The organism is Actinotalea solisilvae, assembly GCF_016464425.1.
In the GTDB taxonomy this organism is placed as follows: Bacteria; Actinomycetota; Actinomycetes; order Actinomycetales; family Cellulomonadaceae; genus Actinotalea; species Actinotalea solisilvae.
The window spans coordinates 56,962-172,304 of record NZ_JADDKQ010000001.1; the positions used below are offsets into that span (position 1 = coordinate 56,962).

93 protein-coding genes and 1 pseudogene (2 of these 94 only partly in view) are annotated in these 115,343 nt (G+C 75.1%); 65 read left to right on the plus strand and 29 right to left on the minus strand.

The annotated features are described in order from the left end of the window. The 5 genes from JIG38_RS00275 to JIG38_RS00295 form a co-directional block, all read left to right on the plus strand. Positions 1 to 938, plus strand: the 3' portion of a protein-coding gene (locus JIG38_RS00275) for a CbiQ family ECF transporter T component (RefSeq protein ID WP_199421508.1). 124 nt of this gene lie to the left of the window's left edge; only the last 938 of its 1,062 coding nucleotides appear in the window; its start codon lies beyond the left edge, outside the window; it ends in the stop codon at positions 936 to 938. Next, a complete protein-coding gene (locus JIG38_RS00280; protein WP_199421509.1) occupies positions 935 to 2,659 on the plus strand; it encodes an ABC transporter ATP-binding protein in 1,725 nt (574 codons plus the stop codon). The genes JIG38_RS00275 and JIG38_RS00280 overlap by 4 nt, the downstream gene beginning before the upstream one ends. Beyond that, a complete protein-coding gene (locus tag JIG38_RS00285) occupies positions 2,656 to 3,549 on the plus strand; it encodes an ECF transporter S component (RefSeq protein ID WP_307844384.1) in 894 nt (297 codons plus the stop codon). The genes JIG38_RS00280 and JIG38_RS00285 overlap by 4 nt, the downstream gene beginning before the upstream one ends. A gap of 493 nt (positions 3,550 to 4,042) precedes the next feature. Next, positions 4,043 to 6,958: a vitamin B12-dependent ribonucleotide reductase gene (locus JIG38_RS00290; RefSeq protein WP_199421510.1), complete on the plus strand. Its 2,916-nt coding sequence runs from the start codon at positions 4,043 to 4,045 to the stop codon at positions 6,956 to 6,958. 197 nt (positions 6,959 to 7,155) lie between these two features. Then, on the plus strand, positions 7,156 to 7,458 hold the full coding sequence (locus JIG38_RS00295) for a hypothetical protein (protein WP_199421511.1): 303 nt from the start codon (positions 7,156 to 7,158) through the stop codon (positions 7,456 to 7,458). A gap of 437 nt (positions 7,459 to 7,895) precedes the next feature. Here JIG38_RS00295 and JIG38_RS00300 read toward each other — a convergent pair whose 3' ends face one another. Both JIG38_RS00300 and JIG38_RS00305 read right to left on the minus strand, forming a co-directional pair. After that, the gene (locus JIG38_RS00300; RefSeq protein WP_199421512.1) at positions 7,896 to 9,056 is read right to left on the minus strand and encodes a hypothetical protein; all 1,161 of its coding nucleotides are present in this window, start codon (positions 9,054 to 9,056) and stop codon (positions 7,896 to 7,898) included. 23 nt (positions 9,057 to 9,079) lie between these two features. After that, positions 9,080 to 9,628, minus strand: coding sequence for an RNA polymerase sigma factor (locus tag JIG38_RS00305; RefSeq protein ID WP_199421513.1), 549 nt, complete (start codon positions 9,626 to 9,628; stop codon positions 9,080 to 9,082). Positions 9,629 to 9,993: 365 nt separating this feature from the next. Here JIG38_RS00305 and JIG38_RS00310 point away from each other — a divergent pair, with 365 nt between their 5' ends. The 10 genes from JIG38_RS00310 (at position 9,994) to JIG38_RS20830 (ending at position 22,645) form a co-directional block, all read left to right on the plus strand. Next, a complete protein-coding gene (locus JIG38_RS00310; RefSeq protein ID WP_199421514.1) occupies positions 9,994 to 11,601 on the plus strand; it encodes a M15 family metallopeptidase in 1,608 nt (535 codons plus the stop codon). 48 nt (positions 11,602 to 11,649) lie between these two features. Next, positions 11,650 to 13,374 (plus strand): DUF885 domain-containing protein, encoded by a 1,725-nt coding sequence (locus tag JIG38_RS00315; protein ID WP_199421515.1) that lies wholly within the window; start codon positions 11,650 to 11,652, stop codon positions 13,372 to 13,374. A 53-nt stretch (positions 13,375 to 13,427) separates the two neighbouring features. Continuing rightward, positions 13,428 to 14,894, plus strand: coding sequence for an NAD(P)/FAD-dependent oxidoreductase (locus JIG38_RS00320; RefSeq protein WP_199421516.1), 1,467 nt, complete (start codon positions 13,428 to 13,430; stop codon positions 14,892 to 14,894). A gap of 2 nt (positions 14,895 to 14,896) precedes the next feature. Then, entirely contained in the window at positions 14,897 to 15,313 is a 417-nt protein-coding gene (locus JIG38_RS00325) for a ChaB family protein (protein ID WP_199421517.1), read from the plus strand. A 133-nt stretch (positions 15,314 to 15,446) separates the two neighbouring features. Next, on the plus strand, positions 15,447 to 16,463 hold the full coding sequence (locus JIG38_RS00330; protein ID WP_199421518.1) for a magnesium and cobalt transport protein CorA: 1,017 nt from the start codon (positions 15,447 to 15,449) through the stop codon (positions 16,461 to 16,463). A 391-nt stretch (positions 16,464 to 16,854) separates the two neighbouring features. Beyond that, positions 16,855 to 18,549, plus strand: coding sequence for a M15 family metallopeptidase (locus JIG38_RS00335; protein WP_199421519.1), 1,695 nt, complete (start codon positions 16,855 to 16,857; stop codon positions 18,547 to 18,549). 144 nt (positions 18,550 to 18,693) lie between these two features. Beyond that, entirely contained in the window at positions 18,694 to 18,981 is a 288-nt protein-coding gene (locus tag JIG38_RS00340; RefSeq protein ID WP_307844387.1) for a hypothetical protein, read from the plus strand. A gap of 93 nt (positions 18,982 to 19,074) precedes the next feature. Next, positions 19,075 to 20,196: a hypothetical protein gene (locus tag JIG38_RS00345; RefSeq protein WP_199421520.1), complete on the plus strand. Its 1,122-nt coding sequence runs from the start codon at positions 19,075 to 19,077 to the stop codon at positions 20,194 to 20,196. A gap of 94 nt (positions 20,197 to 20,290) precedes the next feature. Beyond that, the gene (locus tag JIG38_RS00350) at positions 20,291 to 21,568 is read left to right on the plus strand and encodes a sensor domain-containing phosphodiesterase (protein ID WP_199421521.1); all 1,278 of its coding nucleotides are present in this window, start codon (positions 20,291 to 20,293) and stop codon (positions 21,566 to 21,568) included. A 99-nt stretch (positions 21,569 to 21,667) separates the two neighbouring features. Continuing rightward, positions 21,668 to 22,645, plus strand: coding sequence for a LacI family DNA-binding transcriptional regulator (locus JIG38_RS20830; RefSeq protein ID WP_199421522.1), 978 nt, complete (start codon positions 21,668 to 21,670; stop codon positions 22,643 to 22,645). A gap of 148 nt (positions 22,646 to 22,793) precedes the next feature. Here JIG38_RS20830 and JIG38_RS00360 read toward each other — a convergent pair whose 3' ends face one another. Then, entirely contained in the window at positions 22,794 to 24,740 is a 1,947-nt protein-coding gene (locus JIG38_RS00360) for a pectate lyase-like domain-containing protein (RefSeq protein ID WP_199421523.1), read from the minus strand. Between the two features lie 212 nt (positions 24,741 to 24,952). Here JIG38_RS00360 and JIG38_RS00365 point away from each other — a divergent pair, with 212 nt between their 5' ends. Genes JIG38_RS00365 through JIG38_RS00380 form a run of 4 tightly spaced genes read left to right on the plus strand, consistent with a single transcriptional unit; the run spans position 24,953 to position 29,431 of the window. Then, positions 24,953 to 26,200, plus strand: a complete 1,248-nt coding sequence (locus JIG38_RS00365) for a glycoside hydrolase family 3 N-terminal domain-containing protein (RefSeq protein WP_199421524.1) — start codon at positions 24,953 to 24,955, stop codon at positions 26,198 to 26,200. A 26-nt stretch (positions 26,201 to 26,226) separates the two neighbouring features. Continuing rightward, entirely contained in the window at positions 26,227 to 27,693 is a 1,467-nt protein-coding gene (locus JIG38_RS00370; protein WP_199421525.1) for an amino acid permease, read from the plus strand. A 48-nt stretch (positions 27,694 to 27,741) separates the two neighbouring features. After that, positions 27,742 to 28,578, plus strand: a complete 837-nt coding sequence (locus JIG38_RS00375) for a histidine phosphatase family protein (protein WP_199421526.1) — start codon at positions 27,742 to 27,744, stop codon at positions 28,576 to 28,578. Then, on the plus strand, positions 28,571 to 29,431 hold the full coding sequence (locus tag JIG38_RS00380) for an NAD(P)H-hydrate dehydratase (RefSeq protein ID WP_307844389.1): 861 nt from the start codon (positions 28,571 to 28,573) through the stop codon (positions 29,429 to 29,431). Before JIG38_RS00375 ends, JIG38_RS00380 begins: the two co-directional genes overlap by 8 nt. Positions 29,432 to 29,509: 78 nt before the next feature. On the opposite strand, the gene JIG38_RS00385 is transcribed toward JIG38_RS00380, so the two are convergent. From JIG38_RS00385 to JIG38_RS00395, 3 genes are all read right to left on the minus strand, one after another. After that, a complete protein-coding gene (locus tag JIG38_RS00385) occupies positions 29,510 to 30,544 on the minus strand; it encodes a glycine betaine ABC transporter substrate-binding protein (protein WP_199421527.1) in 1,035 nt (344 codons plus the stop codon). A 209-nt stretch (positions 30,545 to 30,753) separates the two neighbouring features. After that, complete coding sequence (locus tag JIG38_RS00390) at positions 30,754 to 31,449, minus strand: ABC transporter permease (protein ID WP_199421528.1); 696 nt, start codon at positions 31,447 to 31,449, stop codon at positions 30,754 to 30,756. 7 nt (positions 31,450 to 31,456) lie between these two features. Next, positions 31,457 to 32,143: an ABC transporter permease gene (locus tag JIG38_RS00395; protein ID WP_199421529.1), complete on the minus strand. Its 687-nt coding sequence runs from the start codon at positions 32,141 to 32,143 to the stop codon at positions 31,457 to 31,459. A gap of 2 nt (positions 32,144 to 32,145) precedes the next feature. On the opposite strand from JIG38_RS00395, the gene JIG38_RS00400 reads away from it, so the two are divergent. Beyond that, on the plus strand, positions 32,146 to 33,180 hold the full coding sequence (locus JIG38_RS00400; RefSeq protein ID WP_199421530.1) for an ABC transporter ATP-binding protein: 1,035 nt from the start codon (positions 32,146 to 32,148) through the stop codon (positions 33,178 to 33,180). Between the two features lie 16 nt (positions 33,181 to 33,196). On the opposite strand, the gene JIG38_RS00405 is transcribed toward JIG38_RS00400, so the two are convergent. Beyond that, positions 33,197 to 34,588 carry a dihydrolipoyl dehydrogenase family protein gene (locus JIG38_RS00405; protein ID WP_199421531.1) on the minus strand — a complete coding sequence of 464 codons (1,392 nt, stop codon included), beginning with the start codon at positions 34,586 to 34,588 and terminating at the stop codon, positions 33,197 to 33,199. A gap of 170 nt (positions 34,589 to 34,758) precedes the next feature. Between JIG38_RS00405 and JIG38_RS00410 the strand changes: the two genes are divergently transcribed. Further along, the gene (locus tag JIG38_RS00410; protein ID WP_199421532.1) at positions 34,759 to 35,142 is read left to right on the plus strand and encodes a VOC family protein; all 384 of its coding nucleotides are present in this window, start codon (positions 34,759 to 34,761) and stop codon (positions 35,140 to 35,142) included. Between the two features lie 17 nt (positions 35,143 to 35,159). Continuing rightward, complete coding sequence (locus JIG38_RS00415; RefSeq protein WP_199421533.1) at positions 35,160 to 36,446, plus strand: MFS transporter; 1,287 nt, start codon at positions 35,160 to 35,162, stop codon at positions 36,444 to 36,446. A 122-nt stretch (positions 36,447 to 36,568) separates the two neighbouring features. On the opposite strand, the gene JIG38_RS00420 is transcribed toward JIG38_RS00415, so the two are convergent. From JIG38_RS00420 to JIG38_RS00430, 3 genes are read right to left on the minus strand one after another with little or no spacing between them, the layout of a single operon-like run. Then, the gene (locus tag JIG38_RS00420) at positions 36,569 to 37,753 is read right to left on the minus strand and encodes an acetyl-CoA C-acetyltransferase (RefSeq protein WP_199421534.1); all 1,185 of its coding nucleotides are present in this window, start codon (positions 37,751 to 37,753) and stop codon (positions 36,569 to 36,571) included. Then, positions 37,750 to 38,397, minus strand: coding sequence for a CoA transferase subunit B (locus JIG38_RS00425; protein WP_199421870.1), 648 nt, complete (start codon positions 38,395 to 38,397; stop codon positions 37,750 to 37,752). Before JIG38_RS00425 ends, JIG38_RS00420 begins: the two co-directional genes overlap by 4 nt. 20 nt (positions 38,398 to 38,417) lie before the next feature. Further along, complete coding sequence (locus JIG38_RS00430; protein WP_199421535.1) at positions 38,418 to 39,191, minus strand: CoA transferase subunit A; 774 nt, start codon at positions 39,189 to 39,191, stop codon at positions 38,418 to 38,420. Between the two features lie 512 nt (positions 39,192 to 39,703). Here JIG38_RS00430 and pdhA point away from each other — a divergent pair. The 5 genes from pdhA (at position 39,704) to JIG38_RS19810 (ending at position 44,689) form a co-directional block, all read left to right on the plus strand. Next, positions 39,704 to 40,843 carry a pyruvate dehydrogenase (acetyl-transferring) E1 component subunit alpha gene (gene pdhA / locus JIG38_RS00435; RefSeq protein ID WP_199421871.1) on the plus strand — a complete coding sequence of 380 codons (1,140 nt, stop codon included), beginning with the start codon at positions 39,704 to 39,706 and terminating at the stop codon, positions 40,841 to 40,843. Beyond that, positions 40,840 to 41,856 carry an alpha-ketoacid dehydrogenase subunit beta gene (locus JIG38_RS00440; protein ID WP_199421536.1) on the plus strand — a complete coding sequence of 339 codons (1,017 nt, stop codon included), beginning with the start codon at positions 40,840 to 40,842 and terminating at the stop codon, positions 41,854 to 41,856. The genes pdhA and JIG38_RS00440 overlap by 4 nt, the downstream gene beginning before the upstream one ends. Continuing rightward, positions 41,853 to 43,355, plus strand: coding sequence for a dihydrolipoamide acetyltransferase family protein (locus tag JIG38_RS00445; RefSeq protein ID WP_199421537.1), 1,503 nt, complete (start codon positions 41,853 to 41,855; stop codon positions 43,353 to 43,355). The genes JIG38_RS00440 and JIG38_RS00445 overlap by 4 nt, the downstream gene beginning before the upstream one ends. Before the next feature lie 63 nt (positions 43,356 to 43,418). Then, the gene (locus JIG38_RS00450; protein ID WP_307844391.1) at positions 43,419 to 44,429 is read left to right on the plus strand and encodes an MFS transporter; all 1,011 of its coding nucleotides are present in this window, start codon (positions 43,419 to 43,421) and stop codon (positions 44,427 to 44,429) included. Beyond that, the gene (locus tag JIG38_RS19810; protein WP_233404103.1) at positions 44,396 to 44,689 is read left to right on the plus strand and encodes a hypothetical protein; all 294 of its coding nucleotides are present in this window, start codon (positions 44,396 to 44,398) and stop codon (positions 44,687 to 44,689) included. The genes JIG38_RS00450 and JIG38_RS19810 overlap by 34 nt, the downstream gene beginning before the upstream one ends. Positions 44,690 to 44,698: 9 nt before the next feature. On the opposite strand, the gene JIG38_RS00455 is transcribed toward JIG38_RS19810, so the two are convergent. Further along, positions 44,699 to 45,436 (minus strand): SDR family oxidoreductase, encoded by a 738-nt coding sequence (locus tag JIG38_RS00455; RefSeq protein ID WP_199421538.1) that lies wholly within the window; start codon positions 45,434 to 45,436, stop codon positions 44,699 to 44,701. Between the two features lie 101 nt (positions 45,437 to 45,537). Between JIG38_RS00455 and JIG38_RS00460 the strand changes: the two genes are divergently transcribed. From JIG38_RS00460 to JIG38_RS00495, 8 genes are all read left to right on the plus strand, one after another. Beyond that, complete coding sequence (locus JIG38_RS00460) at positions 45,538 to 46,683, plus strand: helix-turn-helix transcriptional regulator (protein ID WP_199421539.1); 1,146 nt, start codon at positions 45,538 to 45,540, stop codon at positions 46,681 to 46,683. A gap of 163 nt (positions 46,684 to 46,846) precedes the next feature. Further along, on the plus strand, positions 46,847 to 47,707 hold the full coding sequence (locus JIG38_RS00465; protein ID WP_199421540.1) for a class II fructose-bisphosphate aldolase: 861 nt from the start codon (positions 46,847 to 46,849) through the stop codon (positions 47,705 to 47,707). Beyond that, a complete protein-coding gene (locus JIG38_RS00470; protein WP_199421541.1) occupies positions 47,704 to 48,522 on the plus strand; it encodes an HAD-IA family hydrolase in 819 nt (272 codons plus the stop codon). Before JIG38_RS00465 ends, JIG38_RS00470 begins: the two co-directional genes overlap by 4 nt. Then, positions 48,519 to 49,163, plus strand: coding sequence for a dihydroxyacetone kinase subunit DhaL (dhaL, locus tag JIG38_RS00475; RefSeq protein ID WP_199421542.1), 645 nt, complete (start codon positions 48,519 to 48,521; stop codon positions 49,161 to 49,163). Before JIG38_RS00470 ends, dhaL begins: the two co-directional genes overlap by 4 nt. Then, entirely contained in the window at positions 49,160 to 50,155 is a 996-nt protein-coding gene (gene dhaK / locus JIG38_RS00480; RefSeq protein ID WP_199421543.1) for a dihydroxyacetone kinase subunit DhaK, read from the plus strand. The genes dhaL and dhaK overlap by 4 nt, the downstream gene beginning before the upstream one ends. A gap of 275 nt (positions 50,156 to 50,430) precedes the next feature. After that, the gene (locus JIG38_RS00485) at positions 50,431 to 50,721 is read left to right on the plus strand and encodes a hypothetical protein (RefSeq protein WP_199421544.1); all 291 of its coding nucleotides are present in this window, start codon (positions 50,431 to 50,433) and stop codon (positions 50,719 to 50,721) included. A 4-nt stretch (positions 50,722 to 50,725) separates the two neighbouring features. Continuing rightward, positions 50,726 to 51,979, plus strand: a complete 1,254-nt coding sequence (locus JIG38_RS00490; RefSeq protein ID WP_199421545.1) for an HNH endonuclease signature motif containing protein — start codon at positions 50,726 to 50,728, stop codon at positions 51,977 to 51,979. Between the two features lie 80 nt (positions 51,980 to 52,059). After that, a complete protein-coding gene (locus JIG38_RS00495; RefSeq protein ID WP_199421546.1) occupies positions 52,060 to 52,365 on the plus strand; it encodes a TIR domain-containing protein in 306 nt (101 codons plus the stop codon). A 129-nt stretch (positions 52,366 to 52,494) separates the two neighbouring features. Here JIG38_RS00495 and JIG38_RS00500 read toward each other — a convergent pair whose 3' ends face one another. Beyond that, on the minus strand, positions 52,495 to 53,160 hold the full coding sequence (locus JIG38_RS00500) for an SACE_7040 family transcriptional regulator (protein ID WP_199421547.1): 666 nt from the start codon (positions 53,158 to 53,160) through the stop codon (positions 52,495 to 52,497). A gap of 107 nt (positions 53,161 to 53,267) precedes the next feature. Here JIG38_RS00500 and JIG38_RS00505 point away from each other — a divergent pair, with 107 nt between their 5' ends. From JIG38_RS00505 to JIG38_RS00530, 6 genes are all read left to right on the plus strand, one after another. Beyond that, positions 53,268 to 54,875 (plus strand): carboxyl transferase domain-containing protein, encoded by a 1,608-nt coding sequence (locus JIG38_RS00505; RefSeq protein ID WP_199421548.1) that lies wholly within the window; start codon positions 53,268 to 53,270, stop codon positions 54,873 to 54,875. Positions 54,876 to 54,880: 5 nt separating this feature from the next. Continuing rightward, a complete protein-coding gene (locus JIG38_RS00510; protein WP_199421549.1) occupies positions 54,881 to 56,968 on the plus strand; it encodes an acetyl/propionyl/methylcrotonyl-CoA carboxylase subunit alpha in 2,088 nt (695 codons plus the stop codon). Next, positions 56,965 to 58,137, plus strand: coding sequence for an acyl-CoA dehydrogenase family protein (locus tag JIG38_RS00515; RefSeq protein ID WP_199421550.1), 1,173 nt, complete (start codon positions 56,965 to 56,967; stop codon positions 58,135 to 58,137). Before JIG38_RS00510 ends, JIG38_RS00515 begins: the two co-directional genes overlap by 4 nt. Then, on the plus strand, positions 58,134 to 58,637 hold the full coding sequence (locus tag JIG38_RS00520) for a MaoC family dehydratase (protein WP_199421551.1): 504 nt from the start codon (positions 58,134 to 58,136) through the stop codon (positions 58,635 to 58,637). The genes JIG38_RS00515 and JIG38_RS00520 overlap by 4 nt, the downstream gene beginning before the upstream one ends. Beyond that, positions 58,634 to 59,449, plus strand: a complete 816-nt coding sequence (locus JIG38_RS00525) for an HpcH/HpaI aldolase/citrate lyase family protein (RefSeq protein ID WP_199421552.1) — start codon at positions 58,634 to 58,636, stop codon at positions 59,447 to 59,449. The genes JIG38_RS00520 and JIG38_RS00525 overlap by 4 nt, the downstream gene beginning before the upstream one ends. Before the next feature lie 99 nt (positions 59,450 to 59,548). Next, positions 59,549 to 60,655 (plus strand): right-handed parallel beta-helix repeat-containing protein, encoded by a 1,107-nt coding sequence (locus JIG38_RS00530; RefSeq protein ID WP_199421553.1) that lies wholly within the window; start codon positions 59,549 to 59,551, stop codon positions 60,653 to 60,655. Between the two features lie 16 nt (positions 60,656 to 60,671). Here JIG38_RS00530 and JIG38_RS00535 read toward each other — a convergent pair whose 3' ends face one another. After that, the gene (locus JIG38_RS00535) at positions 60,672 to 61,664 is read right to left on the minus strand and encodes a phosphotransferase family protein (protein WP_307844392.1); all 993 of its coding nucleotides are present in this window, start codon (positions 61,662 to 61,664) and stop codon (positions 60,672 to 60,674) included. A gap of 109 nt (positions 61,665 to 61,773) precedes the next feature. Here JIG38_RS00535 and JIG38_RS00540 point away from each other — a divergent pair, with 109 nt between their 5' ends. The 7 genes from JIG38_RS00540 to JIG38_RS00570 all read left to right on the plus strand — a co-directional run bounded on the left by JIG38_RS00540 (position 61,774) and on the right by JIG38_RS00570 (position 74,293). Further along, positions 61,774 to 62,841 carry a glycoside hydrolase family 26 protein gene (locus JIG38_RS00540; protein WP_199421554.1) on the plus strand — a complete coding sequence of 356 codons (1,068 nt, stop codon included), beginning with the start codon at positions 61,774 to 61,776 and terminating at the stop codon, positions 62,839 to 62,841. A 90-nt stretch (positions 62,842 to 62,931) separates the two neighbouring features. Then, positions 62,932 to 65,040, plus strand: a complete 2,109-nt coding sequence (locus JIG38_RS00545; protein ID WP_199421555.1) for a glycosyl hydrolase — start codon at positions 62,932 to 62,934, stop codon at positions 65,038 to 65,040. A 377-nt stretch (positions 65,041 to 65,417) separates the two neighbouring features. Next, complete coding sequence (locus JIG38_RS00550) at positions 65,418 to 69,140, plus strand: SGNH hydrolase domain-containing protein (RefSeq protein WP_199421556.1); 3,723 nt, start codon at positions 65,418 to 65,420, stop codon at positions 69,138 to 69,140. Next, positions 69,140 to 70,453, plus strand: a complete 1,314-nt coding sequence (locus JIG38_RS00555) for a UDP-glucose dehydrogenase family protein (protein ID WP_199421557.1) — start codon at positions 69,140 to 69,142, stop codon at positions 70,451 to 70,453. The genes JIG38_RS00550 and JIG38_RS00555 overlap by 1 nt, the downstream gene beginning before the upstream one ends. 165 nt (positions 70,454 to 70,618) lie before the next feature. After that, positions 70,619 to 71,707: an LLM class flavin-dependent oxidoreductase gene (locus JIG38_RS00560; RefSeq protein WP_199421558.1), complete on the plus strand. Its 1,089-nt coding sequence runs from the start codon at positions 70,619 to 70,621 to the stop codon at positions 71,705 to 71,707. A 94-nt stretch (positions 71,708 to 71,801) separates the two neighbouring features. Further along, positions 71,802 to 72,242 (plus strand): hypothetical protein, encoded by a 441-nt coding sequence (locus JIG38_RS00565; protein WP_199421559.1) that lies wholly within the window; start codon positions 71,802 to 71,804, stop codon positions 72,240 to 72,242. A gap of 164 nt (positions 72,243 to 72,406) precedes the next feature. Next, positions 72,407 to 74,293 carry an AAA family ATPase gene (locus tag JIG38_RS00570; RefSeq protein WP_307844393.1) on the plus strand — a complete coding sequence of 629 codons (1,887 nt, stop codon included), beginning with the start codon at positions 72,407 to 72,409 and terminating at the stop codon, positions 74,291 to 74,293. Positions 74,294 to 74,321: 28 nt separating this feature from the next. Here the strand turns inward: JIG38_RS00570 and JIG38_RS00575 are convergent, their stop codons facing one another. Both JIG38_RS00575 and JIG38_RS00580 read right to left on the minus strand, forming a co-directional pair. Further along, positions 74,322 to 79,265: a hypothetical protein gene (locus JIG38_RS00575; protein ID WP_199421561.1), complete on the minus strand. Its 4,944-nt coding sequence runs from the start codon at positions 79,263 to 79,265 to the stop codon at positions 74,322 to 74,324. A 12-nt stretch (positions 79,266 to 79,277) separates the two neighbouring features. After that, positions 79,278 to 83,027 (minus strand): hypothetical protein, encoded by a 3,750-nt coding sequence (locus JIG38_RS00580; RefSeq protein WP_199421562.1) that lies wholly within the window; start codon positions 83,025 to 83,027, stop codon positions 79,278 to 79,280. A 165-nt stretch (positions 83,028 to 83,192) separates the two neighbouring features. Here JIG38_RS00580 and JIG38_RS20835 point away from each other — a divergent pair, with 165 nt between their 5' ends. From JIG38_RS20835 to JIG38_RS00610, 6 genes are all read left to right on the plus strand, one after another. Next, entirely contained in the window at positions 83,193 to 83,810 is a 618-nt protein-coding gene (locus JIG38_RS20835) for a helix-turn-helix transcriptional regulator (RefSeq protein WP_199421563.1), read from the plus strand. A gap of 50 nt (positions 83,811 to 83,860) precedes the next feature. Next, positions 83,861 to 84,358: a DUF427 domain-containing protein gene (locus JIG38_RS00590; RefSeq protein ID WP_199421564.1), complete on the plus strand. Its 498-nt coding sequence runs from the start codon at positions 83,861 to 83,863 to the stop codon at positions 84,356 to 84,358. Between the two features lie 199 nt (positions 84,359 to 84,557). Beyond that, positions 84,558 to 85,868, plus strand: coding sequence for an alkaline phosphatase (locus JIG38_RS00595; RefSeq protein WP_233404105.1), 1,311 nt, complete (start codon positions 84,558 to 84,560; stop codon positions 85,866 to 85,868). Between the two features lie 214 nt (positions 85,869 to 86,082). Continuing rightward, complete coding sequence (locus JIG38_RS00600; RefSeq protein WP_199421565.1) at positions 86,083 to 87,366, plus strand: ABC transporter substrate-binding protein; 1,284 nt, start codon at positions 86,083 to 86,085, stop codon at positions 87,364 to 87,366. Between the two features lie 60 nt (positions 87,367 to 87,426). Then, positions 87,427 to 88,350 carry a carbohydrate ABC transporter permease gene (locus tag JIG38_RS00605; protein WP_199421566.1) on the plus strand — a complete coding sequence of 308 codons (924 nt, stop codon included), beginning with the start codon at positions 87,427 to 87,429 and terminating at the stop codon, positions 88,348 to 88,350. Beyond that, entirely contained in the window at positions 88,350 to 89,249 is a 900-nt protein-coding gene (locus JIG38_RS00610) for a carbohydrate ABC transporter permease (RefSeq protein ID WP_199421567.1), read from the plus strand. The genes JIG38_RS00605 and JIG38_RS00610 overlap by 1 nt, the downstream gene beginning before the upstream one ends. A 187-nt stretch (positions 89,250 to 89,436) precedes the next feature. Here JIG38_RS00610 and JIG38_RS00615 read toward each other — a convergent pair whose 3' ends face one another. Then, positions 89,437 to 90,300, minus strand: coding sequence for an SDR family oxidoreductase (locus tag JIG38_RS00615; protein ID WP_199421568.1), 864 nt, complete (start codon positions 90,298 to 90,300; stop codon positions 89,437 to 89,439). Positions 90,301 to 90,436: 136 nt separating this feature from the next. On the opposite strand from JIG38_RS00615, the gene JIG38_RS00620 reads away from it, so the two are divergent. Next, positions 90,437 to 90,823 (plus strand): winged helix-turn-helix transcriptional regulator, encoded by a 387-nt coding sequence (locus JIG38_RS00620; protein ID WP_199421569.1) that lies wholly within the window; start codon positions 90,437 to 90,439, stop codon positions 90,821 to 90,823. 385 nt (positions 90,824 to 91,208) lie between these two features. Further along, a complete protein-coding gene (locus JIG38_RS00625; protein ID WP_199421570.1) occupies positions 91,209 to 91,460 on the plus strand; it encodes a nuclease in 252 nt (83 codons plus the stop codon). On the opposite strand, the gene JIG38_RS00630 is transcribed toward JIG38_RS00625, so the two are convergent. Then, entirely contained in the window at positions 91,457 to 91,864 is a 408-nt protein-coding gene (locus JIG38_RS00630; protein WP_199421571.1) for a four-helix bundle copper-binding protein, read from the minus strand. The two genes, JIG38_RS00625 and JIG38_RS00630, sit on opposite strands and share 4 nt — an antisense overlap. Before the next feature lie 91 nt (positions 91,865 to 91,955). Beyond that, complete coding sequence (locus JIG38_RS00635) at positions 91,956 to 92,585, minus strand: cation efflux transmembrane domain-containing protein (RefSeq protein ID WP_307844395.1); 630 nt, start codon at positions 92,583 to 92,585, stop codon at positions 91,956 to 91,958. Positions 92,586 to 92,670: 85 nt separating this feature from the next. Between JIG38_RS00635 and JIG38_RS00640 the strand changes: the two genes are divergently transcribed. Next, positions 92,671 to 93,024, plus strand: coding sequence for a hypothetical protein (locus JIG38_RS00640; protein WP_199421572.1), 354 nt, complete (start codon positions 92,671 to 92,673; stop codon positions 93,022 to 93,024). Positions 93,025 to 93,039: 15 nt separating this feature from the next. On the opposite strand, the gene JIG38_RS20565 is transcribed toward JIG38_RS00640, so the two are convergent. Then, positions 93,040 to 93,168 (minus strand): hypothetical protein, encoded by a 129-nt coding sequence (locus tag JIG38_RS20565; protein ID WP_267907586.1) that lies wholly within the window; start codon positions 93,166 to 93,168, stop codon positions 93,040 to 93,042. A gap of 356 nt (positions 93,169 to 93,524) precedes the next feature. Then, positions 93,525 to 93,812, minus strand: a pseudogene (locus JIG38_RS19820) (SDR family NAD(P)-dependent oxidoreductase); the annotation flags it as partial. Between the two features lie 229 nt (positions 93,813 to 94,041). Here JIG38_RS19820 and JIG38_RS20840 point away from each other — a divergent pair. The 3 genes from JIG38_RS20840 to JIG38_RS00660 are packed head-to-tail and all read left to right on the plus strand — an operon-like array spanning position 94,042 to position 96,102. Continuing rightward, the gene (locus JIG38_RS20840) at positions 94,042 to 94,320 is read left to right on the plus strand and encodes a dsRBD fold-containing protein (RefSeq protein WP_307844396.1); all 279 of its coding nucleotides are present in this window, start codon (positions 94,042 to 94,044) and stop codon (positions 94,318 to 94,320) included. Positions 94,321 to 94,325: 5 nt separating this feature from the next. Next, a complete protein-coding gene (locus tag JIG38_RS00655; RefSeq protein ID WP_199421573.1) occupies positions 94,326 to 95,210 on the plus strand; it encodes a hypothetical protein in 885 nt (294 codons plus the stop codon). A 4-nt stretch (positions 95,211 to 95,214) separates the two neighbouring features. Then, positions 95,215 to 96,102, plus strand: coding sequence for a glycosyltransferase family 2 protein (locus tag JIG38_RS00660; protein ID WP_199421574.1), 888 nt, complete (start codon positions 95,215 to 95,217; stop codon positions 96,100 to 96,102). A 21-nt stretch (positions 96,103 to 96,123) separates the two neighbouring features. Here the strand turns inward: JIG38_RS00660 and JIG38_RS20845 are convergent, their stop codons facing one another. The 5 genes from JIG38_RS20845 to JIG38_RS00685 form a co-directional block, all read right to left on the minus strand. Continuing rightward, positions 96,124 to 98,286: a beta-galactosidase gene (locus JIG38_RS20845; protein WP_307844399.1), complete on the minus strand. Its 2,163-nt coding sequence runs from the start codon at positions 98,284 to 98,286 to the stop codon at positions 96,124 to 96,126. Further along, entirely contained in the window at positions 98,287 to 101,310 is a 3,024-nt protein-coding gene (gene lacZ, locus JIG38_RS00670) for a beta-galactosidase, LacZ type (protein ID WP_199421575.1), read from the minus strand. Further along, entirely contained in the window at positions 101,307 to 102,116 is an 810-nt protein-coding gene (locus JIG38_RS00675) for a carbohydrate ABC transporter permease (RefSeq protein ID WP_307844401.1), read from the minus strand. Before JIG38_RS00675 ends, lacZ begins: the two co-directional genes overlap by 4 nt. Next, the gene (locus JIG38_RS00680) at positions 102,109 to 103,095 is read right to left on the minus strand and encodes a carbohydrate ABC transporter permease (RefSeq protein ID WP_307844402.1); all 987 of its coding nucleotides are present in this window, start codon (positions 103,093 to 103,095) and stop codon (positions 102,109 to 102,111) included. Before JIG38_RS00680 ends, JIG38_RS00675 begins: the two co-directional genes overlap by 8 nt. Before the next feature lie 92 nt (positions 103,096 to 103,187). Beyond that, positions 103,188 to 104,507, minus strand: a complete 1,320-nt coding sequence (locus JIG38_RS00685; RefSeq protein WP_199421576.1) for an ABC transporter substrate-binding protein — start codon at positions 104,505 to 104,507, stop codon at positions 103,188 to 103,190. Positions 104,508 to 104,792: 285 nt separating this feature from the next. On the opposite strand from JIG38_RS00685, the gene JIG38_RS00690 reads away from it, so the two are divergent. Beyond that, positions 104,793 to 105,932 (plus strand): LacI family DNA-binding transcriptional regulator, encoded by a 1,140-nt coding sequence (locus tag JIG38_RS00690; RefSeq protein ID WP_307844404.1) that lies wholly within the window; start codon positions 104,793 to 104,795, stop codon positions 105,930 to 105,932. A 111-nt stretch (positions 105,933 to 106,043) separates the two neighbouring features. Here the strand turns inward: JIG38_RS00690 and JIG38_RS00695 are convergent, their stop codons facing one another. Further along, positions 106,044 to 107,228, minus strand: a complete 1,185-nt coding sequence (locus JIG38_RS00695) for a hypothetical protein (protein ID WP_199421577.1) — start codon at positions 107,226 to 107,228, stop codon at positions 106,044 to 106,046. Between the two features lie 326 nt (positions 107,229 to 107,554). Between JIG38_RS00695 and JIG38_RS00700 the strand changes: the two genes are divergently transcribed. Together JIG38_RS00700 and JIG38_RS00705 are read left to right on the plus strand one after the other, a co-directional pair. Beyond that, the gene (locus JIG38_RS00700; protein WP_199421578.1) at positions 107,555 to 108,397 is read left to right on the plus strand and encodes a site-specific integrase; all 843 of its coding nucleotides are present in this window, start codon (positions 107,555 to 107,557) and stop codon (positions 108,395 to 108,397) included. A 10-nt stretch (positions 108,398 to 108,407) separates the two neighbouring features. Then, a complete protein-coding gene (locus JIG38_RS00705; protein WP_372419614.1) occupies positions 108,408 to 108,737 on the plus strand; it encodes a tyrosine-type recombinase/integrase in 330 nt (109 codons plus the stop codon). A gap of 400 nt (positions 108,738 to 109,137) precedes the next feature. Here the strand turns inward: JIG38_RS00705 and JIG38_RS00710 are convergent, their stop codons facing one another. The 3 genes from JIG38_RS00710 to JIG38_RS00720 all read right to left on the minus strand — a co-directional run bounded on the left by JIG38_RS00710 (position 109,138) and on the right by JIG38_RS00720 (position 113,188). Next, positions 109,138 to 111,570 (minus strand): VWA domain-containing protein, encoded by a 2,433-nt coding sequence (locus tag JIG38_RS00710; RefSeq protein WP_199421580.1) that lies wholly within the window; start codon positions 111,568 to 111,570, stop codon positions 109,138 to 109,140. Between the two features lie 23 nt (positions 111,571 to 111,593). Beyond that, positions 111,594 to 112,544, minus strand: coding sequence for a PASTA domain-containing protein (locus tag JIG38_RS00715; protein WP_199421581.1), 951 nt, complete (start codon positions 112,542 to 112,544; stop codon positions 111,594 to 111,596). A gap of 206 nt (positions 112,545 to 112,750) precedes the next feature. Beyond that, positions 112,751 to 113,188: a hypothetical protein gene (locus tag JIG38_RS00720; RefSeq protein WP_199421582.1), complete on the minus strand. Its 438-nt coding sequence runs from the start codon at positions 113,186 to 113,188 to the stop codon at positions 112,751 to 112,753. A gap of 135 nt (positions 113,189 to 113,323) precedes the next feature. On the opposite strand from JIG38_RS00720, the gene JIG38_RS00725 reads away from it, so the two are divergent. Together JIG38_RS00725 and JIG38_RS00730 are read left to right on the plus strand one after the other, a co-directional pair. Next, positions 113,324 to 114,496, plus strand: a complete 1,173-nt coding sequence (locus tag JIG38_RS00725) for a TIR domain-containing protein (RefSeq protein WP_199421583.1) — start codon at positions 113,324 to 113,326, stop codon at positions 114,494 to 114,496. Between the two features lie 167 nt (positions 114,497 to 114,663). Continuing rightward, positions 114,664 to 115,343 carry the 5' portion of an NAD(P)-dependent oxidoreductase gene (locus JIG38_RS00730; protein ID WP_199421584.1) on the plus strand. 61 nt of this gene lie beyond the right edge of the window, so only the first 680 of its 741 coding nucleotides appear in the window; the start codon lies at positions 114,664 to 114,666; its stop codon lies off the right edge, out of view.

Consider the following 115,343-nt stretch of genomic DNA (forward strand, 5'->3'; position numbering starts at 1 on the left):
AGGACGCCCCGTGGGCACGGGCCTTCCGGGGCTACCTCGCCCTCGCCGGGTGCATCGTCGTGCTGCGGGTGCTCTTCTACGTCGTGGTGGGGATCAAGGCGCCCGGCCCGGTGCTGCTCGACCTGCCCGCGGTGGACCTGCCGGCGTGGGCGGTGGGGGTCCAGCTGCTCGGACCCGTCACGCTCACGGGGCTGCTCACCGCGCTCTACGCCGGGCTGCGGCTCGCGACCCTCGTCGTGTGCTTCGGCGCGGCCAACGCGCTGGCGAACCCGCGGCGCGCCCTGCGGTCGCTCCCGGCGGCGCTGCACCAGGTCGGCACGGCCGTCGTCATCGCGGTGAGCGTGACGCCTGCCCTCGTCGCGTCGGCCGCGTCGGTGCGCCGGGCACGCCGTCTGCGCGGGCACGAGGCCCGCGGCCTCCGGTCGCTGGCGAGCACCGCCGTGCCCGTGCTCGCGGAGGCGCTCGACCGCGCCCTCGCCCTCGCGGCGTCGATGGACTCCCGCGGCTACGCGCGGGCGCTCCCGGGCCGCTCGGACCGGCGCGTGACGACCCTGCTCCTCGCCTCGCTCGTCGCCGCGGCGCTCGGCACCTACGGCCTGCTCGACGGGACCAGCCCGGCGTGGCTCGGCGCTCCCGTGCTCGCGCTGGGCGCCGCGGCCGCCGTCGGCGGCGGGGTGCTCGCCGGGCGCCAGGTGCGGCGCTCGCGCTACCGGCCGGACGCCTGGCGCACGCCCGAGACGGTGGTCGCCGCGTGCGGGCTGCTCGCCGCCGCGCTGCTGGTCGCCGCGACCGCGACGGACCCGTCGGCGCTCGACCCGTCGCTCCAGCCGCTCGGGTGGCCCTCGCTGCCGCCGGTGGCGCTCGTGAGCGCCCTGCTCGCAGCCGCCCCCGCGGTGCTCGCAACGGGGACGCCCCGGCCGAGGGCGGCCGGCGCGTGATCCGGCTCGAGGGCGTCACCGTCACCTACCCGGGCGCCGCGGCGCCCGCGCTGCGCGACGTCGACCTCGCCGTCGGCGAGGGCGAGCTGTGCCTGGTCGTCGGGCCGACGGGCGCGGGCAAGTCGACGCTGCTCCGGGCGGTGGCCTCGCTCGTGCCGCACTTCACGGGCGGCCTGCTCGAGGGCCGGGTCGTCGTCGACGGGCGGGACACGCGCACGCACCTCCCGCGCGACCTCGCGGACGTCGTCGGCGTGGTGGTCCAGGACCCCGCGTCGGGCTTCGTGACGGACACGGTCGAGGAGGAGCTCGCCTACGGCATGGAGCAGCTGGGCGTCCCGCCCGAGGTCATGCGCCGGCGCGTCGAGGAGGTGCTCGACCTGCTCGGGCTCGCGGCGCTCCGCGACCGGCCGCTCGCGGACCTGTCCGGCGGCGAGCAGCAGCGCGTCGCGATCGGCGCCGTCCTCACGAGCCACCCGCGCGTGCTGGTTCTCGACGAGCCGACGTCGGCGCTCGACCCGACCGCCGCCGAGGAGGTGCTCGCGGCGCTCACGCGGCTCGTGCACGACCTCGGGATGACCGTGCTGCTCGCCGAGCACCGGCTCGAGCGCGTCGTGCAGTACGCCGACCGGGTCGTCCTCGTCGCCGCCGACGGCACGGTCGTGCACGGGCGGCCGCAGGACGTGCTGCCCGGATCGGTCGTCGCTCCCCCGGTGGTCGAGCTCGCGCGCCTGGCCGGCTGGTCGCCCGTGCCGCTCTCGGTGCGCGACGCGCGTCGGCTGGCGGCGCCGCTGCGCGAGCGCGTCGTCGCGGCGGGTGCCGGGGCCGCCTCCGCCGCGCCACGCGCGTCCGCGACCGCCCCGCTGCTCGTCGCGTCGCGCCTCTCCGTGCGGCACGGCACGACGCGCGCCGTGCGCGAGGTGGACCTCGCCGTCCGGCCGGGCGAGGTCGTGGCGGTCATGGGCCGCAACGGCGCGGGCAAGTCGTCGCTCCTGTGGGCGCTGCAGGGCGCGGGGCCGCGCTCGGGCGGCACCGTCGCCATGCGCGACGACGAGGGACGCGCGGGCGGGGAGGTCGCCCCCACCGGGCTGCCCGGCGCGCTGGGCCGCGTGCTCCGCCGCGGCGCGCGGACGGCGCCCGGGACCGGGGGCCTGCCCGACCCGGCCGCGCTGAGCCCGGCGGACGCGCGGCGGCTGGTCGGGCTCGTGCCGCAGGACCCGGCCCAGCTGCTCTACCTCGAGACCGTCGCGGCGGAGTGCGCGGCCGCCGACCGTGAGTCCGGCGCCGAGCCGGGGACGACCGCCGCGCTCCTCGCGGGGCTCGCGGGCACGGTGCCCCCGCTCGCGCACCCGCGTGACCTGTCCGAGGGCCAGCGGCTCGCCCTCGTCCTCGCGGTCCAGCTCGCGGCGCGGCCCCGCGTGCTGCTGCTCGACGAGCCCACGCGGGGGCTCGACTACGCCGCCAAGGCACGGCTCGCGACCGCGCTGCGCGAGCACGCGGCGCGGGCGGGCGCCGTGCTGCTCTCGAGCCACGACGTCGAGTTCGTCGCGGAGGCGGCCACACGGGTGGTGGTCCTCGCCGCGGGCGAGGTCGTCACCGACGGCCCGGCGCGCGACGTCCTCGTGGCCTCCCCGACGTTCGCGCCTCAGGTCGCCAAGGTGCTCCACCCGGTCGAGCTGCTGACCGTCGCCGCCGTGGCGGCGGCGCTCGCGGTGCCCGCGTGACGACGCCGACGACCACGACGGTCACGGACCCGCGCGGCCCGCGGCCGACGCGCCGGGCGGACGTCACCGACGTCTCCGCGGTGCCCGTGGGCGCCCGGACCGTCGCAGCGCTCGTGCTCGCCGGGATCGCCGGGCTGCTCGCGTTCGGCTGGCCCCTCGTCGTGGCGCCGGGCAGCGGCCTCGAGCACGGGACCGACGCGCCGCTCGTGCTCGCGGGCGTGCTGGTCGCCGTCGTGGCCGTCGTGCTCGTCTCGCTCGGCGACGGCGGGCTCGACGTCAAGGCGGTCGCCGTGCTGGGCCTGCTCTCCGCGGTCGGGGCGGTGCTGCGGCCGTTGTCGGCGGGGACCGCCGGGGTCGAGCTCGTGTTCGTCGTCATCGTGCTCGGGGGGCGCGTGTTCGGCCCCGGGTTCGGCTTCGCCCTCGGCTCGACGACGATCCTGGCCTCGGCCGTGCTCACGGGCGGCGTCGGGCCGTGGATGCCGTTCCAGATGCTCGCGGCGTCGTGGGTGGGCCTCGGCGCGGGGCTGCTGCCCCGGCGCGTACGCGGGGCCGGGGAGGTCCTCGTCCTCGTGCTCTACGGCGCCGTCGCCGCCTTCGCGTTCGGCCTCGCGATGAACCTCTCCTTCTGGCCCTTCTCGGTCGGCAGCGGGACCGGGCTGTCGTTCGTCGCGGGCGACCCCGTCGGGGACAACCTCCGGCGGTTCGCGCTCTTCAGCGCCGCGACCTCGCTCGGCTGGGACGTCGGGCGTGCCGTGACGACGGGCGTCGTCCTCGCCGTCGTCGGCCGGCCCGCGCTCGTCGCGCTGCGCCGGACCGCGTCGCGCGCCGCCTTCGCGCCCGCGCGGACGCGACGGGTCCCGGCGCCTGAGCCCACCGTCCCCGGCGCCTGACCCCGCCGTCCCCGGCGCCCGACCCCACGTCCGCTTCGCGCGGTTCGTCCGGGGGCCGTGCGACACGCCGACGGACGTGACACGCCGGGCCGCGCGGCCGTGTCGGAGGTCACGACCATCATCGACAGCGCGCTGGCCTGCGACTTCGCCCAGGGCGTCCGGCCCGGGAACAAAGATCATGGTCTCGGCACTACATCTAGTGGTTCCACGGTTGTAAGTTAGGCACCTGTAGTGGTGAGAGGCCGGATCTGTGCACGAACCTGTGCACGGATCTGTGTAGATCCCGAGATCCCTGTGCACGGCCCGTGGCACGGCATGTGGATCGTCGGGCGCCGGCCGGCCCCGCCACCCACGACGCCGCTCCACCCGCAGGACCGAGCACGACGAGCACCACCCGCACGACGAGCACGACCCCCCGATCCACCCGCTGCACAGCACCGTCCCGCCCCACGCGTCACGCCCACCGGCCGCGCGACCGGCTGAAGGAGAAGTCATGACAGAGACGTCGGAGTCCACCGGCAAGGCGGGCGCCCGCGGCGCCCGCGCTCGCAAGCGCGGGCTCACCGTCGAGCGCGTGTTCACCACGCCCGGCGTGCACCCCTACGACGAGGTCGAGTGGGAGCGCCGCGACGTCGTCCAGACCAACTGGAAGTCGGGCGAGACGATCTTCGAGCAGAAGGGCGTCGAGTTCCCGAGCGCCTGGTCGCTCAACGCGACGACCATCGTCACGACGAAGTACTTCCGCGGCGCGGTCGGCAGCTCGGCGCGCGAGTGGAGCCTCAAGCAGCTCGTCGACCGGGTCGTGCTCACGTACACCAAGGCCGGGCGCGACTTCGGGTACTTCGCAACCGACGAGGACGCGACGGTCTTCGAGCACGAGCTGACGTGGATGCTCCTGCACCAGGTGTTCTCGTTCAACTCGCCGGTCTGGTTCAACGTCGGCACGCCGTCGCCGCAGCAGGTCAGCGCCTGCTTCATCCTCGCGGTCGACGACACGATGGACTCGATCCTCAACTGGTACCGCGAGGAGGGGATGATCTTCAAGGGAGGCTCGGGCGCGGGCCTCAACCTCTCGCGCATCCGCTCGTCGAAGGAGCTGCTCTCCTCGGGCGGCACCGCGAGCGGGCCGATCTCGTTCATGCGCGGCGCCGACGCGAGCGCGGGCACCATCAAGTCGGGCGGCGCCACGCGCCGCGCGGCCAAGATGGTCGTGCTCGACGTCGACCACCCCGACATCGAGGAGTTCGTCGAGACCAAGGCGCGCGAGGAGGACAAGATCCGCGCGCTGCGCGACGCGGGCTTCGACATGGACCTCGGCGGCCGCGACATCGTCTCGGTGCAGTACCAGAACGCCAACAACTCCGTGCGCGTCTCCGACGAGTTCATGCAGGCCGTCGAGGACGGCGGCTCGTTCGGGTTGCGCGCACGTCAGGACGGCCGCGTCATCGAGCAGGTCGACGCCAAGGGCCTGTTCCGCAAGATCGCCCAGGCCGCGTGGGAGTGCGCCGACCCGGGTCTCCAGTACGACTCGACGATCAACGACTGGCACACGAGCCCCGAGTCGGGCCGGATCACGGCGTCCAACCCCTGCTCGGAGTACATGCACCTCGACAACTCGTCGTGCAACCTCGCGTCGCTCAACCTCCTGAAGTTTCTCCGGGACGACGACACCTTCGACGTCGCGCGCTTCGAGAAGGCCGTCGAGCTCATCATCACGGCGATGGACATCTCGATCTGCTTCGCGGACTTCCCGACCGAGGCGATCGGCGAGACGACGCGCCGGTTCCGTCAGCTCGGCATCGGCTACGCCAACCTGGGCGCGCTGCTCATGGCGACGGGCCACGGCTACGACTCCGACGGCGGCCGTGCCCTGGCCGCGTCGATCACCTCGCTCATGACGGGCACGGCCTACAAGCGCTCGGCCGAGCTCGCCGGCGTCGTCGGCCCCTACGAGGGCTACCGCCTCAACGAGGCCGGTCACAAGCGCGTCATGCGCAAGCACGCCGCGGCGAACGACGACATCCGCACGCTCGGCTCGATGGACGCCGGCATCCTCGCCGCGGCCACGAAGGTCTGGGCCGAGGGCAACCGCATCGGCGAGGCGAACGGGTGGCGCAACGCGCAGGCCTCCGTCCTCGCACCCACGGGGACCATCGGCTTCATGATGGACTGCGACACCACGGGCGTGGAGCCGGACTTCTCGCTCGTGAAGTTCAAGAAGCTCGTCGGCGGCGGCTCGATGCAGATCGTCAACCAGACGATCCCGCGCGCGCTGCGCCGCATGGGCTACACGGAGGAGACGGTCGAGGCGATCGTCGAGTACATCGCCGAGCACGGCCACGTCGTCGACGCCCCCGGCCTGAGGACCGAGCACTACGAGGTCTTCGACTGCGCCATGGGCGAGCGGGCCATCTCCCCGATGGGGCACGTGCGGATGATGGCGGCGGTCCAGCCCTTCATCTCCGGCGCGATCTCCAAGACCGTCAACATGCCGGAGTCCGCGACCGTGGAGGAGATCGAGGAGATCTACTTCAAGTCCTGGAAGATGGGCATCAAGGCGCTCGCGATCTACCGCGACAACTGCAAGGTCGGCCAGCCCCTGTCGGACGCCAAGGCCAAGACGGCCGAGGCCCCGGTGGAGGTCGCGCCGGTGGTCGAGGCGGCGCCCGCGCGGGCGACCCGCAAGCGTCTCCCCCGCCAGCGCACGTCGCTCACGACGTCGTTCACGGTCGGCGGCGCGGACGGCTACATCACCGCGGGCTCGTACCCGGGTGACGGCCTCGGCGAGCTGTTCGTCAAGCTCGGCAAGCAGGGCTCGACCCTCGCCGGCGTGATGGACGCGTTCTCGATCGCGATCTCGGTCGCGCTGCAGTACGGCGTGCCGCTCGAGACGTACGTCCAGAAGTTCACCAACATGCGCTTCGAGCCGGCCGGCATGACGGACGACCCGGAGATCCGCATGGCGCAGTCGATGATGGACTACATCTTCCGCCGCCTGGCGCTGGACTACCTGCCGTTCGAGACGCGCGCCTCGCTCGGCATCTACACGACCGAGGAGCGCACGCGCCAGCTCGAGACGGGCTCGTACGAGCCCGCCCCGGCCGACGCGTACGAGACGGTCAGCGAGGTGCCGTCGGCCGCTGCGGAGGAGAAGCCGGCGCCGTCCACGCCCGCGGCCTCGACCCCCTCCGCCTCGGCCCCCGCGTCGGCCGCGCCGGCGCAGCACTCGGTCGCCACGGCGTCCGTGGCTCCCGCCCCGGTCACGGTGCACTCGTCGGCCGAGCTCATGGACCTCATCCAGGGCCGTGAGGCGGACGCGCCGCTGTGCATGAACTGCGGCATCAAGATGCGGCCCGCGGGCTCGTGCCACGTCTGCGAGGGCTGCGGCTCGACCAGCGGCTGCAGCTGACGCGGCGACGTCGCGCAGGCACGCCGGAGGGCGTCGACCCCAGGGTCGGCGCCCTCCGGCGCGTCCAGGACCGGGACCGCCGCTCGGTCCGGCCGCGCACCGGGCAGGTCCCGGCGCCGCCGGAGGCTGCGCGAGCCGGAGCGGGCCAGGCCCGAGGGCCCTGGACACGACGGCTCGGCCGGGGGCATGGTGCCCCCATGGGAGACGTCGTCGCGCTGCCCCTGCCGGGAGCCACCGCGCTCCCCGACGTGCGCGGCGAGCACCGCGCGCTCCAGGTCACGTGGCACGAGCGCGACGGCGTCTTCGTGGTGAGCACGTGGCGCCACGGGCAGTGCGTCGCGAGCGTGCGGCTGGCGCCCGCCGAGGCGGCCTCGCTCGTCGCCGTCCTCGCCGACGGGCTCGCGCAGTGCCGCATCGAGGCCCCGACGGAGCCGGTGCTCCTCGCGGACCCCCGGCCGACGGAGCCGGTCGTGGGCGTGCGGGAACCGCGCGAGGCGTAGCGGCCCGCGCCCGCCGACGGCCCCGTCCCGCACCGGCCGCCGTCGCCCAGGCGTGACGACGCCCCCGTGAGAGGGGGTTCACGGGGGCGTCGTCGTCTGTGGCGCGGCCGGTGCCGCGGTGGTGGCCGCCGGGCGGTGTCGAGCGCCGCCGCTGACGGGTCGTGCCGTCGAGATGAGGGGCGGCCCAGGGTCAGCACCGCGTGCCGCCCCCTCGCACGGGTCATCGCCCCGATCGCGACGGGGGGTACGCGGAGCCGAGGGCGTCTCATCTGTTGAGATCGCTCGTGGTCCGCCCCGTCCTCTGGAGGCGGAGACGTCCGGGCGACGCCTCACCGCCGCGCCGCGCCACCGGCGCGCCACCGGGTCGGCGAGCGACCGGCGCCGCGTCAGGCGCACACGCACGGTCCCCCGCGCCCCGCGCGCGGCCCCCGGCGGCCTCAGCCCCGGCCGGACCCCGGGGTCGGCGGCTGGGGCGCCTGCTCGGCGGGAGGACCGCCGCCCGTCGGCGGGGTCGTCCCCGAGCCACCGCTGTTCGGCGCACCGCCGTTCCCCGCCCCGCTGCTCGCCGCACCGCCGTTCGCCGCACCGCCGTGCGCCGCCGCGCCGGCCGACGACCCCGAGGCCGACGACCCTGAGGCACCGGCGGAGCGCTGCTGGTCCTCCGACGCGCCGCGGCCCGGCGCGACCTCGGACGCGGGCGCGTCCTGCCGGCCGGGTGCGGCGCCGTCCGCGGACGTGACCTGGGCACCGGGTGCCTGCGACGCGGCAGGGCCCTCGACACGTCCGGGCGCCACCGTGTCGGCCGGGGCGTCCTGCCTCCCCGGAGCGACGCCGGCGGCGGACTCGACCGCCTCGCCCGGCGCTGCGGCGCGCACGACGGCGCCGGGCGTCTCGACGCGCGCCGTCGTGCCGGCAGCGGGCCCGCCGGGCGCGTCCGTCGCCGCGACGGTGCGCGCGGGCGCAGGCCGCGCGAGGTCCGCCGTCGTCCCGGGCGCGTCGGTGAGCGCTGCGCGGACCGTCACGTCGGTCGGCGATCCTGTGGCGTCGCCGTCGCTGTCGCCGGAGCCGGCGTCCTCGGCACGTCCGGCGGCGCCCGTGTCGCCCGGCGTGCCGGGCACGACGGCGTCGACGACCCAGTCCACGACCTCGCGCGCGGGGCCCTGGACGGCGTCCGGCACGGCGTCGATGCCGGCCGCGCCGCCGACGGACGCGGCGGCGACGCTCGCGCCGAGGAGGATCTTCGACGCCACCCCGAGGCCCCCGACCCACCGCGAGGCGGCCACGAGCCCCGCCCGGGACCGACCCCGGCCACCCGCCGACAGCACCGGCCGCGGCTCGCGGCTCGGGCGGGACGGTCGCGCACCGGCCACCGCGCGCACGCGGGGCAGCGTCGCGCCCGGGGTCGCGTGAGTAGCGGCGCCAGGCCCCGGGAGCGCGGCGCCAGGGAGCCCGTCGCGCAGCACCGCGAGCAGCGCGGCGGTGGGCGCGGGCGCGGGCTCGGCCGCGGTGGCGCGGAGCGCCGCGACGAGGGCCGTGAGCTCGGGCTCGCCGTCGACGGGTGCGCCGGTGAGCAGACGCTCGTCACGCGAAGGGCTCATGTCCTGGTGATCGCCGGAGAGGCTCACAGGGTTACCCTCTCTCGCGCGAGCGTGTCCCGCAGGGCAGCGAGCCCTCGTCGCTGGAGCGCCTTGACCGCGCCCGGCCGCCGCCCGGTGACGTGCGCGACCTCGTCGACCGTGAGGTCCGCGACCACCCGGAGGACGAGCACCTCGCGCTGCTCGTCGGTGAGCGTCGCCAGCACCTCGTGCACGCGCTCGCCCCCGAGCGCCTCGAGCGCGCCGGCCTCCGCGCTCGGCGCGGTCCGGACGTCGTCCTCCGGCTCGTAGGGCGCCTCGGCGACCCGGCGCGACGCGCGGCGCCACGTGTCGACGGCGCGTCGGTGGGCGATGGTGAAGACCCACGACCGCAGCTGGGACTCGGTGCCCTCGAACCGGGCGATGCCGGTGAAGACCGAGAGGAAGACCTCGCTCGTCGCGTCCTCGACGTCGCGCACGCCCTGGGCACGCAGGTACGCGGCGACGGGACGCGCGAGGTCCCGGTAGATCGCCGTGAACGCCTCCGGGGACCCGGCGCGCGCCTGCGGCAGCAGCCGGTCGAAGTCGTCGAGCACGCCCCCAGCATGCCCGAGACGGCCGCCGAGCACCCGCCACGCGCGCGCGGCACGGCGCGCCCCCGCGTGGAGCGACGCCCGCCCACGGGCGGGGTCGCCCGTCCGGACGTACCCGACCGCAGGCGACCCGCTCACGACCGTGCCCCGGATCGGCCGTGCCTCCGAACAGCCCGTGCCCCGATCCCTGACCGGACACGACGGACACGTGACCCGCCCGCGGCGCGGTGAACGGGTGAATCGACGGGACGAGTCGGACACCACCCTTCAGGCCGGCGGGCGGCGCGCCGACAGACCTCGTGCAAGCGACCGGACCGCGACCCCCGACGCGCCGGTCGTCGATCGGCCCCGACAGGACGAGAGACCGCATGCAGCCGGAGCACGTGACCGTCACCCGCCGTGAGCTGCGCGCTGCCGCCGCCCGGCAGGCGAGCCACCGTGCGCCCGCCCGGTCCGGGACCCTCACGTCGATGACGCGTGCGGTCACGCCCCTCACCCTCGACGGGCTGCGGCTCGCCTCACGCCTCGCGGACGTGGTCCGCAGCGGCGCCGCCGCCCTGACGCAGCGCTGGGCCGCGCAGGTCGACGGCGCGGTCGCGCCGGCGCGCGCCGCCCTGACCGCGCCCCTGCCCGCCGAGCTCGGCGGTCAGCTGCGTGGGGGTCTGCGCGCCGTCGTCGCGCGTCCGGGCTGCGTCGTGCTGCTCTCCGCCGCCTTCCTCGCCGGTGGCATCACGCAGGTGAGCGCCGAGCAGGCCGCGCGCGACGCGGACCTGGCCCGTGCCACGGCGGCTCAGCTCGAGGCCGAGCGCGAGGCCGAGGTGCACGCCCGACGCGTCGCGGGAGCGACCGCGAACCGGATGACGGAGCAGGCCGTCGCGTACGCCGCGCTCCGCCGCAACGAGGCGCTCGCCGTCGCGCAGGCGGCGATCGACACGGCCGGTGCCGTCGTCGTCGTGGCCGCCCCGGTCGTCGCAGCCGAGCAGATCAGCCCGCTCGACGCCGCGACCGCCCAGCTCGCGCAGCTGGTCGCCGCGGCGCCGTCGTCGTCGGAGGTCATCGCCCCGCCGCCGAGCCTCGGCACCCAGGCGGTCGCCGCGATGCACGACGGCGACGTGGCGACGCCCGTCGTCTCCGTCGCGCCGTCGGGCGCCACGGACCCGGCGTCCACGCTCGTCGCCGAGCAGCGCGCGGACGACGCCGCCGACCGCAGCACCGCGCCGACGCGCGACGCCGCCCCCGTCCCGGCGAGCTACGTCGTCCCGGGTGAGCCCCTCAGCGCGGTCGCCGACCTGCCCGTCGTCGTGGACGCGCCGCCCTCGGCGCCGGCGCGCCCCGCGCCCGTCACGGCCTCCGCGACCGTCGCGGCGCTCGACCTCGACCTCACCGCGCAGGTCGTCGCGGCGGCCCAGCAGGTCGTGACGCTCTCCGCGCAGGTGGAGGCGACGGCGCAGGCGAACATCGCCGCAGCACAGGCGGCTGCCGCGGCGGCCGCCGCGGCCGAGGCGGCGGCCCGTGCGGCAGAGCTCGCGCGGGCCGAGCGGTCGCGGAAGGTCGCCGTCGTCCGGGCCTCGGACAACGGCGCCCTGCCGGCCGAGGCGCTGTGCGGGGTCGACTTCGCCCCCGGCGTCCAGCTGCGGTGCGACGCCGCCGTGACCCTCGAGCAGCTCAACGAGGCGTTCCGGGCGCACTTCGGTCGCGACCTCGACGTCGTCAGCTCCTACCGCGACTACGCGTCGCAGGTCTCGGTGAAGTCGCAGAAGGGCGGCCTCGCGGCCGCCCCCGGCACGTCGAACCACGGCTGGGGTGTCGCCGTCGACTTCGACGGCTTCGGCTCGCTCGGCCAGTTCGACCGGCCGACGTACCTGTGGATGCGCGCGAACGCGGGCGCCTACGGCTGGCACCACCCGTCCTACATGCAGCCCGGCGGCGCCGGGCCCGCGGAGCCGTGGCACTGGGAGTACGGCACGACCGACTGACCTGCCGCGGGGCCCACGCCGCGAGGTCGGCTGGGCTAGCGTGCTGCGGTGACCGAGCCCTTCGACGTCCCGGCGCCCACGGCGACCAGCCCGCAGAGCGCCCGCGCGATCGCGGACCGCTGGGTCGAGACCCTCGCGGACCTGGACCCGTCCGTCGGCACCGCGCTCGGGACCCGGCCCGACGACCACCGGATGCCCGACCTGTCCCCGGACGCCCTCGCGGAGCGGGCCCGTGCGGCACGCGCCGTGCTCGCCGAGCTCGCCGCGCTCTCGCAGCGGCCCGCCGGGGCGAGCACCCGGGCCGACGACGACGACCGGCGGTGCGCGACGCTGCTGACCGAGCGGCTCGGCGCCCAGCTCGCCCTGCACGACCACGGCGAGGAGCTCGTCAGCCTGCGGCCGATCGCCTCCCCGGTCCACCACCTCCAGCAGCTGTTCCTGCTCATGCCCACCTCGACGACCGACGACTGGCACGTGGTCGCCCGCAGGCTGCGCGAGGTGCCGGCGTGCGCCCGCAGCTACCGCGCGGCCCTGGCCGCGGGGCTGGCGACGGGCCACGTGAGCGCGCCGCGCCAGGCGGAGGCCGTCGTCGGGCAGCTCGACGCATGGCTCGACGGTCCGGGCTGGTGGGCCGGCCACGTCGCCGCGGGGCCCGAGGCCCTCGCCGGCGAGCTCGCCGCCGGGGCGGCGCTCGCGGCCGAGGGCGTGGCGGAGCTGCGCACTTGGCTCGCGGACACCTACCTGCCCGCCGTCGCGGGCACCCCCGACGGCGTCGGCCGGGACCGCTACCTGCTCGGGGCGCGCGCCGCGACGGGCGCGGACCTCGACGCCGAGGAGGCGTACACGTGGGGCTGGACCGAGCTCGCGCGGATCGAGGACGAGATGCGGCGCGAGGCCGATCGCGTCCTGCCCGGTGCCACCCCGCGGGAGGCGTTCGCGCACCTCGACGTGCACGGCGAGGCCGTCGAGGGCGTCGACGAGGTGCGCGAGTGGCTGCAGCGCATGATGGACCGCGCGGTCGACGAGCTCGACGGGACCGTGGTCGACGTCGCGGAGCCCGTCCGGCGCGTGGAGGCACGGATCGCGCCGCCCGGTGCCGCCGCCGCGCCCTACTACACCCGGCCGTCGCTGGACTTCCGGCGCCCCGGGCGGACCTGGCTCCCGACGCTCGGCCGCACGCGGTTCCCCACGTGGGACCTCGTGAGCACGTGGTACCACGAGGGCGTCCCGGGTCACCACCTCCAGCTGGGCCAGTGGGCCCACCGGGCCGGCGAGCTGTCCCGCTACCAGGTGAGCATCGGCTCGGTGCCCGCGACGACCGAGGGCTGGGCCCTGTACGCCGAGCGGCTCATGGACGAGCTCGGGTACCTCGCCGACCCCGGGGCGCGGCTGGGCTACCTCGACGGGCACCGCATGCGCGCGCTCCGCGTCGTGCTCGACATCGGCCTGCACGTGGGGCTCCCGGTGCCCGACGACGCGCCGTTCCGGCCCGGGTCCCGGTGGACCGCCGGGTCGGCCGAGGCGTTCTTCGCCGAGCGGAGCGGGTCGCCCGCGGCCTTCGTGCGCAGCGAGGTCGTGCGCTACCTCGGCTGGCCGGGCCAGGCCATCAGCTACAAGCTCGGCGAACGCGCCTGGCTCGCGGGCCGTGCCGCGGCCCGCGCGCGTCACGAGGCGCACGGCGGTCGGTTCGACCTCCGCGCGTGGCACACGGCGGCGCTGTCGCTCGGCTCCCTCGGCCTCGACGACCTCGAGCGCGAGCTCTCCGCCCTCTGACGCCCTGCCGGCGCCCGGTGGCGCGTGCCGCGCGCCCGGCTCAAGGTGGACGCATGACGGCGACGCGACCCTCCACCGTGGCGGCCCGCCCGAGCGACCGCGGGGCACCGCCCCACCACGTCGTCGTCGTGGGCTCGGGCTTCGGCGGCCTGTTCGCGACCAAGGCCCTGGCGCACGACGACGTCCGCGTGACGGTCGTCGCGAGCACCGGGCACCACCTCTTCCAGCCGCTCCTGTACCAGGTGGCCACGGGCGTGCTCTCCGAGGGCGAGGTGGCCCCGGCCACGCGCGAGGTGCTGCGCCGCCAGCGCAACGCGCGCGTCCTGCTCGGGACCGTGACGGACGTGGACCTCGCGACGCGGACCGTCACCGCGGTCCACCCCGCGGGAGAGCACCACGTCACGTACGACTCGCTCGTCGTCGCGGCCGGGGCGGGCCAGTCGTACTTCGGGCGCGACGAGTTCGCGCGCTACGCGCCCGGCATGAAGAGCATCGACGACGCGCTCGAGCTCCGGGGGCGGATCTTCGGCGCGTTCGAGCTCGCGGAGCTGGCCCAGGACCCGGACGAGCGCGCGGCGCTGCTGACGTTCGTCGTCGTGGGCGCGGGTCCGACGGGCGTCGAGATGGCCGGCCAGATCGCCGAGCTCGCGCACCGCTCGCTGCGCGACGACTTCCGCAGCATCGACCCGCGCACCGCGCGGATCGTCCTGCTCGACGCGGCGCCGACGCTCCTCGGTGCCTTCAGCGACAAGCTCTCGAGCGCCGCCATGGGCCAGCTCGAGCGCCTGGGCATCGAGGTCCAGCTCGGCAGCAAGGTCGTGGGGGTCGACGCGGACGGCGTGGACCTCGAGGACGCGCAGGGCCGACGCAGCCGCATCGCGAGCCGCACCAAGGTCTGGGCGGCGGGCGTCGCGGCGTCGCCGCTCGGCCGGCGCCTCGCCGAGCAGGCGGGCGCGTCCGTCGACCGTGCCGGGCGTGTCGAGGTGCTCCCCGACTGCACGCTCCCGGGCCATCCCGAGGTCTTCGTGGTCGGCGACATGATGGCGCTCGACCGCCTGCCCGGCGTCGCCCAGGTCGCCATGCAGAGCGGCCGGCACGCGGCGGACCAGATCCGACGTCGCCTGCGGGGTGACACCACGGGCCAGCCGTTCCGGTTCCACGACAAGGGCAGCATGGCGACCGTCTCGCGGTTCCACGCGGTCGCGGCGATCGGCCGGCTCGAGGTCTCCGGGTTCGTCGCGTGGGTCCTGTGGCTCGGGGTGCACCTGCTCTACCTCGTCGGCTTCAAGAACCGCGTGACGACCTTCCTGCACTGGCTCGTGAGCTTCGTCGGCAGCGGGCGCTCGGAGCGGACCGCGACGCTGCAGCAGGTCCGTGCGCGCACGGCGCTGCTCGACGCCGAGGCGCGGGCGGCCACGGAGGCCGACCCGCCCGAGCAGGGGCCGGGGACGGCACCGGACCCCGACCCGGGAACCGCCAGCACCAGCACCAGCACCGGAGATCGCAGCAGGGAGGCCTGACCATGCCGAAGACCACGCGGAAGGGCACCGCCAAGCAGAGCGAGCTGCCCGCCACGCTGCGGCGCTCGCCCGCGAAGGCTCAGCGCACGTTCGCCAAGGCCCACGACGCGGCCGCCGAGGAGTACGACGACGCCGAGCGGGCGCACCGCGTCGCGTACGCGGCGCTCAAGCACTCCTACGAGAAGGTGGGCGACCACTGGGAGGCGAAGGACGAGAAGGGGCCGTCGGACACCCGGGCCGCCGGCGGGCGCGGTACGGACGCACCGACGGCAGGCGGGGTGGACGCGAACGCCTCCAAGAAGCATCTCTACGACCTCGCGCGGCGCCTCGACGTGCGCGGCCGGTCGACCATGTCCAAGGAGGAGCTCGTCGACGCGCTCCAGAAGGAGAACGCGCGCCGGACGCGCCGCGCCGGCTGAGGCCCCGGGCCCGACGCGGGCCACGGCGTCCGGCGGGCCACGCCGCCCCCCGGGCCACGCGGACGCCTCGCGCACGGCATCATGGCCGCGCGGGCGTCCGGTCGGACGCTGCGCGGACGACGGGAGCGGTGCGATGGTCGTGGTGGACAACGCGGTCTACGTCGAGGGACGCCGGCACGCCGAGCCGGCGGGCCTCGAGCAGACGTACGACACGCTGCGCTCGACCGGCGGGATGGCCTGGATCGGGCTCTACCGGCCCGACCACGACGAGATCGCCTCGGTCGCCGCCGAGTTCGACATCCACGCGCTCGCGGTCGAGGACACGGTCAAGGCCCACCAGCGCCCCAAGATCGAGCGCTACGGCGACGTCCTCTTCACGGTGCTGCGGCCCGCGCGCTACGTCGACGACGACGAGCGCGTCGAGTTCGGCGAGCTGCACGTCTTCTGCGGCCCGTCCGTCGTCGTCACGGTCCGGCACGCCGAGTCCCCCGACCTCGCCCGCGTCCGACGCCGCATGGAGGCCACGCCCGAGCTGCTCCGGCTGGGGCCGGAGGCGGTGCTCTACGCGATCCTCGACGAGGTCGTCGACGAGTACGGGCCCGTGGTCGCCGGCCTCGAGAACGACATCGACGAGATCGAGGACCAGCTCTTCGCCGGCGACACGGCCGTCTCGCGCCGCATCTACCAGCTGCTGCGCGAGGTCATGGGCTTCCAGAAGGCCACGCACCCGCTCCTCGGGATCCTCGGCGCCCTCGAGGCCGGCGCGGACGAGTACGGGGTCGACGAGGAGCTGCGCCGGCACCTGCGCGACGTCCAGGACCACGTCGTCCGGGTGGTCGAGCGCGCCGACGGCTTCCGCGCGCTCCTGCAGAACGCCCTGTCCATGAACGCGACCATCGTCACCGAGCGGCAGAACGAGGAGGTCCGCGCGATGACGGAGGCGAGCCTCGTGCAGAACGAGGAGGTCAAGAAGATCTCCGCGTGGGCCGCGATCCTCTTCGCGCCCACGCTCGTGGGGACGGTCTACGGAATGAACTTCACGCACATGCCCGAGCTCGACTGGACGTGGGGCTACCCCGCGGCGGTGGGCCTCATGGCGCTCGGCTCGGTGGTCCTCTACGCCGTCTTCCGGTCGCGCCGCTGGCTCTGACGGGTCCCACCGCGGCGCACGCGCCACGGGTCCGTCATCGTTCCGAGTCCGGGCCGTTATCGAACCGTGACCAATCCGCGACGCGGTTGACGCGTCCCGCTGCCCAACCCGTGACGCGATCGGTGTGGGGATTGTGTGAACACCTGCGCCCGAAGTCGTCGGACGACCCGCGCGCGTGTGCCAATGGATGTCGGCCCCGCGCGGTTCGCGCCGGGGCCGCCCCCCTGCGGTCCACCGACCGGGCCGCGTCCACGGAGCCACGCTCCGACGGGCGCGGTCGTAGCCGAGCGCGCCTGCCACGAGCAGGCCACCGACGAACGAGGACCATCGAGCGTTGCAGCCCCTCCCCCAGCAGCCGGCCACGCGGTCCGCGTCCCCGACCCCTGGGAGCATGGAGCTCTCGCCCGTCCCCGGGACGACGTCCGGCGTGACGCGCCGCGAGCTGCGCCTCGCCGCCGCGGCCGCCGCCGCCCTCGAGGCCGCGGACGACGTGCCGAGCCCGACCTCCGCCCGAGGCGCCGCCGGCGCACCCCTCACGCGGCGGGCGCTCCGCGCCGCCGAGGCCGCACGCGCGGCCGCCGCCCAGGCGCCCGAGGCCGCCCCGTCCCCCGAGCCCGTCGAGCCCGTCGGGCAGGCGGAGAGCGCCCCGGCTGAGCCGCCCGCGGTGGCACCGGTCGCGCACGCGGCGTCGCCCACGCTCGTCGGGCGCCTGACGCCGGCCGCCCCCGCGTCGGTGACCCGGACGCCGACCGACGCGACCGTGGCCCCCGCCGTCTTCACGTCGCGGCCGGCCGGCGTCGACAGCGCTGGCCGATCGCTCTCGACCCTGTCGCCCTCGACCCTGTCGCTCTCCACCCCGGTGACCCGGCGCGAGCTGCGGCTCAAGCAGCAGGCCGCGTGCCCGCCGCCCTTCCCGCTCCTCGACCCGGCGACCGCGCCGGCCGTGGCGGCCGCGCCGCGCACCCCGGGGACGAGGGCCGCCAAGTCGGCGACGGCCCTCGCGCTCTCGGGCGCGCTCCTCGTCAGCGGCTTCGCCCTGCAGGACGGCGCGTCGGCCACCGCGACGCCGTCGGCCGCCGCCCTCGCGGCGCAGCAGCAACGCCTGCACACCGCTCGCGTCCACGGCGCGGAGACCGCCCGGCTGACGACCCAGGCCGAGGCCTACGCCGCGACGCAGCGCACCCGCGCGCTCGAGGTCGCCGCCTCCGCCGTGACGCTGGCCGACGCGGCCGTCCAGTCCGCGACGCCCCTGGTCCAGGCCGACGCCGTCGCGCCGCTCGACGAGAAGGTCGCCGAGCTCGAGGCGATGATGGGCGCCGCCGAGGAGGCCGCGCCCGCGGCCGCCCCCGCGCCGAGCCCGGAGGACACGCTGCGGGAGGCCGCCGTCGAGCGCGCGAGCCGCTCCGGCGGCAGCAGGGCGGCGCTCCCCGTAGAGGCCACCGCCGCCGGCGAGGGCGTCGCCGCCCCGCTCGCACCCGTCGCGCCGGTGACCGACCTCGAGGCGACGCAGGAGATGTTCGCCATCGCGGAGCAGGTCGCCGCGCTCACGGCCCAGGTCCAGGCGGCGACCCAGGCCCGCCTCGCCGAGGAGGCGGCCCGCGCCGCCGCGGAGGCCGCCGCGGCCGCCATCGCGGAGCGCGTCGCGATCGCCACGGCCGCGCCCAACGGCGAGATCCCGACCAGCGCGCTGTGCGCCCCCGCGTTCGCGCCCGACGAGCTGCTGCGGTGCGACGCCGCGGCCGCGCTCGAGCAGCTCAACTCCGTCTACCGCGCCGAGTTCGGCCGCGACCTCTCGGTCGTCAGCTCCTACCGCAGCTACGGGATGCAGGTCGCGACGCGCCGCAGCCGTGGCGGCCTCGCCGCGACGCCCGGCACGTCGAACCACGGGCGCGCCGTGGCGGTCGACTTCGGCGACTTCGGCCGGCTGGGCTCGTTCCGCGACCCCGACTACCTGTGGATGAAGGAGCACGGCGCGGACTTCGGCTGGTACCACCCCGAGCTCATGGAGCCGGGCGGCGGCGGCCCCCAGGAGCCGTGGCACTGGGAGTACGGCACCGACACGGGCTGGGACGGCCCCGGGCTCTGACCCGGCAGGAGCGACCGCCCGCCGCAGCTCCGTCGTCCGACCGGCGGGGCGGATCTCACCCGGCAGGTCGGCGGCGCGCGGCGACGGTCGGCGTGCCCGCGCGGTAGCATTCGAACAGACGTTCGATGCTGGGAGGCGAGGCCCGTGGTGGGTGGGGACGGGCGCGTCGTCGCCAACCGGGACCAGCCCGAGAGCGTGCCGACCCGCCCCATGGGTGAGGTGCCCGTCATCGTGCGCGTCCAGTGGGCGGACGGGACCGAGGAGTGGCGACCCGCGCGCGCCAACCGGTGGACGCGGTCGCACGTCTTCGTGTGCTGGCGCGACGACCCGGGCGACCCGACGACCGAGCGCTACGAGTGGCTGCGCGCGGGCGACGTGATGCGCTCGGTGAGCTGGCTCGTCCCGCCGCACCGCACCGCGGCGCGCGGCTGAGGCGGGGCCGCCGCACGCCGCGTCCGCGCTCGACCCCGCGCGTGCTGCGGCATGCTGGGGGCCGGTCCCAGCCGGCCGCGCGAGGAGGACGCCGTGGAGCTCGTCGAGGTCGCCCGTGCGCTGCACGCGCTGCCGCCCGAGGAGTTCACGGCCGCGCGCACGGCCCGCAGCCGCGAGGCCCGTGCCGCCGGGGACCGCGACCTCGCGGCGCAGGTCGCGGCGCTCCGACGGCCCTCGGCCGCGGCGTGGACGGTCAACCGCCTCGTCCGCACCGACCCGGCCCGGGTGCGCGCGCTCCTGGACCTCGGGCGCCGCATGGCCCGCGCCCAGGAGGACCTCGCGGGTGCCGACCTGCGGGCGCTCGGGCGTGAGCAGCACCGTGTGCTCGGCGAGGCCCGGGAGGCGGTCGTCGCCGACGCCGCCGCATCCGGGCGCGCGGTCAGCGAGGCCGTGCTCGGTCAGGTGGAGCAGACCCTCCGCGCCGCGATGGCCGACGAGGGCGCCGCGGCCGCGGTCGGCTCCGCACTCCTGGTGACGGACCTCGCGAGCACGGGCTTCGAGCCGGTCGACCTCGACGGCGCCGTCGCCGTGCCCGACGCGACGTCGCTGCTCGAGGACGGCGACCTCGCGGCCGCGCCCACGACGGAGGCGGCCGCCGCCGCGCCGGACGACGACGTCGTCACGCTCCGCGGCACCCGCCGCGACGCGCGCGGGCGCGCTCCTGCTCCTCGCGCGGAGCCGACGGCGACGGAGGAGCCGCCGCCCGCGGGCGACCTCGTCACGCTGCGCGGCGCGCGCCGGCGGACGGCCACCTCGCGCGCCCGGACCGCCGACGCCCCGGAGCCACGTGAGGACGCCACCGTCCCGCGACGCACGACGGCTGCGCGGACGCAGGCCGACGAGGAGGAGCGTCGCGAGCGGGCACGCCGGGAGGAGGCCGAGGCGGCGCTCGAGGCGGCCACGCACGCCGCGGACCGCGCCCAGGCCGCGCTCGGGTCGGCGTCCGAGACGGCACGCGGCGCCGCGGAGCGCGAGGCCGCGCTCGCCGCCGAGGTCGACGAGGTCGCCGCACGCCTCGCCGACCTCCACCGCGACCACGCGGCGGCGCGCGTCGCCCACCGCCGTGCCGAGGCCGCGCGGCGCGCTGCGGCCCGTGACGCGACGACCGCGGCCGAACGGGTGTCCGCGGCCCGGGAGCGGCTCGAGCGCTCCTGACCGCGCCGAGCCGGCTGCCACGGCGGCCGCCGTCACAATCCCCCGGACGGACCGTTCAGGCCCGGCCACGGCCTGCCGATGGGCTGGTGTGACCATGCTCGCCCCCCGTCCCGTCGACACGCGGGCGTCCGAGCTCGTGGCCCTCCTCGACGCCCGCGCCCTGCGGTGCGTCTACCAGCCGCTCGTCGACCTCGGCTCGGGCCGTGCCCTCGGCCACGAGGCGCTCCTGCGCGGCCCACGGGGCAGCGCGCTCGAGTCGCCCCTCGCGCTCCTCGACGCGGCGCGCGGGGCGGGTCTGCTCGGCGAGCTCGAGCAGGCGTCGCTGCGCCACTCGCTGCACGACGCCGGCGCGCGCGCGGGCGGTCGGCCCACGACGCTCTTCGTCAACGTCGAGCCGAGCACCCTCACCGAGCGCCTCGACGTCGTGCTCGCCGCGGTCGCCGACCGGCCCTCGCACGTGCAGGTCGTCGTCGAGATCACCGAGCGCGCGCTCGCCGCCGACCCCGCGGGCATCCTCGCCGCGGCCGACCAGCTGCGCCGAGCGGGCTGCGCGCTCGCGCTCGACGACGTGGGCGTGGAGCCCGCGTCCCTCGCCTTCGTCCCCCTGCTGCGTCCCGAGGTCGTCAAGCTCGACCTCGGCCTGCTCCGCACGCTCGACGACCCGATGACCATCACGGTCGCGGGTGCCGTGCGCGCCTACGCCGAGGCGTCGGGAGCCGAGGTGGTCGCCGAGGGCATCGAGGCGGAGGACGACCTCACGCGCGCGCTCGTGCTCGGGGCGACCCTCGGCCAGGGCTGGCTCTGGGGCCGCCCGGACGAGACCCTCGCGCCGACGCGCACCGCGCCCGACCGCTTCGCCGCCCACCCCGGCCAGGACGCGCCCGCCGCGACGCCCTTCGACGTCGTCGCCGGGAGCGGGCGGCTGAGCCGCGTCCCCAAGCGGCTCCTGCTCCCGCTCTCCCAGACCCTCGAGCTGACGGCGCTCCAGTCGCGCGTCCCGCCGATGCTCCTCTCGTGCTTCCAGGAGGCGCGCCACCTCACGCCCGCCACCGGCCGCCGGTACACCGCGCTCGCGGCCCAGCTGCCCTTCGTCGGCGTGCTCGGTGTCGGCATGGCGTCGGAGCCGGTGCCCGCGGTCCGTGGGACGGCGCTCGACGCCGCCGACCCGCTCGCGCTCGAGTGGACCGTCGTGGTGCTGGGTGCGCACGAGAGCGTCGCGCTCGTCGCGCGCGGCGTCGTGCCGGCGCGCACCGACGTGCCCCGCCCCCGGCACACCGACGGCGAGCGCGAGTTCGACTTCCTCGTGACCCACGACCGCGACCGCGTCACGGCGATCGCCCACGCGCTGCTCGCGCGGATCACGCCGCGCTGAGACCGGGTCCCACCGCGCGCCGTCGTCGTGCGGGAGGATGGACGGGACCGCCCTGCCCACGCCCCGGCCCGTCGTGCCGGCCGCAGCCGAGGAGCGCACGTGCCCGGTGTGACCAGCGTCGACGTCGCGCGCGCGAGCGGTGTCTCGCGCACCACGGTGAGCTACGTGCTCAACGGGACGCCCGGCGTGACGATCTCCGAGGCGACGCGGCAGCGGGTCCTCGAGGCGGCCCAGCGCCTGGGCTACGCCCCGTCGGCCGCGGCCCGTGCACTGCGCCGCGGACGCACGGACCTGGTGCTGTGCGTGCTGCCCAACTGGCCGATCGGCCCGGTGCTCGACCTCATGCTCGACCACCTCGCGACGGCGCTCGCCGAGCGCGGGCTCTCGGTCCTCGTGCACCACGGCCGGGGTCCCCGTCCCCTGTCGGAGCTGTGGCGCGCGGTGACGCCGCGCGCGGTCGTCGGCTTCGCGGCGTTCGCGCCCGACGAGGAGCGCGCGATGCGCCAGGCGGGCATCCAGGTCGTGAGCACCATGGTCGAGCCCGACAACCCGCGGGCGTTCGCGGCGGACCAGGCCAACATCGGGCGCCTCCAGGTCGACCACCTCGTCGAGCGGGGCCACCGCGTGGTGGGGCACGCGGCGCCGGTGGACCCGCGCCTCGTGGACTTCGCCGGGCCCCGCGTCGAGGGCGTGCGCGCGGCGTGCGCCGCGGCCGGGCTCGCCGCACCGGTGGTCGCGGACGTCGAGCTCACCGTCGCGTCGGCGACCGAGGCCGTCCGGCGCTGGCAGGCGGCCGGCGTCACGGCCGTCGCGGCCTACAACGACGAGGTCGCGCTCGCGGTGCTCGCGGGCGTCCGCGCCGCCGGGCTGACCTGCCCGGACGACATCGCGGTGATCGGGGTCGACGACCTGCCGCTCGCGGCGCTCGCGAACCCGGCACTGACCACCGTGGGCCAGCCGGTCGGTGTCCAGGCGGACTACCTCGCCGCCGCGGTGCTCGCGACCCTCGACGGCGCCGCGGAGCCGCCGCCCCACCCGAGCGAGGGCCTGCGCGTCGTCGTCCGCGCCTCGACCTGACGGACCCCGGCTCCTGACGGGGCGCGGCCCGGACCGGCACCGCCCCGCGGCGCCCCAGCGCCCCGCCGGCGTCCCTCGTCGTCCGACCTCGACGTCGCGCCGGTCCGGGCGGGGCGTCACGGGCCCCGCCCGGACCGCCGGACCGACCTCAGCCCTCGCCGGGGAACTCCACGACGAAGCTCGGCGTGCCGGTGTTCGAGTTGTCCACCGGGGCGCCCGTGTCGTTGACGACGTGGTCGATCGTCCCCGCGCTGAGGTTGACGGTCATGACGTGGTGCAGGCGCACCCCGGGCGTGACCGGCACCTCGAAGCCGCGCGCGGCGTGGATCGTCGGGTCGACGTTGGTGAAGATGTACGAGCCGCCGCCCCACAGCTCGTGCTGCTCGACGTCGTCGGCCACCTTGTACGCCGCCCAGCCGAGCACGCCGTCGTGCTGCCACGCCGCCTGGTTCGGCGGGTCGTACGGCAGCTCGTTCTGGAAGAACACGGTGCGGCCGCGCTCGCCGTTCCAGATGACGTTGTACTCCTGGTAGTGCTCGACGAAGAGGCCGGTCGCGGTGACGTCGTCACCGTTGACCACCACGCCGTTGCGCCCGCGGCTCACGTCCCACCCGAACGAGCCCGGCACGCCGTGGTCGGCGCGCCACGCCCAGATGTGGTCCACGAGCACGTGGTCGCTGTTGATCTCGAGGGTGACGTCGGCGCTCCCGGCGTGCGGTCCGCCGATGCGGAAGTAGACGTCGCTGAGCGTCGTGGGGTTGGCGGGGTCGCTGCCCCGGCCGTTCCCCCAGCCGTGCCCGCCGTGCCGCGACCCGGACTGGCCGTGGCCGCCGTCCGGGCGTGACGCGCCCACACGCAGCAGCGCGGGCGACTCGACCTCGCCGGCGTCGATCGTCAGGCCCGCGACCACGACGCCGGGCACGTCGGCCACCGTGAGCGGCACGGCGCCGTCGACCGCGGTGAGCGTCGCGTGGCCGATGCCGAGCACCACCGTGTTCGCACGCTTGACCTGGATGCTCCGGGCGACGTCGTAGACGCCCGGCGTGAGCAGCAGGTGCCTGCCGCGCGCGAGCTGGCTGTTGAGGGTCTGGACGGAGTCGCCCGGCGAGGCGACGTAGAAGTCGCTCAGCGGGATCGTGCGGCCGGCCGTCGCGCCCTCGTCCCACGTCACGCCGCTCGAGGCCTGCTGGGCCGCCGGGACGCGGACCTGGTAGCGCCCGCGCGCGTCGACGTGGAGGTACGGCTTCTCCCGGCTCACCGGGGTCTGCTCGAGCGTCGTGTACGGCGGGTCGGGGAACGTCGCGTCGTCGGGCGCGCCGTCCACGCCGGCGAAGACGGCGTTCCACACGCCGTTGGACCAGCTGCCGATCTGGCTGTTGCGCGTGAGCCACTGCTGCTGCGAGCCGTTGACGACGTCACCGGCGCGGCTGTCGGCGATGTACCCGCCGCTCGCGTACTGGGGGCCGGCCGTGCAGTAGTCCATGAGCGAGAGCGTCCCGCCCGTGACCTCGACGCGGCGCATCGAGACGGCCTGGGACACGGCCCAGAAGTTGGCGCTGGACCGGCAGCCGTCCTGGCCCGCGGCGTTGATGCGCAGCGAGAGGTTCGACAGGGTGCGCCAGAAGTTGACGAGCGCGAGGCAGTTGCTCGTCCCGTCGTTCTCGAGGCACCGGTTGTAGGACTCGATCTTGCCGTTGATGACCACGTCCGTCGGCTGGGCGCCGAGGCCCGCGACCTCGGTGTAGTAGCCCACCTTGATCTGCAGCGGCTCGGCGTCGGTGCCGTAGGTGCCGGGCCGGAACAGCAGCGCGTACCGCGCGGTGCCCATCTCGGCGTCCACCTGCTGGGCGTGGATGGCGTCGACGGTCGCCTGGATCTCGCTGACCGGCATCGACGGGTCGAAGACGACGACGTTCGGGCCGAGGGAGGGTGCGGACGCCTGGTGGGGCCCGCGGTGGGTCGGCAGCGCGGTCGCGGTCGCGCTCGTCGCCGCGGACACCGCGGTCGCGAGCGCGAGGCCGACGACGAGCGCGCGGCGGGGGCGCGCGTGCCGCCGGGGGGCGGTGCGCGGAGGTCGTGCGAGGTGTGGTGCCATGCGGAGGCGGTCCTCTCCATCGAGGCGTGCAGGCGGAGGTGACTCGTGTCACCACGGCCGATCTCATCGCCCGGGGAGGCGCGTGTCAAGCCTTCGCCGTCCGGCCGCCGACCGGCAGCCGGACGGGCCGGTCGTCACCCGGACGGGTGCACCCCACGCGCACACGGCTCCCCCGGCGCGCGCAGGCGGACCGTCTGACCTACCGTCGGCAGGTGCGCCGACAGCTCGACCTCCCGCCCGCAGCGGGGCGGGGCGCCCTGCTCGTGACCGCGGTCGCGGCCGTGACCGCCCTCGCCGCGTGCGCGCCGACCGTCGGGGACGTCTTCCCCGAGGTGCCCGGCGCGCTCGAGCGCTTCGCGGCGCTGCCGCCTCCCGCGCCGCTCGCGCCCGCCGCCCCCGCCGAGCCCGAGTGCACGCCCGCACCGCTCGAGCGCCGGGCGGCGGCCGTGCTCGTCGTCGGGATCCCGGGCGCGCGCACCGCCGAGGACCCGCTCGCGCAGCAGGTCGTCGACCTCGGGGTCGGCGGCGTGTTCCTGTCCGAGTCCAACCTCGGCTCGCCGGGCCAGGTGCGCGCGCTGACCGCCGGGATGCGGGAGCGCGCCGCCCGCCCGCTGCTCGTCGCGACGGACGAGGAGTCCGGGCGTGTCTCCACGACGCGGGCACTCACCGGCGGCGGGCCCTCGCCGCGCCGCCTCGCGCAGACCCGGACGCCCGAGGAGGTGCGGGCGCAGGCCGCCGAGCTCGGCGCGCGCCTCCACGACCTGGGCGTCGACCTCGACCTCGCGCCCCTGCTCGACCTCGACGACGGCCCGGCCGACGGCGTGGTGGGCGACCGGTCCTTCAGCGGCGACCCGGCGACCGCGGCGGCGTACGGCCTCGCGTTCTCCGCCGGCCTGGCCGACGCCGGCGTCGTGCCCACCGTCAAGCACTTCCCCGGCCACGGAGCCTCGAGCACGGACACCCACACCGACGACGCCGTCGTCGACGCCTCCCTCGACGAGCTCGCCGCGCGCGACCTCGTGCCGTTCGTCCAGGCCGTCGACGCCGGCGTGCCCGTCGTCATGCTCAACCACGTGCAGTACGCCGCGCTCGACCCCGGGGTCCCCGCGTCGCTGAGCCCTCGTGCGTACGACCTGCTGCGCGACCTGGGCTTCGAGGGCGTCGCGATCACCGACAGCCTCGGCATGGGTGCGGTGAACCTGCGCTGGGACTTCCCGGAGGCCGCGGTGCTCGCGGTCACCGCCGGCGCCGACGCGGTCCTGACGACCGACGGGCGTCACGCCGTCCGCATGCGCGACGCGCTCGTGGCGGCGGTCGCGTCGGGCACCCTGCCGGAGGCGCGCCTGTCCGAGGCGGCAGCGCGCGTCACGGCGCTCGCGGGGGGCGACCCGGTCGCGATGTCGTGCCTGGACGTGGACGTCCCGAGCGGCCACCCCCGCGCGCCGCTAGGGTCCGCCTGAGCGCGGAGCACGGAGGCGGGGGTCCCATGGCCAGGCGAGTGAAGTCGGTCGAGCAGTCGATCCGGGAGACCGACGAGCCGGCCCACCGGCTCAAGCGCGACCTCGGGGTCTGGGACCTCGTGGTCTTCGGGGTCGGCGTCATCGTCGGCACGGGCATCTTCGTCCTCACCGGGACGCAGGCGGCGACCAACGCCGGGCCCGCCGTCGTGCTCTCCTTCCTCCTCGCGGGGCTGACCTGCGGGCTCGCGGCGCTCTGCTACGCCGAGCTCGCGTCGTCCGTGCCGGTCGCCGGCAGCGCCTACACGTTCTCGTACGCGACCCTCGGCGAGCTCGTGGCGTGGATCATCGGGTGGGACCTGCTGCTCGAGCTCATGCTCGGCGCCGCCGTGGTCGCCCGCGGGTGGTCCGCCTACCTCGCGCAGCTGCTCGACCTGCCGACCTGGGCGGCCGGCGACGCGGCGCGGCCGGACCTCGCCGCGATCGGGATCGTCCTCGTCCTGGGCCTGCTCCTGGTCCGCGGCTCCAAGCTGTCGAGCCGGGTCACGGGCGTGCTCGTCGTCGTCAAGGTCGCCGTCGTGCTGCTGGTCATCGTCCTCGGCGCGCTCTACGTGAACACGGCCAACTGGACGCCGTTCGTCCCGCCCGCGCAGCCGGCGCCCGAGGGCGACGCCTCGGTCCTCCACCAGCCGATCGTCCAGGCGATCTTCGGGCTCGAGCCGACGATGTTCGGCGCCTTCGGCGTCGTCGCCGCGGCGTCGGTCGTCTTCTTCGCCTACATCGGCTTCGACATCGTCGCGACGACGGCGGAGGAGAGCCGCAACCCCCAGCACGACATGCCGCGGGGCATCCTCGGCTCGCTCGCCGTCTGCACGGTCCTCTACATGGCGGTCGCGGCCGTCATCACGGGCATGGTCCCCTACGGCGAGCTCAACACCGCCGCACCGCTCGCCGAGGCGTTCGACAGCCTGGGCATCACGTGGGCCGCGCGGCTCATCGCGCTCGGGGCGGTCGCGGGCATCACCACGGTCATCCTCGTGCTCATGCTCGGCCAGACCCGGGTGCTCTTCGCGATGGCCCGCGACCACCTGCTGCCGCCCGCCCTCGCGCGGGTCCACCCGCGCTTCGGCACGCCCCACGTCATCACGGGCGTCGTCACGGCGGGGGTGGCCGTGCTCGCGGGCGTGGTCCCGCTCGAGGCGCTGTCCGAGCTCGTGAGCATCGGGACGCTCTTCGCCTTCACCGTGGTGTGCGTGGGCGTCCTCGTGCTCCGTCGCACCGCTCCCGACCTGCCGCGCGCGTTCCGCACCCCCGGGGTGCCCGTCGTGCCCGTGCTCGGCGTGGTGGCCTGCCTCTGGCTCATGATCAACCTGCCGCTCGACACGTGGATCCGCTTCCTCGCGTGGATGGCGATCGGGCTCGTGGTGTACGCCGCGTACGGCCGCCGGCACAGCCGGTTCGCGCACGGGCTCACCGAGCCCGTCGTCGGGCGCTGAGCCGCTCCCCGACCTGCGCCCGGGCGAGGCCGCCCCTACCGTCGGGGCATGACGCCCTCCACGCTGCTGCTCGTCCGCCACGGTGAGAGCCTCGGCAACGCGGCCGCCGCCGCGGCCCACGCCGCGGGGGCCGAGGTGATCGACGTGCCGGCACGCGACGCCGACGTCGCCCTGTCCCCGCTCGGCGCCGCCCAGGCCCAGGCGCTGGGACGGTGGCTCGGCACGCTGCCGGCGCAGGAGCGGCCCGACGCCGTCTGGGCGTCGCCCTACGTCCGCGCCCACCAGACCGCGCAGCTGGCCCTCGGCGCCGCGGGGCTCGACCTGCGCGTGCGGCTCGACGAGCGGCTGCGGGACCGCGAGCTCGGGGTGCTCGACACGCTCACGAACCGGGGGGTCGAGGCGCGCCTGCCGTCCGAGGCCGCCCGCCGGCGCTGGCTCGGCAAGTTCTACTACCGGCCGCCGGGCGGCGAGTCGTGGGCCGACGTCGCCCTGCGGCTGCGCTCCCTCCTCGGCGACCTCCTGCGGCTCGACGTCGGCCCGACCGTCATGGTCGTGTGCCACGACGCGCCGATCATGGTGATGCGCTACGTGCTCGAGGAGCTCACCGAGGCGGAGGTGCTCGAGATCGGCCGCGTCCGGAGCGTCCGGAACACCTCGGTCACCGAGCTGGCGCGCGAGCCCGACGGGTCCTGGGCGCTGCGCCGCTTCGACCGGGCCGACCACCTCGAGGAGCAGGGCGTGCCCGCCACCGTGCACGGCGGCTCGCCCGAGGGCACCGCGGTCCCGACGGCACCGACGGTGCCGGGCGGGCCCGACGGCCGGGGGCCGGGGACGGCACCCGTGGGTCGGGACGGCGACGTCCGGGCTGGTGAGACCCGTGGCTGACGTGATCACGCCGGCGCTGCTGCGCGGGTGGCCGCTGCCTGAGGACGCGGGCTCCAAGGACGCCCGGGGCTCGGTGCTCGTCGTCGGCGGGGCGCGCGCGACGCCCGGCGCGGCGATGCTCGCGGGCCTGGCCGCGCTGCGCGTCGGCGCGGGGCGCCTCACGCTCGGGGTCGCCGAGGCGGTCGCCACCGCGGTCGCGGTCGCCACGCCCGAGGCCGGTGCCGTCGGTCTGCCCGAGACCGCGGACGGCGAGCTCGACGGCGCGGGCGTCGAAGGGCTCGACGCCGAGCTCGAGCGCGCGCGGGTGCTCGTCGTCGGTCCGGGGCTGTCGGCCGCGGCCGCGACGGCCGCGCTGCTCGAGGCGCTCCTCCCCCGCGTCGGCAGCGGGACCGCCGTCGTGCTCGACGCGTTCGCGCTCGGCGTCCTGCGCGACGTCCGCGAGGTCGTCCGGCCCCTCGGCGGGCGGCTCGTCCTCACGCCGAACACGTCCGAGGGCGCGCGCCTGCTCGGGCTCGACGACGAGGACGACCCCGCCGCGATGGCCGTGCGGATCGCCGCGGAGTACGACGCCGTCGTGACGTGCCGCGGGGCGGTCGCCGACCCCGACGGCGGGCACTGGGAGGCCTCGACCGGGAGCGGCGGGCTCGCGACCTCGGGCAGCGGGGACGTGCTCGTCGGCGCGGTCGGCGGCGTCCTGGCCCGGGGCGCCACGCCGGCGCAGGCCGCGTGCTGGGGCACCCACCTCCACGGCGCCGCGGGCGACCGGCTCGCCGCGCGCGTCGCGGCGCAGGGCTACCTCGCGCGCGAGCTGCTCGACGAGCTCCCCGCGGTGCTCACCGAGCTCCAGGCCTGACGTCGCCCCGACGGCGACAGGCCCCGCCGGGATGCCGGCGGGGCCTGTCCGCGACGCGGGTCGAGCCCGTGGCGCGGGTCAGCCGGCGAGCGACGCGTCCGAGGAGAAGACGAGGCCCACGCTGATCTCACCGCTGGTGAGGGCCGCCTTGGTCTGCGGGCCACCCGCGTCGAGCGAGCTGAACTCACCCGCGCGGAAGTCGTAGACCTCCTCCAGGCCGAGCTGGCACTTGTCGCGCTCGGGGCACTCCGGCGGGCCGCCGAGGACGGTCGCCGCGCCCGAGCACTTCTCGGCGAGGTCCGAGAGCGTGGCGACGTCGTAGGTGTCCGCGAACTCCTGCGTCACCGCGAAGGCGTTCTGGTCCTGCGCCTGCGACGGCGTCCCGAAGACGACGCCGACCTGCTCGCCCAGCGCGGTGAGGTTCGCGACGGTCTCGTCGAGGTCCGACGACGACGCCGGCTCTCCCTCGCCGCCCTCGACCACGCCGTGCAGGTAGTCCGCCATCGTCGCGGCGTACTCGGGCACGACCTGGATCTCGCCGCTCTGCAGCGCCGGCCCGTACAGCTCCCGGTTGCCGATCTGCTGGACGGTCGCCTCGTACCCGACGGCCGTGAGCACGATGCGGTACAGCTCGCCGAGCGTCTGGTTCTCGCTGAAGTTCGCGGCGCCGATCGTCAGCGGGCCGCTCTGGGTCGCGGTCAGCCCCTCGGTGAGGCCCTCGGCGTCCGCGAACGCCTGCGCGGCGACGGCGGGCGTCTGCCGGTCGACGTCGACCGCGCGGTTGAGCTCGATGAGCTTCGGGGTGTCGAGGGCGGCCGAGACCGCGTCGAGTGCCGCGAGCAGCTCGGGGGTCGCCGCGGCGGCGTTGACCGCGGGGATGACGTTGTCGGTGTTCTGGAGCTGCTTGTCGTCCTCGAGCACGACCAGCTGCTCGCCCGCGACGGGCGCGCAGCCCTCCGCGCCGGCCTCGGCCGTCGGAGCCTCCTCGGTGCCGGACGACCCGGCCTCGCCGCACGCGGTGAGCGCGCCGGCGAGCGTCAGCGCCAGCGTGGCGATCGCGGCGGCGCGCGCCGGGCTGGTGCGGGCCGTGCTGGTCCGAGCGGGGATGCGCATGGTGTCGCCTTCCGTGTCCCGGCGCGCCCTCGTGGCGGCCGCGTGTCCGGCGAGCGACCCGTGGCCACTCGCGGCACCGAGCCGAACACGCGCGGGCCCGGCTCCGCAACCCGAGACCCCGGCACGCGCCGACATCGTGAGCGAATCGTCACCAACCCGGACCGACCGGACGCCGTCCGGGCCGCCCGCGCGGCCGCAGGGGCCTGGCCTCAGGCGGGCCGCGCCGCTCGCTCGCGCCGGATCCCGCGCGGCGTGACGGCACGCTCCACGACCGCCAGCACGCCCTCGACGAGCAGCGCCAGGAGCGTCACGAGCAGACCCCCGGCCAGGATCTGGCCCCCGCCCACGGCCATGCCGAGCCCGAACCCCGCGCTGATGATCTGGCCGAGGCCGCCCCCGTTGACGAAGGACGCGAGCGCGGCCGTCGCGACGACCTGGACCGCGGCGGTCCGCAGGCCGGTCGCGAGGTACGGCACCGCGAGCGGGACCTCGACCCGGCGCAGCACCTGCGCGCCCGACAGGCCCATGCCGCGCGCCGCGTCGCGCGCCTCGGCGTCCGCCTGCGCGACGCCCGTCTGCGCGTTCGCGAGCAGCGGGGGGATCGCGAACACGGTGAGCGCGATGACGACGGGCGCACGGCCGAAGCCGAGGAAGGTGAGGGGCAGCAGCGTGAGCATCGCGATGACCGGGACCGCGAGGGTGAGGTTCGACAGGACGACGGCGACGGCCGCCCCGCGTCCGGTGTGGCCCAGCCACAGGCCGAGCGGCCAGGCGACGAGGCACGCGAGGAGCACCGCCGCACCCGAGATCGCGACGTGCTCGCCGAGCCGGTCGAGCACGCCGCCGGGGTTGGTCCAGTTCAGGGGGTCGTTGAGCCACGTCACCGCCTGCTCGAGGGCGTTCACCGGCGCCTCACCCCGCCGCCCGGCGCGTCCAGGGCGTGAGCGCGCGGCCCAGGGCTGCGAGCACGAGGTCGAGCAGGAGGGCGAGCGCGACGCACAGCACCGTGCCCGTGAGGATCTCGGCCCGGTAGAAGTTGTTCCGGAAGCCGCCGAGGATCAGCTGGCCCAGCCCCCCGTGGCCGACGAGGACGCCGATCGTCGTGAGCGCGACCGTCGAGACCGTCGCGAGGCGCAGGCCCGTCATGATCCCGGGGAGCGCGAGCGGCAGCTCGACCCTGAGCAGGGTGGCGAGGCGGCCGTAGCCCATGCCGCGGGCGGCGTCGAGCACGTCGGGCGGGACCTGCTGCAGCCCGGCGAGGCTGTTGCGGAGGATGAGCAGGAGCGCGTACACCACCAGGCCCAGCAGCACGGTCCGCGTGCCGGTGCCCAGCACGGGCGCGACGAACGCGAAGAGCGCGAGCGAGGGCACGGTGTACAGGACGCCCGAGACGGCGAGCAGCGGGCCGCCGAGGCGGCGGAACCAGTACGCTGCCACGGCCAGCGGCACCGCGATCGCCGTCGCGAGGACCACGGCCTGCGTGGTCAGCAGCGCGTGCTCCCGCAGCGCGGCGAGGATCGTCTCCGTGTTGTCCTGGAGGTACCGCGCCGAGAACCACGGGTTGCCCGGGTCCGCGGCGACCACCGATCGGGAGGACATGCGTGGACGCTACCCCGCAGGCCCCGGCCCCCGCCGCCCGGGCCACGGCGCCCGGACCGGGTGACGCCGCGCCCCTGGTGCTCGAGCACCTGCGCAAGGAGTACCCGGACGGGACCGTGGCGGTGCGGGACCTCGGCCTGGAGGTCGCGGCGGGCGAGCTCATGGTGCTCATCGGCCCCTCGGGCTGCGGTAAGTCGACGGTCCTGCGCATGATCAACCGGCTCGTGGAGCCCACGAGCGGGCGCATCCTCCTCGGCGGGGAGGACGTCACCGCGGGCGACCCGGTCGAGCTGCGGCGTCGCATCGGCTACGTCATCCAGAACGTCGGCCTCTTCCCGCACCAGACCATCGAGACCAACGTCGGCACCGTCCCGCGCCTGCTCGGCTGGCCCGCGCGGCGCGTGCGCGAGCGCAGCGCGGAGCTGCTCGAGCTCGTCGGGCTCGACCCCGGCGTCTTCGCGCGCCGCTACCCGCACCAGCTCTCGGGCGGCCAGCGCCAGCGCGTGGGCGTCGCGCGCGCCCTGGCCGCGGACCCGGTGATGCTCCTCATGGACGAGCCCTTCTCCGCGGTCGACCCCATCGCGCGCGCCCGGCTCCAGGACGAGTTCCTGCGCCTCCAGGCCGACGTGCGCAAGACGATCGTGCTCGTCACGCACGACCTCGACGAGGCGATCCGCCTCGGCGACCGGGTCGCCGTCCTGTCCCAGGGCGGGAACCTCGAGCAGTCCGCGCCGCCGCGCGAGGTGCTCGGCGCGCCGGCGTCGCCGTTCGTGCGCGAGTTCGTCGGCGAGGACCGTGCGATCCGCCGGCTCGCCGCGACGCCCGTGACGCCCGACCTGCTGCAGCCCGCGGCGACGCTCGACGGCGTCACCGGAGTGCCCTCGGTCGCGCTCGGCACGTCGCTCTACGACGCCCTCGCGGTCCTGCTGCGGACCAACGCCGACGTCGCGCGCGTGACCGACGGCGAGCGCACGCTCGGCGCGCTCAGCCGGCACCGCGTCCTCAGCATCGACTACCCCGCGGACCCGGTCGCCTGAGCCGCGGGGCCGGGGGTCAGCCGAGCTCGGCGAGCGCGGCCTCGATCCCCCGGTGGAAGGTCGGGTACGCGTAGATCATCGAGCGCAGGGTCGCGACGGGCACCCCCGCGTGCACGGCGACCGCGAGCGCGCCCAGCACCTCGCCGCCCGACGGCCCCGCCGCCGTCGCGCCCACGAGCACGTCCCGCTCGCCGTCGACGACGAGCTTGAGGAAGCCCTCGTTGCCCGTGTGGTGGATCCAGCCACGCGTCGTCGAGGCGATGTCGACCTGGGCGGTGCGGACGTCCGCGAGCCGCTCGCGCGCCTGGCGCTCGGTCAGCCCGACGGCGCCGACCTCGGGCTCGGTGAACGTCACGCGCGGCAGCGCGTGGTACGACGCCGGCGGCCCGTCCTGGCCGAGGACGTCGCGCACGACGACGCCCGCCTGGTACATGGCGACGTGCGTGAACGCGCCCCGGCCCGTGACGTCGCCCACGGCCCAGACGCCGTCGGCGACCCGGCAGCGCTCGTCGACCGTCGCCGCACGCGCGGACGCGTCCTGTCCGACGACGTCGAGGCCGACCGCCGCGAGGTCCACGCGGCGCCCGGTAGCGACGAGCAGCCGCTCGGCGTGCACGACACCGCCCTCGGGCCGGTCCGGCCCCCGGACGTCGACCGTCACGCGCACGCCGTCGCCGTCGGGCTCGACGCGCGTCGCGCGCGCCCGCGTCAGCACCCGGATGCCGTCCGCCTCCAGCACGCGCCGCACGAGGTCGCCGGACTCCGGCTCCTCCATCGAGAGCGGCCGCTCGGACGACTCGACGAGCGTCACCTCGACGCCGAACCGGGCGAAGACCTGGGCGAGCTCGCACCCGACCGGGCCGCCGCCGAGCACCACGAGCGACGCGGGCAGCGTCGCGGCCTCGACGGCCCCGCGGTTGGTCCAGTACGGCACGGTGCCGAGCCCGTCGAGGTCGGGCACCGCCGGGGCCGAGCCGCTCGCGACGACGACCCCGCGCCGCGCCCGGTGGCGGCTGGTCCCGTGCGGCCCGACCACCTCGACGACGTCGCGCTCGACGAGCCGTCCGCGCCCGCGGACGAGCCTGCCGCCCTTGCCCGTGAACCGGTCGACGGCGACGGTGTCGTCCCAGTCGTCGGTCGCCTCGTCGCGGATCCGGCGCGCGACGGGCGCCCAGTCGGCCCGGACCCCCTCGACGGACCCGGCGAGCGCGCCGACGCGCCCGGCCTCGGCGAGCGTCTCCCCCGCGCGCACCATCATCTTGGTCGGCACGCAGGCCCAGTACGGGCACTCGCCGCCGACGAGCTCGGCCTCGACGCCCAGCACGTCGAGCCCTGCCTCCGCGAGGCGACCGGCCACCTCCTCCCCGCCCGGTCCCATCCCGATGACGACGACGTCGTGCTCCTCCATGCCCGCTCCCTCGGCCGGACGCAGGACCCCGGCCGGGGACCGCAGGCGTCTGCAGCGAGGCTAGCCAGCGCTCCCGGCCGGGGCGAGGGTGCGTTGACCGCGCCCAGGGCCGGTCCTAGGGTCGAAGGGCCGACCAGCCGATGGTCGTCTGGTCCGCGCCAGGAGGAGCCATGCTCTCCGACCACGCCCCCATGCCCGTGCTCGCCGTGACCGACATGGACCGCGCCAAGGAGTTCTACGAGGGGACGCTCGGCTTCACGGCCGAGGAGCCGTTCCCAGGGGCGCTCACCTACACCGCCGGTGGTGTGCCGATCTTCGTCTACCAGTCGAGCTACGCGGGCACGAACCGGGCGACGGCGATCTCGTTCATCGTGCCGTCGGACGTGTTCGACCGGGAGGTGGCGGACCTGCGGTCCCGGGGCGTGCGGTTCGAGACCTACGACATGCCCGAGGTCGTCTTCCACGACGGCGTCGCCGACATGGACGGGATGCGGTCGGTCTGGTTCGAGGACCCCTTCGGGAACATCATCAACGTCGGGACCGACGGCAGCTGAGCCAGGACCCGGGCACCGTGCCGGCCGCGCCACCGGACGAGGGCCTCGCACGGCGCGTCGAGCGCGTGTACCTCGTGCTGGTGCTCGGCAACACGCTCGCGGCGTCGTACATCTGGGGCATCAACACGCTCTTCCTGCTCGACGCGGGTCTGACGAACCTCGAGGCGTTCGCGGCCAACGCGTTCTTCAGCGTGGGCATGGTCGTCTTCGAGATCCCGACCGGTGTCGTCGCGGACACGCGGGGGCGGCGGTTCTCGTACCTCGCGGGGACCGTCGTCCTCGCCGCGACGACCGCGCTCTACTACGCGCTGTGGGTGTGGCAGGCGCCGTTCTGGCAGTGGGCGGTGTCCTCGGCGCTCCTCGGTCTCGGGTTCACGTTCTTCTCCGGCGCGCTCGAGGCGTGGGTCGTCGACGCCCTCAAGCACGCGCGGCACGCCGGCAGCCTCGAGGCGGTGTTCGGCCGGGCCCAGGTGGTGTCGGGCGCGGCGATGCTCGTCGGGTCCGTGCTGGGCGGTGTCGTCGCGCAGGCCACCGACCTGGGCGTGCCCTACGTCCTCCGCGTCGCGACGCTCGTCCTGATGTTCGTCGTCGCCGCGGTGCTCATGAGGGAGCTGGGCTTCACGCCGGACCGCGGTCGCCCCGCGCGCGAGGTCGCGCGGGACGTCGCCACGACCTCGTTCGACTACGGCCGCCGACACCCGCCGGTGCGGTGGCTCATGGCGGCCGGGGCCTTCACGTCGGGCGTCGGGTTCTACGCCTTCTACGCGATGCAGCCGTTCCTGCTCGAGCTCTACGGCGAGGGCGGCGCCTACGGCGTCGCCGGCATCGCGGCGGCGGTCGTGGCCGGGTCGCAGCTCGTCGGCGGTCTCGCGGCGCCGCGGGTGCGCGCCGTCGTGCGGCGGCGCACGACGGCGATCGTGCTCGGCACCGCGGTGAGCGCCCTGGTCCTCGCGGTCCTAGGGCTCACGCGGTCGTTCGCCGTCGCCCTCCTGCTGCTCGTGCTCATGGGGATCGCGCAGGCCGCGATCTTCCCCATCCGCCAGGCGTTCCTCAACGACCTGGTCCCGTCCAGCCAGCGCGCCACGCTGCTGTCGGCCGACTCGATGGTCGCGGGCGTGGGCGCCGCGGCGGTCCAGCCGGCGCTCGGCCGGTCGGCGGACGTGTGGGGGTACGGCACGTCGTACGTCATCGGCGCGGGCGTCGAGCTGCTGGCCCTGCCCCTGCTGCGGCTCAGCCGGCGGGGCGCGGGCGCCGCGGACGTGAGGACCGACGCCGCAGAGCCCGCCCCCGCGGCGGAGGCCTGACCGCCCGTGCGGCGCGCGTGACGCTGGGGGCTGCTCAGCACTCCGCGAGGGCCCCGACCGGCCCCACCGGTCCCTCGAGCCCCACGCGCCGCACGTCCCGCCGGCCCGCGTGGGGGCGCCGGTCAGCGGGAGAGCAGGAGCGCCTCCCCCTGGCCGCCGCCGCCGCACAGGGCCACGGCCGCCCGGCCCGAGCCGCGCCGCGCGAGCTCGGTCGCGGCGTGCCCCGCGAGGCGCGCGCCCGACGCGCCGATGGGGTGCCCGAGCGCGATGGCCCCGCCGTGCACGTTGGTCCGCTCGAGCGGGTAGCCCAGGTCGGCGAGCGACTGGACCACCACGGAGCCGAAGGCCTCGTTGATCTCGAGCAGGTCGAGCGAGCCGACGTCCCAGCCGGCCCGCGCGAGCGCGGCGGTGACCGCCGCCGACGGCTGGGAGTGCAGGGACGTGTCCGGCCCGGCCACCTGGCCCGCGGCTCCGACGACCGCGAGCCACGGCAGCCCGCGCGCCTCCACGACGTCGCGCGCGGCCACGACGAGCGCCGCGGCGCCGTCGGTGAGCGGCGACGCGTTGCCCGCGGTGATGGTGCCGTCGGCCGCGAACGCGGGCCTCAGCGCCGCGAGCGACTCGACCGTGGTCCCCGGGCGGATGCCCTCGTCCTCGGACACCCGGACCGGGTCGCCCCGGCGCTGCGGGACCTCGACCGGCTCGATCTCGGCCGCGAAGACGCCCTGCTCGACCGCGGCCGCGGCGCGTCGGTGGCTCGCCGCGGCGACCTCGTCCTGCGCCTGCCGGCCGATCCGGTGGAGCGCGTTCCCACGCTCGGTGGACGCGCCCATGGACTCGTGGTCGAACGCGTCGGTGAGCCCGTCGTGGGCGAGCGAGTCGACCGCGCTGACGTCGCCGTACGTCCAGCCGCGCCGCGAGCCGGGCAGCAGGTGCGGCGCCTGGCTCATCGACTCCTGGCCGCCCGCGACGACGACGTCGGCCTCGCCGAGGCGGATCGTCCGCGCGGCGTCGACGACGGCGGTCAGCCCGCTGAGGCACACCTTGTTGACCGTCACCGCCGGGACGGTCCACGGGATGCCGGCGCCGCGCGCGGCCTGCCGCGCGGGGTTCTGCCCGGCGCCCGCCTGGATCACCTGGCCCATGACCACGTGGTCCACGTCCGCGGGCGCGATCCCGGCCCGCTCGAGCGCGCCGCGGATCGCCACCGCGCCGAGACCCGCAGCGCTCACCGCCGCGAGCGCGCCGTTGAGGCGCCCCATAGGCGTGCGCGCGAATGCGACGACGACGACCTCGCGCGCGCTCATGCGAGCACCGCCTCGGGGACGTCGGCGTCGGTGCCGTCGACCAGGAGCGGCACGCCGGTCGCCGCGCGGATCTCGTCGACGCCCACGCCCGGCGCGCGCTCGCGCAGCACGAGGCCCCGCGGCGTCACGTCGATCACGGCCAGGTCGGTGACGACCCGGTCCACGACCCCGCGGCCCGTGAGCGGGAGGGTGCACTCGGGCAGGATCTTGGGCGACCCGTCGCGGGCGACGTGCTCCATGAGCACGACGATCCGGCGCGCGCCGTGGACGAGGTCCATCGCCCCGCCCATCCCCTTGACCATCTTCCCCGGGATCATCCAGTTGGCGATGTCGCCCGCGGCCGAGACCTGCATGGCGCCGAGCACCGCGACGTCGACCTTGCCGCCACGGATCATCGCGAAGCTCGTCGCGGAGTCGAAGTAGCTCGCGCCCGGCGCGACGGTGATCGTCTCCTTGCCCGCGTTGATGAGGTCGGGGTCGACGTCGCCGTCGGCCGGGTAGGGCCCGACGCCGAGGACGCCGTTCTCCGACTGGAGCACGAGCTCGACGCCCGGCGGCAGGTGGTTGGGCACGAGCGTGGGCAGGCCGATGCCCAGGTTGACGTAGCTGCCGTCGGGCAGCTCGAGCGCGGCGCGCGCGGCCATCTGCTCGCGCGTCAGCGCGCTCACGACGCGCTCCGCACGGTGCGCTTCTCGATGCGCTTGTCGGCGGCCTGCTCGGGCGTCAGGGCGACCACGCGGTCGACGAAGATCCCGGGCAGGTGCACGGCGTCCGGGTCGATCTCGCCGACCTCGACGAGGTGCTCGACCTCGGCGACGCACACCCGGCCGGCCGCGGCGCACAGCGGGTTGAAGTTGCGCGCCGAGGACCGGAAGACGAGGTTGCCCGCGCGGTCGCCCTTCCAGGCCCGCACGAGCGAGAAGTCGGCCGTGATGGCCTGCTCGCGCACGAACTCCCGCTCGACGCCGCGCACCGTGAAACGCTCGGTGGGCTTGGGCGGCGAGGCGACCGCGACGCCGCCCTCGGCGTCGTAGCGCCACGGCAGGCCGCCCTCGGCCACCTGGGTGCCCACGCCCGTCGCCGTGTAGAAGGCCGGGATGCCGCTGCCACCCGCGCGCAGGCGCTCGGCGAGGGTGCCCTGCGGCGTGAGCTCCACCTCGAGCTCGCCCGCGAGGAACTGCCGCGCGAACTCCTTGTTCTCGCCCACGTACGACGCGATCACCCGGCGCACCCGGCGCGCCGCCAGCAGGAGCCCGAGCCCCCAGTCGTCGACGCCGCAGTTGTTGCTCACGACCTCGAGATCACCGACCCCGGACTCGAGCAGCGCGCCGATGAGCACGCTCGGGATCCCGCACAGGCCGAACCCCCCGACCGCGAGGGTCGCCCCGGGGGGGATGTCGGCGACCGCCTCCTCGGCGCTCCGGACCACCTTGTCCATGTCCCACCTCTCTGTCGGACCGGGCGCCTCGTGAGCCCCCGTGACGTCCGTCCTACCAGCGCGGGAGGTCCCGGCGCGAGAGGCGGTGCGCCGACGCGCGGGCCGCGGCTCCGCGCCGAGCACGCCGTCCGCCGGTCAGGCGATGGTCCGGGGCACACCGGGCGCCCGGCGTCACCCGGATGCGCCACGCCGGGATCGAGAGCATGGGCAGAAGGTCCCTTGCGGTCGTACCCTGGCCGCACATCGGGCAATGGTGCCTCGAGCTCCACAAGAGCGACGGCGCCGCTATGGAGCGAAACATGCTGCGTCAGGATGTCTCCCGGACCGCTGTCCGGACCACGGTCGAGAGTGCCCGCGCCGGAACGTCGCCCCACCACCCGGCGCCGTCGGCGCCCGCGGCGGAGGTGGCGCCGTCGGCGCCCGTGCCGGAGGTGGTGCCGCCGCCCCGGCGGGCCGGCCCCCCGGCGGCGGGTGCGCCGAGCCCCGAGGCACCGGACGTCGCGCTCGCCCCGATGCCCGACGACGCGGACGACGTCGTCCGGCTCGTCTCCCCCGACGGGGTGCGCCTGCCGAGCCCCGAGCACGACCCGTGGGTCGCCGACGTCGGCGACGACGAGCTCGTCGCGCTCTACGAGGACATGGTCGTCGTCCGCCGCCTCGACCTCGAGGCGACCGCGCTCCAGCGCCAGGGCGAGCTCGGCCTGTGGCCACCGCTGCTCGGCCAGGAGGCCGCGCAGGTGGGTTCGGCGCGTGCCCTGCGCCGCGACGACTTCGTGTTCTCGAGCTACCGCGAGAACGGCGTCGCCTACTGCCGCGGCGTCGGGCTGACGGACCTCGTGCGCGTGTGGCGCGGCACGGCCGCGTCCGGCTGGGACCCGTGGTCCGTCGGCATGGCGACGCCAACCATCATCATCGGCGCGCAGACGCTGCACGCGACGGGGTACGCGCTCGGCTGCGTCAAGGACGGCGTCGACTCGGTCGCGGTCGCCTACTTCGGCGACGGCGCCACGAGCCAGGGCGACGTCAACGAGGCCATGGTGTTCGCCGCGACGTTCCACGCCCCGGTGATCTTCTTCTGCCAGAACAACCAGTGGGCCATCTCCGAGCCGGTCGGGCTCGTCGCCGTGCGCGCGCTCGCCGACCGCGCGCCCGGCTTCGGCATCCCCAGCGTCCGCGTCGACGGCAACGACGTCCTCGCCGTGACGGCCGTGATGCGCGCGGCGCTCGACCGGGCGCGCCGGGGCGAGGGCCCGACGTTCGTCGAGGCGGTCACCTACCGCCGCGGCCCGCACACGACGTCGGACGACCCGACCCGCTACGTCGACGCCGCGGTCGCCGAGCGCTGGGCGGCGAAGGACCCCGTCCTGCGCGTCGAGCGCCTGCTCGAGGCCCGCGGGCGGCTCACCGACGAGCTGACGACGGCGGTCACCGCGCGCGCCGACGCGGCGGCGGCCGAGATGCGGCGCGGCTGCCTCGGGCTCGAGGCGCCCCCTCCCCTGAGCGTCTTCGACCACGTCTACACCGCGCCGACGTCGTGGCTCGAGCGCCAGCGAAGCCAGTACGCGGCGTACCTCGCGATGTTCGACGAGGTCCACGCCGCCGACGACGCGCCGGACGCCGAGGCCGCCGAGCAGCACGGGGGCGCGGCATGACCGCCACGCTCACCCTCGCGGCCGCGCTCACGTCCGGCCTGCGGCACGCGCTCGCGGAGGACCCCAAGGTCCTCGTCATGGGCGAGGACGTCGGCCGCCTCGGCGGGGTCTTCCGCGTCACGGACGGCCTCCAGCGCGAGTTCGGTCCGGACCGCGTCATGGACACCCCGCTCGCCGAGGCGGGCATCGTCGGGACCGCCGTCGGGCTCGCGTACCGCGGCTACCGGCCCGTCGTCGAGATCCAGTTCGACGGCTTCGTGTACCCCGCGTTCGACCAGCTCGTCACCCAGGTCGCCAAGCTGCACTACCGCACCGGCGGCGCGGTGCGGATGCCGATCACGGTGCGCATCCCGTACGGCGGCGGCATCGGGGCGGTCGAGCACCACTCCGAGTCGCCCGAGGCGTACTTCGCCCACACGGCCGGGCTGCGCGTGGTCACGTGCAGCGACCCGCAGGACGCCCACACCCTCCTCCGCCAGGCGATCGCGTGCGACGACCCGGTGATCTTCTTCGAGCCCAAGCGCCGCTACTGGACCAAGGGCGAGGTCGACGACTCGGACGCCGCGCTCGCCGCGGCCCCCGCGATGGACACCGCACGCGTCGTCGTCGAGGGCGACGACGTCACGGTCGTGACCTACGGGCCGCTCGTCGCGACCGCGCGCGAGGCCGCGCTCGCCGCGCGCGACGAGGGGATCGGGCTGGAGGTGGTCGACCTCCGGTCGCTCTCCCCGGTCGACCTCGCGACGGTCGAGGCCTCCGTGCGGCGCACGGGCCGGCTCGTGATCACGCACGAGGCGCAGCAGCACGCCGGCCTCGGCGCGGAGATCGCGGCGAGCATCACCGAGCGGTGCTTCTTCCATCTCGAGCAGGCTCCTGCGCGCGTCACGGGCTTCGACGTGCCGTACCCGGCCGCGAAGCTCGAGGAGCACTTCCTGCCCGACGTCGACCGCATCCTCGACGCCGTCGACCGCGTGCTCGGCCGGCAGAACTCCCTCACCGGCTGGAAGGGATGACCGTGACCGAGCGCGAGTTCGCCATGCCGGACCTCGGTGAGGGCCTCACCGAGGCCGACCTCGTCACGTGGGAGGTCGCCGTCGGCGACACCGTGACGCTCAACCAGGTGATCGCCGAGGTCGAGACCGCGAAGGCGCTCGTCCAGCTGCCGTCGCCGTTCGCGGGCGTCGTCACGCGCCTGTGCGTCGAGGAGGGCACCACGGTGCCGGTCGGGGCGCCGATCCTCGCCGTCGACGTCGCGTCCGACGTGCCGGCACCCGCGGCCGGACGCCGCGAGGACGCCGCCGTGCCCGTCCCCGAGCCCCCGCCCGCCACGCCGGCGCGGACGTCGGTCCTCGTCGGCTACGGCCCGCCCGTCGAGCGCGGCGCCCACCCGCGCCGCCGTGCCCGCGCCGCGAGCTGGACCGCGCGGCACGACGCCGGCCCCACGCCGGATCCCTCGTCGCACGCCTCGTCGCACGCCTCGGTGCACGCACCGTCGCGGCGGGCCGAGCGGCCCCGGACCTATCCGCCCGTGCGGCACCTCGCGCACGAGCTCGGTGTGGACCTCGAGCAGGTGACCGGGACGGGCGAGGACGGGCTCATCACCCGCGACGACGTGCTCGCCCACGCGCGGGGGGCCGCGGCCCTGACGGCACCGACGGCACCGACGGCCCCTGCCGCCCTGCGACCGTCGGCGGGTCCGGTGCCGTCGGCACCTCCCGTCCCCACGGCACCCGTCGCCGCATCGTCAGGGCCGTCGCGGCCGTCGGCCGCACCCTCGGAGGTCGCCCGGACCGGGCAGCCGCTCGCCGCGCAGCGCGAGGTGCGCACCCCGGTGACGGGCGTCCGCAAGCACACGGCCGCGGCGATGGTGGCCAGCGCGTTCACGGCGCCGCACGCCACGGAGTTCCTCACGGTCGACGTCACGCCGTCCGTCGAGCTGCTCGCCGACCTCGCCGAGGACCGCCGGTTCTCCGGGCACCGCGTGACCGTGCTCGCGCTCGTCTGCAAGGCGATGACCGTCGCGCTCCGGCGCCACCCGTCGCTCAACGCGCACTGGGACGAGGCGGCCGGCGAGATCGTCCGGTACGGGTACGTGGACCTCGGCGTCGCCGCGGCGACGCCCCGCGGGCTCCTCGTCCCGGTCGTCCGCGACGCGGAGCGCCTCGACCTCGTCGGCCTCGCCGACGCGATCCGCGCCCTCGCCGTGGCCGCGCGCGCCGGCGAGACCCCACCCGCCGACCTCACCGGCGGGACGATCTCGGTGACGAACATCGGGGTCTTCGGCATCGACGCGGGCACCCCGATCCTCGTCCCGGGGCAGGCCGCGATCCTCGCGACCGGTGCCGTGCGCCGGACGCCGTGGGAGCATCGCGGCGAGATCGCGCTGCGGAGCGTCATGACGCTCAGCCTGTCCTTCGACCACCGGCTGGTGGACGGCGAGCAGGCGTCGCGCTTCCTCGCCGACGTCGGAGAGATCCTCGCCCGCCCCGCCATGCTCGTGACGATGGTCTGACCGGGGCGGCGTCGGCACCGACGGTCCGCGCCCGGTCCGCCCGACGTCCGAGAGGCCTCCCAGGTGCACGACCCGCTGGCGACCGGCGAGGACGCTCGCGACCGCCTGCGCGCCGCGGTCCAACGGCGCACGCTGCAGGTCGTCGTCGCGACGCAGGTCCTGGGCGGGGCCGGCCTCGCGGCCGGCGTCACGGTGGGTGCCCTGCTCGCCAAGGACATGCTCGGCGGGGACGCCTACGCCGGTCTGCCCGCGGCCGTCCTCACGCTCGGCTCCGCGCTGACCGCCCTCGTCGTCGGACGCGTGAGCCAGCGCCACGGCCGTCGGTACGGCCTCGGCGGCGGCTTCCTCGTGGGCGGCGCCGGCGCCGTCGGGGTCGTCGTGGCGGCGCGCGCGGACTCCGCGCTCCTGCTGTTCGCCGCGCTGCTCGCGTACGGAGCCGGCACGGCGACCAACCTGCAGGCGCGCTACGCGGGCACCGACCTCGCGGTGCCGAGCCGACGGGGCCGCGCCGCGAGCATCGCGATGGTGTCGACGACGCTCGGCGCCGTCGTCGGCCCGAACCTCGTCGACCCCATGAGCCGGGTCGCGACGGCGTGGGGCGCACCCGCGCTCGCGGGACCGTTCATCCTCGCCGCCGCCGCGTACCTCGCCGCGGGGACGACGCTCTCGGTGCTCCTGCACCCGGACCCGCTGCTCCTCGCCGAGCGACTCCGGCTCGCCGCCCCGGACGACTCCGGGGCTCCGGCGGGCACGCCGCGACGCCCGACGGCGCGCGTCGCGGGCCTGCCGCGCGGGGTCCTCGCCGGAGGCGTCGTCATGGTGGTCGCGCAGGTCGTGATGACCGCGATCATGACGATGACGCCGGTCCACATGCGCGACCACGACCACTCGCTCGGCGCGGTGGGCATGGTCATCGGCGTGCACATCGCCGCGATGTACCTGCCGTCGCTGGTCACGGTGCGCTCGTCGACCGGGTCGGACGGGTCCCGGTGGCCGTGGCGTCCGGCGTCGTGCTCCTGGCGTCCGGGCTGGCCGGCGCGGTGCTCGGCACGTCCGTCGCCGCGTCCCTCGTGACCCTCGCCCTGCTCGGGCTCGGGTGGAACCTCGGGATCATCGCGGGCACGGCGATGGTGGTCGACGCGACGCCGCCCGGGACGCGCGCGCGGGTCCAGGGCGACGTCGACGTGTCGATCGCGCTCGCGGGCGCCGGGGCGGGCGCGCTGTCCGGCGTCGTCGTGGCGGCGAGCAGCTACACGGTCCTCACGCTCGCGGGGGCCGCGCTCGCGCTCGCGCTGCTGCCGGCCCTCGCCCGGCGTGCCGACCGCACGGCATGACGACCGGTCTCAGCTGCCCTGGCCCATGCTCCACATCGCCCAGTGCTGCGTCCGCATCGCGCGCGGCTGCTGCAGCGTGGTGACCACCGCGTGGGCGACCATCTCCGGGCGCAGGTACTCGGCGAGCGCCGGATCGCCCTCCGTGCGGCCGCGGCCGAGCGCGAACTCGGTCTCGACGCCGGCCGGGTTGATCGTCGTCACGCGGATGCCCTTCTCCCGCAGCTCGCGGTCGATCGAACCCGCGAAGCCCTGCTGGGCGAACTTCGTTCCGGCGTAGACCGCCTCGTCGGCGCCGCCGCGGAAGCTGGCCACCGACGCGACGATGACGACGTCCCCGGCGCCGGCCTCGAGCATCGGCGGGAGCGCGGCGCGCACGGTGAAGACGGTCCCCGTGAAGTTCGTGTCGATCATGGTGCGGACGTCCTCGTCGCTGCCGTCGAGGACCGACCCGTAGGAGCCGATGCCCGTGTTGGCGACCACCGAGTCCAGCCGGCCCCAGGTGTCCAGCGCGGCCTGCACGAGCCGTGCGTTGTCGGCGGGCTCGCGCACGTCCATCGGCACCGGGACGACGCGGTCGGTCCCCAGCTCCTCGGCCAGCGCGGTGAGGCGCTCGAGCCGTCGCGCACCGGCGACCACGTTCGCGCCCGCCGCGACCAGGGCCTCCACGGTGGCACGGCCGATGCCGGCGGAGGCGCCGGTGACGGCGACGACGGTCCCGGACAGGTCACGAGGCTGCATGAGTGGCATGCCCGCGACGGTAGTCACCGCGGCGACGTCGCGCACGGGCGGCGCGCGGTGACCCCCGCGACGCCGGCCACGCCGGGCACCTCGGGGGCTAGGGTCGGTCCATGGTCGACGGCGACCGGGAGCCAGGCCGCAGGCCGCGGTCCAGGGCGCGCGCGCCCCGGCTCGAGCGCGCCGTCGCGGACCTCTACGCCGACCTCCGTCTCACGCCGACGCTGCACACGCTGCTCGCGGAGAGCCGCCGCCTCGTCGACGCGCCCGCGGGCAGCATCTCCGTCGTCGACCGCGAGTCGTCGACCTACCGCAAGCTCGCGGAGCGGGGCATCGCGTGCCGCCTCGGGCAGAGCTTCCCGCTCGACGAGGGCGCGACGGGCCAGGCCGTCGCGCGGCGGCGTCCGGTGGTCATCGACGACTACGCGTCGGTGAGCGGGGGTCACCTGCCGCCGGACCACCCGGCGAGCCACGGCGCGGCCCTCGCCGTGCCGATCTGGTGGCGCGGCGACGTCATCGGGGTGAACGTCGCGTTCGCGGGTCGCCGCCGGCGCTTCACGCCCGACGACGTCGACGCGCTCGAGGTCCTCACGCAGAGCGCCGCGGGCGCGATCGTCACGGCGGGCCGCGGCGAGCCGTCGCTGGCACGGGTGCTGCGCGACCACGCGCGCACCGACGGCGACCCGCCCGGCGGCCGGCGCGTCGTCACCGAGGTCGGCGACGTGCGCCCGGTCTCGCGTGCGGTCGCCGACGCCGCCGTCGGGCTCGTGGCCGAGGTCGACCGCGCGGTCCGCCGGGGTGGGACGGCGCCGCGGCTCCACGTCGCGCTCGTGCACCGTCCCGACACGCTGCGCCTGCTCGTCCAGCAGGAGGCGGAGCCCGGCAGGGACCGGGACGGCTCACCCGGGACGGCGTCGCGCGCCTGGCACGAGCTGCGCGCGGCCCTCGACGGGGCCGCCGACGTGGCGGAGATCCCCGGGTGGGGCACGCTCCTGCGCGCCGACATCCCCTACGCGTCCGCCGCGGCGGAGCGGCCCGCCCGGGCGGGCACGGCCGCCTCGGGGCTCACGCCGCGCGAGGCCGAGGTGCTCGGCTGGCTCGCGCACGGGCTCGGCGACCGGGAGATCGCCGAGCGCCTCGTCGTGTCCCGGCGGACGGTCGAGAAGCACGTCGGCGCCGTGCTCCGCAAGACGGGCACGTCCTCGCGCACGGCCGCCGTCGTGCACGCGCTCGACCACGGCTGGCTCCCGCGCGCCTGAGCGGCTCGGCCCGAACCGGGCCGGGCGCCCGACGGTGCGGGGTGACGGACCGGCACGAGATGGGTGATCTCACCCATGCCCGCCGACGGCGCCCGGGCTTGACTGGCAGCGCCGGTCCGGGGGCGCGCGTCCCCGTCGGTCACCGCCGACCGGAGGAGGGATCGTGCCCGTCGTCCCGACCAAGGAGATCCTCGACCGCGCCCTCGAGGGCCGCTACGGGGTCGGCGCGTTCAACGTCGTCGACGACCTGAGCACCGAGGCCGTGCTCGCGGTCGCGGCCGAGGAGAACGCGCCGGTCATCCTGCAGACCTCGGTCAAGACGGTGCGCCAGTACGGGCGGGACCGGCTGTTCGCGATCGTCATGGCGTTCATGCGGGACGCGCCCGTGCCCGTCTCGCTGCACCTCGACCACTGCCCGGACCGCGAGGTGATCACCTCGTGCCTCGAGGGCGGGTGGAGCTCGGTCCTCTTCGACGCGCACGAGCTCGACGTCGCGGAGAACCTGCGCCAGACCACCGAGGTGGTCGCCGAGGCCCGCCGCCACGGCGCGCACGTCGAGGGCGAGATCGAGGGCATCCAGGGCGTCGAGGACGGCATCGGCTCGGACGCGGCGCCCACCGTGCAGACGCTCGAGGTCGCGGTCGACTTCATCACCCGGACCGGCGTCGACTGCTTCGCGCCCGCGATCGGCAACGCCCACGGCCAGTACAAGGCCGCCCCGACGCTGGACCACCAGCGCGTGAGCGACCTCGTCGCGGCGACCGGCATCCCCATGGCCCTCCACGGCGGCACCGGCCTGTCGGCCGAGCAGTTCCAGGACCTCGTCGCGCGCGGCTGCGCCAAGGTCAACATCTCGACCGGCCTCAAGGAGGCCTACATGCGCTCGGCGCTCGAGTTCCTCCGTGGTGCCGAGGCGAAGGGCTCGTGGGACCCGCCGTCGCTCTTCCGGCACCAGCGCGCAGCGGTGATGGAGATGGCCCGCGAGCACATCCGGCTGTTCGGCAGCGCGGGGCGTGCCTGGTGACCGCGCTGGTCCTCGACTGCGACGGCGTCCTCGCGGACACCGAGCGCTACGGCCACCTCCCCGCGTTCAACGCGACGTTCGAGGCGCACGGGGTGCCCGTGCGCTGGAGCGAGGAGGACTACGGCGAGAAGCTGCGCATCGGCGGTGGCAAGGAGCGCATGGCGAGCCTGTTCGACGACGCCGAGCTCGTGCGGACGGCCGGTCTGCCGACGGCGCCCGACGAGCGCACCGCGCTCCTCGCGACGTGGCACCGCGACAAGACGGCGCGGTTCACCCAGCTCGTCGCGGACGGCGCGATCCCCGCGCGGCCGGGCGTGCGCCGCGTCGTGCACGAGGCGCTCGACGCCGGCTGGACGGTCGCCGTCGCGTCGACGTCGGCCGAGGCGTCCGTGCGGGCCGTGCTCGAGCACGCGGTCGGCACCGAGGCCGCCGCGCGCGTCCCGGTGTTCGCCGGCGACGTCGTGCCCGCGAAGAAGCCCGACCCCGCCATCTACCTGCTCACGGTCGAGCGGCTCGGGCTCGACCCGGCCGACACCCTCGTCGTCGAGGACTCGCGCAACGGCCTCCTCGCCGCGACGCGCGCGGGGCTGCGCTGCGTCGTGACGGTCAACGGCTACACCCAGGACGAGGCGTTCGACGAGGCCGTCCTGGTCGTCTCCGAGCTCGGCGACCCCGGCCGGCCACCGGTGAGGGTGCTGGCCAACCGGGGCGCCGCCCGCCCGGGCGCCCACCTCACGCTCGACGACCTCCGCGCGTGCCTCGACGCACCCGCGGCCGCCGACCCGTCCCCCGACCCCGCAGGAGGTCCCGCATGAACGCCGGCACTCCCCCGGTCGAGCGCGTCGTGCGCAGCATCGCGCAGACGGCCCTCGACAACGAGACCTACTTCGGCGAGCTCGACGCGGTCGTCGGCGACGGCGACTTCGGCTACTCGCTGGCCCGCGGGTTCGAGAAGGTCGTCGAGGGGTGGGACGACATCGACCGCACCGACCCGGGGACGTTCCTCAAGAAGGTCGGCATGATCATCGCCTCGCGGGTCGGCGGCACGTCGGGCCCGCTGTGGGGCACGGCGTTCCTCCGCGCGGGCGCGACGGCGGGTGCGTCCCCCGAGCTCACGGGCGAGCAGGTCGTGGCGATGCTCCGGGCGGCCGCCGAGGGCATCAAGGCGCGCGGCCAGTCCGACGTCGGCGACAAGACGCTGCTCGACGCGCTCGTGCCCTTCACGGACACCCTCGAGCGCGAGCTCGCGTCCGGCGCGGATGGCGCCGCGGCCCTGGCGTCCGCGACGCGGACCGCGCGCGAGGCCGCCGAGGCGACGAGCGAGATGGTCGCCCACAAGGGACGCGCCTCGTACACCGGAGAACGCAGCAGGGGGTCCGTCGACGCCGGCGCCATGGCGCTGGCGGTCATCGCAGAACGCCTCACCCAGTCCTGGACCACCGAGGGAGCGTCATGAAGAAGTTCGTCAACGACCCGAAGCAGTTCGTCCCCGAGATGCTCGAGGGCATCGCGCTCGCGAACCCCGACACGCTCACGTACGTCCCCGAGTACAACCTCCTCATGCGCACGGACGCGCCCCGCGACGGCAAGGTCTCGATCGTCCAGGGCTCGGGCTCGGGCCACGAGCCGGCCCACGTGATGATCGTCGGCAGGGGCATGCTCGACGCGGCGTGCCCGGGCGACGTGTTCGCGGCGCCCCCCATGGACTACGTCTACGAGACGACGAAGCGGCTCGCGAGCCCGGCCGGCGTGCTGCTGCTCGTCAACAACTACACGGGCGACCGGATGGCGTTCGACATGGGTCGCGAGATGGCCGAGGCGGACGGCATCCGGGTCGAGATCCTCACGGTCGACGACGACGTCGCGGTCAAGGACTCGCTCTACACGATCGGCCGGCGCGGCGTGGCCGGGAACTTCTTCGTCATCAAGGCGGTCGGCGCGGCGTCCGAGAAGGGCGCCGACCTCGACGAGCTGGTGCGGATCGGGAAGAAGGTCAACGACGTCACACGGACCATGGGCGTCGCGCTCACCGCGTGCACCCCGCCCGCGAAGGGCTCGCCCCTCTTCGAGCTGGGCGCGGACGAGATGGAGTTCGGCGTCGGCATCCACGGCGAGCCGGGGCGCGAGCGGCGCGCGATGACGAACGCGGACGCCATCGTCGACGAGCTGCTCGAGGCGGTCGTGAGCGACCTGCCCTACGCCTCGGGCGACCGGGTGGCGCTGATGATCAACGGGCTCGGCGGCACGCCGATCAGCGAGCTCTACCTGCTGTTCCGCAGGGCGCACCAGCAGCTCGCAGAGCAAGGGATCACGGTGGGGCGCAGCTACGTCAACGAGTACTGCACGTCGCTCGACATGGCGGGCGCGTCGCTGACGCTCGTCCGGCTCGACGACGAGATCGAGGGCCTGCTGGCCGAGCCCGCGGAGGTCGCGATCCGGGTGTTCTGAGCTGCTGGCCGCGACCGGCTGAGGCGACCGGCCGCGGCGAGTGCCCCGTGGCCGGGGGGCCGGGGCGGGGCCCCGGGGCGGGGGGCGGGGGAGGCGGTCCCCGGGGGGTGGCGCCCGGCCGGGGCGTGGGCCCGGGCGCCGGGGCCGGGCGCGGGGCCCCTGCGACGGGGTCCGGCGACGGCTTCCGCGGCTGGGCGACGGGGCGGGGGCGCGAGGTCGCGGTGCCGCAGCGCCCCGTCGGGTCGCGTGTCAGTGGTGGGTGGGAGTCTCGGGGCATGCCCGGAGCACCCGTCGACGCCCCGTCGCGCGTCGGCGTGCCGGAGCACCACGACCTGCCCGCGGGGGTGCGCCTCCCCGACGCCGACGTGCTCGTGGTCCTGCGACCGCGACTCGCGCGGGACCTGGACGACGACGCGCTGCTGGCTGCGCTCGCCGAGGCCGAGGCGGCGGGCCGCCGGGTCGACGCGGCGCGCGCAGCGCTCGCCGCCGAGGTGGCCGAGCGCTCGCGCCGGGAGCTCGGCGCTGACCCGGCTGTCGGCGCGCCGCGGGTGCCGGACCGGGGCTGAGCTCGTGCAGCGCGTCACGGGCGCCTCGATGCGCACCGTGAACCAGCGGATCCGGGTCGGCTCTGCCACGCGTACCGGCGTCGGCGTCACGGGCGGCCGGGTCCCGCCGCGCTTCCCTGCGCTCGCGTGGGCGCTCGAGGAGGGCCTGCTCGGCGTGGACGCGGCGTCCGCGCTCGTGGACACCCTGACGCCGGCCGTACGCGTCGCCGGTACCACCCAGGTGCAGGCGGCGGAGGGCGCGATCGTCGCCGACGCCCTCGCCCTCGCCCCCGCCGCGCCGCCCCAGCGCGACGCCGACGAGGTGCGTGTGCAGGCGACGGTGTGGCGGGCCGTGCTCGATCCCGACGGCGCGGCTTCGGGCGAGGCCGACGTCGAGCGGCGTTGCCTCACGCTCGGGCCCACGCGGCACGGGCTGGTGGGCGTGCGCGGGGCGCTGCTCCCCGAGGTGGCGAGCGCCCTGGAGCGGTACGCCGACGCGTGGACCAACCCCCGGTCCGCCGTCCTCCCGGTACCCGGCACACCCGACGGCGGCCGGACGGAGCCGGGCGTCGCCGCCAGGGATCAGGCCGACGATGCTGTCGGCGGTGACGGCACCGCCGGCGGTGGTGGTGTCGACGGCGTCGACGCGACCGGCGCGGTCGGTCGCGGTACCGACCTCGAGGTCAGCACCGCCGACACCCGCTCGCGTGCCCAGCGGCTCCACGACGTCCTCGCCACCGCGCTGGCGGTGGCCGCACGAGCCGCCGACGCACCGAGCGTCGCCGGCAACGCGCCGACCCTCGTCGTCACCGTGCGGCAGGAGGACCTCGCCGCGCGCCGCGGCGTGGCGTGGGCGGAGGGCAGGCCCGTCAGCCTCACCGCGGCGCAGCACGTGGGCTGCGCGGGCGCGGTGGAGACGGTCGTGGTGGGGCAGCAGGGCCGGATCGTCGGACTCAGGTCGCGCGAACGGTGCTTCACGGGTCAGCAGCGGCGGGCGATCGCCGTGCGCGACGGCACGTGCGTGATCCCCGGCTGCCACGTCCCCGCAGGCTGGTGCGAGGTGCACCACGTCGTCCCGCACCGCACCGACCCCGACGGCACGCACACGGACAACGGGGTGCTCCTCTGCTGGTTCCACCACCGCACCCTCGACACCTCCGGCTGGGAGGTGGGCATGCGCGACGGGCTGCCCGAGGTGCGCGCCCCGAGGTGGCTCGATCCCGACCGGCGCTGGCGTCCCACCGCGCCCCCACGACCGGCGGGCGGCCCCGGCCCCTGACGGACGCGGCGGGGCGGCTCGCGAGCAGGCGGCCGGCGCACAGCGCACCCGACCGCGCCCTCTCGATGAGAGTCTGAGCCGTGCGCGACCGACCTGAGATCGTCTGCCTCTGCGGCTCCACCCGGTTCACGGCGGAGCTGCGCGCGGCGAACCGTGAGCTGACGTTCGCCGGCGTCATCGTCGTCGCACCGGGTGAGGCGGACGAGCCGCTCTCCGACGAGCAGAAGGCCCGGTTGGACGCGCTCCACCTGCGCAAGATCGACCTGGCCGACCGGGTGGTGGTCGTCAACCCGGGCGGGTACGTCGGCGAGTCCACGAGCCGGGAGATCGCCTACGCCCGCGACGCCGGCAAGCCGGTCGCGTTCACCGATCCCGTCCAGCCGTAGACAGGCCGGGGTGCACGCGGAGGACGAGCATCTCGTCCCCGCCGCCGGCGAGCGTCTCGTCCCCGCCGCCGGCGAGCGTCTCGTCCCCGCCGCCGACGAGCGTCACGCGCCCGACGCCCGCGACGCGCCCTACGCGCCCGACGCCTCCGCGTGCCCCAGGGCCGCGAGGGCCATCTCCTCCAGCAGCGGCGCGACACGGGTCCCCGCCAGCCCGCGCACGCTGTGCGGGGTCGAGTTGAGCAGCCCGAACGTCGCCTGCGCGCGCAGGCGGAGCTCGGCGGGGTCCGCGTCGGGCGACAGCTGCGCCAGGGTCGCGACCCACAGCTCGACGTAGGTGCGCTGTGCCGCGCGCACGGCGCGGCGGTCGTCGTCGGCGAGGGACTCGAGGTCGCGGTCCTGGACGCGGATGACGTCGGGGTCCCCGAGGGCGAAGGCGACGTGGAACCGGACGAGCCCGCGCAGCGCCGCCTCGGCTCCCCCGGCGTCGGCGACGACGGCGGCGCCGCCGTCCCGCAGCCGCTCGCTGACCTCGACGAGCAGCGCGGCGAGCACCCCGGGCTTGCCCGGGAAGTGCCGGTAGACGGCCGGTCCGCTGACGCCGGCCGCGGCGCCGAGGTCCTCCATCGACACGCCGTCGTACCCGCGCTGGGCGAACAGGCGCGCGGCCTCGCGCAGCAGCGCCGCGCGTCGGTCGGCCTTGGCGCGCACGCGGGACGTCGTCGGCCCGGCGGCCGTGCCGCGCGCGGCAGCGCCCTGCGCGGAGGCGTCGCGGCCCGCGGCACCCTGCTGGGTCACGGTCACCTGGTCCTCTCCCTCGGCTGTCGCGTGGACAAACTCGGTGAACGAACACTAACGTCAATTCGGTTAGTCCTCGTTAACCAGGCCACACCGGAGCGGAGTCGATGGAGACCCTGCGCAGCACGGCGGATCCCGCCGCGCCGTCGTTCGCGGCGAACGACGCCGCCCAGCGGGCGCTGGTCGCCGAGCTGCGCGAGCGACTGCGGGTCACCGCCCTCGGCGGCCCCGAGGCGTCGCGCGAGCGCCACGTCGCGCGCGGGAAGCTGCTGCCCCGCGAGCGCATCGACACGCTGCTCGACGACGGCAGCCCGTTCCTCGAGGTCGCCCCCCTCGCCGCGGACGGCGTGTACGACGACGACGTGCCGGCGGCCGGCGTCGTCGCCGGCATCGGCCTCGTCCACGGCCGGCACGTCATGGTCCTGTCGAACGACGCGACCGTGAAGGGCGGCACGTACTACCCGCTCACGGTCAAGAAGCACCTGCGAGCGCAGGAGATCGCGCTCGAGAACCGGATCCCGTGCGTCTACCTCGTGGACTCGGGCGGCGCCTTCCTGCCCAAGCAGGACGAGGTCTTCCCCGACCGCGACCACTTCGGCCGCATCTTTTACAACCAGGCGCGCATGTCCGCCGCGGGCGTCCCGCAGATCGCCTGCGTCATGGGCTCGTGCACCGCGGGCGGCGCCTACGTCCCCGCGATGAGCGACGAGACCGTGATCGTGCGCGACCAGGGCACGATCTTCCTCGGCGGGCCGCCGCTCGTGAAGGCCGCGATCGGCGAGGTCGTCACGGCCGAGGAGCTCGGTGGCGGCGAGCTGCACTCGCGCACCTCCGGGGTGACCGACCACCTGGCCGACGACGACGCGCACGCGCTGCGGATCGTGCGCGACGTCGTCGCGACGCTCCCCCGCCCCGCGGCCCCCGCGTGGGACGTGGTCGAGAGCCGCGAGCCGGTCGTGGCGCACGACGAGCTCTACGGCGTGGTGCCCGTCGACGTGCAGTCGCCCTACGACGTGCGGGAGGTGATCGCGCGGCTCGTCGACGGCAGCGAGCTGCACGAGTTCAAGCGCGAGTACGGGACGACGCTCGTCACAGGCTTCGCGCGCCTGCACGGCCACCCCGTCGGGGTCGTCGCGAACAACGGCGTCCTGTTCGCCGAGTCGGCGCTCAAGGGCGCGCACTTCGTCGAGCTGTGCGACCAGCGCGGCATCCCGCTGCTCTTCCTGCAGAACATCTCGGGCTTCATGGTCGGCCGCGACTACGAGGCCGGCGGCATCGCCAAGCACGGCGCGAAGATGGTCACCGCCGTCGCGACGACGCGCGTGCCGAAGCTCACCGTCGTCATCGGCGGCTCGTTCGGCGCCGGCAACTACTCGATGTGCGGGCGCGCGTACTCGCCGCGCTTCCTGTGGATGTGGCCCGCGAGCCGCATCTCCGTCATGGGCGGGCCCCAGGCCTCGGCCGTGCTCGCGACGATCCGGCGCGAGCAGCTCGAGGCGCGCGGCGAGGACTGGTCGGCCGAGGACGAGGCGGCCTTCCGCGAGCCGATCCGCGACCAGTACGAGCGCCAGGGCGGCCCCTACTGGTCGACGGCGCGGCTCTGGGACGACGGCGTCATCGACCCCGCCGACACCCGCCGCGTGCTCGGCCTCGCGCTCGACGTCTGCGCCGCGGCGCCGCTCCCCGACCGGGCCGCGGCCCTCTACCGGATGTGACCGCCGTGACGAGCCCCGCGCCCGCCGTCGCGCCCGCCCGCACCGCCGCCGGGGCTCCCCCGTTCGCGTGCGTGCTCGTCGCCAACCGCGGCGAGATCGCGTGCCGCGTCATCCGGACCCTGCGCCGGCTCGGCATCCGCTCCGTCGCGGTCTTCACCGACGCCGACCGGGACGCGCTGCACGTCGCCCGGGCCGACGTCGCCGTCCGGCTCGCCGGCACGCCCGCGCGCACGGGCTACCTCGACGTCGACGCCGTCGTCGCCGCCGCCGTCGCGACCGGCGCCGAGGCGATCCACCCGGGCTACGGCTTCCTCAGCGAGAACCCCGAGCTCGCCCGCGCGTGCCACGCCGCGGGCGTCGTGTTCGTCGGTCCGGGCGCCGACACGCTCGACCTCATGGGCGACAAGATCCGCGCCAAGGCGCACGTCGCGCGCGCCGGCGTGCCGGTCGTCCCTGGGACCGACGGATCGGGCCTCACGGACACGGACCTCCTCGCCGCCGCGCACGACGTCGGCTTCCCGCTGCTGGTCAAGCCCTCCGCGGGCGGCGGCGGCCAGGGGATGCAGGTCGTCGAGCGCGCCGAGGACCTCGCTGCGGCCCTGGCCACGGCGCGACGCGTGGCCGCTGCGGGCTTCGGCGACGACGCCCTGCTCCTCGAGCGCTACCTGCCGGCGCCCCGGCACATCGAGGTGCAGGTGCTCGGCGACACCCACGGCACGGTGGTCCACCTCGGCGAGCGCGAGTGCTCGCTCCAGCGCCGGCACCAGAAGGTCGTCGAGGAGGCCCCGTCGCCCGCCGTCGACGAGGCGATGCGCGCGAGCCTCGGGGAGCTCGCCTGCCGCGTGGCGCGGAGCACGGGCTACGTCGGGGCCGGCACGGTCGAGCTCCTCGTCGCGGGCGACCGGCCCGACGAGCCGTTCTTCATCGAGATGAACACGCGGCTCCAGGTCGAGCACCCGGTGACCGAGCTCGTGACCGGTGTCGACCTCGTCGAGCAGCAGCTGCGGGTCGCCGCCGGCGAGCCCCTGGGCCTCGCCCAGGACGACGTGCGCCTCACGGGCCACGCCGTCGAGGCGCGCGTGTACGCCGAGAGCCCCGAGCGCGGCTTCCTGCCCACCACGGGGACCGTGCTCGTGCTCGGCGAGCCCACCGGTGCGCACGTGCGCGTCGACAGCGCGCTCCGCCCGGGCCTCGTCGTCGGCGCGTCGTTCGACCCGATGCTGGCCAAGGTGATCGCGTGGGGCGAGGACCGCGACGAGGCGCTGACGCGGCTCGACGCCGCGCTCGCGGCCACCACGGTGCTCGGCGTCGAGACGAACGTCGCGCACCTGCGCGACGTCCTCGCCGACCCGGACGTCCGCGCCGGCCGGCTCGACACGGGCCTGCTCGGCCGCCTCGGCGTGGCGCCGCACGCGCCCGACGCGGTCCACCTCGTCCTCGCGGCCCTCGTCCGCGTCGCGAGCCGCGCGGGGGCGCCGGGCACCGCGTGGCGCGCGGACGGCTGGCGCGTGGGCGGCGCCCTCCCGTCCCGGTACGACGTCGGGCCGGCGGGGTCCGTCGAGGCCGTCGCGGTCGGCGTCACCGGCCCGGCGCACGACGCGCTCGTGAGCGTCGGCGACCGGCCGCCCGTGCGCGCGCGCCTCCTCCTCGAGGGCACCACCACCGCCGTCCTCGAGCTCGACGGCGTCGTGCACCGCGTCCCGGTCGCCGTGGACGGCGTCACGACGTGGGTGGGCACCGACCGCGGCGCGCTCGCGCTCGTGGTCCGCGACGCCGCCGCGCGTGCCGCCCTGCGGTTCGGCACCCGCACGCGCTCGGGCGTCGCGGCGGCGCCCGAGGTCCGCTCCCCCATGCCCGGCACCGTCGTCACCGTCGAGGTCGCCGACGGCGACCCGGTCGTCGCGGGCCAGGCCCTGCTCACCGTCGAGGCGATGAAGATGGAGCACCGCCTCCTCGCCACGACGGACGGCACCGTCACCCTCACGGTCCGACCGGCCGACCGGGTGCAGCTCGACCAGGTGGTGGCCACGATCACGCCCACCGCCGCGGCCCACCAGCCCGACCCCACCCCCCACGAAGGGACACCCGCATGAGCCACGAGCTGACCACCGAGCAGCAGCGCCTCGTCGACCAGGTGCGCGAGTTCGCCGACGACGTCGTCGCGCCGGCCGCGTACGAGTACGACACGAGGCGCGAGCTGCCCTACGACATCATCGCCGCCATGGGCGAGATGGGGCTGTTCGGGCTTCCCTTCCCCGAGGAGTACGGCGGCCGCGGCAAGGACTACTTCCAGCTCTGCCTCGCGGTCGAGCAGCTCGCGCGCGCCGACCAGTCCATCGCGGTGACGCTCGAGGCCGGCGTCGGCCTCGGCGCGATGCCGATCTACCGCCGCGGCACCGAGGAGCAGAAGCAGGAGTGGCTGCCGATGCTCGCGCGCGGCGAGGCGCTCGCGGGCTTCGGCCTCACCGAGGCCGAGGCGGGCTCCGACGCCGCCGGCACGCGCACGACGGCGCGCCTCGAGGACGGCCAGTGGGTCATCAACGGCACCAAGCAGTTCATCACCAACTCGGGCTCGAGGATCACGCGGCTCGTCACGGTGACGGCGGTGACGGGCGAGGAGACCCGCACGGACGGCTCCGTCCGCAAGGAGCTCAGCGCGATCCTCGTCCCGAGCGGCACCCCCGGCTTCGAGGTCGGCCCGTCCTACGACAAGGTCGGCTGGCACACCTCCGACACGCACCCGCTCACCTTCACGGACGTGCGCGTGCCCGAGGCGAACCTGCTCGGCGAGCGTGGCCGCGGCTTCGCCAACTTCATCCAGTCGCTCGACGAGGGCCGGGTCGCGTTCGCGGCGCTGTGCACGGGCGCCGCCCAGGGCTGCCTCGAGGAGGCGGTGCGCTACGCGCACAAGCGCGAGGTCTTCGGCCGCGCGATCGGCGCCAACCAGCACATCGCGTTCACCCTCGCGCGCATGCAGGCGCGCGTGCACACCGCGCGGCTCGCCTACTACGACGCCGCGCACAAGATCGTCGCGGGCGAGCGCTTCAAGCTCGAGGCGAGCGTCGCCAAGATGGTCGGCAGCGAGGCCGCGATGGCGAACGCGCGCGACGCGGTGCAGATCTTCGGCGGCTACGGCTTCCTCAACGAGAACCCCGTCGCACGGCACTACCGCGACGCGAAGGTCCTGGAGATCGGCGAGGGCACGACGGAGGTGCAGCTCATGGTCATCGCCCGCGAGCTCGGGTTCCCGGGTGCCGCATGACGGGGACCCCGCAGGAGGGCGGTCCCACGAAGGACGTCGAGCAGCGCGGCCTCTACTACGACGAGCTGGAGACCGGGACGCGCTACCTGCACCGCCCCGGCCGCACGCTGACCGAGGCGGACAACGTCCTGTTCACGACGCTGACGATGAACACCCAGGCGCTCCACCTCGACGCCGCCTGGGCCGCCGGTCAGCCGTTCGGGCAGCGGCTGGTCAACTCGATGCTCACGCTCGCCACGCTCGTCGGGAGCTCGGTCGCCCAGCTCACGCAGGGCACGATCGTCGCCAACCTCGGGCTCACCGACGTCGCCTTCCCGCACCCGCTGTTCCACGGCGACACGCTCTACTCCGAGACCGTCGTGGCGGACCGGCGGCCGTCGGCGTCGCGGCCGGGCCAGGGGGTCGTGACGTTCGCGCACACCGGCCGCAACCAGGACGGGACCGTCGTCGCGACCGCGACGCGGACCGTCCTCATGTGGGAGCGGGAGGCGCACCGGTGACGTTCGCCCTGGGCCCGGCGCTGCTCTTCTGCCCCGCCGACCGGCCGGACCGGTACGCCAAGGCCGCCGGCCGGGCCGACGCGGTGATCCTCGACCTCGAGGACGCCGTGGCGCCGGACGCCAAGGCGGCGGCGCGCGAGGCCCTCGTCGCGAGCGACCTCGACCCGGCGCGGACGGTCGTGCGCCTCAACGCCGCCACCACGCCGGACCACGCGGCGGACCTCGCGGCGCTCGCGCGCACGCCGTACCGCACCGTCATGCTCGCGAAGGCGTCGAGCGCGCACGAGGCCGCGGCGCTGGGCGGCCTCGACGTCGTCGCGCTGGTCGAGACGGCGGCCGGCCTCCTGCGCGTCGCCGAGATCGCGGCCGAGCCGACGGTGGTCGCGCTCATGTGGGGGGCCGAGGACCTCGTCGCGTCCCTCGGCGGCACCTCGAGCCGCCGGCCCGACGGCGCGTACCGCGACGTCGCGCGGCACGCGCGCTCGGCCGTCCTGCTCGCGGCACGCGCGCACGGGAAGGTGGCCGTCGACGCCGTGCACGTCGACATCGGCGACCTCGACGGGCTCGCGGACGAGGTGCACGACGCCGTCGCGTCGGGCTTCGGGGCGACCGCGTGCATCCACCCGTCCCAGGTGGACGTCGTCCGCGCCGGCTACCGGCCCGGGGCCGAGGAGGTCGCCGACGCCCGCGCGCTGCTCGCCGCGGCGCGTGCGGAGCGCGGGGCGTTCCGGTGGCGGGGCCGCCTCGTCGACGGCCCGATCCTCAAGCACGCCGCGGAGCTCGTGCGTCGCGCGGAGGCGCCGCAGGGCTGACGGGCACCGGCGGTGCCGGAGGGGTTCCGCGGAACCGGGAGGAAGCGTACGTTTCGGACAGTGCCCGTCGGGGGGTGGGCACACGTCCACGGGGGTCCGATGATGCGCTCCACCACGTCGCTCGCTGCTGCCGTCCTCCTCGTCCTCGGGGCCGCCGCCCCGGCCGCCGCGGCGGCGCCGCCGGGCCCGGCCTGCGGCGACACCGTCACCGGCGAGGTCCACCTCACGCGCAACCTCACGTGCACGACGGTGGGCCTGGTGCTGGCGCCGGGGGCCGTGCTCGACCTCGACGGGCACACGCTGCGCGGACCCGGGCCGGTCGCCGGCTGGGCGCTGCAGACCGACGTCGAGAGCACGGTCCCGGGCGAGGCGCCGGTGACGGTCCGCGACGGGCGCGTCATGGGCTGGGCGCAGGTGCTCGGCGCCGAGGCCGGGGTGCTCGACGTCGTCGTCGAGGACGTGCGGTTCACGCACAACGGGACGGTGATGTTCGCCGAGCAGGTGCACGCGGTCGTCGAGCGCTCCCGGTTCGCGGACAACGCGACGGCGATCAACGGGCTCGGCGGCGCGGTCGAGGTGTGGGACTCGACGTTCGTGCGCAACGAGGTCACGGCCCTCAACCTGGGCCCGTACTACCCGTCGATCCAGGTCACCGGCTCTCGCTTCGCCGACAACGGCCTCGCGGTCGGCTGCAGCGAGGGGCGCGTCGTGGTGGACTCCACGACCCTGCGCCGCAACGACGCGGGCGTGAGCTCGGGCTGGTGCGAGATGACCCTCACCGGCAGCACCCTCGCCGACAACGAGGTGGGCCTGCGCACGCGCATGGTGAGCCCGACGTTCCAGGGGCTCGTCGACACGATCAGCGGCAACCTCTTCGTGCGCAACGGGATCGGCGCCGACCTCGCGGTCGGGGCGACCGTCGCCGACAACACCTTCCTGCGCAACGGACGCGGCCTGTACTCGGAGACCGCCGAGGGCGTCCCCGTGGAGCAGATGGTGCTCGCGGGCAACACGGCCCACCGGAACGAGCTCGACGGCATCTGGGTCGACACGACGGGCACGGTCGAGGTGCAGGGCAACGCCGCGAACCACAACGGCGGCCAGGGCATCGTCGTCCCGCACGCGACCGACCTCGGCGGCAACACCGCCCGCGGCAACGGCGTGGAGCCGCAGTGCGTCGGCGTCGTGTGCGCCCCGCGCTCCTGACCTCCGCAGCGGCGGCTCAGGCGCCGTCGGGCACAGCGAGCGCGTCGAGCGCCGCGCGCAGGTTGCCCGCGGCGGTCGCGCGGTGCGCGTCCGCCGCGGGACCCGCGTAGCCGCGCGGCGCCATCTCCACGAGGAGGACCAGGCTCATCCACAGGCGGTAGACCAGCAGCCGCCGGCGGCCCGCCGCCGACCGCAGCCCCAGGTCGCCGCCCTGCGCGTCGTACCCCTCGAGCAGCGCCGCGGGCGCCGGTCCACGGCCGAGCTGGTCGGCGCCCACGAGGTCGAGCAGCGGGTCACCCCACACCGCGCGCTCGGTGTCGATGACGCCCGTGAGCCCGCCCGTCGCCGGGTCGACGAAGAGGTTGCCCGCCCACAGGTCGGTGTGCACGAGCGAGGGCACCGTGACCTCGGCGAGCGCCTCGCGGGAGCGGGCGAGAGCGGCGTGGACCTCGGCGTCGGGCAGCGGCGTGCCCCACCGCCGCGCGTCGTCGAGCAGGGCCCCGACCGCGAGCCCGACGGCCTCGGGCCACGTCGGGGCCTGGAGACCCGTCGCGGCGTTCGGGTAGCCGAAGACGTCGCCGCGGACCGCGTGGAGGCGGGCCATGAACGCGCCGAGCCCGCGCTGCACGGCGTCGGCCGCGGCGGGCGGCAGGTCGCCGGCGTCGACGAGCGGCGTCCCGGGCAGGTGGCTGACCACGAGCACGTCGCTCGGCAGGACGGAGCGGGTCAGGTCCTCGTGGAGCACCTCGGGGAGCAGCAGGTCGGGCCTGCCCGCGCCGAGGCGGTAGACGAGGGCCTCCGTGCGCAGCAGGTCGCGCTCGTACGTGAGGAGGCGGTCCTCCTGCGTCGGGGCGGTCTTGACGACGACCCGCCTGCCGTCCCGGAGGTGCGCCCGGTAGGTCGTCGCGAACATGCCCCCCGTGAGCAGCTCGGCGCGGTCGAGCTCGCCCACCGGGGCGAGCACCGTGCGCAGCGCGGCGACCGGGACGGCGTCGGCAGGTCGGAGCACGGCAGGGACCCTACCGCCCGACCCGGACCCGGCCCGTCCGCTTCGCCCCGGCTCGTCCGGCGGGTACGGTGCGGTCAGCGCCTCGACGGAGAGGTGCTGCTGGAGGTCGATGATGCGCTCCGCCGAGGTCCCCTCGCCCCCGGTGCCCGGTCCCGGGCCCCGGCGTCCCGACGCGCCCGCGGCGCAGCACCCGCGCGCAGCGCGCGACCACGTCGTCGCGGCGCTCGCGGCGTCCGCCGCCGCCGTCGCACTCGCGCTCGGGCCCGGCGTCCCGGTCCGGGCCCCCGCCGCCCCCCTCACGCCGGGGACGCCGTCGGCGTGCGCGCTGGGCGGACCCGGCTGCGCGCCGCGCGTGGCGCTCGGCGTCGGCACCGCCGGGCTGCCCACGTCGACCGCCGGCCTCTACGCCTTCGAGCAGGCGCTCGGCCGCGACGCCGACGTCGCGCTGACGTTCACCTCCTTCCGCTACCCGTTCGACGTCGCCGGTCTGCGCGCGCTCGCCGAGCAGGGGACGACGCCACTCGTCACGTGGGAGCCGTGGGACCCGACCGTCCCCGAGGACGACCGCTACCCGCTCGCCGAGATCGCGGCCGGCACGCACGACGCCTACCTGCGCGACCAGGCGCGACGCCTGCGCGAGGTGGGGCACCCGGTGGCGCTGCGGTTCGCCCACGAGATGAACGGCTCGTGGTACCCGTGGGGCGCGGACGTGCGGGGCAACACGCCCGAGGACTACGTCGCCGCCTACCGGCACGTCCACGACGTGCTGGCCGACGAGGGCGTCACCGACGTCGTCTGGGTCTGGTCGCCCGCCACGGCCGACGACGTGCGTGCCGCCGACCTCCGCCACCTCTACCCCGGCGACGCGTACGTCGACGCCGTGGGCGTGAGCGTCTACTTCGACGAGCCCACGGACTCCTGGGCCACGACGGCGCAGCCGACCGTCGACGAGCTGCGGCGCGTCGCGCCCGGCGCGCCCCTGCTCGTCGCCGAGGCCGGCGTGCTCCCCGGACCACGGCGCACGGCCATGGTGCGGGACCTCCTCGAGGGTGCGCTCTCCGTGCCCGAGATCGCCGCGGTCACCTGGCTCGACGTCGCGTCGCGCGAGGACTGGCGGATCAGCAGCGACCCGGCCGCGCTCGACGTGCTCCGCACAGCGCTCGACGACGGGCGGTGAGGTCGTCCCCGAGCGGTCAAGTGGCCCACCCCGGAGCCGATAGACCCCTTGCGGGGGTCGGCGCACGTCCGGCACCGCGAGGGGGACGACGTGACGCACGACCTGGCCGACGGCCGCGCCACCGCAGGGACCGACGCGGTCGGGCGGCGGCGCCCCCGCTGGTCCCGGCCGCCGCGCCTCGTGCCGGCCCTCGTCGCGGCCGTGCTGGCGCTGGGCCTCGTGCCCACGGGCGAGGCGCCCGCCGCGGCGGCCGACGCGGCGTGCGCGCCCGACGTCGTCACGTGCCTCCCGCGGATGGCGTTCGGGCTCTCCACCGAGGGCCTGCCGACGTCGACCACGGCGTTCGACGCGCTCGAGGCGTCCGTGGGGCGCTCGGCCGACGTCGCCCTGTCGTTCACGTCCTTCCGGTTCAACGTCGACGCGGCGGCCCTGCGTGCGCTCGCCGCGGCGGGGACGATACCCATGATCACCTGGGAGCCGTTCGACGCGAGCGTCCCCACGCAGGACCGCTACCCGCTGCGGGACATCGCCGCGGGCGTGCACGACGCGTACCTGCGCGAGCAGGCGACCCGCATCGGCTCGGTCGACGGGCCGGTGGCCGTGCGCTTCGCGCACGAGATGAACGGCGGGTGGTACCCCTGGGGCGCCGGCGTCAACGGCAACACCCCCGCGGACTACGTCGACGCCTACCGCCACGTGCACGACCTGTTCGCGGCCCAGGGCGTCGACAACGTCCTGTGGGTCTGGTCGCCCGCATCGCTCGACACCGCGACCGCCCCCGACCTCGCGCCCTTCTACCCGGGTGACGCGTACGTCGACTGGGCGGGCCTGAGCGTCTACCTCGACGCGACCACGGACACGTGGACGAACACCGTCGCGCCCACGGTCCGTCAGCTCGACCGCGTCGCGCCGTCGACGCCGATCTACTTCGCCGAGACCGGCGTCCTGCCCGGCACGGCGCGGCCCGCGATGCTCACGGCGCTGCTCGACGACCTGCTCCGCACCCCGCGCGCGATCGGCTTCACCTACTTCAACATCCCGTCCCGCGTCGACTGGCGGATCGACCGCGACCCCGCCGCGCTCACGGCCGTCCGCACCGCGCTCGCCTCGGGCTGGTACGTGCCGTCCGGCACCACCGCGCCCGCGCCGCTCCTGCAGGTCGCGCCCGCGGTCGTCGGCACGCCGCTCGTGGGCACGACCCTCACCGCGACGACCGGCACCTGGCGGGGCGCCGGCGACGTCACGGGCCGCTGGTCCGTGTGCGCCGACGCCACCGCGGCATCGTGCACGACGACGTCCGTCACCGCACCGTCCCTCGAGGTCGGGCCCGGCATGCTCGGCAAGGTCCTGCGCTACCAGGTCGAGGCGACGGGCGAGGGCGGGGCGACGTCCGCCGTCTCCGCGCCCACGACGCCCGTCGTCGTCGTCCCGGCCCGCCCGGCGCGCCCCGCGGTGGAGTCGAGGTCGGGCGGCGCGCGCGTGACGTTCCCGGCGGCGCCGCTCGGGACGACGCACTGGCGCCTCGTGCTCGACGGCAAGCCGTACGGGCTCGTGCCGGTCGCCACGACGGTCTACTGGCTCACGGGGATGACGAACGGGACGAGCCACACGCTCGCGCTGAGCGCGGTCGCCGTGACGGGGTCCACCGTGCTCGAGTCGCCCACGACGTCCGGGACGTTCACGCCCATGACGCAGCAGTACAGCCCCTACGTGTCGGTCACCGGGACGAGCATGGCGATGACGCTGCCGAAGCCGCCCGCGGGGGCCGAGGCGTGGCAGCTCACGGTCGCGGGCGAGACCCGCACGCTGCCCGCCGCGACCACCGCGACCACCGTGACGGTCCCGACCGGTGCGCCGGTCGCCTGGACGCTCAGCGCCGCGGCCGGCCGGTGGGACGGGGTGCCCTACGGGAGCACGACCGTGCCGAGCACGGGTTCGGTGACCCCCCTCGCGACGCCCGCCGCACCGACCGTCACGCCGGGCACGCGCCAGATCACCCTGACGTTCCCCACGCCGCCCGCCGGCGCGACCGCGTGGCGCGTGTCCGTCGGCGCGACCACCTACGCGGACGTCCCCGTCGGCACGCCGAGCCTCACGGCGACCGGTCTCTACCCCGGGTACCCGTCGACCTGGACGGTGCGCGCGGTCAACGCCACGGCGCGGTCGCTGACCGTGACGGGCCGGGCGGCGGCGCTCTGACACCGGCGTCGTCGGCGCTGGGGCAACAATTCGCCCCATAAGGCACACCTCGTCCCGACACGCAATTCCACATGCTGAGCATGTGACCCAGTCGACAGGCCGCGCTGTCATATCGAGTAACAACGGCTTACGACCTGCGTGTTTGCCAAATGTCCGATTTCGTGGTTGGCGATGGCCGGGAACGCGGGTTACACAGATTTCACCCACGCCTGACGTGGTATTCACCCGACCGGCCCTACTTTTAGGCCCACCGGTGAGTGGGCCCTTGGTCCCGCTCGACGCCCGGGGGACGACGTGGTCCTGGCTCTTCCAAGGTCCGCTCGAATCCCCGGGAGGTGCGTGTGTCCGTCGACTCGCGACCTGGTCCAGACAGTCCGATGACACCACTCGGTCAGGTGCAGCAGCGCCCGACCACCACGCCCACGGCCGACGCCGGCACGGCGTGGCTGCCCAGCCCGCCCACCGACGCCGAGAAGTACTGGTACATGGGGCGCCAGCACCGCTGGCTGCTCCTCGTCCAGTCGCTCTCCTTCGCCCTCATCGGCGTGAGCATCATGCGGTTCAGCCTCTCCGACCCCCGGGTCCTGTGGTTCCTGGCGCCGTTCTCGCTCTACGCCGTCGCGCTCGTCGTGAGCCTCCTGTCCAGCACGCGCGGCAAGCGCGTCGACCGGATGGACCACGAGCTGCGCGTGCTCGAGTACAACCCCGGCACGCACCCGACCGTCGACGTCTTCCTTCCCACCGCGGGCGAGGCCCTCGACGTGCTGGCGAACACCTACCGCCACGTCGCGGCCCTCCGGTGGCCGGCAGCCATCACCGTCTGGGTCCTCGACGACTCGGCGCGTGACTCCGTGCGCCGCCTCGCGGAGGACCACGGCTTCGAGTACCGGACCCGTCCCGACCGCGGCCGCCTCAAGAAGGCCGGCAACCTGCGCTTCGGCTACGAGCAGTCCCAGGGCGACCTCATCGCGATCTTCGACGCCGACTTCGTGCCGCGTCCCGACTACCTCTCCGAGCTCGTGCCGTACTTCGAGCAGGAGGACGTCGGCATCGTGCAGTCGCCGCAGTTCTTCGACACCCACAAGGGCATGGGCTGGCTGCAGCGCTGCGCCGGCGCCACCCAGGAGCTCTTCTACCGCTGGATCCAGCCGGCCCGTGACCGCTCCAACGCGGCCATCTGCGTCGGCACGTGCGCGATCTACCGCCGCAAGGCGCTCGACGCCGCCGGCGGCTTCGCCCAGATCGGCCACAGCGAGGACGTCCACACGGGCGTCAACCTCATGAAGGCCGGCTACGGCCTGCGCTACGTGCCGATCCTCGTCTCCAAGGGCCTGTGCCCCGACGAGGTGCTGCCGTTCCTCAACCAGCAGTACCGCTGGTGCACCGGCTCGATGAGCCTGCTCGCGGACTCGACGTTCCACAACGACCCGCACATCGCGCCCCGTCAGCGCCTGTCGTTCTGGGCCGGCTTCCTGTACTACATCACCACCGCGCTCAACGTCTTCACGACGGCGCTGCCCGCGCTCGCGATGCTCTGGCTGCTGCCCCAGTACGTGTTCCCGCGCAACTCGCTCTACCTGGTGGGCGCGCTCGCCATGTGGCTCGTCGTGCTGCCGGTGATGTTCAGGTCGCGCTGGCGCATCGACGTCCTGCGCGTGCAGGCGCTCTACTCGTTCGCGCACGCCGTGGCGATCTTCCACGTCCTGACGAACCGCACCCGCGAGTGGGTCGCGACGGGCCAGGCGAACCAGACCGCCCGTCAGGGCCGCACGACGCCGCTCGGCGTCACCGTCCTGCGCGTCGCGAAGGTGTGGATCGCCCTCACGCAGACCTTCATCTGGCTGGGCCTCGCGCGCGGCGTGCTCGAGTTCGGCATCGAGCGCTTCTGGGCCATGATCCTGCTCGCCGGGATCTCGTCGTACGTGCTCGTCCCGATCGCGTTCCAGAAGACGAACGCCGAGCCCATCGCGTCCGCGGTCGCGAACAAGCTCCGCGAGTCCGCGGCCGGCGTGGTCTCCTCCGTGCACCGGCGGCTCACGCCCGCGACCCCGGTCGGTGGCGCGCCGCGCCCCCAGCCCGAGGCCGGCCTGCGCCGGTGGCGCCCGGACATCCAGGGCCTGCGCGCGATCGCCGTCCTGCTCGTCGTGCTCTACCACGCGAACGTGCCCGGCATCACCGGCGGCTACGTCGGCGTGGACGTGTTCTTCGTGATCTCCGGCTTCCTCATCACGGGCGGCCTCCTGCGCCAGATCGAGAAGACCGGGCGCGTCAACTTCCGCAAGTTCTACGCGGGCCGCTTCCAGCGCCTCGCCGTGCCGGCCGCCGTCGTGCTCGTCGTGACCCTCGTCGCGATCCGCATCTGGGACTCGCTGTTCCAGGTCCGCACGGTGACGACCGACGCCATCTGGGCCGCGTTCTACGCGATCAACTACCGGTTCGCGCTCGAGGGCGTGAACTACCAGCAGGCCACGGGCCCCGAGAGCCCGTTGCAGCACTACTGGTCGCTCGCGGTCGAGGAGCAGTTCTACCTGCTCTGGCCGCTGCTGCTCATGGCCACCGCGTGGGTCTTCCGCCGCCGGTTCGCCAAGGCCGTCGTGGTCGTCATCGCCGTGGTCAGCGCGGCCTCGCTCGTCGCGGCCCTCCAGCTCACGACGACGAACCAGCCCATGGCGTACTTCTCGCTGCACACGCGTGCGTGGGAGCTCGGGGTCGGCGCGCTGCTCGCCGCCGGCGCGGGCTACCTCGCGAAGATGCCGCCGCGGCTCGCCGCGGTCCTGTCGTGGGCCGGCGTCGCCGGCATCCTCGTCAGCGGCCTCGTGTACACCGACCAGACGGTCTTCCCCGGGACGGCGGCCCTGCTGCCCGTGCTCGCGACGGCCGCCGTCATCGGCGCGGGCTGCCGCCCTTCGCGGGGCAGCGCCGAGCTCGTGCTCAACCTGCGCCCCATGCAGGGCATCGGCAAGGTCTCGTACGCCTGGTACCTGTGGCACTGGCCGATGCTGATCCTCTTCCCGATGATCCTCGGCTACAAGCTCTCCTGGATCGTCCAGTTCGAGGTCGCGGCCCTCAGCCTCTGGGTCGCCGTGATGATGTACTACATCGTCGAGAGCCCCGCCCTGCGGTCCCGCCTGAAGAAGGTGCTCTGGCTGCCCATCGGCTTCTCCCTCGCGGCCGTCTCGGCCACGACGGCGTTCGCGGTGGCGACCACGGTGCCCAACCTCGTCGGCAGCGGGCAGGCCGTCGAGATCGCGGCCGCCGACACCGGCGCGATCATGCAGGAGGTCGCCCGTGGCACCCTGACCCAGGCCGCGCCCAGCAACCTCACGCCCGCGCTCGACTCCATCAACGCGGACCAGCCCGTGACGTCGCTCGACGGCTGCCACGCCGACTTCCTCCAGGTCGAGCAGGGCGACTGCGTGTACGGCGACCCCGAGGGCGAGAACACCATGGTCCTCGTCGGCGACTCGCACGCCCAGCAGTGGCTCCCGGCGCTCGACGCGCAGGCCAAGGAGCAGGGCTGGAAGCTGGTCGCCTGGACCAAGGCCGCCTGCCCCGTGGCGGACGTCGAGGTCACGGCGCCGCAGCTCGGCAACCGGGTCTACACCGAGTGCCTCGACTGGCGCGAGCAGACGCTCGCCAACGTCCAGGAGCTCGCACCGGACATCGTCGTCGTCTCCCAGAGCGACAGCGTCCCCGGCAACCAGGTGACCAACGTCGAGTGGGCCGACGCGACCGCCCGGACCGTCTCCGACATCCGGTCGGCCGGCACGCCGGTCCTCTACGTGCTCGACACGCCGGTGCCCGCCGGCAACGCGCCGGACTGCGTCGCGAACAACCTCTCGAAGGTCGAGCCGTGCATGAACATGCGCGAGGACGCCTACAGCTTCCCCGGTCGCCACGAGCAGATGGCCAGCACGCTCTCGGTCATCGACGTGACGACGGTCGAGCCCATCGACTGGTTCTGCACCGACCGCAAGTGCCCGGTGGTCGTCGGCAACATGCTGGTGTACCGCGACGCGTCGCACGTCTCCACGCCCTACAGCGAGTACCTCGCGCCGGCGGTCGCACCGCTGTTCATCCCGAAGGAAGGTCAGGCCTGATGCGCATCTCCGTCATCGGTTGCGGATATCTCGGAGCGGTGCACGCCGCGTGCATGGCGCAGCTCGGCCATGACGTCGTGGGCGTGGACGTCGACGCCGAGAAGGTGGCGCTCCTGGCCAGCGGGCGCGCCCCGTTCTTCGAGCCGGGCCTGCCCGAGCTCCTCGAGGAGACCATGGCCACGGGCCGCCTGAGGTTCACGACGGACCTCGCCGAGGCGGCCGGCGCCCAGGTGCACTTCGTGTGCGTCGGCACGCCGCAGAAGCGCGGCGAGAACGCCGCGGACATGCGGTTCGTCGACGCGGCCGTGGAGGGGATCCTCCCCCACCTCGCGCCGGGCGACGTGCTCGTGGGCAAGTCCACGGTCCCCGTCGGGACCGCCGAGCGCATCGCGGAGCGCCTCGCCGAGGTGCAGCCCGGGGCGACGCTCGTGTGGAACCCCGAGTTCCTGCGCGAGGGCTTCGCCGTGCAGGACACGCTGCACCCGGACCGACTGGTGTACGGCATCCCGGCGGGCCCGGACGGGGCCCACGCCCAGGCCGTGCTCGACGAGGTCTACGCGACGCCGCTCGCGGACGGCACGCCCCAGGTGGTCACCGACTTCGCGACGGCGCAGCTGGTCAAGGTCGCGGCGAACTCGTTCCTGGCGACGAAGATCTCGTTCATCAACGCGATGGCCGAGCTCTGCGAGACCACGGGCGCCGACGTCACGCAGCTCGCGGACGCGATCGGCCACGACGCGCGGATCGGGCGCCGGTTCCTCAATGCCGGGCTCGGCTTCGGCGGCGGGTGCCTGCCCAAGGACATCCGGGCGTTCATGGCGCGCGCCGGGGAGCTCGGCGCGGACCAGGCGCTGTCCTTCCTGCGCGAGGTGGACTCGATCAACATGCGCCGCCGCGTGCGCATGGTCGACCTGGCCCGCGAGGTCTGCGACGGGTCGATCGTCGGCCGCAAGGTCGCCGTCCTCGGGGCCGCGTTCAAGCCGAACAGCGACGACGTGCGGGACTCCCCCGCGCTCAGCGTCGCCGCCCAGATGGCGCTGCAGGGCGCGACCGTCGTGGTCACGGACCCCGAGGCGGTCGCCAACGCCGAGCGCGCGTGGCCGCAGCTGAGCTTCGCGGCCACCGCGGAGGAGGCGGCGGCGGGTGCCGACGTCGTGCTCCTGGCGACCGAGTGGCAGGAGTACCGCGACCTCGACCCGCACGCGTTCGGCGAGGTCGTGCGCGGCAAGCGGGTCGTCGACGGGCGCAACGTGCTCGACCCGGGCAAGTGGCGCGCGGCCGGCTGGGTCTACCGGGCCCTCGGCCGCCCCTGACGGCGACGAGCACGACCGGCACGACCGGGCACGATCGGGCACGGCACGACGGGCGGTGGTACCTCCGGGTACCGCCGCCCGTCGGCATCTCGTCCGCGGCGACGACGGCCGGTCTGCCGAGGGGCCGTACGGAACACCCCTCGCCGGGACGGTGTTGAGGCGGGCATGAGCACCTCCCCCGCCACGCCCGCCGCCGACGCCGCCGTGGCCTTCGGGCTCGACACCTTCGGCGACCTCACCGTCGACGCCGCGGGAGCTCCCGTCCCGGCGCACCAGGTGATCCGCGACGTCGTCGAGCAGGGCGTGCTGGCCGACCAGGTCGGCATCGACCACTTCAGCGTCGGCGAGCACCACCGCGACGACTTCGCCGTCTCGGCACCCGACGTCGTGCTGGCGGCCGTCGCCGCCCGGACCGAGCGGATCACGCTCGGCACGGCGGTCACGGTCCTCAGCTCGGACGACCCCGTCCGCGTCTACGAGCGGTTCGCGACCATCGACGCGATCAGCGGCGGGCGCGCGGAGATCACCGTCGGCCGGGGCTCGTTCGTCGAGTCCTTCCCGCTCTTCGGCTACGAGCTGGCCGACTACGAGGTGCTCTTCGAGGAGAAGCTCGACCTCCTCGCGCGGCTGCGCGCCGAGGGACCGACGACGTGGTCGGGCACGACGCGCGCGCCGCTCACGGGCCAGCGCGTGCACCCCACGACCGAGCGCGGCAGCCTGCCGGTCTGGGTCGGCGTCGGCGGCAGCCCGGAGTCGGTCCTGCGTGCCGCGCGCCAGGAAATGCCCCTCATGCTCGCGATCATCGGCGGGGCGCCGGCGCGCTTCCGGCCGTTCGTCGACCTCTTCCACCGGTCGACGGCCCAGCCGCTGCCCGTGGGCATCCACTCGCCGGGGTTCGTCGCCGACACCGACGAGGAGGCGCTCGAGCTCCTCCACCCGCACTTCACGGCGAACCGCGACCGCATCGGCCGCGAGCGCGGCTGGCCCGCGATGACCCGCGCCGAGTACGAGCGCGAGGCGGACGGCGGGGCCCTGTTCGTCGGGTCGCCCGAGACGGTCGCCCGCCGGATCGCCGCCGCCGTGACCGACCTCGGGGTGCAGCGCTTCGACCTCAAGTACGCCAACGGCACCATGCCGCACGAGCAGCTGCTCCACGCGATCGAGCTCTACGGCACGCAGGTCGTGCCCCGCGTCCGCGCGCTGCTCGGCGAGCGCGCCGCGGCCGGTGCGGCCCCCGGACGTGCGGACGCCTGAGCCGTCAGGTCACAACGCGCCCCCGCGGCGCTCCTCGTCGGTAGGCGGGATCGTCCCGCCCCCGGGCTCGCCCGGGACCCGTCAAGGAGCCGTCATGCCCTCCGCCACCATCCCGATCGCGTCGTACACCGTGCAGGTCGCGCGGAACACGTCGACGCAGTTCACCAAGCTGACGATCGCGGGACCCGTGCTCGCGCACGGCATCCAGAACTCCGCGACCCTGTACTTCTTCCCGTCGTACACCGAGCTCAACGCGTGGGCCACCAACGTGGGCGGGCTCAACTTCGACGGCATCCACGTCATCGCGCAGGTGCCCTTCGGCGACTTCGCGCGCATGTACGACGCCATCCGGAGCGAGGCGCCGGTCTCGCTCGCCTACACGTACGGCTCGAGCGCGACGACCACGAAGCCCGTCACGCTCGTCGCGATCCAGAGCGGCGACGAGCCCCCCGGCGAGGGCCCTGACGACGAGAGCACGGTCGACGCCGCGTTCACCGCGCTCCTCAAGGCCCGGACCTTCGACCTCGTCCGCTGAGGAGTCGACGGGGCGGGCGGTCCCCCGCCCGTCCCGTCGGCCGGGTCCGTTCACCCGTTCGGGGCACGGCGTCCACCTGCGGTTGCCCCAAATGTCCGATTACGGCAAGCATGGGGTCACCGGCGCCGTGCTCCGACGGTCGCTCCTGCGCGAGAGGAACGACCGTGCCCCGTGCCACCTCCCGACGTCGACCCGTGGTCGACGCCCCGGTCCGTCCGCTCTCGGCCGCCACGCACGACGTCGCGGCCGACCGGGACCGGATGCGCCGGCGCCGGTTCTACCGGCTGGCCGCGGTGGTGCTCGGGGTCGAGGCCTACCTCATCACGATGCCGCTCGTCGGGCGCGACGCCGTGCCGGCCCTGCCCGCCGTGGACCCCCTCGTCCTGGTCCCGGTCCTCTTCTTCGTGGCGCTCCTCGTCCTCCTCGTGGGCGGTCAGGCGATGAACAGCCGGTCGCCCCACGTCGTCTACCGGCCGGAGCAGGTCGACGTCACGCTCGACGACGTCATCGGCATCGACCCGGTCAAGGAGGACGTGCGGCGCTCGATCGACCTCTTCCAGACCCACCGGCGGTTCGCCGACCAGATGGGCGGCACGGCGCGCCGCGGCCTGCTCTTCGAGGGCGCACCGGGCACGGGCAAGACGATGACGGCCAAGGCGATGGCCGCCGAGGCCGGCGTGCCCTTCCTCTTCGTCTCGGCGACGTCGTTCCAGTCGATGTACTACGGCGCGACGGCGCGCAAGATCCGCGCCTACTTCACGGCGCTGCGCAAGGCCGCGCGCGCCGAGGGCGGCGCGATCGGCTTCATCGAGGAGATCGACGCGATCGCGCTGCGTCGTGGCGGCCTGCTCGGCTCGGTCACCGGCCCGGCAGCCGGCTCCGCCGCGACCGGCCGTCCGGGCGGCGTCGTGACGAACGCCATCATCAGCGAGGGTGCCGGCGGCGTCGTCAACGAGCTGCTCGTGCAGATGCAGTCGTTCGACGAGCCCACGGGCGTGCAGAAGCTCGTCAACAAGGTCGTGGCCCAGGTCAACCTGCTGCTCCCGGCGGACCGCCAGATCCGTCAGATCCGGCCCGAGCGCGTGCCGATCCTGCTCATCGCCGCCACGAACCGCGCGGACTCGCTCGACCCCGCGCTGCTGCGGCCGGGCCGGTTCGACCGCCGTCTCACCTTCCAGTCCCCCGACGTCCACGGCCGGCGGGCGCTCGTCGACCACTTCCTCGCGCGCCGGTCGCACGAGCCCGACCTCGACGACCCGCTGGTGCGGGACCGCATCGCCGCGGCGACGAACGGCTGGACGCCGGTCATGATCGAGCACCTCCTCGACGAGGCACTCGTCAACGCGCTGCGGCGCGGCGCGGCCGGCATGTCCTTCCTCGACGTCGAGCAGGCGCGCATCACGGAGCTGGTCGGCATCGGGCAGCCGGTCGCCTACACGACGCGCGAGCAGAACCTCATCGCGACCCACGAGGCCGGTCACGCGGTGGTCGCCTGGCTCGTCGCGCCGCACCGCACGCTCGAGGTCCTGACGATCGTCAAGCGCGGCGACGCGCTGGGCCTGCTCGCGCACGGCGACACGGAGGAGGTCTACACGCACTCGTCGGTCGACCTCCGCGCGCTCGTCGACATCGCCATGGGCGGCCTCGTCGCCGAGGAGCTGTTCTTCGGCGTCACGACGACGGGTCCGGCGTCCGACCTGGCCGCCGCCACGCGGACCGCCGCCCAGATGGTCGGGGCCGCGGGCATGACGGGCTCGCTCGTGTCGTTCCTCGCGACGGGTCAGGACCTCGTGGGCGCGGTGCTCGGCGACGCCAAGGCCCGCGAGCAGCTCGAGGCCGTCCTCGACGAGGGCCGCGACCGCGTGCGCTGGCTGCTCGCCCAGAACAAGCACCTCGTCGAGGCGCTGCGCGACGCGCTGCTCGAGCGGCACGAGCTCGTGGGCGACCAGATCACCGACGTGCTCGAGCACGCGCAGGAGCGGCACGCCACCGCCGTCGCGGCGGCGACCGAGCGCGGCGGCGAGGACCCGGGGCGCCTCTCCGTCGCGTGACCGTGCCGCCGCCGCCGCGACCGGCCGCTCAGAGCGGGATCGCGTCGGCGTAGACCACCCGGGACGTGCGCGTGGGCGTCCCGGTGAGGTTCGGCTCGTCGACCGGGTCGGCGTCGAGCAGCTCGCGCTCCTCGACGAGCACGCGCCAGCGCGGCTGGTCGCCCGGCGTCCGCAGGTCGATCGCCGCCTCGCGCGCGCCCGGGTGCGGGAGCGCGAGCTCGCCGCTCCACGTCACGCGGTACGACCCGCTGGGACCGACGCCCACGACGGGCAGGCGGCGTGAGGAGACCGTGCGCCACTCGAGGTCGCTCGCGCCGTCGGGCAGCACCTGGACCGTCGCGTGGACCGTGCGGCTGCGGGCCAGCACCTGGTCGACGAGCGCGGTGCCGCCCGTCGGCGTGTCGGCGTCGAGCTCGACCGGGACCGTCGCGTCGCCGCCGTCGCGCCGGGGGACGCGCAGGAACGCCACCGCGCCGCTCACCGTCACCCGCACCCGGTCGTCGTCCGGCCGGTTGACGGTCGCGGTCCGGGTCGGGAGGGGCTGGACCCACGAGGTGAGGCCGACCGGCGAGAGGGAGCACCCGCTGATCGAGTCCGGCTGGTAGCGCGCGACGGCAAGACGGACGAACGGCCACAGCGCCGGCCCGTCGTCGAGGGCGACGTCGACGAACCACTGCCCCCGGCCCGGGTGGTACTCGGGGCGGTAGGCGAGCACGCGCCCGGTCGCCGGGCCGCCCTCGCCGGCCGGGAGGTCGACCAGCGGCACGGTCGCGGCGGGGAGCACCGGACGCGCGGCGCGGTCGACGACGGCGCCTCCGGCCGCCTCGAGGACCAGGTGGCCGAGCTCGACGAGCGGCGGTGTCAGCGCGCTACCCGTGGGCGCGCCGAGGTACACCGGGTCCCGACCCCACAGGCTGATGGTCCGCTCGGGCTCCGCGCCCGTCGTGCCGAGCACGATGCCCAGCAGCTCGCCGTCGCCCGACGAGTACCACGGGCGACGCAGCCACACGCGCACGCCCGACCGGCGCGTGCGGCGCAGGCCGAAGGGCTGGTCGGGCTCGGTCGACTCCTCCCACCGCAGCAGGGGCACGGCGTCGACGAGGTCCGGCGCGGCCGGCCGGGCGGCGCTCGGGACGACGAGCTCCACGGGCGCGCCCGCCAGGACGGGGTCGTCGTCGGCGGGCAGGTCCTCGGCCGTGAACAGCTCGCGGAACCGCGTCGAGCCGCTCGGCGTGTACGTCACGCGTCGGTGGTGCGTGTCGGGGAAGGTCTGCAGGGCCCTGTGCATCCCGAGCCCGCCCTCCGACAGCGCGAGCGCGTCGGCCGTGGGCCCGAACGGCAGGAAGTCGATGAGCGTGAGCAGGCCGAAGCGCTCGCGCTCGGCGACCGCCGAGCTGACGACGACGTCGTCGCGGCGCACGGTCACGGGGCCCGGCGCGGCGACGTCGTCGACCTCCTCGGTCCACGACGCGCGCACGGTGAGGCGGTCCGTGCTCGACCCGTGGACGTCGACGACGCCCGCGAGCTGCGCGACCGTGAGGCCCGGGGGACGCATCGCCACGCGCAGCGCGAGGATCTCGGGCGCCCGCACGGGCGCGGGCACCGCGTGCACCAGGCGGACGTCGACCGACGGGGTCAGCCACCACGTCCAGCCCGACTCGGCGGCCCGCAGGAGGACGGCCGCGGCGACGACGTCCTCGGGCGTCGCGCTGCCGTCGCCGTCGGGGTCGACGGTCGAGGCGAGGTGGGAGCGCCACAGGCCGAGCTTGTCGAGGTCCGCGCGCCGCACGGACGACGACATCGCGAGCCGCACCTGCTCGCCCGCGGGCAGGGAGACGCGGATCGCCGTCCCGTCGAGCCGGGCGCCGAGCGCTGCCTCCTCGCCGGGCGCCGCCGCGACCGCGGGCTCGAGCACGAGGCGGAAGGGACGGACGCGGGGCCACTCCCCCTCGAACGGCAGCACGACGGTCTGCAGCACGCGCGGCTCCGGGAGCACGTGCGGCGCGCCCGCCTCGTAGAAGACGAGGGCGACGCCGGCCGCGAACGGGTCGGCGAGGTACGGCAGCGTGAGCTGGTCGACGTCGTGCGCGACGTACTGGCCCTCCCCGAGCGGCGTGTCCCGGTGGGCGGCGATCTGGTCGAGCGTCACGAGCGCGGCCGGGTCGGCGCCCGGGCGCGCGTGCAGCGCGATGCCGGGCTGCTCGACCACCTCGCCGGGCGCGTCGAGGTCGGGGACGAAGCGGTCGAGGAGCGTGCCGCGCTCGCGCAGCGCGACCGCGTAGGCGGCGCGCTGCTCGGCCGGGTCGGTCGAGCCCATCGCCCGGTCGAACAGGCCGGCGGTCTCGCACTCGAGCTGCGTCGCCTTGGGGGGTACGACGTGCCGCTCGCTCGTCGCGCCCGCGTCGGGCGACGTCGGCGCGAGACCCGTGCGGACCACGAGACGGGACAGCTGCTCGCCCGTCCCCAGGGCGGTGCGGGCCACGAGGCTCGGCGGGAGCACGGGCTCCCAGCGCAGGTACGGCCGCGGGACCGTCACCGTCGGGCGCCGGGCGACCTCGGGCTCAGGGACGCCGCCCGGCCCGTCCGGCCAGCCGGCCACCTCGGCGAACGTCCCCGCGTCGACCTGGAGCTGGGGCCGCACGCGCCACGTCGGCGCCTGCGCGGCGAGGCGGCGCGTCGCGCGGGCGACGTCGCGGAACGCCGCGTCGACCTGCGGACCGGCCATCGGCGCACCCGCACCCCCGGTCGGCGCCGACGTCGCGCCCGTCCCGGCGCGGAGGCGCGCGCGCGCCGTGCGCTCGAGCCGCTCGGCGACCGCGAGGTCGATCTCGAGGTCGCCCGTCCGCGCGACGGCCGGGACCCAGGCGCGCACCCGGTCCGCGGGGCCCGCGGCCGCGTCGGTGCGTCCGGCCCGACCCGGCCGGCCGACCCAGCCCGGCCGCCCGAGTCCCTCGCGCAGCGGTCGGCGGACGGGCTGGCGCCCGTCGCCCTGCCGCGCGGCGTCGACGAGCCAGTCCGGCTCGTCGTCCTCGCCCGGGAGCGCGGCGAGCACGCGGTCGCGCACCGCGGACAGCAGCCCGCCCCGGTCCCGGGCGCCGTAGACGGCGCGCAGGCGGTCGAGGTGCGCGCGGGCCGCCTCGTCGGCGAGCACGGGACGCCCGCCCGGTCCGCGCGCCGGGCGGTCGGCGCGCACGGACGCCCCGCCGAGGTCCACGCCGACCATCCGGAACGCGTACGAGCGCCCGTAGCGCAGCGCCGGGAGGGTGCCGGGCTCGACGCGCGTGCGCACGTGCACACCGGTGGCCGGCTCGTCGGGCGGGGCGTCGAGCACGTGCTCCTCGCCGTCCTCGTGCACGACGACGCGACCGGGCCGAGGCGCGGACAGGCTCCAGCCGTCCCAGCCGGCGACGACCTCGTGGAGGTGGTACGGGTGCGCGGCGTCGCCCGGCACGCGGTGGAGGCCCGACTGCTGGAGGAAGCCGGCGTCCGGGGCGTCGCCCAGGACGGTCACGGCGGGCGTGCCGTCGCCTGGGTCGGCGGTGACGTCGACGCGGCGCCGGTGCAGGCTGTGCCAGGCGCGGGTGGCGTCGTCCCACACCTCGAGCCGGACCCCGCGCACGAGGTCGTCGTAGTCGAGCTCGGGCCCGAGGACGCCCGGGCCGTCGTCGGGCGTCGTGAGGCTCTCGGCGCGCTCGAGCCGCGCGCGCGTCGCGGCGACCCGGTCGGCGCGCGCGATCGCGAAGCCGGTCGACCGCAGGGAGCCGGGGGCGGACGTCGCCGGGTCGCCGTTGACCTCCGTCGCGACGGCGCGCGGGAGGTCGCGCAGGTGCTGCTCGAGCTTGAGCCCCGCGGCGTCGGGGTCGACGTCGAGGACGACGTAGGCCTCGTCGCCGAGCGGCAGGGCGCCCGCGACCCACGCGGACGACGACCGGGCCCGGAAGACGTCGCCGTCGACGACGACGCGCGTGCGGGGCGGCGCGAGCATCGTCACCTCCGCGCCCTCGGGCGGCACGAAGCGCACGGCGACCCAGGTCACGCCGTCGAGCACGGCGACGTCGGCGAGGCGCAGGTCGACCGCGAGGCCCAGCCGGCGCAGGAGGGACGGCGTCGAGCCGAACGAGGCGAGGCGGGCGTGGACGTCGGGCACGGGCGGCGCCGGGCGCGGTGGCGCGGCGTCCGCGAGCGGCTCCCGGCGGTACGGCGTCGCGGCCTCGGGCCGCTGGTAGTAGCGGCGCGTGGCGTGCGCGTCGAGGAGCACCTGGAGGTGGGGGTCGTCGGTGACGCCGCCCGCGGCCAGCATGTCGTCGAGCATCGCGGTGACGCGCGCGTCGCCCTCGGCGTCGTCGAGCAGCACCTCGACGGCCGACGGCGTCGTGAGGTCCTCGCGGGGGTAGGTCCGGTCCCTGCCGCCGAACGCCCCGAGCGTGGCCTGCGCCTCGGCGAGGCGCCGCGCCGCGAGCCGGGTCGAGCGGCCCGCGCGCTCGCGCGCCAGGACGAGCAGCTCGCGCAGCGCGCGGTGCGTCTCGGCGAGGTGCTGCAGCGTCCCGTCGAGCACCGGGCTGCCGACGACGCCCGGACGCGCGGTCGGCGCCGCGGTGAGCGACATGAGGTGCAGGTCGACGGCCTCGTCGCTGAGCCGGTGCGCCGGCAGGCTCCGCACGGTCGCCTCCGAGAGCACGGGCGCCGGGTAGCCGACCACCGGCGTGCCGGGGGGCACCGCCGCGCGCCACACGGCCGCGTCCGCGCCGGGCAGCACCTCGAGCGGCACCGCGGCGCCCCCGGCCGAGGTGACGAGCTCGAACCGGCCCGCCGCGAGCACGGCGCCCCAGTCGGCCGCCGCCGCGAAGTCCGCGACGGTCGCGTCGGGGCCGGTGGGGACGAGCTTGTGCGTGACGAAGGCGGTGAGGTGGTGGTCGGCGTCGGCCGCGCGCGACCACGGCAGGGCGGTGACCAGGACGGACGTGGTGGTCATGTCTCCTCCGGCTCAGGCGGCGGTGAACGCCGCGCAGTACGCGGACCAGTCCGCGTTCGCGCCGTCCAGGGGCGGGTAGATGTCCTCGAGCACCGGGTCGCCCTTCGACCCGGCGAGGCGCCGCTCGCACGAGACCTCGACGGACGCGGAGAAGAACAGGACCTCGACCTCGACGACGATCGACGCGCGGCCGACGAGCTTGCCGGTGTCGAAGTCGTACTCGAGCGACAGCTCGAGGGTGATGGAGGCGGAGATGAGGCCGAGCACGTCGACCTCGCCGCGGATGCGGAAGTAGGCGGTGAGCGAGCCCGCGTCCCCCTCGAGGCGCAGGTACACCCCGACGGCGATCGAGACGGAGCCGGAGGCGACGCCCAGGTCGACGGACAGGCAGGCGGTCGCCTCGAGGCCCACCTCGAGCAGGACCAGGCCCTTGGGCGAGGCCCGGAGCGCGACCCAGCCGCCGCCGCCGATCATCATCACCGTGAGGCGGAACGGCGAGTCCTTGGAGCAGAAGCCGAAGCCCACCGTCACCGCGTCGCCGAGGAACGGGATGCGCGCGTCGGCGGCGAGCGCGATGTTCTCGATGCTGAAGACGCCCACCGAGACGTTCGGCAGGGCGAGGTCGAACCCCGCCGTCACGCCCTCGGGTGCGACGTCCACGTACGGCGGGTCGGCGAACCCGTCGAACGGGATCATCCGACGCAGGGTGTCGACGAACGCGAGCGGCCCGAGGAACTCCATGCCGCCGAAGACGACGTCGACCTCCGGCTTGCCGGCCGAGGTCACGCGGAAGCCGATCCGCTGGAACGCCACCGCCAGCAGCGGCTCCCCGGGCAGGAGCTGGAGCGCGAAGTCGGCGAGCTCGGCGGTGACGTCGACCGCGGGCGGGCTCGACGCGCTCGCCCGCACCTCGACGGCGAGGCGCAGGCCCCGCGGGTCCCGCGCGTCGAAGACGGGCGCACCCGCGGGCCAGCTCGTGATCTGCGGGCGCCACTCGAGGCGTGCGGTGACGGACGCGGACGGGCTGAGCAGGTCCTCGACGAACGACGCGAGGGCCTCGACCGTGTCCGCGGCGCGCGCGAGCGTCGCGAGCGCGCGTGCCGGGCGCTCGAGCTCGGCCCGGACCGCCGCCGGCAGCTGGGGTGCGCCGAGCACGGCGAGCAGCGCGTCGACGCGGTCCGCGACGTCGCCGAGGGCGTCGACGACGGCCTGCACCGCGGCGACCGGGTCGGCCGCGCCGGGGAGGTCGCCGAGCACGTCGAGCACCGCGTCGAGGCTCGTCAGCAGCGGGCCGGTCGCGGCCTCGACCTGGGCGCGCGCAGCCTCGATGCCCGCGCGCGCGCCGTCGTGCGCGGCCTTCGCCGCGTCCGCCGCGAGCCGCGGGCCGACGTCGGCCGCCGCCGCGCGCAGGCGGTCGGCCTCGCTGACGATGCTGCTCACCACGTCGAGCGCCTCGGTGACGAACGCCGGGGCGTCGTCGAGGCCGACGCCCAGCGCGTCGAGCAGGTCGAGCAGCGAGAACAGCCCGAAGAGCTTCGGCAGCGCGCCCTCGAGGAAGCGCTCGGGCGAGAAACGCCCCTGCGCCAGGCCAGAGTCCGGTCCCGTGCCGTCCTCGCCGACGGCGCCCAGGCTCCGGGACAGCGCCCGGACCATGAGGTTGGGGCTGAGGAACCCGCCCGACCGGTCGGAGCCGCCGCTGAAGTCCACCGCGGGCGCCGCGCCGGCCACCGCGAGGAAGACCTGGCCCGGGTTCGCGGCGCCGAAGCCCGACGCGTCGGCGGCGAGGAACGGCGCCGCGTAGGCGAACGGCACGACGGCGGAGTGCGGCGCGAGGTGTCGCATCGACGGTACGACGCCGTCCGCGCGCTGGAGGAACGGGCGCGACGTCGCCGCGACGGGGTCGACCACGCCGCCGAAACGCAGCGTCGCGACCTCCACCTCGGTGTCACCGGCCGTGGCCGGGCGCGCCATCGCCACCGTCTGCCCGCTCGCGGCGATCGCGCGGACCGGGGCGTAGGCGGCGTCGGCCAGGGCGGTGACGTCCTGGCCGAGGGTGCCCGCGAGGTCGACGGCATCCACGGAGACGAACACCAGCGCCGCGGGGACGGTCACCGTGGCGCCCGCCTGGTCCACGCTCACGAGCGTGAACCGGTAGGGCACGCCGTCGATCGAGGGCACGAAGGGCTTCGTGAGGTCCGGCATCGAGTCGAGGTTCGGCGTCACGAGGGGCTCGACGGTCACGCGGCCGAACGGGGTGTCGTGGCCGCCGTAGGTCCGGGTCGGCTCGCGCACGATGATGAACTCGCGCCGCCACAGGTACGCGACCCCCTGGGCACGGTCGACCACGCGCCGCTCGGTCACCGTGACCCAGACCGCGCGGTGGCCGAACGGGTAGAGGAACCCGGGCTGGGTGATGCGCACGTACTGGTCGCGGCCCATGACGGCCTGGTGCCGGTAGGACTCGAGCAGCGGGACGAGCGCCGGGTCGGGCGACGGGCGTGTGTCCTCGAGCTCCCACGCCGCCCGCCAGTCGACCCACGCGCCGAGGCTCGACAGCGCGAGCTGCCGCACCTCGAGCGGCTGGGGCGGCCCCGGCATCCGCGTGTCCGACGTCTGCCGGACGATCGAGCGCCGCTGGGGCGGCAGGATCGACTGGGGGTTCAGCGGCGCGGGGTCCGCCGTGGCGGTCGCGTCGGGTGCGTCCAGGTCGCGGCTCCACACGGCGCGCACGACGCGCTGCTCGTCGTCGGTGTCGTCGTGACCGGCGAAGGCGCCGTCCGCGTCGGTCCGCCGCACGGTGAGCCGGGTGCGCCAGAGCTCCGCGCGCTGGGGGTCGTCCGGGGCTACGACGGGGTCGGCGTCGTGCCGGAACGCGCCGAGCGGGCTCGGAGACACGGTCACGCGGTACGGGACCTCGATCGCCGTCTCCGTCGCGGTGGGCGGACGGGGGCCGCGCGGGCGCAGGGGCGGCAGGCGGAAGCGGTCGGGCCCGCCGGGCACGAGCGTGCCGAGGATCCGCCGACGGTGCTCGGGGAGGCTCGCTTCGGCGCCTGCGGGTCCGGCGGGTCCGGCGGCCGCCCCTACCCCGGTCGCTCCCGCGCCGGCCAGTCCGACGGCGCCCGCGTGGCCGCGGACCAGGCGGGCCGCGTTCGCGTGCAGCAGGACCCGCGCCGCGACGTCGTGCAGCGCGGTCGACGCGACGGCAGCCGGGCGGCCCTCGCCGAGCACGAGGTCGGCGAGGCTGGCGTCGTCGGCGCCCTCGGCGAGCCGGTGCCAGCCGGGGACGAGCACGTCGTCGAGCCACCCGGGCCGCGGCCGCCCGCCGCCCGGTGCCACCGCCGGGGTCGCGTGCGGCGCGACGCGCAGCGCGAGGGTCGGGAGCACCGCGAGCACGTCGGCGAGCGTGAAAGGGACGCGGGCGCCGTCGGCCAGCGCGAACACGACGCGCGTCGGTGCCGCGGCGCGGTGCGCCGACACGGCGCCGGGGGTGCCACCCCGAGGCCACGCCCGCTCCCCGAGGTGCTGCGGCGGCAGGTGCAGGACGAGCGACGCGTCGGGTCCGGCCACGAGCACGGCGCCGGCACCGTCCCGCTCCAGCGTGCAGCCCGGGGCGGTGAGCCGGGCGTCGAGCAGGTCGAGGGGCCGCAGCAGCCGCACGTCGAGCGGCCGGTCCTCCTCGTCGGGCCGGTCGGGGCGGTCCGGTCGGTCGGGGTCGGGGCGACCCGGCGTCTCCTCGTCCGGGCGGCGGGGTGGTCCGGGCATCGCGCACCTCCGCTCGGCGAGCCCGGCGGCCGGTCCGGGGGCGCACCCGACGCTAGGAGCACGCGCACCCGGGGGCATCGGGGAAAACACCGGTCTCGGCAGGGTCTGGCCGCAGCGGTGCACGCAGGAGCACGATGGGTCCCGTCCGCTGGGAAGGGGGCACCCGTGCGCGTCGCCGTGGTCGGGGCCGTACCCCTGGTGCGCCACGGGCTCGTCCTCCAGCTCGTCGCGCGGGGCGTCCACGTGCACACCGAGGCCGCGTCCCTCGACCACCTGCGCGCGACGCCGTCGGCCACGGCCGAGCGCGGCTCCCCCGTCCTCCTCCTGGTCGGCGTGCACGACGACCGTGTGCGCACGCTCGAGGGGATCCGGCTGGTGCTGGGCGACGGCTCACCGGTCCTCGCGCTGACGGACGGCGGGGACTCCTGGCTCCGCCGCCGGGCGCCGGGCGGGCGCCGAGCGCCCGACGGCCTCGCGGTCACGGCGCTGGCCGGCGTGGGCGCCGACGAGGTGGTCGCGTGGCTGGGCGCCGCGGCGGCCTCGGGCCGCCCGGCCCGCGGCCCCGCGCAGCGCCCCCGCCTCACCGCCGCCGAGCTCGACGTGCTCGAGCTGCTCGCCCAGGGGCTGTCGAACGCCGGGATCGCCCGGCGGCTCTCGCTCAGCCCCAAGACGGTCGAGTGCCACGTCACGAGCCTGTTCGCCAAGCTCGGCCTCGCGCACGAGGACCCCGGCCTCAACCGGCGCGTCTCGGCGGCCCTGCAGTGGGTCGCGCTCGTGAGCTGAGCGCCCGGCCACGGGCCGCGCCCGCTGACCCGTGCAGGTAGCGTCGCGGCATGGCCCGTCCCGTCCCCGCCCCACCCGGACCCGGCCAGGAGTCGGTCTGGGACTACCCCCGGCCCCCGCGCGTCGAGCCCAGCGGCGCGGTGGTCGCCGTCGAGCTCGGCGGGCGCGTGGTCGCGACGACGGACCGCGCGCTGCGGGTCCTCGAGACGAGCCACCCGCCGACGTACTACCTGCCCCGCGACGCGTTCGTGCCGGGAGCGCTGCGCGAGGCGGCCGGGGCGACGTGGTGCGAGTGGAAGGGCCACGCGAGCTACCTCGACGTCGTGGCGGGCGACCGCGTCGCGCCGTCGGCGGCGTGGACGTACCTCGCGCCCTCCCCGGGCTTCGAGGTGCTCGCCGGCGCGGTCGCCGTCATGCCAGGCCTCGTGGACCGGTGCACGGTCGACGGCGAGGTGGTCGCGCCTCAGCCGGGGGGCTTCTACGGGGGCTGGATCACGTCGGCCGTGGTGGGCCCGTTCAAGGGCGGGCCGGGCACCGCGGGCTGGTGACCCCACCCGCACGACCCTCGGCCCCGCCGCGCCCCGGTGCGCGCGCGACGCCGCAGGACGGCCGCGCGTGCCCGGGGGCCGTCGGAGCCGCCCCCGGGTGGGAGGCGCACACTGGAGGGCGGTGACCGACGGTCGCCGCCGTCCCGCACGGGACGGACCCACGGTGGACACCGCAGTTCGACCGAAGGGTGGCATCCAGATGGCACGGATCGACTCACGACGGCTCCTCACCACGGGCGGCACGGCCGTGCTCGCCGCGAGCCTCGCCGCGGGGGGCATGGCGCTCCACGGCGGCGGCGGCGGAGGTGACGGCGGTCACGGCCACGGCGGACGCACCGCCAAGAACGTCATCCTGCTCGTCGGCGACGGGCTGAGCATGGCGGCGCGGGACGCGACGCGGCTCGCGACGGTCGGCCAGGACGGCCAGCTCGCCATGGACCAGCTGCGCTACGCGGGCTGGGCCTACACCGACTCGGCCGACCCCGAGGACGCCGTGACCGACTCGGCCGCCGGGGCCACGGCGTTCGCCGCGGGCGTGCGCACGTACAACGGCGCCGTCTCCGTCGACGTCGACGGCAACCCCGTCGAGACGCTGCTCGAGCGCGCGACCGCCCTGCGCAAGGCGACCGGGCTCGTGACGACGTCGCAGGTCACCGACGCCACCCCCGCCGCCTTCGGTGCGCACGTGGCCGACCGCGGGGAGCAGACCGAGATCGCCCGCCAGCTCATCGAGGAGACGCGTCCGGACGTCATCCTCGGCGGTGGCGAGGACTGGTGGTACCCCGTCGGCGACGAGGGCGCCTACCCGGACGACCCGGCGGACGCGCGCCCGGAGGTGAGCAGGTCGACGATCGGCAACCTGGTCGAGCAGGCGGTCGCGTCCGGGTACGACTACGTGAGCACGGCCGAGGAGCTCGCGGCGACCGACGCCGACCGGATCCTCGGCCTCTTCGCGAACGAGGAGATGTTCGAGCAGGCGCCCGAGGGGCAGGGCGACGAGTACGACCCCGTCGTGCCGCTCGCCACGATGACCCAGAAGGCCCTCGACGTGCTCTCGACGGACCGGCACGGGTTCTTCCTCATGGTCGAGGAGGAGGCCATCGACGAGATGGCCCACAGCAACAACGCGGCCCGCACGATCCAGGCCGGCCAGGCCCTCGACGCGACCGTCGCGCTCGTGCGCGAGTTCGCGGCGCAGCACCCGGGCACGCTGGTGGTCGTCGTGGGCGACCACGAGACCGGCGGTCTCGCGATCGAGAACGTCGACGACGCCGACGAGTCGGGCGACACCGCCAGCACCGACGCCGCCGTGCTGCAGAGCCTCGAGGACGGACCGTTCCCGATCGCCGGCTCGGACCTCGAGTTCACGGTCGACTGGACGACGGGCGGCCACACCGGCGCCGCGACCCCGGTCACGGCCGAGGGCCCGCACGCCGACCGCCTCGCGCGCGCCCAGGACGCGACCGGCGTGCACGACGTCATCCTCGACGCGATGCGCGGGCGTCGCTAGCGGTTGCGGTGGGCCGGGAGCGCCCCCGACCCGGCCCACCGGCGCCCGCCGCGACCCCCGTCCACGGCGACCGCCGCTCTCCGGATGTGACGCGGCGCGGCTCGTGCCACTGTGGCCCCGAGGGGCACGCGACCGTGCGGCCACCCGAGGCGACGAGGCGTCGGGCGGGGCGGGCGGAGCGCCCCCGCACATCTTCGACGAAGGGGGCGAAGACGTGACCGCTCAGCAGCCGCTCGCCGCGCGCGACCTCAGCCGCCGCACGTTCCTCCAGGGCCTCGGCGTCGCGGGCGCCGGCCTCGCGCTCACGTCCTGCGCCCGGCCGTCCGGCTCCCGGACGACCGAGATCGTCTTCTACCAGTCGAAGCCCGAGGTGATCGGGTACTTCGACGAGCTCATCCAGCAGTTCCACGAGGCCCAGTCGACGGTCCGCGTGCGCCACGACGCGACGTCGAACCTCGCGGGCTCGTTCGTGCGCGAGACGCCGCCCGACATCGGCTGCCTCAACTACAACTTCGAGATCTCGCGCTACGTCGAGCGCGGCGCGCTGAGCGACCTGAGCGACATGCCCGAGGCGGGCCGGATCATCGACGAGCTGCAGCCGCTCGTCGACGTCACGGCGACGTACCCGGGCCGGACGAGCGTGATCCCGTACTCGCTCATGGCGGCGGCCGTGCTCTACAACCGCGAGATCTTCCAGGCGAACGGGCTCGAGCCGCCCACCACCTGGGACGAGTTCCTCGCGGTGTGCGAGGCCCTGACCGCCGCGGGCGTGACGCCCATCTACTCCACCTTCAAGGACCCCTGGACCATCGCGCAGGGCCACTTCGACTACACGGTCGGGGGCCTGATCGACACGACCGACTTCTTCGAGCAGCTCAAGGAGCAGGGGGCCGACGTCGGGCCGAACAGCCCGGTCGCGTTCCAGAAGCAGTTCGTCGAGCCCGTGGAACGGATGAAGGTCCTGGTCGGGTACTCGAACGAGAACGCGGCGAGCCGGGGCTACGGCGACGGCAACCTGGCCTTCGCGAACGGCGAGGCGGCCATGTACCTCCAGGGGCCGTGGGCCCTGACCGAGATCGCCAAGACGAACCCCGACCTCGACGTCGGTGCCTTCCCGCTGCCGATGACCGACGACCCGGCCGACCGCAAGGTGCGGGTGAACATCGACCTCGCGCTGTGGATCCCAGAAGGGTCCGCCAAGAAGGAGGCCGCGCGGGAGTTCCTCTCCTTCCTCATGCAGCCCGAGGTGATCGACGCGTACAACGCCCAGGCGCTCGGCTTCGGCGTGACCGAGGGCGCCGCCCCGGTCACGAACGAGACGCTCGTGGAGCTCAAGGAGTACTACGACCGGGCCGCGTTCTACCTCGGCGCGTCGCAGCTGGTCCCGCAGTCGATCCCGCTCCAGAACTACGCGCAGTCCCTCGCCACCGGGGCGGAGCCGGAACAGGTGCTCCGCACCCTCGACGCCGACTGGTCACGCCTGGCGTTCCGCTCCTGATCGCGCCGCGCACCGTCGCGCCCGACCTCCGCCTCACCCGTCCGACGACCGGAGACTTCCATGGCGACAGCCGCCGAGACCCGACCACGGACGGTCGACCGCGCGGGACCCGTGCGGCCCGACCGTCGCCGACCGGCGGGCCTGACGTTCTACCTCATGCTCGTGCCGTCCCTCGTGCTGTTCACGCTCGCGATCACGGTGCCGGCGGTCATGGGCATCACGCTGAGCTTCACCGACTCGATCGGGTTCGGCGAGTTCGAGTGGGTCGGGCTCACCAACTACGTGGCGATGTTCTCCGACCCCGCCATCCTCGGTTCCTACGGCTTCACGATCCTCTTCGCGCTCGTCACCGTGCTGCTCGTCAACGTCGTGGCGTTCCTGCTCGCGGTGGGGCTGACGGCGAGGATCCGCGCCAAGATCACCCTGCGAGCGGTGTTCGTGCTCCCCATGGTGATCTCGGGCATCGTCATCGCGTACGTCTTCAACTTCCTGTTCTCGAACTCGCTCCCGCAGCTCGGGCAGACGCTGGGCGTCGCGGCGCTCGAGCAGAGCCTGCTCGCGGACCCCGACCTCGCCTGGCTGACGATCGTGTTCGTCACCGCGTGGCAGGCGATCCCCTCGGCGCTGCTCATCTACATCGCGGGGATCCTGTCGATCCCGAACGAGGTCTACGAGGCGGCGTCGATGGACGGCGCCTCGCCCGGCCGCAGGCTCGTGTCCATCACGCTGCCGCTCGTCGCGGGCTACGTCCTCATCAACCTCGTCATCGGGTTCAAGAACTTCCTCAACGCCTACGACATCATCGTCGGCCTCACGAACGGCGGCCCCGGGACCGCGACCCGCAGCGTCGCGATGACGATCTTCTCGGGCTTCACCGGGGGCGACTACGCCTACCAGATGGCCAACGCGACGATCTTCTTCCTCATCGCGGTCGTGCTCGCGGTCACCCAACTGCGCCTGACGCGCGGAAGGAGTGCGTTCTGATGACGCAGACGACGCTGACCACGACGGCACCCGGCCAGGTACCGGTCCGACGCCGTCGCCGCTTCCTCGGCCGGTCCGGCGAGGACCGCCCGAGCTGGGGCGCAACCACCGCGCTGGTGATCTGCTCGATCGCCGTGTTCCTGCCGCTCTACGCGACCGTGACGATGGCGTTCAAGACGACCCAGCAGTCCGTCAGCGGGCAGGTGTTCGCGCTGCCCTCGCCGCTGTCGGTCGACGGCTTCGTCGAGGCGTGGCGGCTGACGAACTTCCCGCGCGGCTTCGGGATCTCGGTCTTCGTGACGCTCGTGACGGTCGTGGGCACGGTGGTCCTCGCCTCGCTCGCCGCCTACGCGATCGCGCGGAACTGGGACCGGAGGTTCTTCCGGATGTCGTTCTTCTACCTGCTCGCCGCGATGTTCCTGCCCTTCCCCGTGCTGGCCCTCTCGCAGGTGAAGCTCACGGGGATGGTCGGCCTGGCCAACCCGCTCGGCGTCGCGATCCTCCACGTGATGTTCCAGCTGTCGTTCAGCGTGCTCCTCTTCACGGCGTTCATCCGGGGGCTGCCCGAGGAGCTCGAGGAGAGCGCGCGGCTCGACGGCGCGACGACGTGGCAGGTGTTCCGGCGCATCGTCTTCCCGATGATGGCGCCCATGAGCGCGACGGTGGCCATCTTCGCGTTCCTCGCCTCGTGGAACGACTTCATGATGCCGTCGCTCATCACGGCCGACTCGACGCTCCAGACCCTGCCCGTGCTGCAGTCGGTGTTCCAGACGCAGTTCAGCAGCAACTACAACGTGGCGTTCGCGTCCTACCTCATGGCGATGGCGCCCGCGATCGTCGTCTACCTGTTCACGCAGCGCTGGGTGATGGCCGGCGTGACGCAGGGTGCGATCAAGTAGCCGAGCGGCCCCGACCGACGGGCGCCGGGGGCGGGGGGGCGCCCCCCCCCCCGGGGCGCGCCCCCGGGGGGGGGCGCGCCCCGCCCGGGGTGGGCGGCGGGGTTCTAACATGGCGCGGCGCGCCCCCCCGGGGGGGGGGGGGGGCGGGCCCCCCCCCCCGCGGCGCCCCCCGCGACCGGTGGGCGGCTCAGCCGGCGGCGACGGCGGCGCGCAGCGCGTCCAGGAGCGGCGTCGTGGGCCGGCCGAGGAGGTCGCGCAGGTCGCTCGACCCGCCCGCGAGCAGGCCGCGGCGCGTGTCGCCGTCGAGCGCGACGACGAACTGGGCCGTGCCCTCGTCGAGCCCGGCCGCCCGGAGGACCTCGAGGTGCTCCTCGGGCGTGACCGCGCGGTACGCGACGGGCCGGCCCACGACCTCGGACACCGCCGCGGCGAGCTCGTCGTGGGTCCAGGCGTGGTCGCCGGCGAGCTCGTACGTCCGGCCCTCGTGCCCGGGCGTCGTGAGCACGGCGACCGCAGCGCCCGCGAAGTCCGCGCGCGGTGCGCTCGCGACCCGCCCGTCCCCGACGCTCGCCACGATCTCGCCGGTCGCGCGCGCCTGCTCGAGCGCCGGGAGGTAGTTCTCGGTGTACCAGCCGTTGCGCAGCACCGTGACGGCGAGACCCGACGCCCGGAGGAGCTCCTCGGTCGCCTTGTGCTCGGGCGCGAGGACGAGCGGCGTGTCGTCCGCCGCCGGGGCGCTCGTGTAGACCACGCGCGCGACGCCCGCCGTGGCCGCGGCGTCGATCGCCGCCGCGTGCTGCTCCACGCGCCGGCCGACCTCGCTGCCCGAGACGAGCATGAGCGTCTCGGCGCCCTCGAGCGCCGCGTCGAGCGACGCGCGGTCGGCGTAGTCCACGCGCGCGGTCCTGACGCCGCGCCCGGCGAGGTCGGCGAGCCGCTCGACCCGGCGACCCACCGCAACGACGTCGGACGCGGGGACGCCCGCGTCGAGCAGCCCCTCGACGACGAGACGGCCGAGGTGACCCGTGGCCCCGGTGACGACGATCGACATGCTTCCTCCTGGCTCGTGCGGTCCGGCGCGCCCTGACGCGCCGGGCCGGGGCGTGGGCGTCCCGGCACCGGCACAACGGGTCCCCGCACGCGAACCTTCCGATCTGCGGGTACCCACTTCTCGGTAAGGTACTGACATGTCGGTAAGCACCCAGGTCAGCCTGCTGGAGCGCCTCCCCGGGGGCGTGCTCGCGTCGGGCTGTCCGAGCCGCGTCGTGCTCGACCACGTGACGAGCAAGTGGGGCGTGCTCGTCCTCGTCGCGCTCGCCGACCGCACGCTGCGCTGGAACGAGCTGCGGCGCGTCGTCGAGGGCGTGAGCGAGAAGATGCTCGCCCAGACCCTGCGGGTGCTCGAGCGCGACGGCTTCGTGCACCGCGAGGCCGCGCCCACGATCCCGCCCCGCGTGGACTACTCGCTGACCCCCCTCGGCCGCGATCTCGCCGCCCACCTCCTGCCCCTCGTCGGATGGGTCATGGACCATGCCGAGGAGATCGTGAGCCCGGCCGCGGAGCCGACCGCCTGACCACCGCCTGCGCCCGGCGGGCCCCGGGTTTCACCCGCGCGCGACGGCGTCCGGCATGCGAGAGGCGTTGACACCATGTGGACGCGTCCCCACACTCGACCCATGACCACGGACCGCGCAGCACGCGAGGTCCCGCGCACCGCGGGACCCGTCGACGTGATGTCGACGCGCGCGTCCGAGTGTCGAATGTGTCGCTGACGACCCTGTCGTCCCGGTCCCCCCGGCTCTGACGAGCCCGCCGCAGGCGTCCCGCCTGGTCCGGCACGCGGACCCCGCCCGTCGCACCGCGACACCTCCGACACCGCCCGCCCGTGGCCGCCGCACCGGCACGCCGCCTCGGGGTCGGCCCTCCCCTCCACCGACGCGCAGCCCGAGGAGCACTCCCGTGCCGAACCCCACCCGCATCGACGTCCTGCCCATCCAGGAGGCGGTCGCGACCGCCTCGCCCAGCGCGTGGCGCGACGGCCTCGTCGTCTCCCGGGAGCCGGGGACGATCACCGTCGCGCACCTCGACGGCGGTGCGAGCACGCTGACGACCCGGGCCGCACCGGACCCGGGTGAGCCCGTGGCCGTGCACCCCGTCGCCGAGCTCGTCGCGATCGGGGGCGTCTGGTACGCGGCCCGGCCGGTGCGCTAGCCCTTCGCCATCCCGGCCATCGCGGACGAGCACGCCTCGACCATCGCGCGACAGGCCGACGCGCAGATGCGGCAGTGCTCCGACATCGCGGCGTGCATCTCGCACTCCGCGGCGCACGCCTCACCCATGGCCTGGCACGCCTGCATCATCATCATCATGACGTTCACGTCGTAGCCGCCGGGGCGCATCATCATGCGCATCGTCGTCATCGCGACGTCCGCGGTGTTCATGCACATCGACGCGCAACGGCCCATGCCCTCGCCGCCGTCGGCGTCCGCGCACATCGTCGCGGCCATCGACGCCGCCGAGCACGCCTCGATGCACTGCTGCATCATCCCCATGTCCATGCCCGACGACTCCGCCGCCGCCGGCATGGACCTCATCATGTCCGCCATCATGCTCATCGGTGCCCGCCTCTCGCCCTCGTCGCGTGACCTGCTCCAGCTCCTCGACGGTACGCCCGGGCCTGTGCGGCACGCCACGGTGCGGGGAGCGTCAGTCGACGTCCTCGCCCGCGAGCGCCCGGGCCGCGAGGCGCTCCTCCTGCGCCGCACGCCAGACCTCGGCGGCCGCGCCGACGTTGACGACGACGATGACGGCCCCGAGAACGAGGTCGGGCCACCCCGAGCGCGTCACGGCGGTCACCACGGCCATGGCGATGATGGCCAGGTTGACCAGCACGTCGTTGCGCGCCGAGAGGAACGCCGCCCGCGACAGCGACCCGCCGTGGTGCCGCACGCGCGCGAGCAGGAGGGAGCACGTGAGGTTGACGACGACGGCGCCTCCCGCGGTGAGGACGAGCGCACGCACGTCGGGCGGCACCGGGTCGGACGCCTTGACGACGGCCTGCCACGCGGCGGCGAGCGCAGGGACCAGGATGATCCCCGCCATGACCCTTCCCGCGACGGCCCGCCGTGGCAGCGACCAGCCCAGCGCGACGGCGATCAGCACGTTGATCGCGGCGTCCTCGAGGAAGTCGACGCTGTCGGCGAGGAGCGACACCGACCCGATCGCCAGGGCGACGGTCGCCTCGACGCCGACGTACGCCAGGTTGAGCGCCGCGACCACCAGCACCACGCGACGCAGGCGCCGCACGCGTCCGGCGTCCTCCTCGGGCGCGGTCACGGCGTGCTCACGCCCGCCAGTCTGGCGCACGGTCCTCACCGGCGCTGCCCGGGTGCGCCGGCCCGGACCGACCTACGCTCGGAGCATGAGCGGCTATCGGGTGAACCAGGCCGGCGTGACGCACGCGCGCGAGCTCATCGAGAAGCGGCGCTACGACACCACGACCTCGTGGTCGGACGCGGCGCCGGGCGCCGACCGCGAGAACCGGTGGATCGAGCGCCACGGCGACGACGCCTACGGGGAGTGGCACCTCGCGGTCGACCCGGACGCGTCGCCAGGCACCAAGGCCCGGTTCCGCTTCCCCTACGGCGACTTCTCGCGCGTCAACCGGGCCGCCCTCGTCCACGCGAAGCAGCGCGCCGTGCAGAACGGCCACGACGAGGTCGCCGCGGCGGCGGACGACCTGCTCCAGCGCCTGGACCGGGCGCACGGGGACTGACGAGGTCGCCGCGGGTCACCAGGTCGAGTCGCCGCGCAGCACGACGTCGGAGCCTCCGTCGACGAAGACGACCTGGCCGCACAGGTGGGTGTTCTCCTCGCCGACCAGCCACACGAGCAGCCGGGCCGGCACCTGCGCGGCCATGAAGCCGTGCAGGGCATCGGCACCAGGGCGGCGAGCGCCGTGCGCGCCTCGTCCGTCGCGAGGAACGACGCCACCATCGGGGTCTCGACGACGCCCGGCGCGATCGCGTTGAGCGGGATCCCCGCGCCGGCCCATGCCGGCGTCGGCGCGTGGCGGCGCAGCCACCGGCACAGCGCGACCTTGCTGCTCGCATAGATCAGCCCGGCCCGGTCGGCCTCGACGAGGCGCGCGGCGCGGTCGAGCGCTCCGGGCTCGTCCGCGACGAGGCAGAGGTCCACCAGCTCGTCGTCGTGGTCCATGAGGCTCGCCATCGACGCGGTCGCCACCGCCCGGGGTGCCGGCGACCGAGCGAGCAACGGCCGCAGCCCCTCGAGCGTCGCGACGGTCCCGAAGTAGTTGACGGCGACGTCGGCCGGCGCCTGGTGGGCCAGCCCGGCGTTCGCGACGACGCCGTCCACGTGGCCGTCGGTGAGCGCCGTCACCTGCTCGGGGAGCGAGGCCCGCCCGTCCGGCGTGGTCAGGTCGACGACGACGTCGGCATCGTGGAGGTCGACCCCGACGGGCCGGTCGCCCCGCTCCGTCAGCAGCTCGCAGGTCGCCCGGCCGATGCCCGATGCCGAGCCCGTGACGACGACGGTGCGCATGGTCGCTCCTGGTGGTCCGGACGACGCCCGGCCCCTGCCGGGCTCGGTCCACGGTAGGCACGGGCGTGCGCCGTGGCCTGCGGACCTTCGTCACCGCGGCCCGGGACCACCGGTCCCCGGGACCGCCGCCCGGGGACCTTCGCCTCTGCCCTGCCGTCGCCGTGCGGGCGACGCTGGTCGCTCGACGAGCTGCGGCCGGCGCACCGACCGCCCGACCGGAGGAGCTCCCGTGGCACACACCTGGACCGCTCGGATCGACCTCTTCGACGAGGCGGACTCCCCCGGCGGGAGCCGCCTGACGACCGCTCGCGCGGTGCTCGACACGGGCACGGCTCAGCTCGAGGGTCGCGGTCACGCCCGCCGCAACCCCGAGGACGCCGACGTCCCCGAGATCGGCGAGGAGCTCGCGGCGGCGCGTGCGCTCCGTGCGCTCGCCGACCGGCTGCTCGACGTGACGTCCGAGGACATCGCCGCGGTGGAGCACCACCGCGTGCACCTGCGCGCCTGACGACCGTGGACGACCCGGCGGCCGTGCCGGACGCGCCCGACGCGGGCCGTCGGAGCACGGAGCACGCCTCGGACGTCGCGGCGATCCTGGCGACGCGGCACGACAACGGCGCCGACCACTGGGCGACCCCGGAGGGCGGCGTCACGAAGGGCGGCCCGTTCTCGACGCTCGAGGGGCCACGCCTGCTGGTCGAGCTCGGCGTCGACCCCGCGCACGAGGCGCTGCGCGGCGCCGCCGACGCGATCTGGCGGACCTGGCGCGAGGACGGCCGGTTCCGGACGTCGCCGTCGGGCACGATCCACCCCTGCCACACGATCCACGCCGCCCGGACGCTGGCCCTGCTCGGGCACGGGGACGACGAGCGCTTCGCGCGGACCCTCGAGCACCTGCTGGCGAGCCTCCACACGGACGGCGCGTGGCGGTGCCGCAAGTTCAGCTACGGGCGGGGCCCGGAGACCGAGGCGTCCAACCCCGGACCCACCCTCGCGGCGCTCGACGCGCTCCGGCTCGCGGGCAGGGCGGACGCGGCCCCGGCGGGCGCGGTCGAGCTGCTGCTCGGTCACTGGACGACGCGCGTGCCGCTCGGGCCGTGCCACTACGGCATCGGGACCCTGTTCCACCAGGTCGAGTACCCGTTCGCGACCTACACCCTGTTCCCCTGGGTGCACGCCCTGTCGTGGTACCCGCAGGCGCGCCGCGACCCGCGGTTCCTCGACGCGTTCGCGGTGCTGCAGCGGTCGCTGGTCGACGGGCAGGTGGTGGTGCAGCGCGTGCACCGGCGGCTCGCCGACCTGGAGTTCTGCCGCAGGGGCAGGCCCACGGCGCTGGGCACGCGGCGGTACGAGGAGATCGTCGCCAACCTGGCGCAGGACACGGGCCGCCTACGATGACGCCGTGCGGGACGTCGGCGTCGTGATCACGGCCTTCGACCAGGGGTCGTGGGTCCTCGAGGCCGTCGCGTCGGTGCGCGCGCAGACGCACCCGGTCGCGGAGGTCGTGGTCGTCGACGACGGCTCGCGCGACGCGGCGTCCCTGACGGCGCTCGCGCGCCTGGCCGGCGACGGCGACGTGCGGGTCCTGCGCCGCGACAACGGCGGCGTGTGCGCCGCGCGCAACACGGGCCTCGCGGCGCTGTCGACCGAGCTCGCCGTGGTGCTCGACGGCGACGACCGGCTCGCGCCCGCGTTCGTCGAGCGGACCGCGGCCGTGCTGCGCGACGACCCGGAGGTCGTCGCCGCCTCCTCGTGGCTGCGCATGCACGGCGTCGCGTCGGCGCTCGCACGTCCGACGGGCGGGCGGGCCGTGGACTTCCTCCACCGCAACGCCTGCCCGGCCACCGTGCTCCTGCGCCGCGACGCGTGGCGCCGGGCGGGCGGGTACGACGAGGCGATGCGCTCGGGCTTCGAGGACTGGGACCTGGCCCTCTCCCTCCTCGCCGACGGCGGCCGGGTCGCCGTGGTTCCCGAGGCGCTGGTCGAGTACCGCACGGGCCCGACGTCGGCGAACGTGCGCAGCATGGAGCAGCGCCTCGAGCTCTACGGGCTCATCGTCGACAAGCACCGGCCGCTGTTCGAGCGGCACCTGCGCGAGGTGCTGCTCGCCCACGAGGCGACGTCGACGCGGCGGCTCCTGGAGTGGGAGGCGCTCCGCGCGACGGACGACGCGCCCCTCGAGGAGGCCACCTTCGGCGACGGCGGCATGGCCGCGGTCGTGCGGCTCGAGACGCGCCGCGCCGCGTCGCGTCCGTCCGGCCGGCCGGACGCCCCCGCCGCGGACCTGTGACCCGCCCGCCGACGCGGCTGGTCAGCCGGCGGTGCGCTCGGCCAGGACGCGCACGTCCCACGCACCGAGCTCGAACGCCGTGCCCGCGTCCACGCCGGTCGACGGATCCATCACGTCGGTGAGGGCGACGGGTGCCGTGACCGTCGCCGTCCCCCACCCCCAGTGGTGGACGAACCACAGCCGGCGGCCGTCGCGACCCCTCGCGGACGTCACGCGCACGGCCGCGGGCAGGTCCGTCCACCCCGCGCACGGCTCGGGGACGAGCCACGTGAGGAGTGCGCGCGCGAGGGTCCCGTTCGGCACGACGCCGACGGTCGTGACCCGGCCGGCGCCCGCGGCCGCGCTGGTGACGGCCGCCCAGCGGCCGCGGTGCGGGTCGTCGAACGCGGCGAGCACGTCGGCGCCCGCCGGCACGAGGTAGTCCGCCCACGAGGTGGCCGCAGCACCCTCGCCCAGCGCGAGCGGCGAGCCGGGCGGAGCGACGACGCGCACGTCCGCGGCGAGGGTCTCGCACTCCTGGTACCAGACGCCGGCGGCCTCCGCGAGGCCCGCGGGCTGGCGCGCCGTGCGCGCGCGGCCCTCGTGGTCGCCGTGCGCCGTCCGCGGACCGACCACGAGGTGACCGCCGGCGTGCGCGTACGCGAGGAGCCACGCGAGGTCGGCGTCGTGCGCGGGGTAGTACGCGGGCACCACGAGCACGGGACGTCGCGCGGCGAACGCCGCCGGGTCCTCGCCGCCGCTGCGCGTGCCGTCCGGGGCCGGCGCGCCGAACAGCTGCTCGGGCCGCACGGTGCCGACCTGCAGGCCGGCGTCGAACGCGCCGCGGTAGAACGGCAGGAGCATGCGCCGGTAGGAGTCCGGGTCGGGCCGCCCGTCGGGCCCGGTGAGAGTCGCCTGCGGCCCGAAGGCCAGCGACCACTTGGCCTCCGAGGAGTACAGCAGAGCGACGTCGGCGTCGGGCATGAGGTCGACCACCGCCTCGCCCGCGGCCGTGAGCTCGCCGCCGATCCGGGCGAGCTCGGCGTAGACGCGGCCCGGCTCGCCGTCGTGCGGCAGGACGCCGCCCCACCAGGTCTCGGTGCCGTAGTGGAGCGTGTGCCAGTGCCAGTACTCGACGGCCTGGGCGCCGCGCGAGACGAGCGCCCACGCGACCTGACGCCACTGCCCGTCGTACGCGGGCAGGCTCATGCTCGCGTGCCCGATCGCGGCCGCGTTCGTCTCCGTGACGAGGAACGGCTCCTGGCGCGAGGAGTACGCCAGGTCCGCCAGCTGGTAGACGCCCCACGCGCCGTCGACCACCCAGCCGGGCGACATCGGCCGGTCGCTGGGGTGCGCCAGCCCGTCCTGCATCGTGTAGTAGACGTTGGCCGCCGCGACGTCGAGCACGCCCGCGAGCCCGACGTCGGCCACGCCGACCTGGTCGTAGGAGATGCAGGTCGTGACGAACGGCGCCGGCTGCTCGGGGCCCAGGACGTCGCGCACGACGTCGGCCTGCCAGCCGATGTAGTCGGTGACCACCTGGGCCTGGAACCGGCGCCACGCGAGGTCGTACTCGGGCTGGAGGTTGCCGTGCGGCTCCCAGAGGTCCGCCCACGTGCTCAGCCGGTGGGACCAGTACGTCAGGCCCCACGCCTCGTTGAGGGCGTCCACCGTGCCGTAGGTCGCCCGCAGGTGGTCGACGAACCGCTCCACGACCGGCCGGTTGTGCAGCAGGCGGAGACCCGGCTCGTTGTCGACCTGGACGCCGACGACGGCCGGGTGCCGGCCGTACCGGCCCACCACCCTGCGCGTGACCCGCTCCGCGTGGAACCGGAACGCCGGGTGCGTGACGTCCATCTCCTGGCGTGCGCCCCACCCGACGCGCCGCCCGGTCTCGTCCTGCACCGCGATCTCGGGGTGCCGGCGCGCGAGCCAGGGCGGCACCGCGTAGGTCGGCGTCCCGAGCACCACGTCGATCCCGCGCTCGGCCGCGCCGTCGAGGACGGGCTCGAGCCAGTCGAGCTCGAACCGCCCGTCCTCCGGCTCCCACGTGCTCCACACGGACTCCCCGACGCGGACGAGGGTGAACCCCGCGTCCCGCATGAGGTCGAGGTCGCGGGCGAGGCCCTCAGGGCTGGGCCGCTCCCCCGGCCGGTGGTACTCGTGGTAGTACGCGGCGCCGAACCACACGCGGTCCCGGCGCACCTAGAGCAGCCCCCGGAAGGCGAACCGGAACGTCAGCTCGGTGTCGGTGGGCAGCCGGAACTCGGGGTGGGTCTGCGCCCCCCACGAGTCGTCGCCCGCGACGCCGCGCCGCATGAGCGCGGGCCGCAGCACCGTCTGGTAGATCGGGGGCAGCTCGGTGTGGTGGGCCGCGTTCTCGATCTCGAACGGCGTCCACGGCAGGGCGGAGAGCTCCATGCCCTGCGCGGAGGCCGACTCCACCCGCAGGCCCGCACCCCGCTCGTCCGTGACGGTCGCCCAGCGCACGCCCGTCCGGCTGCCTGCCTCCTGCGGTCGCAGGTACGGCGTGAGCGCGGTGCGCACGTCGGCCTCCCAGACGCCGAGCCGCGCGCCGCCGCGGCGGTCGACGTAGCTCTCCTGCGGTCCCTCGCCGTACCAGCGGAGCCGGTGGAGGGCCGGGTCGGTCGTGAGCAGCAGGCCGAGCTCGGGCATGTCCGGCAGGCCGGCGCCCGGGCGGACCGTGAGCGTCACGTCGACGCGCCCGTCGCCGTCGACGAGGTACGACAGCTCGCACGCGCTCGCGGGCGACGTCGGCAGGGCGTACCGGTACCGCACGAGCACGCCGTCGTCCGTCTGCTCGACCTCCGGCTGGTCGGCGCCGCGCTCGGGCGTGGCGTACCGGCTGGCGACGAGCCACGGGGCGTCCTGCGCGGGTGCACCCCAGCCGTACTCGTTCGACGTCGGCGCGTGCCAGAAGCAGGGCTGCGGCACCGAGCGCAGCAGCTCGCGGCCGCCGTCGGGCGTGAGGCCGTACCGGTAGGACAGGAGCCCTCCGTGCAGGCGGGAGAACAGGGCGGTGAAGTGCCGTCCGCGCACGCCGACGTTGTGGATGCCGTGCACCAGCTCGGGCGGTGCCGTCCGTCGCGCCGGGGCGACGCCACGGGCGGCCGCCGGCACGACGACGACCGCCTGCTCGTGCGCGACCTCGTGCCCCGCGGGCGCCCATCGCGTCGCGCGGCGCAGCCGGAACGACACGTCGACCGTGTACTCGCCCGCCGCGGCCGGCACCGCGACGGGGAGGTCGTACTCCCCCGTCGCGCCCGGCTCGACGTCCGTCTCGAGGACCGCCTCGGCGAGCACGCGGCCCTCGCGTGCGACGGTGACGACGCACTCGTGCGCCGACGACGGCGTCGCCAGGTGGCGGTTCTCGAGGGTCAGGCGGGTGCCGTCCACCACGACCCGGTAGCCCTGGTAGAGGTAGTGCACCTCCTGCGTGAACGGCTTGGGCGTCCGGTCGGCGAAGACGATGCCGTTGCCGCTGAAGTCCGAGTCGTGCGGCGCGTCCCCGAAGTCGCCGCCGTAGCCGAAGTACTCGCGGCCGTGCGGGTCGGTGAGCCGGAGCGCCTGGTCGGCGAAGTCCCAGATGAACCCGCCCTGGAAGAGCGGCTCGCGGTAGGCGAGGTCGAGGTACTTGTCGACGGCGCCGAACGAGTTGCCCATCGCATGCGCGTACTCGCACAGGAGGTACGGCTTGTCCCGGTGCTCGGCGAGGAACGCCTCGATCTCGGGGACGGGCGCGTACATCCGCGAGACGACGTCGGTCGTCTGCGGGTGGCGCGGGTCCCAGTGCACGCCCTCGTAGTGCACCGGCCTGCTGTCGACGCTGCGGAACCACTCCGCGACCTGGAGGATCCCCTTGCCGCCGAAGGACTCGTTGCCGCACGACCACAGGACGACGCTCGGGTGGTTCTTGTCCCGCTCGAGCATGCTCGCGGCGCGGTCCAGGAGCGTCGGCACCCACTCCGGGCGGTCCCCGGGCAGCGCCTCGTCGACAGAGGCACCGCCCCGTGCGACCCGGTCCCACATGGCGTGCGACTCGAGGTTCATCTCGTCGATGACGTAGAGGCCGTACTCGTCGCACAGGTCGTAGAAGTAGGCGTTGTTCGGGTAGTGGCTCGTGCGCACGGCGTTGATGTTGAGCCGCTTCATGAGGCGCACGTCCTCCTCGGTCTGCTCGCGCGTCATGACGCGCCCCTGCAGGCCGAAGTCGTGGCGGTTGACGCCCGTGAACACGACGCGGCGGCCGTTGACCTTGAGCACGCCGTCCTCGATGCCGAACCGGCGCACGCCGACCCGCAGGGGCACGTGCTCGGTCAGCCGGCCTGCGGCGTCGCGCACGTCGAGCACCAGGTCGTACAGGTGCGGGTCCTCCGCGCTCCACAGGCGCGGGTCCTCGACGCGGACCGTCAGCTCGTCGTCGCCGGTCAGCGGGCCGACGCCCTCGAGCCGGGCGCTGACGGACCCCTCGCCCGTGAGGGCCACGCGCACGCGCACGGTCGCCTCGGAGAGGTCGTCCGACACGTCGGTGACCACGCGCACGTCCTCGACGTGCACCGCGGGGCGGCGGTAGAGGACGACGTCGCGGAAGAGCCCGGAGAACCGGAAGAAGTCCTGGTCCTCGATCCACGAGCCGGCCGTCCACCGGACCACCTGCGCGACGAGCACGTTCTCGCCGTCGACGAGGGCGTCGGTGAGGTCGAACTCGGACGGCGTGAAGGAGTCGGTCCCGTAGCCCACGTACGCGCCGTTGAGCCACACGGCCACGGCGCTCTCCGCGCCGTGGAACGACACGCTCAGCCGCTCCCCCGGCGCGAGCGGGTGCTCGAGCGCGAACGTCCGCCGGTACGTCGCCACGGGGTTGTACCGCTGCGGCGCCTCGCCCGGCTCGACCTGCTCGAACCCGTCCCACGGGTACTGCACGTTGGTGTACTGCGGACGTTCGTAGCCGAGCAGCTGCAGGTGGGCGGGCACCGGGACGTCGTCCCAGGCCGAGTCGTCCAGGTCCGCGCGCTCGAAGCCCGGGACCACGAGGGCCGGGTTCTTGGCGTGGTGGAGCTTCCAGAGGCCGTTGAGCGACTGCTCGAACGAGCTCGTCCCGGTCGCGGCCTCCTCGGCCGAGGCGAACCAGCGGTGGTCGGAGTGCGCGTCCAGGCGGTTCTCGCGGACGAGCTCGGGGTCGGCGGTACGGCTGATGTCGAACGTCACTTGATGGCTCCCGTGATGCCCTCGGCGAAGCTGCGCTGGAGTACGAGGAAGATGGCCATGGCCGGCAGCGACGCGATGAGCACCGCGAGCATGAGCACGCCGTAGTCCGTGACGTAGCCCGCACGGAGGTTCGACAGCAGCATCGGCATGGTCTGGTAGTCGTTGTCGACGAGGATCACCTTGGGCCACAGGAAGTTGTTCCACGCCGCCATGAACGTGATGACCGCGGCCGCGGCCAGGGTGGGGCGCATCGTCGGCAGGTAGATCCGTCCGAAGATCGCGAGCTCGCTCAGGCCGTCGAGGCGCGCGGCCTCGATGATCTCGTGCGGGAAGTTCCGCGACGCCTGCCGGAACAGCAGGATGAGGAACGGCGTCGCGATGGACGGCAGGATCACGGCGATCGTCGAGTTGACGAGGCCCCACTCCGCGAAGAGGCGGAAGAGCGGGATCATGGTCGCGGCGAACGGGATCATGATCGCCAGGAGCAGGATGCTCATGACCAGGTCCTTGGCGCGCGTGTGGTAGATCTCGAACGCGTAGCCGGCGATCGACGTGAGGACGAGCGCGAGGAGCGTCGTCGCGACCGCGTACAGGGCCGAGTAGTAGAGCGCGGAGCCGAGCGGCTGCGACGCCGCGAGGTTCTCGAAGTTGACCAGGAGGTTGGTCCCCGGCAGGAGCCTCGACGACAGCACGTCCTGGCTCGTGTTCGTCGCCGAGACGGTCATGTAGTAGAGCGGGAAGATCGACGCGAGCGCCGCGAGGGACAGGAACGCGTAGCCCGGGAGGCGACGGAGGGTCTTAGTCACGCTTGTCGCCCACCTTCATCTGGATGGCGGCCAGCACGGCCACGATGATGAGGATCACGTAGGAGATCGCCGCCGCGTACCCGAAGTTCGGGTTGTTCCGGAACGAGACCATGTACAGGTAGTGCGAGACCGACATGGTCGTGTTGCCCGGGCCGCCGGCGGTGAGGTTGAAGGACTCGTCGAACAGCTGCAGCGTCCCGTTCGTCGACATGATCGCCGTGAGCAGGATGATCGGCTTGAGCTGGGGCGCCGTGACGTAGAAGAACGTCTTGACGGGCCCGGCGCCGTCGATGCGGGCGGCCTCGAGGGTCGACCGGTCGATGTTCTGCAGCGCCGCGAGGTAGAAGACCATGTTGTAGCCGGTCCAGCGCCAGAGCAGGCCGAGGATGATGACCAGGCGGGCCGTGTCCGTCTCGCCGAGCCAGTTGATCGGCAGGTCGAGGAGCCCGACGTTCATCAGCACGTCGTTGACGAGGCCGTCCGTCGCGAACATCGCGCGGAAGACGAGGGCGTACGACACGAGGCCGACCGCGCACGGCAGGAAGATCGCCGTCCGCCAGAACCCCTTGAAGCGCAGGGTGGGCGAGTTGAGCAGGTTCGCCAGGATGAGCGCCAGGACCAGCATGATCGGGACCTGCACCACGAGGTAGAGCAGCGTGGTGAGGAGGGTCTGCTTGAAGATGTCGTCCTCGAGCAGGCGCTGGTAGTTCGACCACAGCGGGTCCGCGAAGGACAGCTGCCGCCCCCGGCCGGTCTGCATCGAGAGGATGAACGCCTGGAGCATCGGCCAGAAGTTGACGAGCACGATGATGGCCGCCGCCGGGAGCAGGAAGCCCCAGCCGGTCAGGCTGCGCCGGCGCTCGAGCGCCGAGATGCCGGTCGAGCCGGGCGGACGTGACGGGCGGGGACGGGACCGGCCGGCGCCGCGCGGCGGCGCGGTCCGTTCCTGTCCCTCGATCGGTGCGGTCGGTGCGGACACGGGCGTCTCACCTCTTCTTCGCGGCGACGGGTGGGCGGGGCGGGGGGGGGGGGGGGGGGGGGGGGGGGGCCCCCCCCCCCCCGCCCGGTCGGTCAGCCCATCCCGAACTCGACGGTCTGCTGCGCCTCCTCGAGCGCGGCGGCCGGGTCGGCGCCGTTGAGGATGTTGGTGATGGCGACGCTCACCGCGTCGCGACCCTCGTAGTAGTAGGCGCCGGTGTTGTTGCTCGGCACCTCGGCGGCGTACTCGACGACCTCGGCGAAGATCGGCTGGCCGCCGAAGAACTCCTGCGGCTCCGAGTAGACGTCGGACTCGCCGGCCGGCAGCCAGTTCGCGAGGGCGCCGGACGCGGGGAGGATGGTGTCGTAGAACTCGGTCGAGCCCGCGAAGGTCGACGCCAGGAAGTCGGCGGCGAGCTCGACGTCGGCGTTGGAGCTGATCGCCCAGGAGGAGCCGCCGTTCGCCGTGTAGTTGGTCGCGCCGTCGACGTCGTCGAGCATGGGCACGTTCGTGACCGCCCACTTCCCGGACTGGTCCTCGGCGGACTGGATCGACCCGACGATCCACACGCCGTTGACGACGGTCGCCGTGTTCCCGTTGACGATCGTGTTGATGTACTCGTCCCACGAGTTGACCTCGGCGAGCACGCCGGCCTCCACGAGCTGGCCGTACATGTCGATCGCCGACAGCAGCGCGTCGTTGTCGGTGATCGTCGGGTTGCCCTCGTCGTCGAAGAGGCTCGCGCCGGCGCTCTGGAGCATCATCATGATCAGGTCCGACGAGCCCGCCTGACCGGTGAGGAGCGGCTTGCCGGTCTTGGCGAGCACGTCCTTGCCGATGGTGAGGTACTCGCTCCACGTGATGTCCGTGAAGTCGTCGACCGTGTAGCCGGCCTGCTCGAGGATGTCCGTGCGCACGGCCGTGATCGCGGTGCCGTTGTCGAACGGCAGGCCGTAGTGGACGTCGTCGACCGTGGAGTAGGCGACGACCGACTCGGGGAACTCGCTGAAGTCGACGTCGGCGTCCGAGTAGTCGCTGAACAGGTCCGGGTAGTTGATGACGTTCTTCTGGAACGCGTTGTTCTGCATCAGGAAGATGTCGGGGAGCTGGTCCGTCTCGCCCGACTGGGCGAGCGTCGTCAGCTTCGTCTGCAGGTCGTCCCAGGGCGTCTCGACGATCTCGAGGCTGAAGTCCGGGTTCTCGGCCTGGTAGACCTTCTCGGCCTCCTCGAGGGCGAAGATGTTGAACGCCGGGTCCCAGGCCCAGACGGTCAGCGTGTTGTCGCCGCCGTCGCCGGAACCGCCGGCGGGCTCCTCAGCACCGCCGCCGCCGGACCCGCCGCCGCAGGCGGCGAGGGCGAGGCTCAGCGGCAGGACGGCGCTCAGCGCGCCGATCGTGCGTGCCTTCTTCATCGGGTGGTCCCTTCCTGCTCGTGGGTCGTCCCACGGTCCGGGCCGCCGGCCGTCCGGCCGGTCGACCGGCTCCCGCACGGGGTCCGACGCGGCGTCGCGGCGGTGCACGGGAGGGGATCGACGGTGCTGTTCTTCAGGTGGTGCGCAGGTCGTGGTGCAGGTGGTGCAGCAGTGCCCAGCAGTGCGCCCTCGGGGGTGCGGAGGTCGACGTCGACCATGAGCGACATCGGCGTCCCTCAGCCCTCTCCGGCGTTTGGTGACGTCACCATAGCAGCGCGCAGCAGGGTGAAGAGCAACGCTTTGATAACGCTGCACGAGCAGCAGAACGTCCGGTTCAGCGAGTCGCAGCCAAATGGTGACGTCACCAAGCGCGCCGCCCACTACCATCACGGCATGCCCACCGCGTCCGGCATCGGCCGTCGTCGAGCGGGTCCGTCGATCGAGGACGTGGCCCGGCTCGCAGGCGTGTCCCCGCAGACCGTCTCGCGGGTCTCGACCGGCGCACCGTCGGTCCGGCCGTCGACGCGCGCCAAGGTCGTCGAGGCCATGGACCAGCTCGGCTACTCCCCCAACCGTGCGGCCCGTGCCCTGCGCAACGGGACGTTCGGCACCATCGGGGTGATCTCCCACAGCTTCCAGCGCACGGGGGAGGCCCTCACCGTCGAGGCCCTCGTGGAGGCGGCCGAGCCGGAGGACTACTCGGTCACGCTCATCCACGTCCGCAACCCCGGCCCCGAGAGCTGGGAGACGGCCGCGCACCGCCTCTCGCACCAGGCCATCGACGGGCTCGTCATCCTGCGGGCCGAGCGCGCGACGCCCGACACCCTCTCGCTGCCCGCGGGCATGCCGGTGGCGGTGTCGTTCTCCAAGTTCGCCGGGCACTACCCGACCGTGAGCGCGGACCAGGTCAAGGGGAGCGAGGACGCCGTCCGGCACCTGCTCGACCTCGGGCACCGCACCGTGCACCACATCGCCGGGCCCGCGGACTCCGAGCACGCGCTCGTGCGCACGGCGACGTGGCGCCGATGCCTCCTCGAGGCCGGCGTGCGCCCGCCCGAGCCGCTCTACGGGGACTGGAGCGCGCGGTCGGGCTACGAGATGGGACGACGGCTCGCGGCGGACCCGGGCGTCACCGCGGTCTTCTGCGCCAACGACGAGACGGCGTTCGGCCTCCTCGAGGCGCTGCGCGAGCACGGCCGACGCGTGCCCGACGACGTCTCCGTCGTCGGCTTCGACGACATCGCGCTCTCGGGCTGGGCCTCCCCCGCCCTGACGACCGTGCGCCAGGACTTCCACGGGATCGGGCGCGCGCTGGTCACGCTCGTGCTGGACCAGCTGCGGACGCGGACGGTGCCGCCGGCGGCGCTGACGGTCGTGCCGACGGAGCTCATCGTGCGCGCGAGCACGGCACCGCCGCGCCGCTGAGACCAGCAGTCACGCAGGGCTCGTGACCCGGACGACGCGCCGTCTGCCCGTCCAGGCCCGGTCGACGGCGGCGGCCCGTCCGCACGACCCTCGTCCCTCGAGGAGAAGTGGTCAGGACGGGCGCGCCTGCAGTCCCCGGCTCGCGGGCGAGACGGCCGGGCCAGCGCTCCGGTCGGTGGCGGCTGGCGGCCGCCTCGCGAGGCTGAGGACCACGACGAGCACCAGCCCCAGGCAGGTCAGGGTGCGCAGCGCCGCGACCCCGAGCGGCGGACCGAGGAGGGGCGCGACGGAGAGGGCGGCCGCGGCGCAGCCCGTGGTCCACGGGATCCCCCGGGCGCTGCGGGCGACGTCCCAGACCAGGGCGCCCAGCACCAGGCCCGCCCCGTAGTAGAAGAGCGGGTTGGGGTCGAGCGCCACCCGGCACGCGAGCCCGACGAGGATCACGCCCGTCCAGCGGCCGCGCAGTGCGGCCCAGGCGCCCAGCGCGGTGCCGCCGAGGACCTGGGCGGGGCGGACCCAGCCGGGCGTCGCCTCGCCGACGTCGAGGCCGAGCAAGGTCAGTCCGCTGCCGGCGCCGACGTCGAGCCGGAAGCTCCACAGCTGCGGGAGGGTCTGCGGATCGGCCAGGAACGGCGCCCACCACGCCGACGCGACACCCCCGGCGAAGACCAACGGGCGAGCCCCTGCGCGCAGCCCCGGCACCAGGAGCAGCGGCAGCAGCACGACCGCCCAGGGCTTGGTCGCCGCGGCGACGCCGAGGGCCACGGCTGCCCACATCGGGCGCCGCGTCGCGAGGAGCAGCACCGCCGATGCTGCGAGGACGAGGACGAGGACGTCGTCGAGGTGGGCGAAGTCGACCGCGAGCACGACCCACGACGGGGCCAGGCCGAGGCCGCCGAGCAGGATCCCGCGGCGTCGTACGACGTCCGGCACCAGCATCGCCCGACCGGCGCGGTCGACCAGTGCGAGGACGAGCAGGGCCGCGAGGAGCATCACCAGGCGGGCCGCGCCCACGTCCCACGGCTGCGGCAGGAGTCGGAACGGCGCTGCGGCGAGGAGTGCCGGCGGGCCGATCTGGACGTTAGGCATCGAGGCGTACAGGTGGATCCCGCCCGAGGTGCCCGGCACCGGCTCGCCGAGGAGTCCCGAGGCGCCCGTCCGGAAGAACCCCCAGTCGCCGCTGCCCGGCCAGAGGGCGGCCGGCACGCCCAGGACCACGAGGCACCCGGTGAGGATGAGCCAGCGGAGGCGGGCTACCCCGTCCAGGCGACGCAGTGCTCGATCCGCGAGGGTCACCCGGCGGGCATCGGCAGCCAGGTCGCGGGTCTTGAGGTGGGTGAGCGACGGGGACGGACCGGGAGCGCCGCCGCCCGAGGGCCCACCGGATGCTCAGAGGCCCGCACCGCGGAGCGGTACGGGCCTCTGACCTGCTCTTCTACCGTCGGGATGACAGGATTTGAACCTGCGACCCCTTGACCCCCAGCGAGTGCTCGCCCGCATGCGCGGGCGCCTTTCAGTGGTGTCTGCCCAGGTCAGCGTCCGTTTCCGTCCATCAGCGTCCATCTTTGCCCACGACGGAAGGGCCTGCTTAGGCTCCCCGCTAGGCACCCCAGAGGACGGCGGTGAGCACAGTGGCGCGGATAAGGCGCGAGCGCGGCGACGGCGCGATCTACTACGAGGCCGCCCGTCGCCGATGGGTCGGACAGGCCGACCTCGGCGTATCCCCGGACGGCCGACGACGCCGTCCCAAGGTCGTCGGGCAGACCCGCCAGGAGGTGAGGGACAAGCTCGGCGCTCTCCTGGAGGCCAGTCGCCAGGGCATCGACGTGCGCTCCCGCAACGTGACGTTCGACGAGGTTGCGAACCTGTGGCTCGCCCGCGACGTCGAAGGTCACGTCTCCGAAGGCGCCCTCGCCAACTACACGACCATCCTGCGCGGCCGGATCTCGGCAGCCATCGGGCGGATCCCGGTCGCGCAGCTCCGGGCGAGCGACATCGAGAAGATGCTGCTGGAACTGCAGGAGCTCGGCCGGTCAGCTCGGTACATGCGCCTGGCACGGGCCCTGACTGAGCGGGTGCTGGACTATGCGATCCGCCGCGACATCGTGGAACGCAACGTCGCCGCGAAAGTCCGCGCACCCGCCGGCCCGACCGCCGAGCGGTACGGGCTCACGGTCAAGCAGGCTCGTCGCCTGCTGAACGTCGCGGCCGACGACCGGCTGGGCAACCTCATCACGATCTCGCTGTTGCTCGGCCTGCGCCCCGGTGAAGCCGCCGGCCTGACGTGGGGACAGGTGAAGCAAGGGCAAGCACCCCACGATCACCATCGCTGCGAGCTTGCGACGCACACCCATCGGAGCACTGATCCTCGTGGCACCGAAGACGCGCACCAGCCGACGCACCCTGGAGATCCCCCCGCCGGTCGTCGCGGCGCTGAAGGCGCAACGCGTCCAGCAGAAGGCTGACCGCGAGTCAGTGGGCGCCCACTGGGAGAACACCCTCGACTTGGTCTTCACCACCGAGGTCGGCACGCCGCTCGACCCGTCCAACGTGCGACGCTCCTACGCCCGGCTCGCACGCTCGGCCGGGCTCGAGCACCTGCACCCGCACATGCTCCGCCACGCCGCCGCCAGCCTGCTCTCGGCCGCCGGCGTCCCCATCGAAGACATCTCCGATACCCTCGGCCACCGATCAGTCGCAGTGACGGCCGAGGTCTATCGACACCCCATCGCACCCGTTCGCTCCGGGCACATGGCAGCCATGAATCAACTGCTGCCGAGGCAGGCGAACCCGTCCCAGCACTGATCAGCGCTCGTGGCCGGTCACGATCGGCTTGGAGGTCTCCCGGATGTCGGGCTGCCGAGCGCCGGGCGGTCATCAGCTCGGCCACTGGGCCGAGCGGCCGCCTAGCGCCCCCACCGCGACCGCCTAGCGGCCACCGTAAGCGACGCGTGAGCGACCGGCCGTGATCTTGCCGCTGGACGCCATCACCTGGCGGCTCACGCACCGACCGCCTGACGCTACGGCACACGACACCGGACGACCTCGAGGCGACCTGGGCGTTCCGCCAGCAGGCCAAGGTCAGCCGGTGGTTAACCCGGGCACCACGCGCACGACCTGAGTACCGAGGGCACTTCGTCGCCCCGCACAGCCTCGCGACAGTCGTGGTCGTCGAGCCGACGGCCAGGTGGTCGGCGACCACATCTCAAGATCGAGGACGCCTTGTCGGCCGCCGGGTCCGCAGCAGCAGCAGCGCCCCCGCCGCCAGGAGGGTCAGGCCGAGCGTGAGGAGGCCGAACAGACCCGATCCCCCTTGCGGGAGGACGCCCACAGGAGTGGACGTCGAGATCGGGTACCCGTCAGCGTCCTGACCCAGCACGACGATGTGGTGCATCCCCACCGTCGTATCGGCGGGCACCCGGGTCCACGCAGCGACCCGACCATGCTCGTCTGCAGTCGCGACCGTCAACGTCCGAGGCCGGGAGTCGAGCCGGATGACGACACCGGATCCCGGTGCGAAGCCCTCCGCAGGGACGTACACCGGCCCGAGTGCCTGCGTGCCGATCTCGCGCGTCACGAGCGGCGTCTGCAGCGTGCTCTCGATGGTCGTCACCGCGCGCCGCACGACGTGTGGGTTCCACGTCGGGTCATTCTGCAGCGTCACCGGACGCGCCCCGGTCCCGTTCGACCACGCGACGAGGGCCCGGGCCATGGCGCGATAGCCGTCGGTGTTCGGATGGAGCTGCTCGGGGTTCAGCGGGTCGCGGAGGTCTACCTTGTTCGCGTAGCTCGACGTGCCGTCGCAGATGGTGTGGTCCGGCAGGAACGCGTCGGCGACGTCGGTGGCCACGTACACCGGGCGGCCCTGCCCGTGCCACGACAGTGCGGCGAGCGTCACTGAGGTGTTCAGCGCGTCGATGAACTGGTTGAGCACGCGCACCTCCTCCGGCCCAATGCCACTCGAGCACCCTGCCGGTGCCTGCACGTCCTCACGCGTCGGCGGGATGATCCGGGGATAGGGCATCACGACGACCGGGATTGCGCGGCCGTCGCGGTGGTCCATCGCCACCGTGTCGTTGACCGCTGCGTCTACCGCCCCGAGCGCGACGGTGACGTCGTCCTGCACGCCCATCGCCCGGTTCAGCATGTCCGTCAGCGGGGTGATCATCTGCCCGGCGGCGTTCGGGCGGGCACGGACAAGGTCCGCGTCGCAGCGGATCTGGACTACGCATGCGCGAGCGAACCCGCCGAAGCCTGCATCGTTGCCGCCGATCGACACCAGGACGGCCCCCGGCGGTGTGTCGGACAACGCCAGGTCGCGCAGCTCGAGCAGCTGCGGTGGCATCGTCGCCCCACCGGTGCGCACGCCCAAGAAGGACGGGGGCGGCTGGGGACCGGTGAGGTTGCCGGTCACGGCTCCGGAGCACGCGATAATCTCAGTGCTCTCCCGGCCCCACAGCGCCGCGGCGTAGGTGTGGTCGGACCGGTGGCAGCTCGACCCGTCACCCCCGTCCGAGCCGGGGCGGTAGCTTCCTGCGCCCTCGCCGGACGAGTAGGAGTCCCCCAGCACGACCACCCGCTCGATGTCCGCGAGCACGCCGCCGAGCCGGCTGGCGTCAAGTGTGTCGGTGAGCTCTGACGAGCCGGTCCAGACGGCCGGGGCAGCGTTGCCGGCGAGCGCGGACACGGACACGGCGACCGGCCCGTCCCCACCCTCGTCGTCGGGTCGCACGGTGAAGGAGACGGTGCGCGAGTCGCCGGGCGCGATGTTGCCGAGGAAGCGCACGGGGTGCGCCACCGTGACGTCGCCAACGTTCGAGCGCGTGACCGCGAGCGAGACCCTCACGTTGGCCGCCCGTGTGCGACCGGTGGACGACACTTCGACCGAGACGTGCGTGCCGCCGTCCCCCGTGCCCGCGACGACGTCGAAGGACTGTGGCAGCTGCACGTCGAGCGCGAGCGCCGCTCGAGCGGCCCGGGCGATGGCCTGCGTCGGGTCGCCGCCGTCCGCGACGTCGACGTACGTGCCCTCGCCGACCTCGGCGACGCACCGCAGCTCCTCGGCCTCGTCGTCGCTCAGGTTGAGGCCGATCGTGTTGAACTGCACCTCGAGGCCCGAGTCGCGCACCTGGCGAGCGACGTCGCACGGTGGCGTGCCGCAGTTCGCCTCGCCGTCCGACACCACGACGACGACGCCGCCGGCGCGGCCCCCGTAGGTGGTGCGCAGGAGCTCAGCCGCCTGCGCGATGGCTGGGCCCGTGGGGGTACCGCCGTCCGGCTCCAAGGTGCGGACGGCGGCTGCCGCGGCCGAGACGTCCAAGGGGCCCAGCTTGACGGTCGACGTGGCATGTTCGCAGTCGTGGGCGCCGGTGCCTGCAGCGGTGTCGGGGTAGCGCATGAGCCCAAACTGCTGCCCCGTGCCCAGGGCCGTGATCAGGTCCAGGACAGCGCCGCGCGCGGCGTCGATCCGACGCGCGTCGGACCCGCCGACGAGGTCCTCCATCGAGCCCGACGTATCAAGCAAGACCAGCACGGGCGTGAAGTAGCCGAACGGGTCGGGCGTGATCTCCGGGTCCTCGACGGCCGCCGCACCCGGCGCGAGCAGCGCGCCGAGGAGCAGCGCGACCGCCGCGGTCACCCCGGCTCGGGTGCGCGCGGGGTTCACTGGGCCGCCAGGAGAGCCGCGACCTGGTCCGCGGTGCCGACCACCCGGCCGTCGCCCAACACGACCGTCGGGTCCCCGCCGGTCACCTGGACCTCGACGCGGAGCCGGAGCACGCCGCGCACGTCGAGCCGCAGGGGCGTGCTCGCGCCGTACGCGACGGGCGTCTCGGCCAGCAACGCTTCGTCCCCGATGACGCGCACGACGGCCGTCCCCGGCTCGCCCCGGTCCAGGACGCCGAGCATGGTCTCCAGGACGCTGGCGCTGCGCGCAACGACCCACTCGATCCCGGCCGTCCGAGGCTCGGTGGACGGACCCTCGCAACTCACGGAGTCCTGCACGGCCACGCCGTCGAGCGTCCCGTCCGAGATGGTCGAGCACCGGTCGGAGTCGACCTCGTCGAGCTGGGTGAGCAGGACCCCCTCCCCCGCGGCAGCCACGACCAGGTCGATGGCGGCACCGAGCGGCTGACCGGGCGCGGGGTCCGCGGAGAGCACGACGCCCTCGACGGCGCCGGGGTCGACGACCTCGGTGACGCGCACGACGGCGCCCAGTGACTCGAGCAGCTCGCGCGCGTCGTCGACGCTGCTCGCGCCCACGACCTCGGTTGGCACCGTCACCATGGTCGACAGGGTGAGGGTCACCGACGCCCTGGGCTCTAGCCCGGGCATCGGCTCCTGCGCCACCACGAGGCCCTCCGCGCCCGCTGCGGGCGTCCTGGTGAGCGTCACCTCCGCGGTCACCCCGGCATCGGACAGCGCCCGCCGCGCCGTCGCCTCGTCGAGGCCCAGAAGGTCAGGCATGACGGACGCCACCTGGGGTAAAGCCTCGACGTCCGCCGTCGGCTGCGGCGCAGCCTCGACGACGGTCCGCGGGAACAACAGCTGCCCCGCGGCCACGCCCACGAGGAGCAGGCCCACGACAGCGGCCGCCCAGGCGGCTGGCCGCACCCACGGCCGGTCAAGCACACCACCGCGCCTCGCGGGCCCCTCAGTCTTCACGTGTGCACCCTTCGTCCCGCTGCGCGGAGTGTGGCAGGACGGCAGGCGCCATGGGTGTGATGGGCGCGAGAATCACCCGAGGGGCGGAGCGACCGGCGGCCCGCTGCAACTGGGGGACGACACCTTGACCGACGAGCGCCTCACCGGATAGCGCCTCACCAGAACACTGACGGCGCGACGCCTGCCTGGCAGGTCAGGAGCATGTCGAACGGCCGGAAGGCGAGGGACATCTGCCCGAGCGCGCGCAGCAGCCGGTCGTAGGCCGTGCGGCGCTCCTCGAGCAGCTCGTCGTCCGACATCGTCCGTGCGATGCAGTACCGCCACAGCGCCCAGCCACCCGCCGGGGGCGCGAGGAAGGCGACGCCGAGGCGGCGCGCCTCGAGCTCGAGGGCGATGTAGCGCATCCGGCGGCGCTCACCCGCAGCGATGACCCCGAGCCGGTGAAGGTGCTCCCGTCGGAACCGCGCGGTCTGCAGGGAGTAGAGCAGCTCGAGGCTGAACAAGTCACCGTCGCGCGGGGAGCGGTCCTCGAGCGGCAGCCCGCACGACACGCCGGCCCGGCGACCGCGGCCGTCGGCACCGGGATCGACCATCGCGTTCCTCCCAGCTCTCGCGACCGGGCGGCGGCTGTCCCGACGGACAACATCACCGGCTCACGTGACGTGTCAAGGCGCCACGTGCCAGCGGTTCCGGGTGTCGTCTGTACAGTCGTGACCCGTGAGGACGCCATGGAGCTGACGCCACGCGTGTTCGTGTGCCACAGCTCCGTGGACGCGTCACTCGCGCGCGACATCGTGTCCGAGCTGGAGTCCGCCGGCATCCCGTGCTGGATCGCACCGCGCGACGTGGTGTCCGGAGAGAACTACCCGCGTCAGCTCGTCCACGCCATCCAGGAGTGCGCTACGTTCCTGGTGCTCATCACCCCCGCCTCCGTCCGGTCCGACCACGTGCTGCGCGAGCTGGAGCAGGCCGCACGGCACCGGCGGCCGGTGCTGCCCCTCGTGGTCGACGGCGCGTCGTCCGAGGACCTGGACTACTACCTCGGAGCGCTCCACCGCGTCGAGGGCTCGGAGCGCACGATCGTCGCGGAGGCCGTCCGGCACTTCGCCGGCGCCGGGAACCGTGGCCCGCGCCGGGCGTCCGTGGGTAGCACGGGTGCGACGCCGCCTCCGTCCCGCGGCTCCGACCTCCTTCGCGTCGGAGTCATCCCCTGGCCGCCGTTCGCCCGGCACGCATCCGGTGCCGGACCGTCCGGCGGCTTGTTCCTCGATCTGCTCGACCAGTTCTCCGTGGACACGGGCATCCCCTTCGAGTACGTCGACATCACTAACGACGCCGCCACACCCGGGCTGCTCTCGGGCGATCTCGACCTCGTGGCGTGCCTGTACCGCACGCCTCGGCGCGAACGGGACTTCGACTTCGCCGCCTGCCTGTTCGCCTCCACCATCGGTGCCGTGGTCCGCGCCGACGACCAGCGGATCCGCAGCCACGGCGACCTCTTGCGGACGGACGTCCGGCTGGCCGTCTGCCGGGGCGAGATCGGTGCCGAGCTCGCGGTCGACATGTTCGGCGCGGCTCGTGGCTCGTCCCGCCTCGTCGAGTTGGACACCACCGATGTGGCGAACGTCGGCCGCATGGTGCAGGCCGGGGTGGCGGACGCGGCCATCACGGACAACATCACGTGCCGCCTGATCTGCGAGGCGCTCGGAGCTTCCGTACGGCACGAGTTCGCCCACTTCCCCCTGTACGTAGGACACATCGGACTGCAGATGCTCAAGGGCCGGGAACCGCTGCGGGACCACCTCACCGAGCGACTGCAGGCGCTGCGGCGCGGCGGCACCCTCGCGGAGGCGCAGCGCGAACTCGAGAGCAGCTACGCCGGCATGCTGCAGGTCCTGTGACCCCCTCGCGGCTGCTGCTCTCCGGACGCCTCTCCGAGCCCGTGGCGAGGGCACTCGCGGCCCGCCTGCCGGACGTCTCCCTCCGCGCCCGGGTGGACCCCGCACCCGCCGACTTGGACTGGGCGGACTCGTACGCAGCGTTCGGGTGGCCAAGCACCGACCACGCCGTGTCCTTCGACTGGGTCCACTCGATGGGCGCCGGGGTTGACGCCTTCATTGACCACGCCGGGCAGATCGGCGTGCTGACGCGCACGCTCGGTGCCATGCCCGAGCGCATGGGTGCTTTCGTCCTCGCGCTGGTTCTCGGACGGGCGCACCACCTACGCGAGTACGCACTGAGCCAGGACGTGCGCGAGTGGCGCCCTCTGCCGCCAGAGCCGCTGCCCCGTCGGGCAGCGATCCTGGGCACCGGCGTTGTCGCCTCGGGAGTCGCCCGCGCCCTGACCGGTCAGGGCATCGCAGTTACGGGTGTGAACCGCTCGGGCCGGACGTCACCGCACTTCTCCGCCGTCGTGCCGTGGGGCCGGCTCGAGGACGCGCTGCGGGATTGCTCCCTCGTCGTCGCCGCGCTCCCAGCGTCGTCGTCGACCTACCGGATCATCGGCGAGGACGTCCTGGGCCAGCTGCGATCCGCGCACTTGGTCAACGTCGGCCGTGGCAGCACGTTGGACCTCGCGGCGTTGGGGTCGGCCCTGGCGTCCGGCACCGTAGTGCACGCGGACCTCGACGTCTTCGACCACGAGCCTCTCGACAATGGCTCCTGGCTCTGGGCCCATCCGGCGGTCCGGGTGACGCCGCACGTCGCCGCCGTCACCGCCGTCGAGGACGCGGTCGACGCGATCGCGAG

Coding starts and splice junctions, on each gene's coding strand:
- JIG38_RS00605 (WP_199421566.1), top strand. CDS start 87,427: ATGGCGACAGCCGCCGAGACCCGACCACGGACGGTCGACCGCGCGGGA.
- JIG38_RS00460 (WP_199421539.1), top strand. CDS start 45,538: ATGGTCGACGGCGACCGGGAGCCAGGCCGCAGGCCGCGGTCCAGGGCG.
- JIG38_RS00455 (WP_199421538.1), bottom strand. CDS start 45,436: ATGCCACTCATGCAGCCTCGTGACCTGTCCGGGACCGTCGTCGCCGTC.
- JIG38_RS00565 (WP_199421559.1), top strand. CDS start 71,802: ATGCCCTCCGCCACCATCCCGATCGCGTCGTACACCGTGCAGGTCGCG.
- JIG38_RS00290 (WP_199421510.1), top strand. CDS start 4,043: ATGACAGAGACGTCGGAGTCCACCGGCAAGGCGGGCGCCCGCGGCGCC.
- JIG38_RS00685 (WP_199421576.1), bottom strand. CDS start 104,507: ATGAAGAAGGCACGCACGATCGGCGCGCTGAGCGCCGTCCTGCCGCTG.
- JIG38_RS00410 (WP_199421532.1), top strand. CDS start 34,759: ATGCTCTCCGACCACGCCCCCATGCCCGTGCTCGCCGTGACCGACATG.
- JIG38_RS00505 (WP_199421548.1), top strand. CDS start 53,268: ATGGAGACCCTGCGCAGCACGGCGGATCCCGCCGCGCCGTCGTTCGCG.
- JIG38_RS00640 (WP_199421572.1), top strand. CDS start 92,671: ATGAGCGGCTATCGGGTGAACCAGGCCGGCGTGACGCACGCGCGCGAG.
- JIG38_RS00430 (WP_199421535.1), bottom strand. CDS start 39,191: ATGGACAAGGTGGTCCGGAGCGCCGAGGAGGCGGTCGCCGACATCCCC.
- JIG38_RS00360 (WP_199421523.1), bottom strand. CDS start 24,740: ATGGCACCACACCTCGCACGACCTCCGCGCACCGCCCCCCGGCGGCAC.
- JIG38_RS00440 (WP_199421536.1), top strand. CDS start 40,840: ATGACCGCCACGCTCACCCTCGCGGCCGCGCTCACGTCCGGCCTGCGG.
- JIG38_RS00725 (WP_199421583.1), top strand. CDS start 113,324: ATGGAGCTGACGCCACGCGTGTTCGTGTGCCACAGCTCCGTGGACGCG.
- JIG38_RS00310 (WP_199421514.1), top strand. CDS start 9,994: ATGCAGCCGGAGCACGTGACCGTCACCCGCCGTGAGCTGCGCGCTGCC.
- JIG38_RS00595 (WP_233404105.1), top strand. CDS start 84,558: ATGGCACGGATCGACTCACGACGGCTCCTCACCACGGGCGGCACGGCC.
- JIG38_RS00295 (WP_199421511.1), top strand. CDS start 7,156: ATGGGAGACGTCGTCGCGCTGCCCCTGCCGGGAGCCACCGCGCTCCCC.
- JIG38_RS00590 (WP_199421564.1), top strand. CDS start 83,861: ATGGCCCGTCCCGTCCCCGCCCCACCCGGACCCGGCCAGGAGTCGGTC.
- JIG38_RS00520 (WP_199421551.1), top strand. CDS start 58,134: ATGACGGGGACCCCGCAGGAGGGCGGTCCCACGAAGGACGTCGAGCAG.
- JIG38_RS00610 (WP_199421567.1), top strand. CDS start 88,350: ATGACGCAGACGACGCTGACCACGACGGCACCCGGCCAGGTACCGGTC.
- JIG38_RS00540 (WP_199421554.1), top strand. CDS start 61,774: ATGATGCGCTCCGCCGAGGTCCCCTCGCCCCCGGTGCCCGGTCCCGGG.
- JIG38_RS00620 (WP_199421569.1), top strand. CDS start 90,437: ATGTCGGTAAGCACCCAGGTCAGCCTGCTGGAGCGCCTCCCCGGGGGC.
- JIG38_RS00485 (WP_199421544.1), top strand. CDS start 50,431: ATGCCCGGAGCACCCGTCGACGCCCCGTCGCGCGTCGGCGTGCCGGAG.
- dhaL (WP_199421542.1), top strand. CDS start 48,519: ATGAACGCCGGCACTCCCCCGGTCGAGCGCGTCGTGCGCAGCATCGCG.
- JIG38_RS00550 (WP_199421556.1), top strand. CDS start 65,418: ATGACACCACTCGGTCAGGTGCAGCAGCGCCCGACCACCACGCCCACG.
- JIG38_RS00580 (WP_199421562.1), bottom strand. CDS start 83,027: ATGCCCGGACCACCCCGCCGCCCGGACGAGGAGACGCCGGGTCGCCCC.
- JIG38_RS00350 (WP_199421521.1), top strand. CDS start 20,291: ATGCTCGCCCCCCGTCCCGTCGACACGCGGGCGTCCGAGCTCGTGGCC.
- JIG38_RS00320 (WP_199421516.1), top strand. CDS start 13,428: ATGACGGCGACGCGACCCTCCACCGTGGCGGCCCGCCCGAGCGACCGC.
- JIG38_RS00420 (WP_199421534.1), bottom strand. CDS start 37,753: ATGAGCGCGCGCGAGGTCGTCGTCGTCGCATTCGCGCGCACGCCTATG.
- pdhA (WP_199421871.1), top strand. CDS start 39,704: ATGCCCGACGACGCGGACGACGTCGTCCGGCTCGTCTCCCCCGACGGG.
- JIG38_RS00370 (WP_199421525.1), top strand. CDS start 26,227: ATGGCCAGGCGAGTGAAGTCGGTCGAGCAGTCGATCCGGGAGACCGAC.
- JIG38_RS00375 (WP_199421526.1), top strand. CDS start 27,742: ATGACGCCCTCCACGCTGCTGCTCGTCCGCCACGGTGAGAGCCTCGGC.
- JIG38_RS00445 (WP_199421537.1), top strand. CDS start 41,853: ATGACCGTGACCGAGCGCGAGTTCGCCATGCCGGACCTCGGTGAGGGC.
- JIG38_RS00325 (WP_199421517.1), top strand. CDS start 14,897: ATGCCGAAGACCACGCGGAAGGGCACCGCCAAGCAGAGCGAGCTGCCC.
- JIG38_RS00405 (WP_199421531.1), bottom strand. CDS start 34,588: ATGGAGGAGCACGACGTCGTCGTCATCGGGATGGGACCGGGCGGGGAG.
- JIG38_RS00560 (WP_199421558.1), top strand. CDS start 70,619: ATGAGCACCTCCCCCGCCACGCCCGCCGCCGACGCCGCCGTGGCCTTC.
- JIG38_RS00395 (WP_199421529.1), bottom strand. CDS start 32,143: ATGTCCTCCCGATCGGTGGTCGCCGCGGACCCGGGCAACCCGTGGTTC.
- JIG38_RS00720 (WP_199421582.1), bottom strand. CDS start 113,188: ATGGTCGATCCCGGTGCCGACGGCCGCGGTCGCCGGGCCGGCGTGTCG.
- JIG38_RS00335 (WP_199421519.1), top strand. CDS start 16,855: ATGGAGCTCTCGCCCGTCCCCGGGACGACGTCCGGCGTGACGCGCCGC.
- JIG38_RS00555 (WP_199421557.1), top strand. CDS start 69,140: ATGCGCATCTCCGTCATCGGTTGCGGATATCTCGGAGCGGTGCACGCC.
- JIG38_RS00530 (WP_199421553.1), top strand. CDS start 59,549: ATGATGCGCTCCACCACGTCGCTCGCTGCTGCCGTCCTCCTCGTCCTC.
- JIG38_RS00330 (WP_199421518.1), top strand. CDS start 15,447: ATGGTCGTGGTGGACAACGCGGTCTACGTCGAGGGACGCCGGCACGCC.
- JIG38_RS00300 (WP_199421512.1), bottom strand. CDS start 9,056: ATGAGCCCTTCGCGTGACGAGCGTCTGCTCACCGGCGCACCCGTCGAC.
- JIG38_RS00575 (WP_199421561.1), bottom strand. CDS start 79,265: ATGACCACCACGTCCGTCCTGGTCACCGCCCTGCCGTGGTCGCGCGCG.
- dhaK (WP_199421543.1), top strand. CDS start 49,160: ATGAAGAAGTTCGTCAACGACCCGAAGCAGTTCGTCCCCGAGATGCTC.
- JIG38_RS00630 (WP_199421571.1), bottom strand. CDS start 91,864: ATGAGCATGATGGCGGACATGATGAGGTCCATGCCGGCGGCGGCGGAG.
- JIG38_RS20565 (WP_267907586.1), bottom strand. CDS start 93,168: ATGGCCGCGCAGGTGCCGGCCCGGCTGCTCGTGTGGCTGGTCGGCGAG.
- JIG38_RS00425 (WP_199421870.1), bottom strand. CDS start 38,397: ATGGCCGCGCGCGCCGCGCTCGAGCTGCCCGACGGCAGCTACGTCAAC.
- JIG38_RS00515 (WP_199421550.1), top strand. CDS start 56,965: ATGAGCCACGAGCTGACCACCGAGCAGCAGCGCCTCGTCGACCAGGTG.
- JIG38_RS00385 (WP_199421527.1), bottom strand. CDS start 30,544: ATGCGCATCCCCGCTCGGACCAGCACGGCCCGCACCAGCCCGGCGCGC.
- JIG38_RS00615 (WP_199421568.1), bottom strand. CDS start 90,300: ATGTCGATCGTCGTCACCGGGGCCACGGGTCACCTCGGCCGTCTCGTC.